Genomic DNA, 115,343 nt, shown 5'->3' with positions numbered 1-115,343 from the left:
GCGCCGACGACATCGCCGCCGATTTCGTGGCCGAAATGGACGCCGATCCTGCCTTCGCGCCGGTCGTCGCCAAGCCCAGCGCCGCAGACATCGCTGCCGACTTCCTGGCCGAAATGGATGCCGACCCCGCCTTCGGTCCGCCGGTGGTTGCCGCACCGAGCGCTGCCGACATCGCCGCCGATTTCCTGGCCGAGATGGATGCAGACCCGGCATTCGCTCCAGCCACGCCCAGCGCGTTCATGAGCACGGCCGATCTGATGGCCGAAATGGACGCGGACCCCGCCTTTGGGGCCGCGCCGTCTTCGGTGGACCTGCTGACTGCCGATCTGCTGGCAGAAATGGATGCCGACCCGGCCTTCGGGCTGGAGCCCGCAACGGTCGCGGTGGCGACGCCCGCGTCAGCTCCCGCCGCGCTGCCACCACGCGCGGCCCCGGCACCTGCCCGTGCCGCGCCGGCGCCGATCGCACCGACCGGGCTGCAGGCGCTGCTGGCTCCCGGCCAGGCCGACAAGATCCACGCCGAGCGCCGTGCCAGCGAGCGCAGCACCCGCTGGCTGCGCCTGCGCTGTGGCGAACAGACCTATGCGCTGGAACTGCTCAAGGTGCAGGAGGTGGTGCTGCCAGTGCCATTGCTGCCATTGCGCGGCACGCCCAGCGCCATGCTGGGCATCATGAACCTGCGTGGTCAGGTGGTGCCGGTGATCGATCTGGGCATCCACCTGGGCTCATCGCCGGTGGACATGGACCTGCAGACGCGGGTGGTGGTGCTGGAAGAAAACGGCGAAACCATGGGCTTGCGCGTGTCGGCCGTGGAAGACGTCACCAGCCTCACCGACCAGCAGATCGAACCGCCGGACAACGCCCGGCTGTGTCGCATCTCCAACAACCTGTTCCGCGGCGTCGCGCGCCTGGGCCATCAGCCGATGATCCTGCTCGATGCCACGCACCTGCTGCACTGAAACGCGCGTGAACCTGACCCCAGGCTTGCACAATCTGGCGTCTGGCCGATTCACCGTTAAAGCTTTCCCGCCCCCCGCCGTTAGTACGCATAGAACCATCCGTTCGGAGCAACAATGAGCACAGTGACATTGGGTGAGGATCTCGGCATCGAGACCAGCGCCGACCTCAAGCAGAAGCTTGCCGGATTCCTCACCCAGGACGGCGACCTGGTGCTTGATGCCGGTGAAGTCCGGCGTATCCACACCGCCAGCGTGCAGTTGCTCTGCGCCTTCGTGCAGAGCCGCCGCCAGGCCGGTCTGCATACCGAATTCGATGGCTGTAACGACACCTTTAGAGATGCGGCCCGTCTGCTCGGCGTCACTGACGCGCTCGGACTTCCCGCATCCAATGACAACCTGAAATCTGTGGAGAACGCCGCATGAGCGCACGTATCTTGGTGGTGGACGATTCGGCGTCGATGCGCCAGATGGTCTCTTTCGCCCTCACCTCTGCCGGCTTTGCCGTCGAAGAAGCCGAAGACGGCGCCGTTGCGCTGGGCCGCGCGAAGGGCCAGCGCTTCAATGCGGTGGTGACCGACGTGAACATGCCCAACATGGACGGCATCTCGCTGATCCGCGAGCTGCGCCAGCTGCCGGACTACAAGTTTACCCCGATGCTGATGCTCACCACCGAATCGGCGGCCGACAAGAAGTCCGAAGGCAAGGCGGCCGGTGCCACCGGTTGGCTGGTCAAGCCGTTCAATCCAGAACAGCTGATCGCCACCGTGCAGAAAGTTCTCGGTTAACCCTTACTCGCTTCACCATCGGATCTCACGCCCATGAGCATGGACCTGCAACGTTTCCACGCCACCTTTTTCGAGGAAAGCCGTGAAGGGCTCGACGCGATGGAGGCCGGGCTGTTGTCCCTTGAAGAGGGCAACCGCGACCCGGAAATCATCAACTCGGTGTTCCGCGCCGCGCACTCCATCAAGGGCGGCGCTGCCACCTTCGGGTTCGAGGCCGTTGCCGGCCTGACCCACGTGCTGGAAACGCTGCTGGACGAGCTGCGCTCCAACAAGCGCCAGCTCGAAGCCAATGCGGTCGATGCCATGCTGGGCTCGGTCGACGTGCTGCGCGCCCTGCTACGCGAAGCCGAACACGGCACCCCGGCCGACCCGGCCGCGGTCAAGGCCGTGCATACCCGCCTCAACGCGGTGCTGGCCGGCGAAGCGCCGGCCGCCGCGGTGGTGGCCAAGCCCAAGGAAGAAGAACCCGAAGCCTGGCACATCGGTTTCACCCCGGCGCCGTCGCTGTTCATGAGCGGCAACGACCCGCTGCGCATCATCCGCGAGCTGGAGCATCTGGGCCCGCTGCAGATCGCCGCGCGCCTGGAGCGCATGCCGGGCTTTGAAAACATCGACCCGCTGGAAGCCTATCTGGCGTGGGATCTGGGCCTGATCGGCAAGATTCCGCGCAGCAAGATCGAAGACACCTTCGCCTGGGTGGTGGACGATTGCGAGCTGGACATCCGTCCGATGGCGGTCCCCGGCCCGCCACCGAGCCTGGCGGTGGAAGCCGCCGCGCCAGTGGCCGCCGTTGCACCGGTCGCTGCCGCTGCTGAACCCGTTGCCGCTGCCGCAACGCCGGCCAAGGCGGCCGCCGCAGAGGCCGAAAGCTCCATCCGCGTCAGCGTGGACAAGGTCGATGCACTGATCAATCTGGTCGGCGAGTTGGTCATTACGCAGGCCATGCTCAAGCAGGTCTCCACCGGCCTGGACCCGGCACATGCCGAACAGTTGTTCGCCGGCCTGGACCTGCTCGAGCGCAACACCCGCGATCTGCAGGAAGCGGTCATCGGCGTGCGCATGCTGCCGGTGGACGCGGTGTTCCGCCGCTTCCCGCGCTTGGTGCGCGACCTCTCCAGCCGGCTCGGCAAGCAGGTCCGCCTGCGCACGATTGGCGAAAGCACGGAGCTGGACAAGGGGCTGATCGAAAAGATCGCCGACCCGCTCGTCCATCTGGTGCGCAACTCCATCGACCACGGTCTGGAAATGCCCGATGCGCGCCGCGCCGCGGGCAAGGAAGAAACCGGCACGATCACCCTGGCGGCCTCGCACCAGGGCGGCCACATCGTGATCGAAGTCAGCGACGACGGCCGTGGCCTCAATCGCGCCAAGATCCTGGAAAAGGCCGCCGAACGCGGTATCGCCGTGCCGGATAACCCGACCGATTCGCAGGTGTGGGACCTGATCTTCGCGCCGGGCTTCTCCACCGCCGATGCCGTCACCGACCTGTCCGGTCGTGGTGTGGGCATGGACGTGGTTCGCCGCAATATCCAGGGCCTGGGTGGCGAAGTACAGCTGGAAAGCAACGCCGGCAGCGGGACCCGCGTGTTGATCCGCCTGCCGCTGACCCTGGCCATCCTCGACGGCATGACCGTCTCGGTCGCCGGCGAAACGCTGATCCTGCCGCTGTCCTACGTGCTCGAAGCACTGCAGCCGGCGCCGGAAGATGTCCGCTCGATGGCGGGCGACGGCCGGGTGCTGCGGGTGCGTGGCGAGTATCTACCGATCCTCTCGCTCACCAACTACTACGGCTTCGGCGGGCAGCAGTCCTCCAAGGAATCGCTGGTGGTGGTGGTCGAAGGCGACGGCCAGAAGATCGCGCTGGAAGTGGACGAACTGCTCGGCCAGCAGCAGGTGGTGGTCAAGAACATCGAGAACAACTACCGCCGCATCCCCGGCGTCTCCGGTGCCACCATCCTCGGCGATGGTCGTGTGTCGCTGATCGTGGACATCGGCGGGCTGGTGCGCTCGTTGAAGGTGCCGCAGGCCGCGTAAGGCAATACCACCGCGGCACGGATGCCGCGGCAGTCAACTCCACGACGCGATCGACGAACGATCGGTTTTGGAGTGATCGCCGGCAGTATGGGGACTGCCGGCGTCAGCAACACCCGTCCGACCCGACACGACCGGCGGGAGATTCTGCCCCTTTGTCCGGATCTTTCGACTCTGCCATCGTCATTCGCCCAACCACTGACCGGCGCCCACGAGGCCAGTCGTTCTCTGCAACGCGAGAAGACCGCTATGAACTGGTTCCGTAATCTTGCCGTTGCCCGCAAGTTGGCCGTGGCGTTTTCCTTCACCGCATTGATCACCTTGAGCCTGGGCGTGTTTGCGCTGGCGCGCATGCAGTCGAGCGCCCACCTGTTGCGCGAGATCGGCAACGTGTGGGCGCCGGCGGTGCAGCAGCTGAGCGAAATGCGCGCGTTGCTGGGCGAATTCCGCACCTACGAACTCGCCCAGCTGGCACATGCCGACGATCCGAAGGCGGTGCAGAATTATTTCGAACGCATGGACAAGGCGCGTGCCGACGTCGATGCGGCGCAGAGCGCCTATGCCAAGACCACCACGCCCGGCAAGGAGGCCGAGCTGTATGGCGAGGTCAAACAGAAGCTGGCCGATTACTACAAGGCCAATGCTGCGCTCAGTGCCGCCGTGCGTGCCGGGGATGTGGTCACCGCAACCAGCGTGTCCGACGAGCAATCGCGGCCGGCGCGGCGCGACCTGTTCGCCAAGCTGGTGGAACTGACCAAGTTCAATACCGCGCACATGAACGATGAGATCGCCTCCGCCGAGGCCACCTACCAGCGCTCGGTGAAGGTGATGATTGCGGCAATGGCGCTGGCGGTCCTGCTGGCGGCCTTTGCCGGCTGGTTCATCGCCCGCAGCATCGCCGGCCCGCTCGGCCGCGCCACCCGCGTGGCCGGGGCCATTGCCCGCGGCAAGCTGGACAACACCATCCAGGTCGATAGTCGCGACGAAGCCGGGCAGCTGCTGGCGAGCATGCAGGACATGCAGCATCAGCTGCAGGCCGTGCTGGCTGCGCAGTCGGAGATGGCACAACGCCATGATGCCGGCCAGATCAGCTACCGCATGGACCCGCAGGCATTTCCCGGCGATTTCGGCACGATGGTGCACGACACCAACAGCCTGGTCGGCGCGCATGTCACCGTGCAGACCAGCCTGGCGCAGATCATGTCGCGCTATGCCATCGGCGACCTGAGCCAGGACATGCAGCGTTTGCCCGGCGAAAAGGCCGTGCTCAGCGACACCATGGATACCGTCAAGGCGAACCTCTCGGCGATGAACCGCGAGATCAAGACGCTGGCGCAGGCCGCGGCCAATGGCGATTTCGGCGTGCGCGGCGATGCGCAGCGCTTCCAGTACGATTTCCACGCCATGGTGGACAGCCTCAATCAGCTGATGGCCACCGCCGATGCCAACCTGGCCTCGCTATCCAAGGTGCTGCAGGCCATTGCCGCCGGCGATCTGAGCGAGCGCATGCACGGCCAGTTCCACGGTGTGTTCGCGCAGATGCGTGACGATGCCAATGCCACCACCGAACAGCTCTCTAGCATCGTCGGACGCATCCAGCACGCCACCACTTCGATCAATACCGCCGCCAGCGAAATCGCCGCCGGCAACCAGGATCTGTCGCAGCGCACCGAACAACAGGCGGCCAATCTGGAGGAAACCGCCGCCTCGATGGAAGAGCTCACCTCCACCGTCAAGCAGAATGCCGAACACGCGCGCCAGGCCAACCAGCTGGCGATCGGCGCCGCCTCGGTCGCCTCGCAGGGCGGCGCGGTGGTGGCGCAGGTGGTCACCACCATGTCCGGCATCGAGGTCGCGTCGAAGAAGATCGCCGAGATCATCTCCGTCATCGACGGCATCGCGTTCCAGACCAACATCCTGGCCTTGAATGCCGCGGTGGAAGCAGCACGTGCCGGCGAGCAAGGCCGCGGCTTTGCGGTGGTGGCCAGCGAAGTGCGTACCCTCGCCCAACGCTCGGCCGGCGCGGCCAAGGAGATCAAGCACCTGATCGACGACTCGGTCGGCAAGGTCGCCGAAGGCTCGTTGCTGGTGGACCAGGCCGGCAAGACCATGGCCGACATCGTGGCCAGCGTGCAGCGCGTGACCGACATCATGGGCGAGATCTCCGCCGCCTCGCAGGAACAATCGACCGGTATCGAGCAGGTCAACCTGACCGTGACGCAGATGGACGAAGCCACCCAGCAGAACGCTGCGCTGGTGGAAGAAGCCACTGCCGCTGCCCGTGCAATGGAAGACCAGGCCGGCCAGTTGTCCGACGCCGTCTCGATCTTCAAGCTGCAGGCCGCGCATGCGGTGACGATGGCACCGGCACGCATTGCGCCGACGCCGGTGAAGCCGGTAAGGCCGGTGAAAAAAGCTGCCGCCACATCCGCTGCGGCTTCGGCTGCCACCGCAGCCAAGGCACGCGTGGCCGCACGCCCGTCGCTGGCAGCCGCGTCCAATGGTGACACCAGCTGGCACGAGTTCTGACGCAAGCGGTTTGATCGGCTGCGTTTGCGCAGCCTCCATGCGCAGGCCCCGGGAGCGATGTCGGGCGCTGTGCGATTGTGCGCGCACGTATCTGCCACGCGACCACTGTCAGCGGCCGGAATCCACTTGCGCATGTAGTGGGCCGCAGCCCGCTGTCAGCCTGCCCGCGAGATCCCGGCATTGGCACATGCTTCATCCGCGCGTGCGGCCTGGCTGCTTGCGGCAAGAACTCAGTCTTGGCGGACTCATGCGCGTCGAAACTTATGAAGTGCTGAACAAATTCCGAATTTAGACATGTGCACGTCAAGTGAACAAGGCCAGCGCCGTTAATGGAATTGGCGCCTGGCGCACGCTGCTGCCGGCATCAGAGGCCATACACGTTCCTGGCAAGCCCAACCGGCCTGCTCTTCCTGGCAAGTGCGTGATGGCTCTTGCCGACCAATCACTCCACGCCAATCGTCCACCGCAGGTCAAATTGTGCAGTTGCTTGGACCTGCTCCGCCCTTCCACTTGAAAGGCCCGCACGCAATGAAAACCAAGAATCTTTCGATCTCTGCGCAATTGATCATCGGCTTCGGTGCCGTTGTCCTGGTGATGCTGGCCGTCGGCGGCACGAGCCTGAAAAATCAGGCCACCCTGCAGGACGCCGTCGCGATCAACGAACATACGTTCAAGGTGATTGCCACCGGCGATGCGATGCTGACCCAGGCGCTGAATATCGAAACCGGTGCGCGCGGCTACCTGCTGTCCGGAAAGCAGGAACACCTGCAGCCTTTCGAAAACGGCCAGAAGGGCTTCCAGAAGAACTTTGCCGATGCCAAGCAGCTGACCGCAGATAACCCGGTGCAGCAGGCGCGTCTGGACAAGCTGGAGGCCGCCTACACAAAACTGCTCGACACCGAGAAAGGCATCATCGCCATCCGCGAAAGTACCGACAACCGCGAGCGGATCGCCAGCGTCTTCAGCGAAGGCCGCGACCGCGCAGCGATGGGCGTGCTCCGCAGCGTCGTCGGCGATTTCAAGAACGAAGAAGAGCAACTGCTGACCAAGCATTCGCAGGCGCTGGAGGCGGCGCGTACGAAAAGCAAACTGTCGATCATGTTCGGCAGCCTGCTTGCCATCCTGGTCGCTGTCGGCATGGGCGTGATGATTCGCCGCCAATTGCTCAAGCGCATGGGCCAGGCGATGAGCGTGGCCGATGCCATCGCATCCGGCAAGCTGGACAACGCCATCGACACGCAGTCGCAAGACGAAACCGGCCGCCTGCTGATCAGCATGGACAAGATGCAGACCCAGCTGCAGGCGGTGCTGGCCGCGCAGGCGGAGATGGCCAAGCGTCACGACGCGGGCCAGATCAGCTACCGCATGGATGGCAGCGCCTTCCCGGGCGATTACGGCCGCATGGTCCGCGACAGTAACGCGCTGGTGGCGGCGCACCTGACCGTGCAGGACAGCCTGATGCGGATCATGGGCCGCTATGCGATCGGCGATTTCAGCGAAGACATGACCGCACTGCCGGGCGAAAAGGCTGCGCTCACCCAGACGATGGAAACCGTCAAGCAGAACCTGAGTGCGATCAACTGCGAGATCAACCAGCTGGCGAGCGCGGCCGCTGCCGGCGACTTCAGCCAGCGTGGCGATGCCGAACGCTTCCAGTACGACTTCCGCGGCATGGTCGAGAGCCTCAATCGCTTGATGGCGACGGCGCACGGCAACCTGGAATCGCTATCCACGCTGTTGCAGTCGATTGCCGCTGGCGACCTCACTGCGCGTATGCATGGCGACTTCCACGGCGTGTTCGCACGCATGCGCGACGATGCCAACGGAACGGCTACGCAGCTGGCCGACATCGTTGGCCGCATCCAGACCGCGGCAATCAGCATCAACGCCGCCTCCAGTGAAATCGCCGCCGGCAATCAGGATCTGTCGCAGCGCACCGAGCAGCAGGCCGCCAGCCTGGAAGAAACCGCCGCCTCGATGGAGGAGCTCACCTCCACCGTCAGGCAGAACGCCGAAAGCGCACGCCAGGCCAACCAGCTTGCCGCCAGCGCCGCCACCGTGGCCTCGCAGGGCGGCCACGTGGTCGGCCAGGTCGTGGACACCATGACCGGCATCGAAGCCTCGTCCAGAAAGATCGCCGACATCATCACCGTCATCGACGGCATCGCCTTCCAGACCAATATCCTGGCCTTGAACGCGGCGGTGGAAGCGGCACGCGCCGGCGAGCAGGGCCGCGGCTTTGCGGTCGTGGCCAGCGAGGTGCGCACACTGGCGCAGCGCTCGGCCAATGCCGCCAAGGAGATCAAGGGCCTGATCGACGATTCGGTCAGTCGTGTCGCCGAAGGCTCCGCGCTGGTCGACCAGGCAGGCCTGACGATGAAGGACATCGTCAGCTCGGTGCAGCGCGTGACCGACATCATGGGCGAGATCTCCGCGGCCTCGCAGGAACAGTCTGCCGGCATCGAACAGGTCAACCAGAGCGTGACGCAGATGGACGAGACCACCCAGCAGAACGCTGCGCTGGTGGAGGAGGCCACCGCTGCGGCGCGTGCCATGGAAGAACAAGCCGGGCAGCTTGCCGATGCGGTGTCGATCTTCAGGATCGAGACCAACGCAACGGCGCCGCGGTCCGCAGTCCGTGCCGCGCCGCAACGTCTGGCCAGCGTCAAGACCTCAGACCCAGCCCGCAGCCCGGCCTCGGCCGCGCACAGGCCCGCCCCGCGCGCCGTCGTGGTGGCCGCGCCGACGCTGGTGGCAGCAGCCGACAACGAGGCGAGCTGGCGCGAATTCTGAGCAGAGACCCCTCGCTGATCAAAGCGCAGCGACCGACCTGCGCAGTACGCCGCAGCAGCGCCCCGGGGCAGCCGGGGCGCTTTCCATCTTGCCCAGTGCATCCCCATCCGCGCGATGCCCTGCCTCACCACCGGGCGCTAGCCCCCGGCTATTGCCGCTGGTCGAAAAATGATCAAGCGCAAGCACATGCGGCCGATACAACCAGCACTGAGGGCCCCACTGCCCGCGCCAGGTTGAAGGAAGTCCGCATGCACATCGCCAATTCCATCCGCTCCGCTCGCCCGCTGCTGGCTGCCGTATTTGCCGTTGCCTTGCTGGCAGCCGGTGCCTCGATGCCGCCCTCGCTCGCGGCGCCGGCCGCGCCGGTATCGGTTCTGCTGGACAGCGTGCCGGTTACGGCACTGCAGTCGCTGGCCGTCGATCTGGTGCAGCTGCGCGAAGAGCAGCGTGCCCAGCTCGCCGCCTCGCATGACCCGGCACAGGTGCAGGCCTACGACGAACGCCTGGGCAACCTGCGTCAACGCATCGCCCGGCACGCCGGGTACTTCCAGGCCACCGCGCCGCGCGGCGAGCAGGCCCGCCAGTTCGCCGTAGTGCAACAGCAGCTTGGCCACTACCTGGCGCAGCACCGCCAGGCCAACCGCGCCCTGCATGCCGGCGATCTGCACGACGCCCAGGCCCTGTCGTTGGGCCATGCCGGCGATACCCGCCAGGTGCTGTGGACCGAACTGCAGAATCTGCAGGCCTCGGTGGCCAGCAACGGCAAGCCACCGCGTCACTAAGAGCGGCTATCAGAACTACTGCGCAGCCGTCAGGCGGGCGCGGTCGGTGCTCGGAATCCTCATGTACCACTCGTACACTCCGGTTCCTGCGCGCCGCCCACACCCACCTGACGACTGCTCGCTACGTTCTGTTAGCCCCTCTAAGCGCATTCCGGCCCGACCCACCCGGCCGCACTGCCACCACCGCAATCATCGCCAGCCCCACGCCGGCGCTCTGACGCATCGCTGCGCTGCCGCCAGTCGTGCGTGTGCCGCCGTGCGCGCTGGCCTTGCGTCAGCCAAGCCTGCGGCTCAGGTCGTGGTGGCACCAAGGCGCGGCGCCGTCTTCCGCAACCGGTGCGCGGCGCTAGCACACCTTGCGTCGCCCAATGCTCAACCTTTCTCTCTTCAGGTCGCTATTCGACTTATCCCGGTCACATTCCCTTTGCTGGATACCTGTCATGACGTTCAAGAGCTCGCTCGCAAAGACGTTGGCCAACGTGCCGCTCAAGCGCAAGTTTCTCGCCCAGACCGCGCTGATGGCGCTGGGCATCATCGCGCTGGCCATCGTTGCCGCACGCATGCAGTACGTTGATCTCACCGACACGCGGCGCGACGGCCTCAAGAGTCAGATCGAAATGGCGATCGCGGTGGTCAACGGCTACGCCGAGCGCGCCGAAAAAGGCGAGATGGACGTGGACGCCGCCAAGAAGGCCGCGTTGAACACCTTGTCCACCATGCGCGCGCGCGGTGGCGTGGACTACATCTACGTCACCGACCAGGCGCCGGTGATGCTGATGCATCCCACCCGCCCGGACCTCAACGGCAAGCCATTGACCGATGTGCTCAGCCCGGACGGCAAGCGCATCTTTCCGGCATTCGTGACCGCCGCGCAGGCCGGCGGCGGCTATGTCGATTACACCTGGGCCAAGCCGGGCCAGAAAGACCCGGTGCAGAAGACCTCGTACGCGGCGCTGTACAAGCCGTGGGGCTGGGTGATCGGTACCGGCGTGTACCTGGACGACACCCAGTCGCAGGCGCTGGCGTTCACCGGCATCGTGACCCTGGCCGGCGGCGTGCTGGTGCTGCTCAACCTGTTGGTCGGCTGGATGATCGGCAACTCGATCCTGGAGCCGGTGGCACGTGCGCTGGCAGCGATCAAGGGCGTGGCGCGCGGCGATCTGAGCGTGCGCACTGCCGCCCACGGCAACGATGAAATCGGCCAGATGCTCAAGGCCACCGACGACATGGTGCACACCCTGGAGCGCTTCTCGGCGCAGACCAAGGTAATGGTGCACATGCATGCCGGCGACGACGTCACCCACCGCATGCCGACCGATTTCCCGGGCGTGTACGGCGAGCTGGCCGGCGGCATCAACACCATGATCTTCGAGCACCTGGATGCCATCGTCGATGCCATCGGCATCCTCAACGACTATGCGCAGGGCGATCTGTCGCGCAATGCGGCGCGCCTGCCCGGCACCCGCGCAGTGCTGCACGAAGCGATGGACGCAGCCAAGGCCAGCCTGCTGGCGATCAACACCGAGATCAAGCGCCTGGCGCAGGCGGCCGCCGAAGGCGACTTCAGCCAGCGTGGCGATGCCACGCGCTTCAAGCACGATTCGGCGCGCATGATCAACGACCTCAACGCGATGATGGAGGTCAGCGACCGCAACCTGGGCAAGCTGTCCGGGCTGCTGGCCGCGCTGGCCGAAGGCGACCTCACCGCGCGCATGGAAGGCCAGTTCCACGGCGTGTTTGCGCGCATGCGCGACGATGCCAACGCCACCGCCACGCAGCTGGCCGGCATCGTCGGGCGCATCCAGCAGGCCGCCGGTTCCATCACCGGCTCGGCCAGCGAAATCGCCGCCGGCAACAACGATCTGTCGCAGCGCACCGAGCAACAGGCCGCCAACCTGGAAGAAACCGCCGCCTCGATGGAGGAACTTACCTCCACCGTCAAGCAGAACGCCGAAAGCGCGCGCCAGGCCAATCAGTTGGCGATCGGTGCAGCCAGCGTCGCATCGCAGGGCGGCCAGGTGGTCAGCCAGGTGGTGGACACCATGTCCGGCATCGAAACCTCGTCCAGGAAGATCGCCGAGATCATCTCCGTGATCGACGGCATCGCGTTCCAGACCAATATCCTGGCGCTCAATGCGGCAGTGGAGGCGGCACGCGCCGGCGAACAGGGTCGTGGCTTTGCGGTGGTCGCCAGCGAAGTGCGTACCCTCGCCCAGCGCTCGGCCGGCGCCGCCAAGGAGATCAAGCACCTGATCGACGATTCGGTCGGCAAGGTGGCGCAAGGCTCGGCACTGGTGGATCAGGCCGGCAAGACCATGGCCGAAATCGTGTCCTCGGTGAAGCGCGTCACCGACATCATGAGCGAGATTTCTGCCGCCTCGCAGGAGCAGTCGGCCGGCATCGAGCAGGTCAACCTCACCGTCACCCAGATGGATGAGAGCACCCAGCAGAACGCCGCATTGGTGGAAGAAGCCACCGCCGCAGCCAATGCGATGCAGCAGCAGGCACGCCAACTGGACGATGCGGTGTCGATCTTCCGGATCGAGGCCACGGCACAACCACACGCCACTGCGGGTACGCGCGCACCCAAGCGCGTGGCCCTGGCGGCTCACTGAGCACGGCACCCCAACCCCGCGAGCAGTCGTCAGCCGGGTGTGGGCGGTAGACGGGAACCGGAATGTACGAGCGGTACATGAAGGCTCCAAGCCCCGCCCGCGCCCGCCAGGAGGCTGCGCAGTAGCGTGATCCGCTGTTCCAAGCGCACCACCTTCGCTTCGGCGGAATCTTTCCTCCCATCTGCGGCCACGCCCCTGACCTCCGCTTCCACGCCCTCACGTTTCAGCGGACGCCTGGCGCACCGCCTGATGTTCGGTACTGCGGTCATCGCGTCGCTGTGCTTCGGCCTGACCGCAGCCATCACCTACTGACAGAGCAGCCGTGCCTTGAGCACCTCGGCGCAGGCCACGATGCACAATGCCGCGCGCTACCAGGCCGAGCAGATCGGCAGCGACCTCGGGCAGGCACTGACCACCGGTCAATCGCTGGCCACCACCTTGCTGGTGCAGCGTGCCAACTGTAGCCTCAGCCGCGATACTGCTGCGGCGATCGTGCATGACCAGCTGCTGGACCATCCGGAATGGGTGGGCATGGGCACCTTGTGAGAAACCCAGGCCTTCGATGGCAAGGACAGCGATTTCGCCAATGCCACCGGCCACGACGCCAGCGGCCGTTTCATGACCTATTGGGGACGCGACGGCCAGAAGCTGGTACGCAAATCGCTCACCGATTACGAAACCCCGGGCCTTGGCGACTGGAACCTCAAGCCGCGTGCGCTGCTGCGCCAGACCGTGGCCGAACCGTACGACTACAAGATCGGCGGCAAGACCGTGCTGATGACCACCCTGTCCACGCCGATCCTGCAGGACGGCAAATACCTGGGCGCGGTCACCGTGGACGTGGCGCTGGCCGCCTTGCAGCAGCGCCTGGGTGCCCTGCGCCCGATGCGCAGCGGTTATGTCGAACTGATCTCGCCCGCCAGCGTGGTGCTGTCCTCGCGCGATGGCGCACGCATCGGCAAGCCGGTGACCGACGCACGGCATCGCAGCATGCTGGAGGCGATCAAGGCCGGCAAGGACTCGGTGGATTTCAGTCCCGATGCCGACGGCAGCGTCAGTGCGTATGTGCCGTTGCAGATCGGCAAGGCACAGGAGCGCTTCGCGCTGGGCGTGGTGGTGCCGTGCGCCGCCATCATGCAGCAGGCGCACCGGCAGTCGGCCGGCATCGAACAGGTCAATCTCGCCGTCACGCAGATGGATGAGGCCACCCAGCAGAACGCGGCCCTGGTGGATGAAGCGACCGCGGCCGCATGCACGATGGAAGATCAGGCAAGCCAGCTGGCCCAGGCAGTGGCGCGCTTCACGCTGGCCGATGCGCCCCACGTCATTGCAAGGCGCAGCACCATGAACGTAGCGCCTGCAGCCGGCGGGCGTGCACTGGCCCCCACGCAATAATGCGCTCGACGCCCCACTGGTCGCGCTCGGTTATCGCGACCAGTGACGGGCGCATTGAGTCAAAACGCGTGGCCTTGCAGGAGCAGTGACAGAGGCTGCCGCAGCAAGCCGGCCGCCGGTAAATCAACAGTTTTTTTGCGGAAAATCCGAATATCGAGAGTGTGCGGCGGTCCGCTGTTCATCCTTGAAACATAAAGGATGGTCTGATCAACGCAGCCGGAAAACGAAACACGCCACATCCGCCGCGCTGAGGGCGCTCAACCCCCCGGTTTTTTGCCGTTTTCGGCATGTTTTCGGGGTATTGCCCNGTACTCCGCGTCGCCGAAGGTCAGTTGCATCGTCATCGTCCTGGTGCCTCTGTGCGATTGTCGCAGGATCAGGGGGAGTTGTTCAGAGTTTCCTAAAGTATCCAGGCCCAAGGCCGTTAGCGTGCAGGACAACATCGCGACGCGACACCCCTGGAGTATTTGATGAACAAGTTCAACGATTGGCCCATCCGCCGCAAACTGATGTTTGCGTTCTGCCTCAGTGCCGTGCTCACTGCCCTGCTTGGCGGGCTGGGCTTCTCGCGCATGAAGCAGATGCAGCAGCAGGCCGTGCTGATCAACGAAGAGGTGGTTCCGGTGCTGAGCCGGCTCTCGGAGTTGCGCGCGTTCGGCGGCGAATTCCGTATCTACGAATCGGGCCAGTTCGTCAATCTGCAGGACCAGGAACGCTACGACTACTTCCTGACCCGCATGGACGAGATCCAGGGCAAGTACGCGCAAACGCAGAAGGCGCTGGAAGCCAAGATCGCTGCCGGCTCGTCACTGAAGGCCGGCTACGACAAGCTCGCCAAGGAAAGCGCCAGTTACTTCGAAGCCAACAAGACCTTGCGCGCGCTCTACAAGGATCCCGACTACGCGGCCGCGGTGCGTGCGAACAAGCAATCCGGCACATCCGCAAGGTGCTGTTCCAGACCATCGACAAGATGTATGCCGAGCAATCCACCGCACTGGCCAACATGGTTGCGGCCAGCAGCGCCTCGTTCAAGATGACCAGTGCGGTGCTGTTGATCGGCACGCTGCTGATGGCGGCCCTGTCGGTCACCTTCGGCTGGTTGATCGCTCGCAGCATCACCACGCCGCTGTCCAAGGCGCTGGGCGCCATCCAGGCCGTCTCGCGTGGCGATCTCGGCGCGCAGATCGGCAAGACCAGCAAGGACGAAATCGGCCAGATGCTGCAGGCCACCGGCGACATGACCCAGCTGCTGCGTCGCTTCTCCGACGAGACCGCGCGCATGTCGCACCTGCACGCGGCCGAAGACATCACCCATCGCATGCCGGAGGATTTCCCCGGCGTGTACGGCAATCTGGCCGCCGGCATCAACACGATGATCTTCGAGCACCTGGATGCCATCGTCGATTCGGTCGCCATCCTCAACCAGTACGCCCAGGGCGACCTGACCCAGGATGCGCGCCGCCTGCCCGGCAGCCGCGCCGTGCTGCACGAAGCCATGGACGCGGCCAAGGCCAGCCTGCTGGCGATCAATACCGAGATCAAGCAGCTGGCGCAGGCCGCCGCTGCGGGCGACTTCAGCGCACGTGGCGATGCCGCACGCTTCAAGTACGACTTCGCAGTGATGGTGGCCGACCTGAATTCGATGATGGAAGTCAGCGACCGCAACCTGGGCAAGCTCTCGCAATTGCTGGGCGCCGTGGCCGATGGCGACCTGACCGCCCGCATGGACGGACACTTCCACGGCGTGTTCGCGCGTTTGCGTGACGATGCCAATGCCACCGTGCAGCGCCTGACCGACATCGTTGGCCGCATCAAGCATTCCACCCTGGCCATCAACACGGCCGCCGGCGAAATCGCCGCCGGCAACCAGGATCTGTCGCAGCGTACCGAGCAGCAGGCGGCCAACCTGGAAGAAACTGCCGCCTCGATGGAAGAGCTCACCTCCACCGTCAAGCAGAACGCCGAGCACGCACGCCAGGCCAACCAGCTCGCCATCGGCGCGGCCGGCGTGGCCTCGCATGGCGGCGCGGTGGTCGGCCAGGTGGTCACCACCATGTCCGGCATCGAAACCTCCTCCAAGAAGATCGCCGAGATCATCAGCGTCATCGACGGCATCGCCTTCCAGACCAACATCCTGGCCTTGAATGCGGCCGTGGAAGCGGCACGTGCCGGCGAGCAGGGCCGCGGCTTTGCCGTGGTGGCCTCGGAAGTGCGCACGCTGGCCCAGCGTTCGGCCGGTGCCGCCAAGGAGATCAAGGGCCTGATCGACGATTCGGTCAGCAAGGTGGCCGAAGGCTCGGCGCTGGTGAACCAGGCCGGCAGCACCATGAGCGAGATCGTCTCCTCGGTGCAACGCGTCACCGACATCATGAGCGAAATCTCTGCTGCCTCGCAGGAACAGTCGGCCGGCATCGAGCAGGTCAACCAGACCGTGACCCACATGGATGAAGCCACCCAGCAGAATGCGGCGTTGGTGGAAGAAGCTACTGCCGCGGCCCGCTCGATGGAAGACCAGGCACAGCAGCTCACCGAAGCGGTGGCGCTGTTCCGTCTGTCGGCCGAGCTGGAGTCGGTGACCGGCGCCACTCCGGTGGTGCGTCAGATCACGGCCAGCAAGCCTGTTGCGGCCAGCAAGGCGGCCAGGCCGGTCAGCCGGCCGGCGCCGCGTTCGGCCGTGGCCGCGGCGGTGTCCAACGAATCGGATTGGGCAGAGTTCTGAGCGCTCGCTGCAAACCGATGACTGGCTAACGACGAAGCCGCGCGATGCACCTCGCGCGGCTTCGTCGTTGCTGAAGGTGGCGCACGCCGCTGCAGTGCGGCGGGATTGCGTAAAAGCGAACCCGTCAATTTTCCGAACTGTGTCACGCTATGCGATTTTTGCAAAGAGGTATTCAAGAAGGCAGGCCAAGCGCCGCTAATTACGATAGTCGCATGGATCATGTCAAGCGCCGCGCGACCCATCGGAAGTCACCTACCTCACCCTGAGCGAAGGCCCGTCATGAATGCCCTACTGCAACGCTACAACGTCGGCCCGCGGCTTGCCGCTGCGTTTGCCGTCCTGATCGTCCTGTCTGCCGCAATCGCGGTCATCGGATACCGCGGCCTGTCCTCGGCGCGCGAGCTGGTGGACGCCATCGTGCACGAGAACATGGTCAAGATTCGCTTGTCCAACGACATGATCAATGCCAACTTCATTATCGCCATGCAGATACGCAATGTCGTGCTGCCTACTACCGACGAAGAAAACCGCACGTTCATTGCGCAGATTCAGTCTGCGCGCGCCGACTACAACAAAGCCCGCGAAGCGCTGTATGCAATGCCGCCCTCGGAGCAGGGCAAGGTGCTGCGCGGAGAAATCGACGCACGCCGTGCCGAGGTCAAGGTGTTGAACGACAAGGTGTTGGATCTGGTGATGACCGGCCACAGCGATGAAGCCCTGCCCTTGCTGCTCACCAAGGCCGCACCGGCCATGCAGGGCTGGCAGGACAAGATCGCCGAAAACATCGCGTTGCAGGACAAATTGGCAGCCGATGCATCGGCGGTCGCGCTGAAATCGATGAACGATTCGCGCAAGCTGCTGGTCGCCGGCACCGTGCTGGTGATCCTGCTGAGCACTGCGCTGGGCCTGCTGATCACGCGCAGCCTCACCCAGCCGCTCGGCCGCGCCACCCGCGCTGCAGAATCGATCGCCGGCGGCAAGCTGGATAACGATGTCGATACCCCGTTCAACGACGAAGCCGGCCGCCTGCTCAAGGCCATGCACAAGATGCAGTCGCAGTTGCGCAACCTGCTGGCCGCGCAGACCGACATGGCGCGTCGCCATGACGAAGGCCAGATCAGCTTCCGCATCGATGCCGATGCGTTCCCCGGCGACTATGGCCGCATGGCCAACGACACCAACAACCTGGTGGCCTCACATATCGCGGTGAAGATGAAGTTGGCGCAGATCATGGGACGCTATGCCATTGGCGATCTCAGCCAAGACATGGACAAGCTGCCCGGCGAAAAGGCCGTACTCACCGACACCATGGCGCAGGTCAAGCTCAACCTCGGCGCGATGAACACCGAGATCAAGCACCTGGCGCAGGCCGCTGCCAACGGCGACTTCAGTGCGCGCGGCGATGCCGAGCGCTTCCAGTACGACTTCCGGGTGATGGTGGAAAGCCTCAACACCTTGATGGCCACCGCCGATGGCAATCTGCAGTCGCTGTCGGGCCTGTTGCAGTCGATCGCGGCCGGCGACCTCACCGCACGCATGAGCGGCGAGTTCCGCGGCGTGTTCGCACAGATGCGCGACGATGCCAATGCCACCGCGACCCAGCTGGCCGACATCGTCACCGGCATCAAACAGTCGGCCGTGTCGATCAAGGGCGCCGCCAGCGAAATCGCCGCCGGCAATCAGGATCTGTCGCAGCGCACCGAGCAGCAGGCGGCCAATCTCGAAGAAACCGCCGCCTCGATGGAAGAGCTCACCTCCACCGTCAGGCAGAATGCCGAAAGCGCGCGTCAGGCAAATCAGCTGGCGATCGGCGCTGCCGGTGTGGCTTCGCAGGGCGGCGAGATCGTCAGCAAGGTGGTCGAGACCATGAGCGGTATCGAAGCCTCATCGAAGAAGATCGCCGACATCATCTCGGTCATCGACGGCATCGCCTTCCAGACCAACATCCTGGCCTTGAACGCGGCGGTGGAAGCGGCACGCGCCGGCGAGCAGGGCCGTGGCTTTGCGGTGGTGGCTTCCGAAGTGCGCACCCTGGCGCAGCGCTCCTCGGGCGCGGCCAAGGAGATCAAGGAACTCATCGACGACTCGGTGCAGCGCGTGGCCGATGGCTCGGTACTGGTGCACAGCGCCGGCAAGACCATGGGCGAGATCGTCTCCAGCGTGCAGCGCGTCACCGACATCATGGGCGAGATCTCCGCCGCCTCGCAGGAGCAGTCGGCCGGCATCGAACAGGTCAACCAGACCGTGACCCAGATGGACGAAACCACCCAGCAGAATGCAGCGCTGGTGGAAGAAGCCACTGCCGCAGCGCGGGCGCTGGAAGACCAGGCGGTTGGGCTGACCGAGGCGGTGGCGGTGTTCAAGACCGACGCCGGCCGTGTGCAGCCAGCGGTGCGCGTCGCCGCGCCGCAGCCGGCGGTGACGTCCGCGCTCAAGGCACAGGTGGCGGCAGCCGGCCGTACCGCCGCCTCCAGGCCACGCGCGGTGATTACTGCCTCCAGCAACGACACCAGCTGGCAGGAGTTCTGAGCCAAGCAGGCACAACAAGCTGAATGGAGCCGGTCGGCAGCGATGCCGACCGGCTCAAGGCATAACAGATACCGGCCGATAGTCCGCGTACGCCCATGAGACGCTACGATGACCCTTTCGCCCGTGCTGCCGCCGCATTCTGCTCCGTCCGCCCCGCGCCGCTGGACCCGCCGCTGGGACAACCTGGGCATTGCCAGGAAACTCGGTGCGATCGGCGTGCTTGCACTGGTCGGGCTGGTCGTTCCGGTGCTGCTGTACCGCGGCAAGCTCAATGAGAGCGTGGCCATCAGCAGCAACGAGTTGCGCAGCTATGCGCCGCTCGGGCAAATGCTGGGCCTGATCGCCGACCTGCACGCGGCCCATGTCGACAGCGGCAGCGCCGCCAGCGCAGCGGCCCAGCGTGCAGAACGCGATCTGCAGCAGCTGCTTGCCGCCACCGCCACCCTGCCCGGCTTCGAACGCAGCCAGAAACAACTGCTCGCGTTGCAGCAGCGCCACGTAGCCGGTGCCAGTGCCAAGGACCACGCCGGTGTGAGCGAACAGGCATTCGCCGCGCTCGATGCACTGCGCGACGACAGCCAGTTGGTCTATACGCCCTATATCGAAAGCTACCACCTGGTGGTGGCCACGCTGATCTACAGCCCCGACGCCACCGAGTCGCTGACCCGCCTGGATGCCGCCAACGACCCATCGCAGGCCGGCGACAGCCGCGCCACGCTGCGCGAGCAGCTCAGTCAACTGCAGCGCAACCACGTGCGCTTCCGGCATGAGCTGGACAAGGCCATGGGCCTGCTCGAACAGCCCGACCCCGCGCTGGCCGAGGCGGCCGCCACCGAATCCACGCGCGCAAATGCGGCACTGGCCGCGCTTGGCACCGCCCTGGAAGGCAGCGATGCGCAGGCCGATACGCAGTGGAACGCCGCGCTCGACACGCTGGGCCAGGCCATGCAGGACCTCAGCCGCATATCGCTGCAGGCCTTGCAGCGCCAGTCCGAACGGCACCTGGTGGCTGCACGCAACGCCGTCTGGCAGGCCATCGCCGGGCTGTCGCTGCTGGCAGTGCTGATTGCCGCATTGTGCTGGTACACCCTGTCCAGGCTCACCCGCAATGTGCGGCGTGCCGCCGCGGTGGCCGCCAACATCGCGCAAGGCGCGCTGGACGACCACATTCTTCCGCCTTGCCGCGATGAAACCGGCCAGCTGCTGGACAACATGCACCAGATGCAGGAGCAGTTGCAGCGCGTGCTGGCGGCACAGAGCGAGATGGCGCAGCGCCACGACGCCGGCCAGATCAGTTTCCGCATGCAGGCCGAGAGTTTCCCTGGCGCCTACGCGAGGATGGTGCGCGACACCAATGCCCTGGTTGGCTCGCATATCGCGGTGAAGATGCAGCTGGCGCAGATCATGTCGCGCTATGCCATCGGCGACCTGAGCCAGGAAATGGAACGCCTGCCCGGCGAAAAGGCCGTGCTCAGCGACACCATGGACACCGTCAAGGCCAATCTGTCGGCGATGAACAGCGAGATCAAACTGCTCGCACAGGCCGCGGCCAACGGCGACTTCAGCGTGCGTGGCGATGCGCAGCGCTTCCAGTACGATTTCCGCGCGATGGTGGACAGCCTCAACCACCTGATGTCCACCGCCGATGCCAACCTGCACGCACTGTCCACGGTGTTGCAGGCGATTGCCGCGGGCGATCTCACCACCCGCATGCAGGGCAAGTTCCATGGCGTGTTTGCACGCATGCGCGACGACGCCAACGCCACGGTGGCGCAGCTGGCCGATATTGTCGGGCGCATCCAGCAGGCCACCGATGCCATCAACGATGCGGCCAGCGAAATTGCTGCCGGCAACCAGGATCTGTCGCAACGCACCGAACAGCAGGCAGCCAACCTGGAAGAAACCGCCGCCTCGATGGAAGAGCTCACCTCCACCGTGCGCAACAATGCCAACCATGCCCGCCGCGCCAACCAGCTGGTGGTGGGCGCCGCCAGCGTAGCCTCGCAGGGCGGCGAAGTGGTGGGCCAGGTGGTCGGCACCATGGCCGGCATCCAGGCCGCGTCGCGCAAGATCGCCGACATCATCGGCGTGATCGACGGTATCGCCTTCCAGACCAATATCCTGGCCTTGAATGCGGCGGTGGAAGCGGCGCGTGCCGGTGAGCAGGGGCGCGGCTTTGCGGTGGTGGCATCGGAAGTGCGCACCCTCGCCCAGCGCTCGGCCGGTGCGGCCAAGGAAATCAAGCACCTGATCGACGACTCGGTCAGCCGGGTCGAACACGGCAACCAGCTGGTCGGCCAGGCCGGCCGCACCATGCAGGACATCGTCGATTCAGTAAAAAACGTCACCACCATCATGCAGGAGATCAGCGAGGCCTCGCAGCAGCAATCGCAAGGCATCGAGCAGGTGGGTCAGACCGTGGCGCAGATGGACCAGGCCACCCAGCAGAATGCCGCCTTGGTGGAAGAAGCCACCGCTGCAGCGCGTGCGATGGAAGAACAGGCGCAGCAACTGCGCGATGCGGTCTCGGTCTTCCAGCTGCAGCCCGCGGCACCGGCCCGTTTCGGCCAGGCCGCCTGATCGCCAGAGCGTCTTGAATGCATCCGTCTGCGGCGCAGCCCGCAGGCGGACAACGGCGCAGCCGCTGCGACACTGCAATGGCGCGCATCGCCCATTGCCAAGCTGACCGCGCTGCTTGCGCTGCCGCCACGCCACGCATTGCGGCATGCCTGCATGTGACATGCGGCACGAGAGCCTGCAACACCGATCCCGCGCCATGTCCGATCCTGGCGCCGCGATTGCCATGCCAATCACACCAATCGCCCATCGCGGGTGCTCCGGCGGATTCGCAACACTCTCGTGTTCGGTCGCCATGCACACGCAGCCGTCACGCCTTGGTACGTGATCGACCAGTGAAGCCCACGCGTCGTGGCGAATCGCTGATGGTGCTCCTACAAGACACTTCCAGGCGCCTGTGCACATCCGCGTCACCTCGGTGACGGCCGCCCATACGCGGCCCGGCAGTGGCGTTCAGTGGTCAACGGCAGCGCCGTTACCGACCACAAGCATGCAGACCTGCCCTGCAATCACGCCCCGCACGACCAACGGTCGGTGGACGCGATGGATCGGCCGGATGCCTGCCTGCACGGCCCGCTCGACGTAGGGACTACGCGACGCACCGCTGCCCCCCCCCCTTTACGCCCATCGCTTTCGAGACCAACATGATCGCTCTTCTACAACGGTACAACGTCGGCAAGCGGCTGACCTTCGCCTTCGGCACGCTGATCCTGCTGTCCTGCGGGCTGGTTGCCGCCGGCCTGTACACCGTGGCCCAGGCGCGCGAGCGCATCGACACCGTGGTCAATCGCAACATCGCGATCATGCAGCACCTGGAGGACATGACCAATGCCAGCTCCGTGGTTGCCGTGCAGTTGCGCAACATCGTGCTGCCCACCTCACAGCAAGACAATCTGCGCTTTGCCGGCATCATCAAGGACAAGCTCGCGGCCTACGAAGACACCCGGCGCACCCTGTACGTGTTTTCGGCATCGCCGGAAGCCGCCGCGCTGCGGCAGAAGATCGACCAGGCCAGCGAAACCGCCGGCAAGCTCAACGCGCAGGTCGCCGATCTTGGCGTGAACGCCAGGCCCGACGAAGCGCTGGCGCTGCTGTTGCAAAAAGCCGCGCCGGCCACCGAACAATGGCAGAACGCCCTGGCCGACTATTCGGCATTGCAGCGCCGGCGTGCCACCGAAGCCTATGAAGCCGCCACCGCGGCCATAGCGCGCGGCCGTGCCATGCTGATCGGCGGCGGTCTGGCGGTGGTGCTGATCAGCGCCCTGCTGGGCTGGGCCATCACCCGCAGCCTGGTGCGTCCACTGACCCAGGCGACCCGCGCCGCCGAAGCCATCGCCAACGGCCATCTCGACAACGACGTGCGCACCCGGGCCAACGACGAAACCGGCCGCCTGTTGCAGGCCATGGACAAGATGCAGGACCAGGTCCGCACGCTCATCAGCGCGCAGCTGGACATGGCCAGGCGCCATGACGAAGGCCAGATCAGTTTCCGCATGGACGCCAGCGTGTTTCCCGGCGATTTCGGCCGCATGGCGCGCGACACCAACGAACTGGTGGCCGCCCACATCAAGGTCAAGATGCAGACCATCCATCTGGTGGAACGCTACGCCATCGGCGACCTGAGCGAAGACATGGCGCAACTGCCTGGCGAGAAGGCCGCGATCACCACCGCGATGCATCAGGTCAAGCACAACCTGTCCACGATGAATCGCGAAATCAAGCATCTGGCGCAGGCGGCGGCCAATGGCGATTTCACCGCACGCGGCAACGCCGAGCAGTTCCAGTACGACTTCCGCCTCATGGTCGAAAGCCTCAACCACCTGATGGCCACCGCCGACGGCAATCTCGCCTCGCTTTCCAGCCTGTTGCAGTCGATAGCCGCCGGCGACCTCACCGCGCGCATGAGCGGCCAGTATCAGGGCGTGTTTGCGCAGATGCGCGACGACGCCAACGCCACCGCAGAGCAGCTGGCCAGCATCGTCGGCCGCATCCAGCAGGCTGCCGATGCGATCGGCCTGGCGTCGGGCGAGATCGCCTCCGGCAACCAGGACCTGTCGCAGCGTACCGAGCAGCAGGCCGCCAACCTGGAAGAAACCGCCGCTTCCATGGAGGAGCTCACCTCCACGGTCAGGCAGAACGCAGACCACGCCAGCCAGGCCAACCAGCTCGCCATCGGCGCCGCGGCAGTGGCCTCGCAAGGTGGCAACGTGGTGGCCGATGTGGTCACCACCATGTCCGACATCCAGGCCTCGTCGAAAAAGATCGCCGAGATCATCTCCGTCATCGACGGCATCGCCTTCCAGACCAATATCCTGGCACTGAATGCGGCCGTGGAAGCGGCACGTGCCGGTGAACAGGGCCGCGGGTTTGCCGTGGTGGCGTCGGAAGTGCGTACGCTGGCACAGCGCTCGGCCGGCGCCGCCAAGGAAATCAAGCACCTCATCGACGATTCGGTGGACAAGGTCGCGCAAGGCGCAACCCTGGTCGATCAGGCCGGCACCACCATGGCCGAGATCGTCGCCAGTGTGCAGCGCGTGACCGACATCATGGGCGAGATCTCCTCCGCATCGCAGGAGCAGTACGCCGGTATCGAACAGGTCAACCAGACCGTCACCCAGATGGACGAGACCACCCAGCAGAACGCCGCACTGGTGGAAGAAGCCACCGCCGCTGCCCGCGCGATGGAAGACCAGGCGCAGCAACTCACTGCCGCGGTGGCGGTGTTCAAGGTCGACACGCAGGTACCGGTGGCGCGCCAGCTTGCTGCCATCGCCAATGCACCCGGCCATGCGCGCAAGACACCGCGCGCCTTCGCCATGCCGGCAAGCGCAACTCGCTCACTGGCGGGTGCGTCCGTACCGGCCACCGATGCAGCCGATTGGCAGGAGTTCTAAGAGCGGCTCACGGGACGTAGCAAGCAATCGTCAGGTGGGTGTGAGCGGCGCACTCGGAACCGGAACGTACGAGGGGTACATGCCGGATCGGGCGCCGGCCGCGTCCACCTGACGACTGCGCAGTAGTCCTGTCTCCCGCTCCAAGTCGCGTCCGTGCCTACCAGCTCTGCCCACGGTGAACGGACCGTGGGCATCGATCACGGTGCCCTGTTTGCCTGCCTGCGTTGCACAGGGCATGAACTAGCCGCTGCGCGCAATGTCGCAGCGCACGGACCACACGCTTATCAGCGCCGCCATGCGCAGGTCTTCGATCCGCACTCGGTTGATTTCTCAGCTGCTTCCCTTGAGCGAGGGACGCGGCTTTTTTATTGCTTCCTTGCCGATCTGACGACTGGTGCGAGGTCACGGCTACACCAGCTGCCCGCGCCACTTTCACATCGAATTTACAAATTATGGCCGAGACATCCGCTCCTAAAAAGCTTTCACCACCCCGAAGCTGAACACATCGCACGTTTTCATGCAGATTTCAGCATAACGGATCAATTTGGAGCATAGGCGGCCGCTAACGCATTCACGCATCCGTAACGCCCTCCCCCGGGCAAGGTCGATCCCTCATGCATCTCTTCAACCGACTGTCTGTCGGCACTCGGCTGTCCGCACTTCTGACCCTGATCATCGCGATCTCGCTGGGCCTGCTGGCCCTGACCATCTACCGGCAATCGGCCGGAGACATCGCATCGCAGGTCAAGGCCGAACTGCGCTCGAGCACACGACTGATGCAGCAATCGGTGGCGATGTACGACGTCACCCTGACCGAAGGCACCGAGCGTCTGGGCAGCGTCTTCGACGACATGCTGCCGCGCGGCGCACGCGAACTGGACACCACCGACACCGTCACCATCGGCGAGCAGGCCACGCCGTCGTTGCGCGTCGGCGATCAGGCACTGAATCTGAACTTCGACGCGGTGGATCGCTTTGCGCAGGCCACCGGCGGCGTGGCGACCATCTTCGTGCGCACCGGCGACGACTTCGTGCGCATCACCACCTCGCTGCGCAACAAGCAGAACGAGCGCGTGATCGGCACCCTGCTCGAACGCAAGGGCAAGGCCTATGCCGCGCTGTCCGAAGGCAAGCCCTTCACCGGCCAGGCGCAGTTGTTCGGCGAGCAGTACATGACCTACTACGCGCCGCTGCGCAACGCTGCCGGCGAAGTGATCGGCGCGCTGTTCGTCGGTCGCAATTACACCCAGGGCCTGGCTGCGCTCAAGGCACAGGTCAGCACCACCAAGCTGGGCCAGGACGGCTACTTCGTCATCGTCGACATGGCACCAGGCGAGCGCCAGGGCCAGGTCGTCGCCGCGCCGCCGGGCACCCCGGCAACCCTGTCGGCGCTGGTAGCGGCCGACCAGCAGGCCACGCTGCAGGCCGTGCTGGACGGCAAGCAGCCCAGCGCCAACCTGCAGCTGCGTGATGCCAAGGGCAATAGCCTGGCGTTCGAAGTCACCGCCCAGCGCTATGCGCCGTGGCAGTGGGCGGTGGTCGGCACCCAGCCGCGCAGCGCCATCGACGGCCCGCTGGACGAGCTGATGGGCAGCATGCTGCTGTTCTCGCTGGTGGTGCTGGCGCTGTGCATCGCGGTGGTGTTCGTCGCTGCGCGCATGATGGTCACCCGTCCGTTGCTGGCCGTGGAACGCGTGCTTGGCGATGTGGCTGCCGGCCGCCTGGACAACCCGATCGAGATCGACCGCCACGACGAACTGGGCCGCCTGCTGCGCAACGCCCGCACCATGCGCGACGACCTGCGCGCGCGCCTGGAGCGCGATCACCTGATCGCCAGCGAAGCGCTGCGCGTGCGCACCGCGCTCGACGATGTCAGCACCAACGTGATGATCGCCGATGCCGATCGCCGCATCATCTACGTCAACCGCCCGCTGCAGCGCATGCTCAAGAGCGTGCAGGACGAGCTGCGCCGCGACCTTCCGCATTTCGATGCCGATGCGCTGATCGACGCCAGCATCGACCAGTTCCACCGCAAGCCCGAACACCAGGCGCGCATGCTCGACCAACTCACCGGTACCCACACCGCACAGATCCACGTCGGTGGCCGCACCATGCGGCTGGTGGTCAGCCCGGTGATCGGCGCGGCCGGCGAACGCATGGGCTTCGTGGTCGAGTGGACCGACCGTACCCAGGAAGTACAGGTGGAACAGGAAGTCGCGCGCATCGTGCAGGCTGCCGCCGCCGGCGACCTGAGCGAACGGGTCGGCCTCGACGGCAAGCAGGGCTTCCCGCTGCTGCTCGCCCAGCAACTGAACGCCTTGCTGGACAACAATGCCGACGGCCTGTCGCGCGTGTCGGCACTGCTGTCCTCGCTGTCGCAAGGCGATCTCACCGCGCGCATGGACGGCGACCTGCAGGGCGTGTTTGCCAGCATCCGCGACGACGCCAACGCCACTGCCGACCAGCTGGCCGGCATCGTGCGCCGGATCAAGGATTCCTCGCTGGCGATCAATTCGGCCGCCACCGAAATCGCCACCGGCAACGGCGACCTGTCGCGCCGCACCGAGCAACAGGCCGCCGCGCTGGAAGAAACCGCCGCCTCGATGGAAGAGCTCACCGCCACCGTCAAGCAGAATGCCGACAACGCCGACCAGGCCAACCGCCTGGTGCTCGACGCCGCCGGTGTCGCCGCCCAGGGCGGCGATGTGGTCGGCCGCGTGGTCACTACCATGGCCGACATCGACACCTCGTCCAAGAAGATCGCCGAGATCATCTCCGTCATCGACGGCATCGCCTTCCAGACCAACATCCTGGCGTTGAACGCCGCGGTGGAAGCGGCGCGTGCCGGCGAGCAAGGCCGCGGCTTTGCCGTGGTGGCCAGCGAAGTGCGCACCCTCGCCCAGCGCTCGGCCGGTGCCGCCAAGGAGATCAAGCACCTCATCGAAGACTCGGTCGCACGTATCGGCAATGGCGCCGCGCTGGCCTCCGAAGCCGGCAGCACCATGCAGCAGGTGGTCAGCTCGGTGCAGCGTGTCACCGACATCATGGGCGAGATCACCAGCGCCTCGCGCGAGCAGGCCGCCGGCATCACCCAGGTCAACCAGACCGTGACCCAGATGGACGAAAGCACCCAGCAGAACGCGGCGCTGGTGGAAGAAGCCACTGCCGCCGCACGCGCGATGGAAGACCAGGCCGCACAGCTGGTCGATGCGGTGGCGGTGTTCCGCCTCGAACAGCAAGACCGCCTGAGCACCTTGCTGGCCAACGCACGTCACGCCTATCCCTGAGACGGCACAACCGCGATTGCTTGCAGCAAAATCACAGCATCGAGGGCGCGGTGCCCTCACCGCTCGCAGGACACGCCGTAGACCCATCCATGCGGGCTCGATGGTGGCATCCATGCCGCCAACGGTCCCGCGAGCGGCGAGGACACCACGCCAGGCCGTTGGCTGATGGTTCTGTTGAAAAACCAGCAAGCCACGGTCCACGCAACGTAGCAACCTCTACGAGGTCACCGCATCCAGTGCGTCGTGAGGAAGGGGCGCCGCCAGGCCGTCGCGCGCTGGCGGAAGCCACAAGGCCAGCTGCGCACAACGACCGCCAGGCAGACGATATTGGGCGACGGTTCTTAAAGATTTGGGTTTGCCGCCGATATCAAGGCGACGCCGGGACAACCCGCCGGGCGTCATCCCGCTTCCACTGTGCTTGTGCCCATGTCCCAAGGCGATACCTCAGCGTCAGAGCTGGACCACCACGATCACCTCGCCGAAGGTGACGAGCGCTATCTGCTGCGCAACAAGCGGCAGATCCGCAGCTTGCTGCGCCAGCTGCTGGACCAGCGCGCCGTGGTCACCATGCACGTGGCCGGCCGCGACATGGCCGTGCCCACCGCCGTGCTGGAAGTGGACGAAGACGACGATTGCGTGGTCCTGGACGGCAGCCACAACGACACCTCCAACCGCGCCATCGAAGATGCCAAGTACCTGCTGTGCTATGCGCAGCTGGAGCGGGTCAATGTCCGCTTCCGGCTGGAACGGGCCGAGCGTATCGAGCGCGACATCCACGTCGCCTTCCGCGCCGACCTGCCCGAGGCCATGTACCACATGCAGCGGCGCGAGTCGTACCGGCTGGAAACGCCGATCACCGACTCGCCCATCTGCACCATCCGCCAGGACCAGGCCCAGGGCGGCAATCTCAACCTGCAGCTGCGCGTGATCGATATCAGCAGTGGCGGCCTGGCCGTCTCGCTCACCGCCGGCATGCCCCTGCTGGAACCGCAACGCACCTACCGCGACTGCACCCTGCAGCTGCCCGACACCGCACCGATCTCGCTGCCGCTCACCGTGTGCAGCCAGCACAAGCAGACCCTGCCCAACGGCAGCGAAGGCTTTCGCGTGGGCATGCAGTTCAGCGACCTGCCGCGCGGCGCCGACGAAACCATCCAGCGCTACATCTTCCGGGTGGACCGCCAGCGCAACGCACGCAAGAGCGGCGTGTTCTGAACCCTCCCGCACCATGCCCAGCGCATCCCTAAAGTTGCCGAGCGCTGCGCCGATGTTGCTATGGCAACCCTCTTTCAACCTTGTGCCGCACCCGACACTCAGCCGCAACGCCCGGAGTTTCCATGAACGACAAAAGCACGACCACCGGCACCGGTGGTGAATTCCTCAGCTTCGCCCTGGGCGAAGAGCACTACGGCGTGGACATCCTGAAAGTGCAGGAAATCCGCGGCTACGACTCGGTCACCCGGCTGCCGGACGCGCCCGACTACATCAAGGGTGTGATCAACCTGCGCGGCACCATCGTGCCGGTGATCGACCTGCGCCTGAAGCTGCGCCTGAAGGAAGCGCGCTACGACGCCTTCACCGTGATGATCGTGCTCAATGTCGAAGACCGCGTGGTCGGCATCGTGGTGGACAGCGTCTCGGACGTGATCCCGCTCAACGACGACCAGATCCGCCCGACCCCCGAGTTCGGCGCCTCGGTCGACACCCGCTTCATTTCCGGCATCGGCACCCAGGACGATCGCATGCTGATCCTGCTGGACATCGAGACCCTGCTGGACAGCACTGAACTGGGCCAGCAGCAGCTGACCGAAGAAGCCGCCTGATTCAACGCGGGCAGCGCGGTACGCGCGGCCGTCAGAGGGAGGGCGGGTACGTCAGGGGTGCGAGGTGCGGGTGCGCATCGCAAGCCGGCGATCCGCCCTCCGTCTGACGGCCGCAGCCATGTCCGGGCAACGATGTTGCGACCATCCGGTGTCAGGAGCGTCCCGACACGCGACGCACAGCCGGATCGAAGTGCGATGAGATTCACGTTTTTTGCATTCAAGTTGAACCAGAGCTCGCCGATAGCTGAATGGAAGCCCGCGTACACAAACGGGTCACCGTTCGACTTTCGATTCTGGAGAATCCATATGAAGTTCCTGCTCTCGCTCCTCCCCGTCGCTGCTCTCGTGATTGTTGCTCCCACGCTGTCGGCCCAGTCGCAGGAAATGATTCCGCCGGAGATGGCCACCCGTTTCGTCGGCAAGGACGGCATGGTGTGCGGCAAGGTCGAAAAGGCCAAGTATGCACAGAGCTCGGAGGGTGAGCCCACCTTCCTGTACATGGGCGGCATGTTCCCGCGCCACACCTTCTCGGCCCGTATCGACGGCGCCAACCGCGGCAAGTTCAGTTTTGCCCCGGAATCGCTGGAAGGCAAGGACGTCTGCGTCCTCGGCAAGATCCAGCGCGACAGTTCGCGTGCCGAAATCGAAGTCAGCTCGCCGGCCAGCCTGAAGCTCGCCACCATCAAGTAATCGTAAAGCACATCGCCACGCCCATGCGTGGCGATGTGCTGTCTGGATTATGCGGACTGACTTCTACGGGGGAATTGTGTCAATGCAATGGATCAATAATCTGAAATTGATGCCGCGGCTGATGCTGGCGTTCGGCATCGTGCTGCTGGTCATGCTGGTGCAGGGAATCATCGCGTATTCGGGCCTGGCATCGCTCAACAACGTCACCCGCGACCTGGCCGGCAACACCATGTCCAGCGTCCGCGAAGCCGGCGACCTGCGCGGCATGCTTGGCGAATACCGCAATGCGTCCTATCAAAACCTGGTGCGCGCCAGCGATGCGGTCAAGCAGGAAGCCAAGGTCCGCGCCAAGAGGCTCAACGGCGAAATCGAGGCAACGATCAAGGGCTACCCCCGCCTGATCGAAAGCGCGCAACAAAAGAAGCTGTTCGACGTGTTCGTGGCGGACTGGAAGAAGGCTTCGGCCTCCTACGCCAGCGTCGACGAAATGATCGAGCTCAATCTCCCGGACGACGCCATCAACACCTTCGTCGGTGAAACGCGCACCCTGCACAACAAGGCCAAGGATTCGCTGGCCGCGTTGATCGCCGAAGACAACCTGCTCGCGCAGGCTGCCAAGACCAAGGCCGAGAAGGTCCACGCCACCTCCGTCTCGCTGACCGTGATGGTGCTGCTGATCGGCATCGCCGGCGGCCTCGGCCTGGCATTCCTGTTCGCCCGTTCCATCGTCAAGAGCATGCGCGGCGCAGTCACCACCGCCACCGAAATCGCCGGCGGCAAGCTGGATGGCCAGATCAACGTGCAGGGCCAGGACGAAGTGGGCGAACTGATGCGCTCCATGCAGCGCATGCAGCGCGACCTCAAGGAGCGCATCGAACGCGATCGCACCATCGCTGACGAGAACCTGCGCATCCGCACCGCGCTGGACAAGTCCTCCACCGGCACGTTCATCACCGACCCCGAGCGGGTCATGATCTACGCCAACGACGCCTTCAAGAAGATCGTGGCGCAGTACGAAAGCAGCATCCGCCTGGCATCGCCGGAGTTCGATGCCAGCAAGGTCATCGGCCGGCACATCAGCTACCTGGGCCTGTCCGATGCCACCGTGCGCAAGGCCATTGCCATACTGGAACGCGATGGCGTCACCAGCTTCGAAGAGCGCTTCGGTGAAGTGGTGCTCGCGCAGACCGTCACAGGGATCAAGAACGAGCAGGGCGAAACCACCGGCGAAGTCTGCGAGTGGCGCGACCGCACCATCGAAGTGCAGGTCGAAGAAGAGGTGGCCCGCATCGTGCGCGCCGCCGCCAGCGGCGACATGAGCGGCCGGGTGGAAACCGACGGCAAGCAGGGCTTCTTCCTGCAGCTGGCCCAGCAGCTCAACGGCTTGCTGGACGCCAACGCCGCCAGCATCGAGCAGATCTCCACGCTGTTGTCGGCGCTGTCGCGCGGCGACCTGACCGTGCGCATGCACGGCCAGTTCAGTGGCGTATTTGCGCAGATGCGCGACGATGCCAATGCCACCGCCGAACAGCTGGCCGATATCGTCGGTCGCATCAAGTCCTCGTCCACCGCGATCAATGCGGCGGCCGGCGAAATCGCTTCCGGCAATACCGACCTGTCGCAGCGCACCGAGCAGCAGGCCGCCAACCTGGAAGAGACTGCCGCGTCGATGGAAGAACTCACCTCCACCGTCCGGCAGAACGCCGAAAGCGCGCGCCAGGCCAATCAGCTGGCCATCGGCGCCACCGGCGTGGCCTCGCAGGGCGGCGAAGTGGTGTCGCAGGTGGTCACCACCATGTCCGGCATCGAAGCCTCGTCCAAAAAGATCGCAGACATTATCTCGGTCATCGATGGCATTGCGTTCCAGACCAACATCCTGGCCTTGAATGCGGCCGTGGAAGCGGCACGTGCCGGTGAGCAGGGTCGTGGCTTCGCCGTGGTTGCCTCGGAAGTGCGCACGCTCGCACAGCGTTCGGCCGGTGCCGCCAAGGAGATCAAGGGCCTGATCGACGATTCCGTGCACAAGGTGGCCGAAGGCTCGGCGCTGGTGCGCAAGGCCGGCGCTACCATGGCCGACATCGTCGCCAGCGTGCAGCGCGTGACCGACATCATGGGCGAGATCTCCGCGGCCTCGCAGGAACAGTCTGCCGGTATCGAGCAGGTCAACCAGACCATCACCCAGATGGATGAAACCACCCAGCAGAACGCGGCGCTGGTGGAAGAAGCCACCGCCGCCGCCCGTTCGATGGAAGAACAGGCCGGCCATCTGGCCGAAGCGGTATCGGTGTTCAAGCTGGACGAGTCGGCCGCCCTCGCCACGCAGGCACGCCTGCGCCCGGTGGCCTCGCGTCCGGTGGCAGTCAAGACCTCCGCCAAGCAGGCGGTCCGCGCAGCGGCAACCCCGGCGCGCCCTGGCAAGTCGCAGGCCGCACTGGCCGACGGAAACTGGCAAGAGTTCTGAGTCACCGCTGTCACCCACAACGCCCCGGCCCTGCCGGGGCGTTGTGTTTATGCCTGTTGCGATTGCTGCCTTCCTGCGGTGACGCAGCGCGACAGGTAGGTCCCAGCACGGCATCTTCCACGCAACGGCACGGAGCGACCGCCACCAATCGACGGATTGGCGCTTCAGTTGCACGGCCCCACGGCCGATATCCAGTCATAGCTCACCACGCGTATGGATATGACGACTACCACTCCCGCTTCTGACACACGCGAATTCGATTTCGGCGACCGCGACTTCAAACGCGTTTGCGACCTGATCTACCAGCGTGTTGGCATCGCCCTGGCCCCGGCCAAGCGCGACATGGTGTACGGCCGGCTGTCGCGTCGTCTGCGCGTCCTCGGCCTGCGCTCGTTCCGCGACTACCTTGACCAGCTGGAAGCCGGCAACGACGAGGAAGAATGGCAGGCGTTCACCAACGCGCTGACCACCAACCTCACCTCGTTCTTCCGCGAGCCGCATCACTTCGACAAGCTGCGCGAAGAACTGCAAAAACGTGCGGCGCAGGCGCCGTTGAAGATCTGGTCGTGCGCCGCGTCCACCGGCGAGGAGCCCTACTCCATCGCCATCACCGCCTGCGAAGCCTTCGGCACGCTGACCCCGCCGGTAAGCATCGTCGCCACCGACGTGGACACCCAGGTGCTGGAAGCCGCCTCGCGCGGCGTCTATGCCATCGACCGGGTCGCCTCGCTGGACGCGGCGATCAAGCGCAAGTACTTCCAGCGCGGCAGCGGCCCCAACGAGGGCAAGTGCCGGGTGATCCCGGCATTGCGCCAGCTCATCGAATACCGCCAGTTGAATCTGCTGACACCGCGATACGACGTCGGCGGCCCGTATGCGGCGCTGTTCTGCCGCAACGTGATGATCTACTTCGACAAGCCCACCCAACGCGGCATCCTGTCGCGTCTGGTCAGCCACATGGGCGACGACGGCCTGCTCTACACCGGGCATTCGGAGAACTACCTGCACGCGGCCGATCTGATCCAGCCGTGCGGGCGCACGCTGTATCGGCGCGCTCCGCGTGCGGGAGCCTCTGCATGAGTACCGCCGTGCAGATCGACGATGTCATGCGCTACCGCGATTCGCGGTTCCAGACCATCACCGCCAAGCTGTTGCCCACCCAGTACCTGGTGGTGGACGACGACACCGCGTTGACGACCACCTTGGGATCGTGCGTTGCAGCCTGCTTGCGCGATCCGGTGCTCAAGATCGGCGGCATGAACCATTTTCTGTTGCCGGAAGGCCAGGTCGGCGACGGCGCACCCGCGCGCTACGGCAGTTATGCGATGGAGTTGCTGATCAACGACATGCTCAAGCGCGGCGCGCATCGCAAACGCATCGAAGCCAAGGTGTTCGGCGGCGCCAACGTGCTCAAGGGCTTCACCAGCAACCCGGTCGGCACCCGCAACGCCGAGTTCGTGCGCCAGTACCTGCAGGCCGAACACATTCCCATCATTGCCGAAGATCTGTGCGGCATCCATCCGCGCAAGGTGTGGTTCTTCCCGACGACCGGCCGGGTGGTCGTGCAGCGTTTGCCGCACGCACACGAAGCCGAAGTCGCCGCTGCCGAATCGGCCGTGCGCGCCCGTCTATCCAAAGCACCGGTCACCGGTGGAGTGGAGTTGTTCGAATGACGCTGGAAACTCCTGTGCGTGTGTTGATCGTCGACGATTCGGCGGTCGTGCGTCAGATGCTCACCGAGATCCTCTCGCGCGATGCCGGCATCGAAGTGGTCGGCTCCGCCGCCGATCCGTTGCTGGCACGCGAGAAGATCAAGCGCCTCAATCCGGACGTGATCACGCTGGATGTGGAAATGCCGCGCATGGACGGCCTGGTGTTCCTGGAAAACCTGATGCGCCTGCGCCCCACGCCGGTGGTGATGATTTCGTCGCTGACCGAACGCGGTGCCGATACCACCTTGCAGGCCTTGTCGCTGGGCGCGGTGGACTTCGTGTCCAAGCCCAAGATCGACGTCGCTCGCGGGCTGGAAGGCTATGCGGAAGAGATCGTCAGCAAGGTCAAGATGGCCGCCAAGGCCAGGGTCAGCGCCCTGCACCGCCCCAGCACGCCCAAGGTCACCCTGGACATGCAGTCCGCGCCCGTGCCGGGCAGCGCGCTGCGCTTCCGTACCACCGACCGCCTGATCGCCATCGGCGCTTCCGCCGGCGGCACCGAAGCGCTGCGCGTGGTGCTCGAGCACATGCCAGCCGACGCACCGGCAGTGGTGATGACCCAGCATCTGCCGGCGAGCTTCAGCACCGCATTTGCCGAACGCCTCAACCGCCACTCGGCGATGTCGGTACGCGAGGCCAGCGATGGCGAGGCGATCCTGCCCGGCCATGCCTATCTGCCGCCGGGCGGCCAACATCTGCGCATCATCCGCGACGGTGCGCGCTGGCGCTGCCGCATCGACGACGGCCCGCCGGTCAACCGCCACAAGCCCGCGGTGGACGTGCTGTTTCGTTCGGTCGCCGCCAATGCCGGGCCCAATGCGGTCGGTGCCATCCTCACCGGCATGGGCGACGACGGCGCACGCGGCCTGCTGGAAATGCTGCAGGCCGGTGCGCCCACACTGGTGCAGGACGAAGCCAGCAGCGTGGTCTGGGGCATGCCCGGCGCTGCCTACAAACTCGGCGCCGCGCAGGAAGTGGTGCCGCTGGATCGCGTGGCCGAGCGCCTGATCGCCTTGTCGGCCCAGGCGCGCTGATCGCCCATGCCAGCGCTCCCCCCGCATCCGAACGACCCGGCGGAGGCATCCGGCGCCGTCGATGCCGCGCCGCTCCTCGCTGCGGCGGGCGCGGCCGGACGCACTTCGGAGAACGTGGCCATCGTGCCCGGCCCGCTCACGGCAGGCATGCGCATGCAGGGCGAAAGCCCACAGGACAGGCGTTCGCGGCTGCTGGCCGAAGCCTTGGACGGCAGTAGCAGCGCCATCCTGATCTGCGACCTGCAATCGCGCCTGTTGTATGCCAACGATGGCTTCCAGCGCATGTTCGGCTACACCGAGGCCGAACTGGTGGGCCAGCGTCCCTCGGACGTCCTGACCCGCGCGCAAAGCGACCCGACCGAGGTTGCCCGCATCCGCGACCGCGCCGATGCCCTGCAGCAGACCCGCGCCGATCTGCTGGTGTATCGCAAGGACGGCTCGCCGCTGTGGATCTCGCTCAATTTCAATCCGATCTACGATGCCCGGCATCACCCCTCGCATTACGTGGCGGTGCTGACCGACATCACCGATACCAAGATGCACGAGGTACTGCAGCACCGCGTGCTCGAAGCCCTAGTGCAGGAACGCCCGCTGATCGAGGTGATGACGCTGATCTGCAGCGAAGTGGAGCGCATCGCACCGGATGTACTTGCCACGGTGATGAGCGCCGACAACCAGGGCCGCCTGCAGTCGCTGGCCGCACCCAGCCTGCCGCCCGAATACGCCGATGCGGTCAACGGCCTGAAGATCGCGCCGGGTGCCGGCGCCTGCGGTACCGCGGCCTGGCGCGGTCGCCCGGTGATGGTGGAAGACATCGCCACCGACTCCTTGTTTGCGCAGTATCGCGATCAATTGCTGCCGATGGGCCTGCACGCCTGCTGGAGCGTGCCGATCCGCTCCAACAGCGCGCGCGTGCTGGGGACCTTCGCGCTGTATTACCGCAGGCCGCAACGCGCCGATGCCTGGCATGTCCGGCTGACCGAACTGTGCCAGCAGCTGTGCACGCTGGCGCTGGAGCGCGAACAGATCCGCCAGCGCGTGCATCAGCTTGCCTTCTACGATGCATTGACCGGCCTGCCCAACCGCATCATGTTCAGCGCGCGCGCCGAGCAGGCGCTCACCCAGGCCGAATATGCCGGAGAGCCCGCAGCGTTGATGTTCATCAACATCGATCGCTTCAAGCTGATCAACGACAGCCAGGGACATGCGGCCGGCGATGGCCTGCTGCGCGACATCGCGCTGCGTATCACCGACCAGTTGGCCGCCACCGCCATGCTGGCGCGTGTGGCCGGCGACGAATTCGCCCTGGCGCTGCCGCAATGCAGCGCCGAACAGGCCAGCGCTGCGGCCGAGCGCGTACTGGGCACCATCGCCGGCCCACTGAGCGTGGGCCACATGACCGTGCATTCCTCGGCCAGCATCGGCGTGGCGATGTTTCCCGAGGACGGTCGCGACATCAATATCCTGCTGCGGCATGCGGACCTGGCGATGAACCGCGCCAAGAAGGAAGGCGGCGGACGCTTCCGCTTTTTCAGTTCCGACATGAACCGCATGGCGCAGGAACGCGTGGCTCTGGAGGCCGAACTGCGCCAGGCCATTGGCCGCGACCAATTACAGCTGCACTACCAGCCGCAGATGCACAGCGCCGCGCCGCATGCCCTGTATGGCGTGGAAGCGCTGCTGCGCTGGAATCACCCGCAACTGGGCGCGGTGTCGCCGGCGCGGTTTCTGCCGGTGGCCGAAGAGCAAGGCATGATGCCGCAGCTCAACGCCTGGGTGCTGCGACGTGCCTGCGAACAGGTCGCGGACTGGCGCCAGCGTGGCGTGCCGATAGCGCGCGTGTCGGTGAATCTGTCGGCAAGCGGCTTCGAAAGCCCGCGCATGCTTCCCGACCTGCTCCAGCTGATCGCCGAACTGGGCGTGCAGCCGTCCGATCTCACCCTGGAACTGACTGAAAGCGTGATGCTCTCCGGACAGCCGGGCGTGCTGGAAAACCTGCATGCGATTCGCGAAGCCGGCATTTCGTTGTCGCTGGACGACTTCGGCACCGGCTATTCCAGCCTCAGCCATCTGCATCGCCTGCCGATCGACGAACTGAAGCTGGACATGAGTTTCGTACGCGATATCGAACACAGCGAAGACGCGCGCGCACTCACCACCTCGGTGCTGCGCATCGGCGAACACCTGCGCAAGCACGTGGTGGCCGAAGGCGTCGAGAACGAGGCCCAGCGCCTGTTCCTGGCCGACCTGGGCTGCGAAGTGCTGCAAGGCTATCTGTTCTCGCGGCCCCTACCAGCGCCGGCACTGGAAGCCTGGCTAGGCGCGCAACCGTAATCAGGGGTTGTACGCCAGAACCCCAGAAATTTCCGTCGTCCCAGCTCCAGTTCGGCCACGAGCGCGTCTAGGTCGAGTATCTTGCCGTCGCTCTGGAAGGTGTAATGCTCGTTCAGCAGGATGCGCCGCCAGGCTGCCGGTGACATCTGGGTGATGAGCGCCAGCGCGTTGGCGTTGCCGCTCGCCTCATACTTCGTCAGCAGCCGCGACAGGATGGCCGAGTTGTAGTAAATGACCGCGTTGGCGATCAGGCGCGCACACTGGTTGCTGATTTCGATCTCGATGTCGGTGCGTCCGGTCAGTTCCTTCTTGCCACCGACCTGGGCAACGGTTGAGCGTAGCTGGTGGTAAGACCCGATGCGGTTCTGGGAGCGGTGCACGTTGCGCTCCAGTTGAGGGTCGCGCAGGTAGCGCAGCGTGTAGATGCTGCGGACGAGCTTGTCGAACTCGAATATCGCGCGCCGCGTCGGGTTTTGCGCGGTATAGGTGCACAGCTTGCGGATCAGCGTGCCCTGCGTCATCTCCTTCAGCCCGAGCGTGGCGACGATCCGGTCGATGTTTGGCTTTTCGTCGATGATGAGATCGCGGTCGATTTTCCCGATCGGTCGGATCAGGCAGTTCTCGTATTGTGCAAGGTCGTCGGCGCAGTACAGTTCCTTCAACTGGTCGTCGAGGCTGGCGAAGCGTGGCTCGAAGCGCGGACCGAACCAGTGCAGGATGGCGAAACTGGCCTTGTTGACGCTGTGCATGTCGCCGGTGATCGCGGTTGGTACGACATCCGACGTGTTCTGATACCAGATGTCGAATACGTGATGGGCCTGGTAATCGTGCGTGCCGATCAGGTAGCCGTTGAGCGGCACGTGGTTGCACAGCAGCGTGTAGGCGACCACGCCTTTCCCGCGCCCGAAGTACTATATGCCTGTACAGCTCTCCGTGACCGTGATTTTCTGGCCCCATATCGAGAACGGCAGCAATTTCACCCGCGGGAAGAAGCGGGGGCGCGAAAACATCGACGACTTGGTCGCCCTCTCCTACGAGGGCTCCAAGCTCAACGATGCGGAATACCGATTGGTGATTCCATACACCAATGCTGCCGATCTGAAAGAGCAACGCGACAGGTTATTACACGAGATCTGTTACTCTGCCGATCAGCGCAACTGCGTGGTCGACGACATAAGCATCAAGAACCAGTCCAGCGGCTTGTACTGGGACGAATGCGACGGCGGGTGGAAATGAAGGACGGCATTTTGGGGGCTTTGGCTTCAGCCCTATCGAGGGTGTCCAGGGGATCAGATCAAAACGTTTCGATGAGGCGCATTGCTGTTCAGTATCCAGGCGGCACGACAGGAGGCCGGGGCAGCGAGTCCAGTTGGTTGACTGCCTCCAGAACTGATTCCACTGCGTCTTGGTGCGCGTGCGATTGAGGATTGATTCCGTAGGTCTCTTGAATCATCCGGGATGCGATATCCCTCTGTTGGCTTTCAGGAACATCGGCCAGTGCGTTGCGTACCTCATCGGCAAAAGCGGATGAGATCACTTGTGGTTCTGCATATTTTTCCCACGCTGTGGGGTTTTTTTGGTAATATTCAAGGCGTTTGGCAGTGTTTACATCTTCGTCCGGATGCACTAACGGAATTAACCTTTCAAGACGGTTTTTCAGAAATTCGGCGCTGCTTTTTTCCATCGACCAACGACCTTCCTCGGCTGGCTCTCCGCTCCATGCGCTGTCTTTCAATCGAACAGCCGGACCGTTGGCCCAGGCATCCATGACCACCGTTGACCTCGGGTCGCGGCTTCCGCGCCTCAGTTCGTTCCAGGTGTGCCCCGCTTTGACTGGCATCTCATCCCCGTCGTCGGTTATCTCTTTCATTGGTACGGAAGCACCAGAAGTCACACTCCTCTCGTTGGCCGCCATATGGGGAGCATGGAGGATGGCGCAAAGGGGAGCAGACTGATCGCAGGCCGCTGCCCCCATTGCGACGCCCACGGCAAGCTTGCTGTGGGCGTCCGCTGCCGATTTTGCAACTGACGATCCGATGCCGTTATGGCCTTCGGAGGGAATGTCGTCCGCTTTAACGTTTCCTCTGCCATGCTTGAGCATCAGGCGAACATCGTTAACAGTTTGTCCGGCTGTCGCGAGTCTTGTCGGACTGGTGACTTCGTCACCGACGACATATGCTCCCATGTGGTAAGCGGCCTGCTGGATCTGATGCTGCTCCAGAGATTCATCTCCGCCCCTTCGCAACCGGTCCGGACGCGTCCCCAGGGAGACCCTCAGGGCTAATAGCTCTGGCGATTGCGGCGGCGTGACGCTTTGAAAGCTGGAAACAGTGGAGGCTCGCGGCGACTCTCCCCTGTCATATGCGGCGCCTGGAGCAAGTGCCGCATGTTGAGTCGATTCGGAGGATTTGGAAAAGCAAAGTCCCATATCTGCTCACTTTTTATCAAGGAAACTTAAAGTGGCCAACTTAAAAATAACGGGGGTCGCCCACTCCTGCCCGTTTATTTTCGCCTGCACGCCGCTGGCGATGAACCGATTTGGAAAGATGTGGACGTTAAACCGAAGCAATGCAGCAGTACCGCGATCCGAGGGCCAGCAGGGATTCATGCGAAGTCGAGGATCGGCAGCAACCTGCGAAAATTCCTGGCTGTTTTGACGATGCCTACCGACTCCCGACTTGAATGCGCTCGTGGCCAGACTGGGGATATGGAGGTGACGGAAATTTCTGGGGTTCCGGCGTACAACCCCAATAACGCATGCGCCGAACGATCACAGCATCGAGCTTTTTTCCGGCCAGGAAGGCAGACCATAGCGTGGCACGCGATGAGCCTCCCTCCTGCGGGGAAACAGCGCTGCAAGCGCTCCCCCGCGAGAGAGCGCTTCAAACCCCTCGCCTGCGCGAGAGTGCTTCAAGCCCCTCTCCTGTCAGTAAAGGAAGAGAGGAGCTGGTAGGGAACCACGCACCTCATCCCACGTCAGATGAGGCCATGCCTTCATCCCGCACGCATCAGTTCCACCTCGGTCTCTCCCACCGTCCGCTTCAGCCATCCCAGCAACTGCGCATTGACGAAGGCCGGATTCTCCAGCGAGGCGATATGGCCTGCGTCCGGGATCAGCTCATAATCGCAGCAGATTGCCTCGGCCATCATCCACACCTCTTCGGGCGGGCGCGGGATGTCCTCGGTGCCACCGAGCAGGAAGGTGTTGGCCGGATCCAGCGCAGACAGGGCGTCCAGTCGATCGGCTCGGCCGAAGATCAGCCGGCCCAGTGGCACGATGGATGCGCGCAACTGCTCGGCCGACATCGCCGCCAGACGCTGCGCAAAGGCAGCCGGCAACGCCGAGCTCAGATCGATACCGGGGCGGAAGAAGATCGGCACGATCGCCTCGATCAGCGCAGGCGTCACCTGCCCGGCCGCCTCGATCGCATCGAGCAGGCCGAAGTAGCGCGCACGCGTGGCGGTTGGCTCGGCGCCCAGGAAGGTGTCCATCAACACCAGGCTATACACGCGTTCGGGCGCCATCAGGGCGAGCTCGGCGGCCCACATGCCTCCCACCGACAGACCGACCACCGTGCACTGCGGCAACGCCAGTGCGTCCAGCAGCGCCAGCATCTGCCGGGCAAGATCGCCGATCTGCTGCGTGCCGTGCGGCAACGAACCTGACTGCCCGTGTCCCCAGAGCTCGGGAACGATGACCTGGTAGTGCCGCGACAGGGCCTGGATCTGCGGCTCCCACATGGCCGCGTCCCAGAGGTAACTGTGGCCAAGCAGCACCGGAAAGCCTTGGCCGTGTCGGGTGTAGTGCAGTGTTTGACCAGCGATCGTGCAAGTGGGCATCGGCATCGAGCGAAAGTGGGGAAGCGGCGCAATCTAGTCCTCTTCACCTCAGATTTTTGTTGCAACGCCACACGTCAGTTAACTGATAGTTGCTTTAACGCCAACGATCCTGCATTCAAAACGAAGTTATCTCTCGAAAAGCGAAATGCCCGGCAGTGCCGGGCATTCGTTCCACGCTTGACTGCAGCAGCGGATCAGGCCGCCGCGGTCTCGGCCACGTCCTGATATTCCTGGATCTGATCGAAGTTCATGTAGCGGTAGATCTGATCGCCACTGGTCTTGATCACGCCCACATCGGCCATGTACTCGTCCTTGGTCGGGATGCGGCCCAGACGCGAGCAGATCGCCGCCAGTTCCGCCGACCCCAGGTACACGTTGGTGTTGCGGCCCAGGCGGTTCGGGAAGTTGCGCGTGGAGGTGGAGAACACCGTGGCGCCCTCGCGTGCCTGCGCCTGGTTGCCCATGCACAGCGAGCAGCCCGGCATTTCCATGCGCGCGCCGGCCGCGCCGAAGGTGCCGTAATGGCCTTCCTTGGTCAGCTCGGAGGCGTCCATCTTGGTCGGCGGCGCAACCCACAGCCGGGTCGGGATATCGCGCTTGCCTTCCAGCAACTTGGCAGCGGCACGGAAGTGACCGATGTTGGTCATGCACGAACCGATGAACACCTCGTCGATCGCCGCACCGGCCACGTCGGACAGCGTCTTGACGTCGTCCGGGTCGTTCGGGCACGCCACGATCGGTTCAACGATGTCGGCCAGGTCGATCTCGATGACGGCGGCGTACTCGGCGTCGGCATCGGGCTGCAGCAGCTGCGGATCGGCCAGCCACTCTTCCATCTTCTTGATGCGGCGGCCCAGCGTGCGCGCATCGGCATAGCCTTCGGCAATCATCCAGCGCAGCAGGGTGATGTTGCTGGTCAGGTATTCGATGATCGGCGCCTTGTCCAGGTGCACGGTGCAACCGGCCGCCGAGCGCTCGGCCGAGGCATCGGACAGCTCGAACGCCTGTTCCACCTTCAGGTTCGGCAGGCCTTCGATTTCCAGGATGCGGCCGGAGAAGATGTTCTTCTTGCCCTGCTTGGCCACGGTCAGCAGACCGTCCTTGATCGCGTACAGCGGGATCGCGTTGACCAGGTCACGCAGGGTCACGCCCGGCTGCATCTCACCCTTGAAGCGCACCAGCACGCTCTCGGGCATGTCCAGAGGCATCACGCCGGTGGCGGCGGCGAAGGCCACCAGGCCGGAGCCGGCCGGGAACGAAATGCCGATCGGAAAACGCGTGTGCGAGTCGCCACCGGTACCGACGGTGTCGGGCAGCAGCATGCGATTGAGCCAGCTGTGGATCACGCCATCGCCCGGGCGCAGCGACACGCCGCCTCGGGTGGAGATGAACTCCGGCAAGGTGTGGTGGGTCTTGACGTCGACCGGCTTCGGGTAGGCCGCGGTGTGGCAGAACGACTGCATCACCAGGTCGGCCGAGAAGCCCAGGCAGGCCAGGTCCTTGAGCTCGTCGCGGGTCATCGGGCCGGTGGTGTCCTGCGATCCCACCGAGGTCATCTTCGGCTCGCAATAGGTACCCGGGCGCATGCCCTGGCCTTCCGGCAAGCCGCAGGCGCGGCCGACCATCTTCTGCGCCAGCGAGAAGCCCTTGCCGGTGTCCGGCGGGTCCATCGGCAGGCGGAACAGGTCCGAGGCCGGCAGGCCCAGGAGCTCGCGCGCCTTGGCGGTCAAGCCGCGGCCGACGATCAGCGGAATGCGGCCACCGGCGCGCACTTCGTCGAACAGCACGTCCGACTTCATCGCGAACTCGGCGATCACCTGCCCGTTCTTCAGCGCCTTGCCGTCGTACGGACGCAGTTCGACCACATCGCCGTGCTCCATCTGCGACACGTCCAGCTCGATCGGCAACGCGCCGGCGTCTTCCATCGTGTTGTAGAAGATCGGGGCGATCTTGCTGCCCAGGCACACGCCGCCGAAGCGCTTGTTCGGGATGTATGGAATGTCTTCGCCGGTCCACCACAGCACCGAGTTGGTGGCCGACTTGCGCGAGGACCCGGTACCGACCACGTCGCCCACGTAGGCGACCAGATGGCCCTTGTCCTTGAGATCGGCGATGGCCTGGATCGGGCCGCGCTTGCCGTCTTCTTCCGGCACGAACGCGGCGCCGTCGCGCTTGTTCTTCAGCATCGCCAGCGCGTGCAGCGGGATATCCGGGCGAGTGGTGGCATCCGGGGCCGGCGACAGGTCGTCGGTGTTGGTCTCGCCCGGCACCTTGAACACGGTGACGGTCATGCTCTGCGGCACTTCCGGCTTGCTGGTGAACCACTCGGCGTCGGCCCAGCTCTGCAGCACGGCCTTGGCGTGCGCGTTGCCGGCTTGCGCCTTTTCCTGCACGTCGTGGAAGGCATCGAACACCAGTAAGGTGTGCTTGAGCGCTTCGGCGGCAGTGGCGCCCAGCTCGGCATTGTCGAGCAGGTCGATCAGCGGCTGGATGTTGTAGCCACCCAGCATGGTGCCGAGCAGCTCGGTTGCACGGGTGGGGCTGATCAGCGCGGTGGTCTCGGTGCCGAAGGCCACCGCAGCCAGGTACGAAGCCTTGACCTTGGCGGCATCGTCGACGCCGGCCGGCACGCGCTGGCTGAGCAGCTCGACCAGGAATTCTTCTTCGCCGGCCGGCGGAGCCTTCAGCAGCTCGATGACCTCGGCGGTCTGCTGCGCGGTCAGCGGCAGCGGCGGGATACCGAGCACGGCGCGCTCTGCAACGTGGTGGCGATAGGCTTCCAACATGCGGGTTCTCCAAAAAAGACAGCGGTGAAGGTAAAAACGCGAAACGTGGATCAGGGTGCGGGCTTGGGCACGGTGATCTTCAAACCCTTGAAGTAATCGCGGAAGAAGCCCTCGTCGCGGGTGATCAACCCATCGCACTGGAGCATCGCGTGGGCGCCGATCAAAAAATCCGCCACCACCCGTTCGCGCTTGCCGCCACGTGCACGGAAGCGCTTGTTCATATGACCAGCACGCACCGCCGCCGCTTCCTGGGTGGCTTCGTAACGCACCCCGATCGAGGCCAGGGTTTCCATCAGGTCGACCTGGGTGTCCAGCATGGCCAGCACCTCGGCCACCACGGCGTCGCAGACCACGACTTCGTCGCGCGCCAGGGCGTCGCCGATGCAGATCTCCGACACTTCGCCGTAGACCGCATCGCCGATCAGGATGTCCAGCAGCACCGAAGAATCCAGGGCAATCATAGGTTGGCAATCATGGGTCGAACGGATCCCCGGGCGCGCGGCCGCGGATGACGCGCATGGCGGCGTCGGTGCTGGTCAGGCCATCGACCAGCTTGAATTTGCCGCGCACCTTGCGCAGCGCCTCGCTGACATCTTTCCGCAAGATGATGCGCCCACCATCGAGTTCGATCTTGAGCGTGGTGCCCTTGGTCAGACCCAGGGCATCGCGCACGGCCTTGGGCAGGGTGATCTGTCCGCGTTCGGCAACGGTGGCTTCCATGAGCATGCTCCAGAAAGTATGCGCGCATGATACGTACTTCGACCGTCGTACTCAAGCCGGCAGATCGAGACAGACACACCGTGCGTACACACTGAATCGCTCAGAATGAAGGCCTACCTAAAGCCTTCGACGCCATAGGAGTGATGCATGAGCGATTCCTTTTCCACCCGCACCTCGTTTGAGGTCCACGGCAAGCGCTACGACTATTACAGCCTGCCCAAACTGGGCGAGCGCTTCGATATTGGCCACCTGCCCTACTCGATGAAGATCCTGCTGGAGAACCTGCTCCGGCACGAGGACGGCGGTGTCACCGTCGGCAAGGACCATATCGAAGCGGTCGCCAAGTGGGACCCCAAGGCCGAGCCCGATATCGAAATCGCCTTCATGCCCGCCCGCGTGGTGCTGCAGGACTTCACCGGCGTGCCATGCGTGGTCGACCTGGCCGCGATGCGCGATGCGGTGGTCAAGCTCGGCGGCAACGCCGACCAAATCAACCCGCAGATCCCCTCCGAGCTGGTCATCGACCACTCGGTGCAGGTGGACGTATTCGGCTCGGCCGATGCGCTTGACCTCAACGGCAAGATCGAATTCCAGCGCAACCAGGAACGCTACGGCTTCCTGCGCTGGGGCCAGAAGGCGTTCGAAAACTTCAAGGTGGTGCCGCCCAACACCGGCATCGTCCACCAGGTGAATCTGGAGAATCTGGCGCGCGTGGTGATGAGCGCGGACAAGGACGGAACACAGATCGCCTACCCGGACACCGTATTCGGCACCGACAGCCATACCACCATGATCAACGGCATCGGCGTGCTGGGCTGGGGCGTGGGCGGGATCGAGGCCGAGGCCGCGATGCTGGGGCAGCCCTCGTCCATGCTGATTCCGCAGGTGGTCGGCTTCAAGCTCAGCGGCAAGCTGCCCGAAGGCGCCACCGCCACCGATCTGGTGCTGACCGTGACCCAGATGCTGCGCAAGGCCGGCGTGGTGGGCAAGTTCGTCGAGTTCTTCGGCGAAGGCCTGCAGCACCTGCCGCTGGCCGACCGCGCCACCATCGGTAACATGGCACCGGAATACGGCGCCACCTGCGGCATCTTCCCGGTGGACGAAGAATCGCTGACCTACCTGCGCCTGTCCGGCCGCAGCGAGGAGCAGATTGCATTGGTGGAAGCCTATGCCAAGGCGCAGGGGCTATGGCACGACGCCAACACGCCGCCGGCGCGGTACAGCGCGACGCTGGAACTGGACATGGGTGAGGTCAAGCCCTCGCTGGCCGGCCCCAAGCGTCCGCAGGACCGCGTGCTGCTGGCAGACATGCAGCGCAACTATCGCGAAAGCCTCAAGCCGTTTGCCGAGGTGCGCAGCAAGAAGCTGACCGATCTGAAGCAGGAAGACCGGCTGAAGAACGAAGGCGGCGGCGGCACGGCCGTAGGCGCCAAGGCCGCACACGCCGAGCATGCCTCCGACAGTGGCGCCGGCTGGCAGCTGCGCGATGGTTCCGTGGTCATTGCCGCCATTACTTCGTGCACCAACACCTCCAATCCGGCGGTGATGCTCGGCGCCGGCCTGCTTGCACGTAACGCCTCGGCCAAGGGGCTGAAGGCGCAGCCGTGGGTGAAGACCTCACTTGGACCGGGCTCGCGCGTGGTTACCGACTATCTCGAAAAGGCCGGCGTGCTTACCGACCTGGAAAAACTCGGGTTCTATGTGGTCGGCTACGGTTGCACCACCTGCATTGGCAATTCCGGCCCGCTGCCGGAAGACGTGTCCGCCGCCATCGCCAAGGACGATCTGGTGGTGACCTCGGTGTTGTCGGGCAACCGCAACTTCGAAGGCCGCGTGCACCCCGAAGTCAAAATGAATTACCTGGCCTCACCGCCGCTGGTCGTGGCGTATGCCATCGCCGGCACCACCGACATCGACCTGACCACCGAGCCGCTGGGCACCAGCAGCGATGGCCAGCCGGTGCATCTGCGCGACATCTGGCCGAGCAACAAGGAAATCGGCGATACCATCGCCGCCACCGTCGGCCCGGAGATGTTCAAGCAGAACTACGCCGACGTGTTCAAGGGCGATACGCGCTGGAACACGATTGCCTCGCCGGATGGCGCGCTGTACGAGTGGGACGCGGCCTCGACCTACATCAAGAACCCGCCCTACTTCGACGGCATGACCATGCAGGTGGGCAACGTGGACGATGTGCATGGGGCGCGCATCATGGGCCTGTTCGGTGACTCGATTACCACCGACCACATCTCCCCGGCCGGCAACATCAAGAAGGACTCGCCAGCAGGCCGTTTCCTGCAGGAACGCGGCGTGCAGCCGGCCGACTTCAACAGCTACGGCAGCCGTCGCGGCAACGACGACGTGATGGTACGCGGCACCTTCGCCAACATCCGCATCAAGAACCTGATGTTCGGCGGCGAAGAAGGCGGCAACACGCTGTATTACGGAAAGGACGGCGCGGCGCCGGAAAAACTGGCGATCTACGATGCGGCAGTGAAGTACAAGGCCGACGGCGTGCCGCTGGTGGTGCTGGCCGGCAAGGAATATGGCACCGGCTCCTCGCGCGACTGGGCCGCCAAGGGCACCAACCTGCTCGGGGTCAAGGCGGTGATCGCCGAAAGCTTCGAGCGTATCCACCGCTCCAACCTGGTCGGCATGGGCGTGCTGCCGCTGCAGTTTCTGGAGAACGAGAACGCGCAGACGCTGGGCCTGGATGGTTCGGAAGTGCTGGACATCACCGGCCTGCAGGACGGCGCCAGCCGCCGCGCCACCGTGGATGCCAGAAAGTCCGACGGCAGCGTCAAGCAGTTCCAGGTCAAGGTGCTGCTGCTGACGCCAAAGGAAGTGGAGTACTTCAAGCACGGTGGTCTGTTGCAGTACGTGCTGCGTCAACTGGCCGCACGCAAGGCTGCCTGACCGCGCCAGCGGGGTTGGCTGCCGACATTCCCGCCAGCTGGCGGGAATGCCGTGTCCAGGGCCGGCGACGCCGGCACGTCGCCCTACCCAGCAGGCGGGACCCTTCGCAGCATGGAGACGCCAGCGCCGTCCTGGGCACGGCACCGCTGCTCGCCACGCCGGTACGGGCAGAGAACTCGGCCGCGCAGCCGAAAGCAGCCTTTTCTCTCAGACAGTCGCAAGGCACACCCGGTGTGGCGTCGCAAGCGTCCCGCTCGACCCGCGTTGGCTCACTGCCCTACCGGCGTCCACTGCGCGTGGTACAGCTGCCAATCGCCATCCTGCAGCCGCCATGCGGTGACCAGTTGGTAGGTCTGCGCCTGCTCCGGCAGCCAGCGCCCGTCGCCGCCGGTGGCCAGCGCGGTGAACCTGGCCGTGGCCGTCGCGCCGCGCAGCTGCACCTCCATCGGCCCCAGGGTGACCCCGAGCCTGCGATTGCCCAATAGCTGCAGCTGCAGCAAACGGCGCAGGCCGTTGGCGTCCAGGCCTTGTTCGCCCACGAAATCGGCAGCCACCGGTTGCATCGCCGCGCCCACATCGCGCGCCTCGATCGCCTCCTGCATCTGCGCGACCGTCTGCCGCAGGCGCTGCTCGGGCGCAGGGCGTCCGCAGGCGACGAGCAGCGCCATCAACAGCCATGCGAATCCCCGCCACTGCCAACGAATATTGCCTTGCATCACGCTTCGCCTTTTCCATTCATGACGGTATGCTGCCAGCTGTTGTAGCGCCGTGGAACACACTGCGGCGCGTCGAGAACACCCTGGAGGGGGGCAGATGAATCAGGCACGTCCTTGGTTGCAAAGTTATCCGGCCGGCGTAGCTGCCGAGATCGATCTGGAGCAGTTCCGCACCGTGGCCGAGGTATTCGCCACCTCCGTCGCGCGCTTTGCCGATCGTCCTGCATATCACAGCTTCGGCAAGACCATCACCTATCGGCAAGCCGACCAACTGGTCGAACAATTCGCCGCCTACCTGCTGGGCGAGCTGCGATTGAAGAAGGGCGACCGCGTTGCGCTGATGATGCCCAACTGCCTGCAGTATCCGATCGCCACCTTCGGCGTGCTGCGTGCCGGGCTGGCGGTGGTCAACGTCAACCCGCTGTACACCCCGCGCGAACTGAAACACCAATTGATCGATTCCGGCGCCAGCGTGCTGGTGGTCATCGATAACTTCGGCACCACCGTGCAGCAGGTCATCGCCGATACGCCGGTCAAGCAGGTGATCACCACCGGCCTGGGCGACATGCTCGGTTTCCCCAAGGGAACGCTGATCAACTTCGTGGTCAAGTACATCAAGAAGTTGGTGCCCGACTATCGCATCAGCGGCGCGATCCGCTTCGGCGAGGCGTTGGCGCTGGGAAGCAAGCACACGCTGCCCACGGTACAGGTGGAATCCGACGACATCGCCTTCCTGCAATACACCGGCGGCACCACCGGCGTGGCCAAGGGCGCGATGCTGACCCACCGCAACCTGGTCGCCAACATGCAGCAGGCGCACCAATGGCTGGCCGGCACCGGCGAGCTGGAAGAAGGCAAGGAGGTGGTGATCACGGCGCTGCCGCTATACCACATCTTCGCATTGACGGCCAACGGTCTGGTCTTCATGAAGATCGGCGGCTGCAATCATCTGATCAGCAATCCGCGCGACATGCCCGGCTTCATCAAGGAACTGAAGAAGACACGCTTCACCGCGTTCACCGGCGTCAATACGCTGTTCAACGGCCTGCTCAACGCGCCCGGCTTCGACCAGATCGACTTCTCCTCGCTCAAGATGACCCTGGGCGGCGGCATGGCCGTGCAGCGTTCGGTGGCCGAGCGCTGGAAGAAGGTCACCGGGCGCACCCTGGTCGAAGCCTACGGCCTGACCGAAACCTCGCCGGCCGCCTGCATCAACCCGATGGACCTGAAGGACTACAACGGCTCGATCGGCCTGCCGATTCCCTCCACCGATGCCTGCATCAAGGACGACGCCGGCGCCGTCCTGCCGATCGGCGAGATCGGCGAGTTGTGCATCAAGGGCCCGCAGGTGATGAAGGGCTACTGGAAGAAGGCCGACGAGACCGCCAAGGTGATGGATGCCGAAGGCTGGCTGCACACCGGCGACATCGCACGCATGGACGAACAGGGCTTCGTCTACATCGTCGACCGCAAGAAGGACATGATCCTGGTGTCCGGCTTCAACGTGTATCCGAACGAGATCGAGGACGTGATTGCCGAGATGCCCGGCGTGCTGGAAGTGGCCGCCGTCGGTGTACCGGACGAGAAGTCCGGCGAGATCGTCAAAGCCGTCATCGTGAAGAAGGACCCTGCCCTGACCGCCGACGCCGTCAAGGCGCACTGCCGCGCCAACCTGACCGGCTACAAGCAGCCGCGAGTGATCGAATTCCGCAAGGAACTGCCGAAAACCAACGTCGGCAAGATCCTGCGCCGCGAATTGCGGGATACGCCCAAGGGCTAATCCACCTACGCCAGCGCAGATCGACAGCCACCCGGCTGTCATCCGATGCCCGTACTGCCGCCAGGCTTGCGGGCGTTTGTTTTTGCACGCTTCGGACGGAACGTTCGTTTCGGACGGCCAGCGTGCGACGACGCGCGCGCCGGAATAAGGGCCGATTTGCACTTGGTTATCTGCGCCGTTCCGATGCATGGAAATACCATGCGTTTTTAAAGCTCATGACAGTCCCCCAGGGAGTACTTCGGTGGAACCGGAACGCAGAATCACGGAACACATAATTTCAAGAATGTGCAATTCACAATAAACTACTTTTGCTTGCGGAAATTCACTGAAAGATTCAGGTCATAGGGCTCACCGGATAGAAAGGAAGGCCTCTGCGTTCATGGAGATAGTGCCGGTGTAGCATCGATTCGGAGTGGATCGCGCGCGCCCGCCGGCGTTCACTCTCCCACTGCGGGCTTTTCCAGGATCACGCCCATGAACACGATTGAAAAGATTTCCCTCGGTCGTCCCCACTCCACCATTCGGGTCGATTCTTCGGCTGCTGACGGCACCCACTGGTTGTTCATGCATGCCGATGCGCCTTTTGGCATACGTCCCTGCTGCAGTCCTGAGTTACTGGAAGACATCTGGGATGTCATGGGCTCCATCACCCGCGCCCCGCATGAGCGACGCAGCGGGGAACTGCGCCATTTCGTACTCGCCTCCGACGCGGACGCCTTCAATCTCGGTGGCGATCTGGACCTGTTCGCACGCTTGATCCGCGAACAGAATCGCGAGCAACTCATGCGGTATGCGATTCGCTGCGTGGAAGGCGTCCATCACCTGCATACCGGCTTCGGTGGGGACGTGCGCAGCATTGCGCTGCTGCAGGGCGATGCATTGGGAGGCGGGCTGGAGATGGCCCTGGCCTGCCATACCATCGTGGCCGAGGAAGGCATCGGCATGGGACTGCCCGAGGTCCTGTTCGGCCTGTTTCCGGGCATGGGCGCGTATTCCTTCCTGTGCCGCCGCGTTTCGCCCCATCTGGCGGAAAAAATCATTCTCGATGGACGCATTTACAGCAGCGAAGAAATGCATGCGATGGGGATCGTGGACGTACTCGTACCGAAGGGCCAAGGCGTGGTTGCCACAGAAACGCTGATTCGCCAGCAAAAGCGCATCTCCCACTCCTATCTGGCGATGAACGCCGCACGCAACCTCGCGCAGGCGGTGCCTTACGAGGAATTGCTGCGCATCACCGAAGTCTGGGTAGACACGGCCCTGGCACTCAGTGAGAAATCACTGCGCACGATGGACCGTTTGGTCAAAGCACAGAACCGCCGCGCAGGCGCGGGTGTCGCCTGATTTTGGTGGATCCAATACTGGGGAATCAGGCCCGGCCTATTGCCGGGCTTCGCTTACCCACGGTCGCCATTCCCGCTGACGCCTCCGTCGGACTTATTTTGAGCACGCTGGGCGAGCGCCTCGCGCCCAAGCTTCAAACCATTCTTCAGCTGCTCCAGTCTTTGACTCCATTCTGCTCGCAGCTGCGCTTCCGGCAGGCGCATTAACTCACCACCCTGTTCGGCCAACATCACCAGCCCGAGATTGCTGGAAACACCTTTGACCGCGTGAGCATGCTCGCGTAGACGTGCCCAGTCTCCGTCCGCCGCCGCCTTACCGAGCTGGACAACACATGCTGCAGCATCGCTGAGACATTGTTGAATGAACTCGCGTTCGAACTCATTTCCCATCCCCAGTTCCGCCAGCTCGTCGAGCACGGCAGGATCGAGGACTGCGCCGCTTGGCGCCGCGCTACGGGTACCAATGCTCAGATCGGTCTGACGCAGCTTCTGGTTGACCGCGATTTCGGCCAGCGTATCCAGCAACTTGATCGCCGCCACCGGCTTGGCCAGGAATGCATAGGCGCCCGCTTGTTCGCAGCTGCGAATCGACTCGGGGGTGACATCAGCGCTCAATACCACGATCGGGGTTCCCGGCTTACCACCGGCCTGCATGACCCTCAGCTGCTTCAGCATGTCCAGACCGCTGACACCAGGCATATGCAGGTCGACGATGGCCGCGTCGTAGTCGGCTTCGGCCAACGCATCCAGGACGGCTTCGCCGCCATCAACACAGGTGACGCGATGCCCTGCTTTTTGCAGCAGCCGCTGCAGCACGAGGCGATTTGCCAGATGGTCGTCTGCCACCAGGATCTGCATGCTACGCACGCGGGCACGGTGACGTAGGAACGGATCGGCAAACGCAATCACGTTGCCCGGTATCGTGGTGGACTCCGTCTCATGCAGCACAGGCGGCGGAGTTGCTGCAGGCTTGGCGGTCGCCAGGCCGAACGGCAGTTCAAACCAGAACAAGCTGCCGCCTTCGGGATTTTCCTCAAACCCGATCGCGCCACCCATCGACTGCACCAGCCCCCTGGCGATCGTCGTTCCGAGGCCGCTGCCTTCGAAGCGGCGCGCCAGTCCGGTGTCCGCCTGTTCGAACGCCTCGAACAAACGCGGACGCATATCGACCGGCACACCGATCCCGGTATCGAGCACTTCAAAACGGAGCAGCACACCAGCGCGGCCACTGGCCTCGGTGGCCGCCACCTTCAACTGGACACTGCCGTGGTCGGTGAACTTGACCGCATTGCCGACCAGATTGAGTAGGATCTGCTGCAGATGTCCCGCATCCCCGTGCACACGGGGAGGGACATCTGCGGCGATAGTTGCCTGATAACGCAAGCCCTTGGCCTTGGCCTGCGGCTCCAGGATCAGACCGATTGCCTGCAAGGTGTCATGCACAGCAAAGTCGGACGCATTGATGCAGAGCTTGCCAGCTTCGATGGCCGAGATGTCCAGCACCTCCTCCACCAGCGCCAGCAGACTGCGTGTGGAGGCTTGAATGGTTTTCAGGCATTCGCGCTGCTCATCGTCCAGCTGCGTCGTTGCCAATACCTCGGTCATGCCGGACAGACCGTTCAACGGTGTCCGAAACTCGTGACTCATGTTGGCCAGAAAGCGGCTCTTGGCCTCGCTGGCGCGGCGCGCCTCGGCGGTTGCACGGGTCAACTGCCGCAGCAGACTGGAGAAATACAGCGGAACGGCGGCCAGACCAACCGCAAGCCCGACCCCAAGGCGCTGGTTGCGTTGCCAGTATTCGGTCATCGACAGCGTCGTGGAAAAGCTCACCACCGCCATTGCCACCGCAAGATACAGATAGCGGTTGCCGTAGCGCAGGCCGTTACCGACGGTGACCCACATCACCACGACATAGACCCAGGCCAGCGGCTCGCCCATCTGGATCATGCCGGCCGCCATCAACCCGTAATCGGCCAGCATGCCCAGGATGCGACGCGCATCCGAGCGGTCGGGTCGCCACAGCAGCCATCCAAACAACGCCAGGCCAAGCCCGAGACCTGTCAGCACGATCACCAAGACACCGGTGTGCTGGTGCAGCGGCAAACTATGCCGGACACTCGGCACGAGGACATACGACAGGATCAGGCTGATCAGAACGATGCGGACGATCGCCTGGCCATGTTCGCTGTCAGGTCGATTCATCAACCGCTGCCGGATCCTTCCGAACGGATTCATAGCCTTACACCCCGGGTCGTGCCGATGCGGTCGAGAATTCGCCGCAGATCTGGTCCAGCTGCGCGCGGCCGCGCAGCAGCGCATCCACACAGCGTGGGTCGAACAGGCGACCGCGTTGTGCGTAGAGATAAGCCAGCGCGGCGTCCATGGTCCAGGCCTCCTTGTACGGGCGCGGCGACAACAGTGCGTCGAAGACGTCGGCCACCGCCACGATGCGCGCTTCCAGCGGAATCGCCTCGCCCACCAGTCCATCCGGATAGCCGGTGCCGTCGTAGCGCTCGTGGTGACGCAGCGCGATCAGGGCGCCGACCTGGATGAAGCGGTTCTGGCTGCCGCTGAGCAGCTCGTAGCCGATCCGCGGATGCCGCTTCATGATGCTCATCTCGTCGTCGGTGAGCTTGCCCGGCTTGAGCAGCACCGCATCGGGAATGGCGATCTTGCCCATGTCGTGCAGCGGTGCGGCCATCTCGATGATGCGCACTTCTTCTTCCGACAAGCCGAGCTGCTCGGCGATCAGGCCGGCCACGTGCGACATGCGCTCCAGGAAGGCGCTGGTGCCCGAGTCGCGGTACTCGATGGCGCGCGCCAGCCGTGACAGCGTCTCGCGTTCGCGCTCCTCGACCTCGTTCATGCTGGCCAGCAGACGCTGCTCCAGCGACAGTGCGCGTTGCTTGACGCTTTCGCTCTGCTGACGAAGCTGCAGCAAATTGGCGCAGCGCGCACGCAGTTCGCGCGGGCGGATCGGCTTGACCAGGAAATCGATCACGCCCGCTTCCAGCGCCGCCTGGCGGATCGGCTCGTCGCCGACGATGGTGATCAGGATGATCGGAATATCGCGATGGCTGGGCAGCCGGCGCAGACGCCGGGCGAACTCCAGCCCATCCATGCCGGGCATGCGGTAGTCGAGCAGCAACAGATCCACCCGTCCGGCCTCGCACCACGCCAGCGCGTCGAGCGGGTCACCGAAATCGTAGACTTTCAACTCCGGTGCGATGTCTTCGATGACGTGGCGCAGCATCGTCCGCGCAGACATCTGGTCATCGACAATGACGATGTTCAATCCCAGATCCGCCTTTTCCGACCAGCTTCCCGATGGATCCGCCGACGATACGCCGGCAAGATTACCCAAAACATCCTGCATAGCCGTTGCTCCTCTATCCCGAGAACGGAAAAGCGATGACGCCAGCCGCTGTGCCGACTCCCCCGACGATACGCCATTCGGGGCTCCGCTCTAGCATATGCAGTATCTGTGCCGTCGGCACGCCGACGGCACAAAAAAGATCAGGCTTCCGGACGCATATACGGGAACAGCAGCACATCGCGGATCGAGGTGCTGCCGGTCAACAGCATCACCAGGCGGTCGATGCCGATGCCCAGGCCGCCGGTCGGCGCCATGCCGTACTCCAACGCACGGATGTAATCGGCGTCGTAATGCATGGCTTCGTCGTCGCCACCGTCCTTGGCCTGCACCTGCGCCTGGAAGCGCGCGGCCTGGTCTTCGGGGTCGTTGAGCTCGGAGAAGCCGTTGGCCAGCTCCTTGCCGTTGATGAACAGTTCGAAGCGATCGGTATAGCCAGGCTCGGTATCGCTGGAACGCGCCAGCGGCGACACCTCGACCGGATGGTCGGTGATGAAGGTCGGTTGCACCAGCGTGGGCTCGACGGTGGCTTCGAAGATTTCCAGCAGCAGCTTGCCCCAGCCGTAGGACGGCTTGACCCGGATCTTGAGCCGCTCGCAATGACGCAGCAGCGCCTCGGGATCGGTGCAGTCGGCCACGCTGATCTCAGGGTTGTGGTGACGAACGGCCTCATCCATGCGCCAGCGCCGGAAAGCCGGCGCCAGATCGATGGCGGCGCCGTCCCAGCTCACCTGCGTAGTGCCCAGCACCGACTGGGCGGTGTCGCGGATCACCTGCTCGGTCAGGTCCATGATCTCGTTGTACGTGGCGTAGGCCTCGTAGAGCTCGAGCATGGTGAACTCGGGGTTGTGCCGGGTCGACACGCCTTCGTTGCGGAAGTTGCGGTTGATCTCGTAGACCCGTTCCAGCCCACCGACCACCAGCCGCTTGAGATACAGCTCCGGGGCCACGCGCAGGTACAGGTCCAGATCCAGCGCATTGTGGTGGGTGGTGAACGGCTTGGCGGTGGCGCCGCCGGGGATGTAATGCATCATCGGCGTTTCCACTTCCAGGAAGCGGCGCGTATCCAGCCAGGCGCGGATCGCGCGGATGATCCTGGAGCGCTTGATGAAGACCTCGCGCGCCTCCGGGGTGACGATCAGATCGACGTAGCGCTGGCGATAGCGCTGCTCCACGTCCGACAGGCCGTGCCACTTGTCCGGCAACGGACGCAGCGACTTGGTCAGCAGGCGCAACGCACTGGCCTTGACCGACAGCTCGCCGGTCTTGGTGCGGGTCAGCCCGCCCTCCACCGCCACGATGTCGCCGACATCCCAGCCCTTGAACGCAGCATAGGCATCGCCCAGCACATTGCCCTGCAGGAACAGCTGCACGCGCCCGGACTCGTCCTGGATCTGCGCAAAGCTGGCCTTGCCCATCACCCGCTTGGCCATCAGCCGGCCGGCCATGCGCACCTGGCGCCCACCGGCTTCCAGCGCGTCGGCAGTCCAGGTCTGGGCATCGGCGAATTCGGCCTGCAGGTCGCCGGCGAAGTGCTCGCGCACGAAGTCGTTCGGATACGCGATGCCCTGGCCGCGCAAGGCGCCCAGTTTCGCGCGGCGCTCGGCGATGAGGCTGTTCTCGTCGGCGGGGATCTGCGGCGCGGGGGTCTGCTCGGTCATGGCGGGAATCGGTCTGCAATAGGTCGGGCGGTGCCCGGTGGGAAGTGAACAACCGGCAGCGCCGGCACTCTCTTTTACGTCGGCGGTGTGACGAACGCACGCTGTGCCCGGATCGCCCGGGGCTGCGTGCATTGCCGCCGCTGCGATACAGGCACCGCAGCGGTGCGCCAGGATGCCGTCTCAGCGACGGCCGCCTGGCGCGGCGGTCAGGCGTCCAGGCGTTTGGAGCCTGCCGCCAGGCCGGCCTTCAGGCTGGCCTCGACGAAGTCGTCCAGGTCGCCGTCGAGCACTTTCTGGGTGTCGCTGCGCTCGATGCCGGTGCGCAGATCCTTGATGCGGCTCTGGTCGAGCACGTAGTTGCGGATCTGGCTGCCCCAGCCGATGTCGGACTTGGTCGCTTCCAGCGCGTCGCGTTCGACATTGCGCTTCTGCACTTCCAGCTCGTACAACTTGGCGGCCAGCATCTTCATCGCGTTGTCGCGGTTCTGGTGCTGGCTGCGGCCGGTCTGGCAGGCCACCACCGTGTTGGTCGGGATGTGCGTGATGCGCACCGCCGATTCGGTCTTGTTGACGTGCTGACCACCGGCGCCGGAGGAGCGATACACGTCGGTGCGCAGGTCCGCCGGGTTGATGTCGATCTCGATGTTGTCGTCCACTTCCGGCGACACGAATACCGAGGTGAAGCTGGTATGCCGGCGGTTGTCCGAGTCGAACGGCGACTTGCGCACCAGCCGGTGCACGCCGATCTCGGTCTTCAACCAGCCATAGGCGTACTCGCCCTCGATGCGCACCGTGGCCGACTTGATGCCCGCGACTTCGCCGCCGGAGACTTCCATCAGCTCGGTTTTCCACCCACGCGACTCGGCCCAGCGCAGGTACATGCGCAACAGGATTTCGGCCCAGTCCTGCGCCTCGGTACCACCGGCGCCGGCCTGGATGTCGACGAACGCATTGGCGCCGTCCATCTGCCCGGAGAACATGCGCTGGAATTCCAGCTTTTCTACGTGCGCCTGGTACTTGTCCAGATCGGCGATCACCGCCACTGCGGTGTCTTCGTCCTGCTCGCTGTCGGCCAGCTCCAGCAGATCGCCGGCATCGGCCAGGCCGGCCAGCACATCGGCGATGCCGATGACGGTTTTCTCGAGCATGGACCGTTCACGCCCCAGGGCCTGGGCACGCTCGGCGTCGTTCCACACGTCCGGGCTCTCGAGCTCCCGGCTGACTTCCTCTAGACGCTCTTTCTTGGCGTCGTAGTCAAAGATACCCCCTGAGCGAGAGCACGCGATCGTTGAGATCGGTGATGCGCTGGCGGATCGGATTGGTTTCGATCATGACGGATTTCCGGCAAACAAGCTGGCTAGTTTAGCAAGCGGGCCGCATGCGCGGAACGCAGCAGTGGCCGGCACGCGCGCCGTGGCCCGGCACCATCCCATTGGCCAAGCAGCGACATCCACCCCTCATCCAGCGCGCAACACCGCGCCACTCGCGGGCGCCTGCTTCAGACCGTCACCGGGTCCGGCCTGGGCGTGCCGGCCACCTGCCCGGCACGCGCCCGCAGGCCGGCCAGATGGCTGCGACTGCAGGGCAGCACCGTGGCGTCGCGCAGGTGCACGCGCGCGTCGCCGGAATCGACCAGTTCGATCGCCTGCACCTGGCCCAGATTGACCAGATAGCTGCGGTGGATCCGTACGAAGACAGCCGCATCCAGCCTGGCCTCGATCGCCGCCATGGTGCTGCGCAGGGGATAGTCGTGACCGCGGACGCGTAGGTTGACGTAGTTGCCGGAGGCCTGGATCCATTCGATGTCGGCGGTGGCCACCAGAAAATCGCGGCCGAGCTTGCGCACCAGAAAGCGTTCCGGGCGATCCAGCGGCTCCACGGGCGGCCCCTCGTCCGGCGCAGCGAGCAGATGCGCCTCGCCCTGACGCCGCCGCGCATACCAGCCCAGCGCGTGCTGCACCGCCACCAGTAGCGCAAAGGTGCGCAGGTCCTTGGATAGCTCGTACACCCACTGCAGCCAGCCGCCAAAATCGTAGTGCGCGCCGGCCAGTGCGTAGACCAGCTTGCGCACCAGCACCATGGCGGCGACGTGCGCCAGCCACCACCCCAGGGCCGCGGCCAGGTACAGCGGCACACGTCGCGGCCAGGCATCGGCATGCAGCGGCCAGCGTGCGCACAGCCACAACACGCCTGGCAGCAGCAACAGCGCGGCGGTGGCGCTGCTCAGCTCCCAGCTCAGCAACTGCCACAGCACGACCGGCTGGCCGTCGCGGCGCGCGGCAAGCCAGGCGGTCCAGACGTTGCCCAGCGCACTCAGGTAGAACACCAGCGACCAGATCACGACGGCCCAGCGCATAGCGGCACGTCCGGCCCCGTCCCGGGCGATTGGCGGGCGCGACCCGGTCGATTCCATTGCACACGTCCGCAGTTGGCAGGTGCCGATCATAGAGGCCCGCGCAGCAAGGCGAAACCGCCACCCCAGCCGTCCCCATTCGTCCCTGGGTGGGCGCGACTGGTCACTGCGAGCGGTGGTTTCCACCCCTGGCCCCATCTGCGGCAAGGGCTGGCGGGCAGGATGCGTCCACTCCTCCAGCAACCGCCGACCATGACCGAGCGCCGCCACGATATCGATGCCCTGCGCGTCTTCGCCTTTGCTCTGCTGATCCTCTATCACGTGGGCATGGCCTACGTGGCCGGCTGGGAGTTCCATTTAAAGAGTGCCTACACCACCGACTGGCTGCAGCCGCCGATGATCGCGCTCAACCGCTGGCGGATGCCGCTGCTGTTCATGATCTCCGGCATCGCGATCGGCCTGGCGCGTGCCGAGCGTGCGCCCTGGCAGTTCGCCTGGCGGCGCTGCGGGCGCTTGCTGCCGCCCCTGGTGTTCGGCATGTTCGTGGTGGTGTCGGTGCAGGCCTACTGCCAGGGCGTGAGCAACGGCAAGGTGGTCGCCGGCTTTGGCAGCTTCCTGCTGCGCTACTGGCAGGTACAGCCGTGGCCGGCCGGCAGCTTCGATGGCTAGGAACAGGGCATCACCTGGAACCACCTGTGGTACCTGGCCTATCTGCTGCCGTATACCCTGGTGTTGATGGCGATGATTGCACTGCGCCGCGCCCTGCCGGTCGCCCTGCCGCAGCTGCGCGCCTCCATGGCGACCCCTGCCCTGCTGCTGGTGCCGATCGGGTGGGAAGCCTTCTGTGTGCTGTGGGTGTTGCCACGTCATCCACCGAGCCATGCCCTGGTCGGCGACTGGTTCGTGCATGCCGAATCGTTCCCGCTGTTCGTGCTTGGGTATGCGCTGGCCCACGCCACCCGGTTCTGGACGTGGGTGGTGCAGTTGCGCTGGCCGACACTGCTTGCCGCGCTGCTGGCGATCGCCACCGAGCTGAGCATTCGTCACCTGGGCCGTACCCTCGATACGGCCCAGCTCGGTGCGATGCTGGCCAGCGTGCGCTGGGATGTGATCGAACGGCTGGCGCGCGCAGCCTATACCTGGCTGGCCTTGCTGGCGCTGCTGGGGTGGGCACGGCATCGTCTGAACCGCCCGTTCGCCTGGCTGCCGTATTGCACCCAGGCGGTGTTCCCCTGGTACATCCTGCACCAGAGCCTGATCATTCTGGCGCTGTACTGGCTGGCACCGCTGCAGTTGGGCCCCTGGCTGGAGCCGGCGCTGGTGTTGCTTGCCACCGTGGCAGGTTGCCTGCTGTTGCACGAAACCCTGATCCGCCGCGTGCGCTGGTTGCGGCCGTTGTTCGGCATGCCGATGCGCGCGCCCCAGGCCCGCACGCGCCAGACCACACCAGCGATGACGTTGTAATGGCGCGCGGTACTGTCCTGCGTCGTCGTGCAAACGCGTTGGCATGCGCGACACCGCATACAGCGGCCATCAGGCGCGGTGGAGCACTTATCGACGAACATGCGCATGCGTGGTGCACCATGAATCGAGTGCCACCACCGCCCGCATCCAGTGCTGCTGGAAGCGACGTGCTCCCACACGATGAATGGTGTTCGCCGTCCGTCGCCGGCCTGGCTGGACGCATTGCAGATGGCGTCGCAAGATGCCAGCCCGACCTGCAATGAAGGAACCACGATGCGTCCCGCCCTGCTCGCTGCGGCATTGCTGCTCAGCCCCGTGATCGCCCAGGCCGCACCGGCCACCGGCGTCGACTTCACCCACGACGACTGGACCATCGCCTGCGACAACACCCGCACCTGCCGCGCGGCCGGCTATCAGCCGGACGAAGGCGAGCACCTGCCTGTATCGGTGTTGCTGACCCGCAAGGCCGGTGCCGGTGAGGCGGTTACCGCGGAGCTGATGCTGGGGCAGTACGACAAGGTCAAGCTGCCGGCGTCGCTCAGCCTGCAGATCGATCAGCGCAACCTGGGCAAGCTGGCGCTGGACGGCAACAGCGGCACCGCGTCGCTGGGCAGCGCCCAGGTCGCCGCACTGCTGGCGGCGCTGCCACGCAGCAGCACGATCGTCGCACTCGGCAACGATGGCCGCCGCTGGCAGCTGTCCGACAAGGGCGCGTCGGCCGTGCTGTTGAAGATGGATGAGTTCCAGGGTCGGCTCGGCACGCGCGGCGCGCTGGTGCGCAAGGGCGACCGCGACGAATCCGCCGTGCTGCCGCCATTGCCGATACCGCAGGTCCGCGAAGCCAGGCTTGTCGCAGCGCAGCCAGGCGATGCGCGCCTGGGCACGTTGCCGGCGCTGTATCAGGCGCTGCGTGCCACGCTTCCCGCCGACGAGCGGTGCAAGGGACTCGACACCAGCGTAGCCTCCGAACCGCTGACCATCACCCGCCTGAGCAGCGACAAGCTGCTGGTCTCCACCGACTGCTGGGCGGGGGCCTACAACGCTGGCAGCGGGTTCTGGGTGGTCAATGCCCGCGCACCGTTCGTCCCGACTCTGGTCACCCTGCAGGCCAGCGACCTGGATGGCTCCACCATCGTGGCCTCGCACAAGGGGCGCGGCCTGGGCGATTGCTACCGCCAGGCCGCGTGGACCTGGGATGGCCGACGTTTCGTACAGACCTCCGACTCCACTTCCGGCCTGTGCCGGTTGGTCGCCGCTGGCGGCGCGTGGGAGCTGCCGACCCTGGTCACCGAGGTCAAGCAGTCGCCTTGATTGAAGCAAACACAGCGCATGCCTGCGCTGTCTTGCGCGAGGACCAATGGCGCTGGTGGGTGCGCGTGGCGGCATGAATGCCGCCACCAAGCCCCCAGGGATGGGTTCATGGCGTGCTCCTCGAGCGGTGAGGGCGTCGCACCCTCGGGCTTTTCGCAGTTGCTGCAGGGACCTTGCCCGCCCACCATCGCGGGACACGCTGCAAGTACGTCCTTGTAAGCTCCGTGGCGGCATCCATGCCGCCAAGGGTCCCGCGACGGTGGGCGGGTAAGGACCAGGCGAGATGGTCGGTTTGTCAGGGCAGGCGATACTGATTGCGGTGCCTGGATGACGACGCGCGCAAGCTCTCAGATCAACCCATGCCTATCGCCGGCTCGCAATGCTCGACGATCAACTGCACTGCCGTGCCGCCGCGATAGTCATCACTGACCAGCCGATAGGCCAGCCGCACCATGCGCGCCGGCTCGCTGCCGTGCCAGCCGTTGAAGTGGATGGCATTGAGCGGCTCGGCGCGGCCGGCGCAGCGCAGGGTCAGCTTGAGGTGGCGCTCCTTGAGCACGCGGTATTGCAGCACCTCGAACTGCCCATCGAACAGCGGCTCGGGAAAACCCTGCCCCCATGGGCCGGCCACGCGCAGCGCTTCGGCATGCACGTGGTCGAGTTCGTGCGCGGCCAGTTCGCCATCGCTATGCAGTTCGGCATGCAGCAGCGAAGCATCCACCATCGTCTGTACCTGCGATCCAAACGCCTGCTCGAAGGTCGGCAACGCGTCACGATCAATGCTCAGCCCGGCCGCCATCGCATGGCCGCCGAACTTCTGGATGACGCCGGGATGCCGGGCATCCACCGCTGCCAGCACATCGCGAATATGCAGGCCCGGAATCGAGCGCGCCGAACCGCGCAACTGGCTGCTGCCCGGCTCGGCCGGGGCCAGCGCGATCACCGGGCGATGCAGGCGGTCCTTGAGTTTGGAGGCCACCAAGCCGATCACGCCCGGGTGCCAGTCCGGGTCGAACAGGCAGGCGGCGATCGGCAAGGCGCCGTCGGCATCCAGCACCACCTTCGCCACCGCCTGCTCGGCGTCGTCGGTCATCAGCTGCTGGACCGCACGGCGTTCGGCGTTGATCTCTTCAAGGGCGGCGGCGATCTCGCGTGCGCGGTTCCAGTCCTCGCAGAGCAACAATTCGATGCCCAGCGCCATGTCTTCGAGACGGCCGGCCGCATTCAGGCGTGGGCCGAGCGCGAACCCGATATCGCTGGCGCTCAACCGCGCCGCATCGCGGCCACTGGCGTCGATCAAGGCGCGCAGGCCGATGCAGCCGCGCCCCTCGCGCAGGCGCCGCAGGCCGGCCGACACCAGCGCACGGTTGTTGGTGTCCAGCGGCACCAGATCGGCCACCGTGCCCACCGCCACCAGATCCAGCAGCGTCGACAGGTCCGGTTCGGTGCGGTCGGCGAACGCGCCCCGCGCGCGCAGCACGCCACGCAAGGCCAGCAGCACGTAGAAGATCACGCCCACCCCGGCCAGGCATTTGCTCGGGAAATCGTCAACGGCCAGGTTCGGGTCCACGATCGCATCGGCCGGCGGCAGCACCTCGCCCGGCAGGTGATGGTCGGTGACCAACACCGTCCAGCCGCGCGCCTTGGCCGCAGCCACGCCGGCATGGCAGGCGATGCCGTGATCGACGGTGACCAATACATCCGGCTGCAACACGGCCAGCTCGTCCACCAACGCCGGCGACAGGCCATAGCCATGCACCATGCGATTGGGCACGGCGTGATGCACATCCAGCGCGCCAAGCATGCGCAGGCCACGCACACCCACGGCGCAGGCGGTAGCGCCATCGCAATCGAAATCGCCCACCACCAGGATGCGACCTTGCTGCGCGATCGCATCGGCCAGCAGGCTCGCAGCCACGGTGCTGTTGTGCAGCCGCTCCGGCGACAACAGCTGCCCCAGCCGCGGCTGCGCGCCTTGCGCGTCGGTCACCCCACGCGCAGCGTAGAGGCGGCGCAGCAGCGGCAACATGGCATCGGGCCAGCTTCCGACCTGGCCTGCCGGGCGCCGGACAATCCGTGGACTGCCCGTCATTGCGCCAGCTGCAACCGCGGCGACCGCCAGAACCGCCAGCGTTGCGTGCGTGCCAGCGACAGCGTTTCGCCGTCCTGGAAATCCAGCACCAGCCGATCCAGCTCGCCGCGGGTCATCGCCGCCAGCAGCGGTGCCACTGCGTCGTCGCCGAATTGCTGCAACGAGCGCAGATGGCGCAGGTCCACCAGCGCATCCACGCGCTGCTCGCCCTGTGCATCGGCGCCCGCCGCCAGGGCCAGCGCACGCAGCAGCGATTCGCGGCTGCGCACCTGGCGGTGCGGCGATGTCACTGCCTGCGGCAACACGCCGCCGCCCCAGAACCACAGCGAGTTGATCGCCGGTTTGCCGCTGGCCACCCGCCCCTCATTCCAGGGATGTTGGTGCAGCATCACCTGCGCCTCGGTCAGCAGCGCGCGCCAGCGCCGGCCAAGATCGCCGGCCGGCAAATGGTCGAACAAGTCGTCGCCGATCGCCACATCCGGCGGCACGAACTCGGGCAGCTTGGCATCGGGCGAGAGCCGCAGATACCAGCGCGACGGCGTGGGGGCATCGAGCAGGAATCCGGCGTCGCCGAACATCGGCTTGAGGATCGGCAGCAGCATCGCCAGGTCTTCGGCGGTGGCGCCGAGCGCCTCGCCATAGCCCATCAGCCGCGCGCCCTGCATGTCCGGCACCACGTAGGCCGGGTCGGCGCGCACCCAGGTGGCGCCGGCGGCATCGCCGGTATCCAGCTGCCGCGTCAACGCGGCCACCGGCCAGTGCGACGGGGTCAGGGTGAAGTGGCGCTGCAGCTGCGCCACCTCGCCCGCCTCGCCGGTGTGCTGGTCGGCGCGCGCCAGCGCACGCGTCACCACCGCATTGTCCAGGGTCCCGGGCAGGCGGCGTTTTTCCGGCAGCAGCAGCGTTGCGGTGGTCATCGCTCAGGCGTGCCTGCGATCAATCCAGATACGCGACGCTGACCACTTCGTATTCGCGCTGGCCAGCCGGCGCGTCGATGGTCACTGCATCGCCTTCCAGCTTGCCGATCAACGCGCGTGCCAGCGGCGAGGAAATCGCGATCAGGCCCATCTTGATGTCGGCTTCCAGGTCGCCGACGATCTGGTAGCGCTTTTCCTCGTCGGTCTCGACGTCTGCCAGCGTTACCGTGGCACCGAACACGATCTTGCTGCCGGCGCCCAGCTTGGTGATGTCGATGATCTCGGCATGCGAGAGCTCGCCTTCCAGCTGCTTGATACGGCCTTCGATGAAGCTCTGCTGCTCGCGCGCGGCGTGATACTCGGCGTTTTCCTTCAGATCGCCGTGTGCGCGCGCCTCGGCGATCGCGGCGATCACCGCCGGACGCTTGACCGATTTCAGTTGATCCAGTTCCTCGCGCAAGCGCTGCGCGCCCTTGGATGTCATGGGTGCTCTCATGCTTGAAGCTCCTTGTGCAGTTCCTGCAGCGACCACACAGGGCCGGTGCCGCGGAATTCCAGCGAATGCACCAGCGCCTTGGCGCCGGCGACAGTGGTCGAATAGGTCACGCGGTGCTGCAGCGCTTCGCGGCGGATCGAGAACGAGTCGGAGATGGCGGCGCGGCCTTCGGTGGTGTTGACGATATAGACGATCTCGCCGTTCTTGATCGAATCGACGATGTGCGGGCGGCCTTCGGCCACCTTGTTGACGATCTCGCAGCTCAGGCCATTCTGCTGCAACCAGGCACCGGTGCCGTGCGTGGCCACCAGGGTGAAGCCGCGCTCCACCAGCGCCTGCGCCACCGGCAACACGCGCTGCTTGTCCGGGTCGCGCACCGACACGAACGCCTTGCCCACCGGCGGCGCCTTGATGCCGCCGGCTTCCTGCGCACGCGCGAACGCCGCGCTGAAGCTGCGGCCCACGCCCATCACCTCGCCGGTGGAGCGCATTTCCGGCCCGAGGATCGGGTCCACGCCCTGGAACTTGGCAAACGGGAAGATCGCCTCCTTCACCGAGTAGTAGTCCGGCACGATTTCCTTGGTGGCGCCCTGCGCGGCCAGCGTCTTGCCGGCCATGCAGCGGGCAGCGATCTTGGCCAGCGGCAGGCCGATCGCCTTGGACACGAACGGCACGGTGCGCGAGGCACGTGGGTTCACTTCCAGCAGATACACGATGTCGTCGCCGGCCTCGTTGACCTGCACTGCGAACTGGGTGTTCATCAGGCCGACCACGTTCAAGCCTTCGGCCAGCATCACCACCTGGCGGCGCAGCTCGGCCTGGGTCTCGGGCGACAGCGAATACGGCGGCAGCGAGCACGACGAATCGCCCGAATGCACGCCGGCCTCTTCGATATGTTCCATCACCCCGCCGATCAGCACATTGCCGTCCTTGTCGGCAATGATGTCCACGTCCACTTCCACCGCGTTGTCCAGGAAGCGGTCCAGCAGCACCGGCGAGTCGTTGGAGACCTTCACCGCATCGCGCACGTAGCGCGCCAGATCCGATTCGCCGTAGACGATTTCCATCGCGCGGCCGCCGAGCACGTAGCTCGGGCGCACCACCAGCGGGTAGCCGATCTCGCGCGCCAGCACCAGGGCTTCTTCCGGGTTGCGCGCAATGCGGTTCGGCGGCTGCTTCAGGCCCAACTTGTCGACCAGCTGCTGGAAACGCTCGCGGTCTTCGGCCAGATCGATCGAGTCCGGGCTGGTGCCGATCACCGGCACGCCGTTGGCTTCCAGCGCACGCGCCAGCTTCAGCGGGGTCTGGCCGCCGTACTGCACGATCACGCCCTTGGGCTGTTCCAGCTCGACGATTTCCAGCACGTCTTCCAGCGTCAGCGGCTCGAAGTACAGACGGTCGGAGGTGTCGTAATCGGTGGACACGGTCTCCGGGTTGCAATTGACCATGATGGTCTCGTAGCCGTCATCGCGCAGCGCCAGCGCCGCATGCACGCAGCAATAATCGAACTCGATGCCCTGCCCGATGCGGTTCGGGCCACCGCCCAGGATCATGATCTTGTCGCGGCTGGTGGGCAGCGCTTCGCATTCGTCCTCGTAGGTCGAATACAGGTAGGCGGTGCTGGTGGCAAACTCGGCCGCGCACGAGTCCACGCGCTTGTACACCGGGCGCACCTTCAGCGCACGGCGCAGCGTGCGCACCGATTCTTCGTTGCTGCCGATCAGCTGCGCCAGACGCGCATCGGAGAAACCGGCGCGCTTGAGCAGGCGCAGGCGCGGCGCATCCAGCGCGGCCATGCCGTCGTCGGCCAGCTGCTGCTCGTGGCTGATCAGTTCTTCGATCTGGTCCAGGAACCAGGGGTCGATGAACGACAGCGCATACACCTCGTCCACCGTCATGCCGGCGCGGAACGCATCGGCGACATAGAACAAACGCTCCGGGCCAGGTGCCTTGAGCTCACGCTTGAGCGCGGCGATATCGTCTTCGCTGCCCAGGTCCAGGCCGGTCGGGTCCAGGCCGATCTTGCCGGTTTCCAGCCCGCGCAGCGCTTTCTGCAGCGACTCCTGGAAGGTGCGGCCCATCGCCATCACCTCGCCCACCGACTTCATCTGGGTGGTCAGGCGCGCATCGGCCTGCGGAAATTTTTCGAACGCAAAGCGCGGAATCTTGGTGACCACATAATCGATCGACGGCTCGAACGACGCCGGGGTCAGGCCACCGGTGATCTCGTTGCGCAATTCGTCCAGCGTGTAGCCCACCGCCAGCTTGGCGGCGACCTTGGCGATCGGGAAACCGGTGGCCTTGGACGCCAGCGCCGACGAGCGCGACACGCGCGGGTTCATCTCGATCACCACCACGCGGCCGGTGGTCGGGCTGATGCCGAACTGCACATTCGAGCCACCGGTATCCACACCGATCTTGCGCAGCACTGCGATCGAGGCATCGCGCAGGCGCTGGTATTCCTTGTCGGTCAGCGTCTGCGCCGGCGCCACGGTGATCGAGTCGCCGGTATGCACGCCCATCGGGTCGAGATTTTCGATCGCGCACACGATGATGCAGTTGTCCGTGGTGTCGCGCACCACCTCCATCTCGAATTCCTTCCAGCCCAGCACCGATTCTTCCACCAGCACCTCGGTGGTCGGCGACAGTTCCAGGCCACGGCCGACGATCTCGATCAGCTCTTCGCGGTTGTAGGCGATGCCACCGCCGCTGCCGCCCAGGGTGAAGCTGGGGCGGATGATGGTCGGGTAGCCGACGCGGGTCTGGATATCCAGCGCTTCTTCCAGCGTGTGCGCCACTTCGGCCTTGGGGCATTCCAGGCCGATCTCGCCCATCGCCACGCGGAACAGCTCGCGGTCTTCGGCCATGCGGATGGCTTCGCGCTTGGCGCCGATCAGCTCGACGTTGTACTTCTCCAGCACGCCGTGGTCGGCCAGATCCAGCGCGCAGTTCAGCGCGGTCTGCCCGCCCATGGTCGGCAGCAGCGCGTCGGGCTTTTCCTTGGCGATGATCTTTTCGACCGTCTGCCAGTTGATCGGCTCGATGTACACGGCGTCGGCCATGTTCGGGTCGGTCATGATGGTGGCCGGGTTGCTGTTGACCAGCACCACGCGGTAGCCCTCGTCGCGCAGCGCCTTGCACGCCTGCGCGCCGGAGTAATCGAACTCGCAGGCCTGGCCGATGACGATCGGGCCGGCGCCGATGATGAGGATGGTTTTAAGGTCGGTGCGCTTTGGCATTGTCTTATTCAGGCCTTCATGAGTTCTTGAATCTTCGCGATATCCCCATCTTTACTTAGGATTTCGAGATCATTGATTTCTGCGCAGACGCAATGGAACACGTCGAACCTGCGCTTATCCAGCTTTACATTGGTCTGGCGAGCCTTCCGGAAGACTTACGCGGCACGTATGGCCTCTTGACCCCGCACCTCGAACTCCTTCATGTCGTTGAGGATGGCGTTCACCGCCTCGAAATCCGCCTCGTCCATACCGCGCAACACTTCGTATCGAATCAGCGGGGAGATCGCGATCTTGACATCCGGATCGGCGACCAGCGCCTCGAATGTCGACAGCGACGCTTGGTGAGCAGCATTGCTCTCCTCCCCATCCAGCGCGCCGATCAAGAGGTTGGCATCGAGCAGTACCAGACGGGTCATGCTTGCTCCCCACCCTGCCGATCGCGGCGCTGCTTGACCAGGTCCAGCAATGCACGTTTGGTAGCGGACTGGTCTTCGCTGACCAGCGCCTCGCGCTTGAGTGCATTGAGATCGACACCAAAGGTCTCTTCAAGCACATCCGCGAATGCCTTCATGTTGGGCGAGTCGATCACAGACGACCTGACGACTCCGTCTGCCGCGTCGCGCTCCAGGAGATAGGCCTCTCCCTGCTCGAGCTGGGTCAGTACCAGCGGCGAGTGGGTGCTAATGAAGAACTGCGTGTTTGGGAACAGCGCCTTCAAATGTCTGACGATGCTGACCTGCCAACCGACATGGAGGTGACTTTCGATCTCGTCGATCAGCACCACGCCTGGCAGGTTCTGCAGATCCTTGGAGTTACTGAAGCCTGCGTACCCGGAGACGATGGCTTGAAACAGCTTCACTACCGAGGCAAATCCCGAACTGAGTTCACCCAGCTCAATCATGCGGCCCTCCACACTCAGGTAAACACGCTGCGAGCCGTCGATCTGCAGGCGCTCGGCATCCACACGCTGATCGATGCGATGCAACAGCTTCAATACCGACTCGATCTCGTTGCGCAGGTTGTCCTTTTCAACCTGAAAAGGGTTGACCGACTGCGCACGCTGTATGAACCACACGCGGATGTCCGCATCCATGCCGGCAGAGCGCAACGAGCCTTCTCTGCACTTATCTAACAGCAACTCAAAATGCTGAGACCTACGTTCCTCAAAATTTCCCAATGCTGCAATGGATGTGGGCTGACTTCCCATCGACGATCGCCCACCCGCACCGATGTAAACCAAGGGACGCGAATGACGAACAGCATGTGAGGCAACATCTCTTGCCTGCACGAGCTTTTGCAAAGGCTCATCAATAAGATATCGCGAGTCATCGATAAGGACGTTGGACGCGGGCACGCACTTGTCTGGATTGATTCCCCGATCACCCTTGACTCGCAAGAACTCCTCATTGGTAAAAAGCAATACGCAATAGATGGCTTCTAAAGACTTCGTTTTGCCAACGCCATTGACGCCAAAAAGCACACGCGCCCGGCAGGCTGCGTCGAACCGCAGCTCCACCTTGCCGACTCCCTTCAAACCTTCGATGTCGATGCGATCAAGCATTAGGACCTCCACTGGGGCCGACGGTATGCCATGCAGTCATCAGAGCGAGCATGTGGCCCTGGACGGGGTTCAAGCTTTCACTTCAGCCATCAACGCCACAAACCGATCGAACAACGGCCCCACATCGCGCGGCCCCGGCGAAGCTTCCGGGTGGCCCTGGAACGAAAAGGCCGGCGCGTCGGTCAGCGCGATGCCCTGGTTGGTGCCATCGAACAGCGAACGGTGGGTGACGCGCACATTGGCTGGCAGCGTGCGTTCGTCTACCGCAAAGCCGTGGTTCTGCGAGGTGATCATCACCCGGCCGCCGTCCAGGTCCTGCACCGGGTGATTCGCGCCGTGGTGGCCGGTGGTCATCTTCAGCGTCTTCGCACCGGCAGCCAGCGCCAGCAGCTGATGGCCCAGGCAGATGCCGAAAGTCGGCACCTTCTTCGCCACCAGCTCCTTGATCGCGGCGATGGCGTAGTCGCAGGGTTCCGGGTCGCCCGGGCCGTTGGACAGGAACACGCCATCCGGATTCATCGCCAGCACTTCGGCCACCGGGGTCTGTGCCGGCACCACGGTGACGTCGCAACCGCGCTCGGCGAGCATGCGCAGGATGTTGAGCTTCACGCCGTAGTCGTACGCCACCACGCGGTACTTGAGCTCGGCGCGCACGAACGCATTGGCGTCCAAGTCCAGCTGGCCTTCCTGCCAGGTGTAGCTGGTCTCGGTCGAGACCACCTTGGCCAGGTCCATGCCCTTCAGGCCGGGGAACTTGCGCGCGGCGTCCAGTGCGGTGTCGACGTCGATCTCGCCGGCCATCAGCGCGCCGTTCTGGGCGCCCTTTTCGCGCAGCAGACGGGTCAGCTTGCGGGTATCGATGCCGGAAATGGCCACCACGCCGCGCGCCTGCAGCCATTCCGGCAAGGCCACCTGGCTGCGCCAGCTGCTGGGACGGCGCGGCACATCGCGCACGATCAGGCCGGCGGCCCAGATCTTGCGGGCCTCATCGTCCTGATCGGTAAAACCGGTGTTACCGATGTGCGGATAGGTCAGCGTGACCATCTGGCGGGCGTAGGAGGGGTCGGTCAGGACTTCCTGGTAACCGGTCATGGCGGTGTTGAACACCACTTCGCCGACGGAAAGCCCGTTGGCGCCTACGGATTCGCCCTCGAACACGGTACCGTCTTCGAGGACAAGGATTGCGGGTTGGGTCACGTGGGGTCTCGCTCTGGCTGCCTGGGACTCCGATGCGCTTCCGGCCAAATTCCGGTTGCAGCAAAGCGCGGACGCGGTGCTGAGGACCGGTCCGACGCTGGTTCGGGCAAGCGAGAATTGTAATGGCAAGTGCTCCGGCTTGCCAGCCTGACAAGCGAGACGAGCATGCCCGGCGGCGCACCCGCATGCATACGCAGCGCAACCGCGCGTGCGTTCACACGCGGTTGCGCGGCGCTACAACACCAGGTCGCGCACCCGGTAACTGCCGGCAGGCCGGCCGATCAGGCGCTTGGCAGCATGCAACGCACCACGCGCGAAAATGTCGCGGTTGGTGGCCCGATGCACCAGCTCCAGCCGCTCGCCCAGCCCGGTGAACTGCACCGTATGCTCGCCGACGATATCGCCGGCACGCAGGCTGGCAAAACGCGGCTGCGCACCGCTGCCGGTGGCGGCTTCACCCAGGGTCAGGGCAGTCCCCGACGGCGCGTCCTGCTTGTGGACGTGATGCGCTTCGACGATGTCGCAATCCCAGCCCGGCAAGGTACCGGCGGCGCGCTCGACAAGCTCGGTGAGCACCGCCACGCCCAGGCTGAAGTTGGACGCCCACACCAGCGGAATCTGTTGTGCCGCCTGCAGCAATGCCGACCGCTGCGCCTCGTCCAGCCCGGTGGTGCCGGACACCAGCGGTCTGCCGCGCTGCGCGCACAACGCCAGGATCGGCGCAAAGCCCTGCGGCAAACTGAAATCGACCGCCACATCGAAGGCCGGCGCGCCGCCCAGCTCGCTGGCGGCGAAGAACGGCACGCCGTCCACCACCCGCTGCGCAGGCGAGCGCCCCACCACCGCACCGACGACCTGCAAGGCCTCGTCTTCGGCCGACAGGCGCAGCAAGGCCTTGCCCATCCGCCCGGAGGCGCCGTGGATCAACACTTTTACAGGGGAGCTTGTCATGCGCGCAGGCTAGCGAGGCTGCGGGGGTTGTACAAGGTGCCGGGAATCGGGAATCGGAAAGCATGAGGCCGGCCGCCGTGCCCGCATGGCTGCCAAGTCACCGTGCTGTCAGCTGCACTCAGTCTTCCACGCCATCCAGACGTTTGCTCCAGCTTTCGACCTGGCTGCGTTGCAGGCGGCGTTCGAATAGGATGCGCCACGACGGCACCAACGGCAGCGTCAGAACCTCCGTGATGGCGGTTTCGTCCACCGCGCGTGCGTAGAGCAGTTGTTGCAGGCGCGACAGCGACCAGTGCGGATGCGGACGTGCCTGCAAGGCCAGGATATCGCCTGCAGTCACGGCGCCGGGTTGCAGCACGCGGTAATACCAGCCGGTGCGGCCGGTGTCCTGCACCCGGCGCGCCATGTCGCGCACGCCGAAGCGGTCCGAGAGTTTCCAGCATGGCTGGCGCACTTGCGACACCTCCACCACCGCCGTGCCCAACGCGAAGCGATCGCCCAGGCAAATATCGGCTTCGGTCAGCCCGACGGTGCTCAGGTTCTCGCCGAAGGCACCAGCGCTCTCCAGCAAGGCATGCGCACCGAGTTCGCTGCGCCAGGCGGCGTAGTGCTCGCGCGGATAATGGTGGATGGCCTTGTCCGGCCCGCCATGCACACGGCGGTCGCCCTGCTCGTCGCCATCCAGCCCGTCGATACCCACCCGTACCGGTCCGGGTACGGCACGCTTGTCGATGGCGCTGCGCGTGCCGGGGCGGCTGAAATCGCGCGCCACGCCAATGGCCACGCTATCGATCGGCGTGGACGATGGCATCTGCGCGGTCATCGCCGATGCCGTCATGCACCCTGCCCCGGCAGCTCGGCCAATGCCTCGCGCAACACCTCGCCCAGCACCTGGATGCCGGCATCGATCTTTTCGGCCGGCACGGTCACGAACGACAGGCGCAAGGTGTTGGCCTGCGGCAAGGTGGCGAAGAACGGCGCACCCGGCACAAAGGCCACGTTGCGTGCGATGGCCCGCGCTAGCAGCACCGTGCCGTCCAACCCCGGCGGCAGGCTGACCCACAGGAACATCCCGCCTTCGGGGCGGTTCCATTGCACCTGTTCCGGGAAGTGCAGGTCCAGCGCTTCCAGCATCAGGCTGCACTGGCGCGCGTAGAGCGCGCGAATCTGCGGGATATGGGTGTCGAGAAAATCGTCCTGCAAGGTCTGGTACACCACGCGCTGGGTGAACGATGGCGTATGCAGATCGGCTGCCTGCTTGGCCTGGATCAGCTTGCCCAGCACCGCCTCCGGCGCCACCACGTACCCCAGCCGCAGGCCCGGCGCGAGCACCTTGGAGAACGAGCCCATGTAGATGACGCCTTCGGGGTTCATCGACAACAGGCTCGGCAGCGGCTCACCGCTGTAATACAACTCGCCATACGGATCGTCTTCGACAATCGGCACACCCGCCTGCGCAGCACGCTCCACCAGCGCCTGGCGCCGGGCCAGCGGCAGACGGCGGCCGGTGGGATTCTGGAAGTTGGGCAGGCAATACAGAAAGCGCGCATCGGCCAGCAGGGCCGGATCCAGCGCGTCCACCACCACGCCCTCCTCGTCCGAGGGCATGCCGACGAAGCTGGGCTGGAACAGCGAAAACGCCTGCAATGCGCCCAGGTAACTCGGCGTCTCCACCAGCACCTTGCTGCCTTCGTCGATGAACACCTTGCCCAGCAGGTCCAGGCCCTGCTGCGACCCGGTGGTGATCAGCACCTGGCTGGGCCGGATGCTGGCGCCATCGCAGCTCAGGCGCGCAGCCACCCACTCGCGCAGCGGCGCATAGCCTTCGGTCGGGCCGTATTGCAGCGCGGCCTGCGGCGCGTCGCGCAATACCTGGTCGCTGGCCGCGCGCATGCGCTCCACCGGAAAGGTGGCCGGCGATGGCAGGCCACCGGCGAAGGAAATGACCTCCGGGCGCTCGGTCACCTTGAGAATTTCGCGAATCGCCGAACTGGTCAGCGCCTGCGCACGTCGGGAAATCTGGAAGGAAGTGGTCATGGCATAAGCATACCCAACGGCCGCTGCGCAGATGCTGTGCACTGCAGCGTGCGCTGGCATCGCCGGACCCGTCAGGCGGCAGCGGGGAAACGTTCGGCACCGTCTGCAGCGGCCATGTGCGTCAGCGGGTTGCAATGGCTGAACTGACGACGATTTGAACAAGAATAGCTGCAAGCATGCTGCGCAGCGGCCAGACGGGCGCTGCCTGCGCTCGGAATCGGCTTTCTGCACAAGCATTCAATCCGGTGAAAGCAACCGCCGCCTGCCGCATCTGCAGGTGGCATGAAGTCCCTGCGCCCAAGCCGCAGCGGCAGGCATGGATCCACACCGTAGATCCGCAGCTCCGCCGCTATTGCGGGCACGGCTATTGGTAAGCCGGCCCGACCCAGACGGTGTCCTCGCTGCGCGCAATCAGCGTTTTCCAGCGTTTGCGGATCAGCTTGTCACGCGAGCGGAAGGTCATGCGCATGCCCGGCAGGCCGAGCGTGGCGCGCGTTTCAACCATCGCCGACTGTTCGTTGGGCGCAATCTCGGCCACCGCGGCCAGAATCGCCAGCAACACCAGCAAACGCATTCCCATCCCCCTGCCATGCCGCGTCCTGCGGCCGCGCAGGTGTAGCGTAGGTTGCGTGCCTCAGTGCTTGCGTGGCGGCGTCGGGCCGCAACTGTCGCAACCGCCACAGGACGCGCCACCCTGCGTGGCCGGCGGTGCGATGCCGCGGCCGAGTACGTGCATCCAGGCCGGCCGGCCGGCGCGCAGCAGAGCGAGCGCAAGCGCCCCGCGCAGGCGGCGCAAGGGACCGGGAAACTGCTTCTTCATCACCACCCACAGGCTGAGCAGCACCGCGACGGCGATGACCAGGTATTGCAGGGTGAGCGACAGGTCCATCTCAGCCAGCCCCGAGCGCGACTGCCAGCTGGTAGGTCACCAGCGAGGCCAGGTAGGCCAGCGCGAACAGGTACACCGCGCTGATGGTCATCTGCTTCCACGAATTGGTTTCGCGCTTGATCGTGGCCAGCGTGGAGATGCACATCGGCGCGTAGATGTACCAGACCAGCAGCGACAGCGCGGTGGCCAGCGACCAACCATCGCTGATCAGCGGGGACAGGGCCTGCGCTGCGGCATCGTCGTCGGCGGACGACAGCGCGTACACCGTGGCCAGCGAGGCCACCGCCACTTCGCGCGCAGCCAGGCCGGGAATCAGTGCAATGCAGATCTGCCAGTTGAAGCCCAGCGGTGCGAAGAACGCCGCCATCGCATGGCCGATGCGGCCGGCAAAGCTGTAGTCGATTGCCGGCAAGGTGGCATTTGCCGGCGCCGCCGGGAACGACAACAGGAACCACAACAGGATGGTCAGCGCCAGGATGATGCCGCCCACGCGCTTGAGGAAGATCCAGGCGCGCTCCCACAGCCCCAGCGCCAGGTCGCGCACCTGCGGCACGCGGTAGGACGGCAACTCCAGCATCAGCGGGTGCTCGCTCTTGTCGCGGCGCCACTTCTTCATCGTCCACGACACCAGCAGTGCACTGACGATGGCCGCGGCATACAACCCGAACAACACCAGCCCCTGCTGGTTGAAGATGCCCCATACCGTCCTCTGCGGAATGAAGGCCCCGATCAGCAGCGCATACACCGGCAACCGCGCCGAACAGGTCATCAGCGGCGCGACCATGATGGTGGCCAGCCGGTCGCGCGGGTCCTGGATGCTGCGGGTGGACATGATGCCCGGCACCGCACACGCAAAACTCGACAGCAACGGAATGAACGAACGCCCGGACAACCCGGCCGCCGCCATCATGCGATCGAGCAGGAACGCAGCACGCGGCAGGTAGCCGGATTCTTCCAATGCCAGGATGAAGGCGAACAGGATCAGGATCTGCGGCAAGAACACGATCACCCCGCCCAGTCCGGCGATGACACCATCCTTGAGCAGGCTGTTGAGCGGCCCTTCCGGCATGGTGCTCCCCACCCACTCGCCCAGCGCAGCGGTGCCGACATCGATCAGGTCCATCACCGGCGTGGCCCAGGCATACACCGCCTGGAAGATCAGGAACATCACCACCGCCAGCGTCACCAGCCCCCAGACCGGATGCAGCAGCCAGCGGTCCAGCGCATCGTCCACGCGCGAGGTGCGCGTGGGCATGGTGACCGCCGCGCTCAGGATCTGCCGCACCTGCGCGTGGTAGTTGCCATCGGCCGGGGGCGTGGCCGTCGGCGCGGCCAGGCTGGCCGCCTGCGCATCGAGCCGTTCCACCAGCACCCTGGCGCCGCCGCGCCGCACCGCCACCGTTTCCACCACCGGCACGCCCAGCGCCTGTTCCAGTGCCGGCAGGTCGATCACGATGCCGCGTCGCTGTGCGGCGTCCATCATGTTCAGCGCCACGATCATCGGCCGGCCCAGTTCGCGCAGCTCCAGCGCAAAGCGCAGATGCAGGCGCAGATTGGTCGCGTCCATCACATACACCAATACATCCGGTGCCGGCTCGCCCGGATAGAACCCGCGGCACAGGTCGCGGGTGATCGCCTCGTCCAGGCTGGCCGGTTGCAGGCTGTAGGCGCCTGGCAGGTCCAGCACCGCGAAATCGCGTCCGGACGGCGCGCGGAAGTGGCCTTCCTTGCGCTCGACGGTGACCCCGGTGTAGTTGGCCACCTTCTGGCGGCTGCCGGTCAGCTGATTGAACAGCGCGGTCTTGCCACTGTTGGGATTGCCCACCAACGCCAGACGCAACGGGACGATGGCCGCGCTCATGCCGACACCTCTTCTTCGCGCACGTGCACGCGTGCGGCCTCGCTACGGCGCAAGGCAAAACGCGTATAACCGACCTGGACCAGCAAGGGTTCGCGACCGACCGGCCCCATTGCCAGCACGGTGACTTCCTCGCCCGCGACAAACCCCAGTTCACGCAGGCGCCGGGCGATCGTGTCGTTAGGGAGACGATCCTCCACGGAATCCACGATGGCGGCGCAATGCAGGGGCATGTCGGACAACGTCACAAAGACGGCCTGATTGATAGGAATGGTTCTCAATTCTAGCATCGACGCACCGCGTCATGGCTCTGGCGACCCGTGCCGCTATGATGGTTCGCATCCCATTCATGGACGTACGCAATGCAGGACACCGGCTTGATCGTCGAGGACCAGGGACCGGTCCGCACCTTGCGGTTGCATCGCCCTACCGTGCACAACGCCTTCGATGCGACGTTGATCGCCGCGCTCACCGAGGCCTTGCAGCACGTCGGCAGCGCACCGCAGATCCGCGTGGTGGTGCTGACCGGTGCCGGCGATGCATTCTCCGCGGGCGCGGACCTGAACTGGATGCGCGGCATGGCCGGTGCCAGCGAAACAGAGAACGCCGCCGATGCACTGACGCTGGCGCGGCTGATGCGCACGCTGGACGAACTGCCCAAGCCCACCATCGCCCGCGTCAATGGCGCGGCCTTCGGTGGTGGCGTGGGCCTGGTGGCCTGTTGCGATATCGCCATCGGCTGCACCGAGGCGCGCTTTGGCCTGACCGAAAGCAAGCTGGGGCTATTGCCGGCGGTGATCTCGCCCTATGTCATTGCCGCCATCGGTGCGCGCCAGGCACGGCGCTGGTTCGCCACCGCCGAAATCTTCGACGCCGGCACCGCGCAGTTGCTGGGCCTGTTGCACCAGCTGGTGGCGGCCGATCAACTGGATACGGCGGTGGAACGCCAGGTTCGCCTGCTGCTGGCCGCCGCGCCGCTGGCCACCAGCCATGCCAAGGCGTTGGTGCGCTCGGTCATGCCGCCCGCCGACCGCGATGCCATCGATGCCGCCAACGCGGCCTGGATCGCCCGTCTGCGCGTGTCGCCCGAAGGCCAGGAAGGCCTTGGCGCGTTCCTGGACAAGCGCGCTCCTGCCTGGGTGCCGGAGAGCGTGGCGTGAGCGCGATCGACCACGTGGGCATGGCCTGCAGCGACCTGCAGACCAGTGTGGCGTTCTACCGCGTGGCGCTGGCGCCGCTGGGCATCACGCTGCTGGCCGAATTGACCGCAGCCGACACCGGCGGCCGCGCGCACGCCGGTTTCGGCATCGAACGGCCATTCCTGTGGCTGGGTTCCCAGGCGCAAGCCTTGGGCGCTACGCATCTAGCGTTGACGGCGACCGACCGCGCCAGCCTGGAGGCCTTTCATCAGGCGGCGCTCGCCGCCGGCGGCCGCGATCACGGCGCCCCCGGCCTGCGCCCGCATTACCACCCGCACTACTACAGCGCCTTCGTGCTCGACCCCGATGGCAACAACCTCGAAGCGGTCTGTCACCGCGCCGCATGAGCACCGTTCCGATGTCCTTGATCCCGTTATCTCCTTGCGCGGAAGTGGGCGCACATAACAAGGCTGCTGCGTCGGCCGTATCCGGTCGTGCATGTGCGGACGCGGGTGCATGAGCGACGTCGTCCGCATCGTCGAAGTGGGCCCACGCGATGGACTGCAGAACGAGGCGCAACCGATCGCCACCGCCGACAAGATCGCGCTGATCGATCAATTGTCGGCCACCGGCCTGCGCACCATCGAAGCCACCAGCTTCGTCAGCCCACGCTGGGTGCCGCAACTGGCCGACGCTGCCGACGTGTTCGCCGGCATCACCCAGCTGCCAGGCATCGCCTACCCGGTGTTGGTGCCGAACCTGCAGGGCTACAGCCGTGCGCAGGCCGCAGGCGTGCGCGAAGTGGCGGTGTTCACGGCCGCGTCGGAGACGTTCAACCGCACCAACACCAATGCCGGCATCGACGAATCGATCGAGCGGTTCCGCCCGATCCTGGAGCAGGCCACCATCGATGGCGTGCGCGTGCGCGGCTATGTCTCCACGGTGCTCGGCTGCCCCTACCAGGGCGAGGTGCCGGTGGCCGACGTGGTGGATGTCGCGCAACGGCTGTACGCACTGGGCTGCTATGAGATCTCGCTGGGCGACACCATCGGGGTCGGCACGCCGCGCAAGGCGCAGCAGATGCTGGCCGCGGTGGCGCAGCAGGTGCCGATGGAGGCACTGGCCGTGCATTTCCACGATACCTATGGCCAGGCGCTGGCCAATATCGCCGCCTGCCTCGAGGAAGGCGTGCGCGTGGTCGATGCCGCCGTCTCCGGTGCCGGCGGTTGCCCGTACGCCAAGGGCGCCAGCGGCAACGTCGCCAGCGAAGACGTGGTGTACCTGCTGCATGGCCTGGGCATGTCCACCGGCATCGACCTGCCCGCCCTGGCCCGCATCGGCCGCTGGCTGGCGCAACTGCTCGGCCGCGATACCGGCAGCAAGACCGGCAGGGCACTGGCGGCGGCTGGCTGAGGGCCGCAAGGCCGTTACCACCACCACGATCGCGCCAGGGCTTCGGCTAGAATTGCCGGCCGCGCGCCAACCCGCTCGCGAGCCGATCTGCGTCGGCCCGCAGCGCTTCTTCAGGGAACCCTCCATGCAGCCAACGTCTGTCCTTGCCGTGATCACCGGTGGCGTCTCCGGGTTGGGCCTGGCCGTGGCGCAGCGCATCGTTGCCGACGGCGGCAAGGTCGCGCTGTTCGACGTCAATGCCGACAAGGCCGACGCGGCGCTGGCATCGCTCGGCGCCGGCAACGCGCATTACCTCGCCACCGATGTCACCGACGAAGCGCAGGTTGCCGCCAACATGGCGCAGGCCGCGCAGGCGCTGGGCGGGCTCAACCTGGTGGTGAATTGTGCCGGCATCCTCGGCGCCGGCCGGGTGCTGGGCAAGGAGGCGCCGATGCCACTGGCGACCTTCCGCACCACCGTGCTGGTCAATCTGGTCGGCAGCTTCAATGTCGCCAAGGCCGCGGCCGATCTGATGCAGCACAATACCGCCGGCGACGACGGCGAGCGCGGGGTCATCATCCACACCGCGTCGGTGGCCGCCTATGAGGGCCAGATCGGCCAGGCTGCGTATGCCGCCAGCAAGGGTGGCGTGGTCGGCATGACCCTGCCGATGGCACGCGAGCTGGCGCGCTTCGGCATCCGCGTGATGACGATCGCACCGGGTGTGTTCTGGACCCCGATGGTCGACGGCATGCCCGAAGCGGTACAGCAATCGCTGTCCGCGGCGATCCCGTTCCCGTCGCGCCTGGGCCAACCCGACGAATACGCCGACACCGTCGCCTTCATCCTGCGCAATCGCTATCTCAACGGCGAAGTGATCCGCCTGGACGGCGGCGTGCGGTTGGCACCCAAGTAGCCGGGATTCGGGATTGGGGATTCGTGACAGCAAAAACGCCGTACCCTTCCCGCCTTCTGAATCCTGTTTTGCCAATCCCGAATCCCCAATCTCTGACTTGACCCATGAAAGCCAACGACATCAAGAAAGGCAACGTCGTCGAACACAACGGCGGCATTTACCAGATCCGCGACATCGAGCGCAGCTCGCCGCAGGGGCGCGGTGGCAATGTGCGCTTCCGCTTCATCATGTACAGCGTGCCCGGCGGCGCCAAGCTGGACGCCAGCTTCGATGCCGACGACAACCTGCCGGAAGTCGAGCTGCTGCGCCGTCAGTCCACGTTCTCGTACAAGGATGGCGAGGCGTTCGTGTTCATGGACGACGAAGACTTCACTCCCTACACGCTGGATGCGGACGTGATCGGCAACGATGCCGGCTACATCACCGATGGCCTGACCGGCATCTACGTGCAGGTGATCGACGACCAGCCGGTGGCGGTACAGCTGCCACAGACAGTGACGCTGGAAGTGATGGAAACCCCGCCCGAACTCAAGGGTGGCACCGCCACCAAGCGCCCGAAGCCGGCCAAGCTCAATACCGGCATGGAAATCATGGTGCCCGAGTACATCAGCAACGGCGAACGCGTGCTGGTCAACACCACCACCGGCGAATTCGCCGGCCGCGCCGACTGATGCGGCGCCTGCTCGCAGCCCTGTCGCTGGGGCTGCTGGCGGCCTGCACCGCCAAACCCGTACCGACGCCCGCGTCGGCACCGGCTGCGGCCACCTGCACCGACCCCAAGGTGGAGGAAGAATGGCTGCAGCACCCGGCCGGCCTGTGCGGCATGCCCGACGACGTGCGTGCGCTGGTGGACGACTACGACACCTGCGTGCATTTCGCCGGCGAAGAACCCTACGACGCCGATCGCCGCCACGAGATCGAAGTGGCAGTTGCGCAGTTCTGCACACCGGCACCGGCACGTCTGGCCAAGCTGATGCAGCAGTACCGCAACGATGCACGCATCAGCCAATGGCTGCGCCAGTATGCGGTGCAAGCGGATCTGCAACCCGCCCGCTGAGGTATCCCTTCACCGCTCGGGACATTGATCCCCTTGGTGGGAGAAGGTGGCGCGTAGCGCCGGATGGGGGTACGGGCGAAGCCTCGTGCAGTTGGAATAACACGAGAGCTTCGCCCCGTCCCCTCACCCCAACCCCCGCGCCCCGGCTCGCGCTCGCAGCGCGGGCGCTCCAAGGCACGCGCGCCAGTGGCGCGCAAGCCCTGCCTTCTCGCCCCCGCGGGAGAGGGGCTGGTGCTGCGCCCCTTCGCGTCGCCCGATCACTATTGCACCTGCAGAGGCAGGCGCATGTCCGCCTGCACGTTCTCGGCGGCCGCATCACCGCGCGCAAGTAGGCGCAGGCGCGTGCGCAACTGCGCCACATTCGCCTCGCCCTGCTCCAATCCACTGCGCAGGTTGGCCGGCAAGTGCTGGCGGCCCAGGAGCTGCAGCTGCTTCCAGCCGCCGACCAGCACATCGCTGTCCTGCGCCACGCGCGCGCTCAGTTGTCGCTGCTCGTCTGCCTGCGGCAAGCCGTACCCGGTGCTCCCCAACAGGATCGCGGGATGACTGAGTTGCGCTTCACGCGCAAACAGCGACTGCAGCTGCCCCTGCATTGTTTCGCGCCCCACCACGCCCGCTTGCAGCAGGCGTTTGAGTGCATCGCGCGCCAGTAACTCCTGGCGCCGCAACGCCGCCTGTTCCAGCAACAAGGCCGCCGCGGTTTCGCGCAGGCCGCCGCGATCGAACCACTGGGCGCGCGCTTGCGGCGCCGCATCCAGCCACTGCGTCACGCTGGTTTGCGGCACCGGCAGGCCACGCCGGAGCACATCGAACATGGCCTGGTAATGCGTGGCCGCCGATTCGAAGTAATAGCCCTGACGCGTGGCCTGCGCGCGATCGTCCAGCACGGCCATGTCGGCAATGCCCGCGCGTTGCAGGCGCTGGCGCACGCCGCGCGGAATGATCGACGACAGGCGGGCGGCGGCCAGACGCGGCACGCCGTCGTGCAGCAGCTTGTAGGTCTCCACCGCACAGTTGTTGCCGATGAAGTAATAGCGCCCGTCGTAACTCCAGTGCACCTGCGCCGCACGCGCGAGCAGCGCGGCGATCTCCGCCGGTGTCAACGCCAACGGCACCGACGACAGGGCGCGCAGTTCCACCTTGGTGTATTCGTCCACCACCTGGTTCAACGGCAGCACGAACAGGCGCGAGGGGTACGAGCCGGTGAGCCCGCGCCAGCTGGAAATCTGCACATCGCCAACGAAGGCACGGAACGACAGCACGCGGTGGTACTGCAGATCCAGCCGGCACGCCGGCCCGAGCGCACGGCCGGGCGCGCAGATCACCAGCCGCAGCATGCTGTGGCCCCAGCGGCTCATCGGCTGTTCGTTGCCCTCGGCAAGCAGGTAGTCCACCGCATAGACGCGCGCCGGGTCCAGCGTCAGCAAGGACATCGCACCGGCATCGTTGTCGGCCTGCAGATAGGGCAGCGCTGGCGTACACGACGCGGCACCCTGCGGCGGGCCCAGCTGCTGCGACAACCACGCCGCCAGTGCCGGCCGCCGGCAGGCGTAGTCCGGGTCCAGCACGAAATGTTCCAGATTGACCGCGACAAACTCGGCCGGGCTGCGACGCTCATAGTCGTCGGGGCTGCGGTCGCTGAAATGGTTGGCACCACGTCCGATGCGCCAGGGCCGCACCTGCCAGCCGGCCAGGTCGCGCAACCGCGGATCGCGTGACAAGGCGCTGCCACTGCCGCGGTCGAGGACATGCGCCAACTCGTGCACCAACGCCGCCATGGCGGCGCGTGTGGGCGGTGCTGTGACATCACTGCGCGCACTGTCCGGCTGCGCGCGCCATGCCTGCAACAAGGCGCGGTCGAGCAGAATGCGCTGACCGATGGCACGGCCATGCACCCGGGCCGGCAAATCGTCTCGCCACTGCAAGGCGATCGGCGCCTTCAAACGCTCGGCCCAACGCGGCGACAGGCGCCGCACCACCTGCTGCACCAGCGCATCGCTGGCCGCGCGGTCGGCCGGTTCCGATACCGACGCCACGATGTTGATCTGCGAGACCGGCGCGGCGGCGGCGTCACGCTGTGCGGCCGCGGCGATCGCCACGGCCAACCACCACCCGCAGCGCTGGCGTGGACTCACTGCGCCAGGATGGACTGCGCCAGTTCCAGATCGCTGGCCAGGCGCGCTGCATCGCTGCGCGTGCGCAGCTGCAGCAGCGCCGCTTCCAGACGTGCGCCACGGATCGCGCCATTGCTGGCGACGAAGCCGGCGGCATCCTCGCGGGCATCGGCCAAAACCTTGTCATCGCCGGAGCTGCTGCTGTTGGACGACCCGGCCGACGAAGCGCCGGCCGACGTGCCGGCCAGACTGGAAGCGAACGCCGCCAGCGGCAGCAGGGGCAGTGCACAAAACACGAGTGAGCGAATCATCGGCGCGTCGTTTCCATGTGAAGGTTCCGAAAGACTAACCGGCGTGCGCACTGCCTGGCGCGTCGTCCATCTCGAACAGCTTGCCGGGATTCAGCAAAAGATGGGGGTCGAGTACCTGTTTGACGCCACGCATCAATGCGATCTCCGTGCCGGAGCGCGTGCTCCACAGATACGGCTTCTTGACCAACCCGATGCCGTGCTCGGCCGAAATGCTGCCGCCGAATCGCTGCAGCGCCTGCGCCAGCAGCTTGGTAACCTGATCGCAGGCCGCCACGAACTCGGCCTGGCTGGTGGCATCGGGCCTGAGCACATTGATGTGCAGGTTGCCATCGCCGATATGGCCGAACCACACCACATCGAAATGCGGGTAAGCCGCTTTGAGCAAGGACTGGGCTTCGGCCAGGAACGCCGGCATTGCCGAGATCCGCACCGACACGTCGTTCTTGTACGGCGTGTAGCGCGCCAGCGCCTCGGTGATGCCTTCGCGCAGGCGCCACAGCTGCGCCGCCTGCGCATCGCTCTGGCTGATCACGCCGTCGCTGACCCAGCCCTGCTCCATGCAGGTCTCGAACGCCGCCATCGCGGCCGCTTCCTGCGCCTCATCGCCGGCGGCGAATTCGGTGACCACGTAGTACGGATGCACCTGCGCGAAGGGTGCCTGCGCGCCATGCGCCAGCACGTGTTCCAGCGCGCGGTCGGTGAAGAATTCGAAGGCCTCCAGGCGCAGCTGCGCGCGGAAGGCGGCGAACACCTGCATCAGCACATCGAACGAGGGCAGCGCCAGCAGCATCACATTGCTGGGCGGCGGCGGATCGGTCAGCCGCAACGTCGCCTCGACCACGATGCCCAGCGTGCCTTCGGAGCCGATCATCAGGTGCCGGAAGTCGTAGCCGCTGGAATTTTTAACCAGCGCGTTGTTGAGTTCCAGTAGCTCGCCGGCGCCGGTCACCACCTTCAGGCCGGCCACCCACTCGCGCGTGTTGCCATAACGGATCACGCGAATTCCGCCCGCATTGGTGGCGATGTTGCCGCCGATCGAGCACGAACCACGTGCGGCGAAATCCACCGGATAGATCAGGCCCTGCTCGCGTGCGGCGTTGTGCACCGCCTCCAGCGGCATGCCCGCCTGCACGGTGAGCGTGCGATCCACCGCGTTGAAGTCCAGCGGCTTGTTCAGTCGCTCCAGGCTCAACACCAGCTCGCCGTTGGCCGCCACCGCACCACCGGACAGCCCAGTGCGGCCGCCCGAGGGCACCACCGCCACACCTTGCGCGTTGGCCCAGCGCACCACGGCCTGCACGTCCTCCACCGACCCGGGCAGCGCAATGGCCAGCGGATTGGGCGTCCAGCGGCGCGTCCAATCGCGGCCGTAATGTTCCAGGTCGGCCGGCTCGGTCTTCACACGCAACGCCGGCACGGCCTGTTGCAACGAAAGGATGCGGGGATCGGTCATGGCACGCGGCGCTGCGGATAGGAACCGCACAGCGTGCCAGCGTGCGCCGGCCTCGTCCAGCGATACCGCCAGCCGCCACCGGCGCCTTGGATTCAGCTGAAACCGTTGCGGCACACGGGCTGCAGGCCTGCGAACAGTGCGTTGCGAGCGCCCCCCATCGGGCACCCCATCTGGCATAGTTGCCAACCCCGATTGCTGCATTGCGCTCCCCCATGTCGCCGAAGAAGACCTCGTTTCCCAAGCAGGACATCCGCGTGCTGTTGCTGGAAGGCATCAGCCCGACCGCGGTGGATGCGTTCCGCGCCGCCGGGTATTCGCAGATCGAACTGCACGCCAAGTCGTTGCCGGAAGACGAGTTGATCGCCCGCATCGCCGATGCGCATATCGTTGGCATCCGCTCACGCACGCAGCTGAGCGCGCAGGTGCTGGCGCATGCCAAGCGCCTGATCGCGGTGGGCTGCTTCTGCATCGGCACCAATCAGGTGGACCTGGAGGCGGCGGAGCTGGCCGGCATTCCGGTGTTCAACGCGCCCTACTCCAATACCCGCAGCGTGGCCGAACTGGTCATCGCCGAAGCGATCCTGCTGCTGCGCGGCATCCCGCAGAAGAACGCGCAATGCCACCGCGGCGGTTGGTCCAAGTCGGCCGCCGGCAGCCGCGAAACGCGCGGCAAGGTACTGGGCATCGTCGGCTACGGGCACATCGGCACCCAGGTCGGCGTGCTGGCCGAATCGTTAGGCATGCAGGTGATCTTCCACGACATCGAAACCAAGTTGTCGCTGGGCAACACACGTGCCGCCATCGACCTGGACGACCTGCTGGCGCGTTCGGACGTGGTGACCTTGCACGTGCCGGAAACCCCGTCGACCAAGAACATGATCGGCGCAGCCGAAATCGCCCGCATGAAGCCTGGCGCGCACCTGATCAACGCCTCGCGCGGCACCGTCATCGACATCGACGCGCTGGATGCGGCGCTCACTTCCGGCCAGATCGGCGGCGCGGCGGTGGACGTGTTCCCGATCGAGCCCAAGGGCAATGGCGATGCGTTCGAATCGAAGTTGACCGCACACGACAACGTGATCCTGACCCCGCATGTGGGCGGCAGTACGCTGGAAGCGCAGGACAATATCGGCATCGAGGTCGCCGCCAAGCTGGTGCGCTACAGCGATAACGGCAGCACCTTGTCGGCGGTGAATTTCCCCGAAGTGACGCTGCCCGAGCACCCCGACAGCCTGCGCTTGCTGCATATCCACCGCAACGTGCCGGGCGTGCTGTCGCAGCTCAACGAACTGTTCTCGCGCCACAACGTCAACATCGACGGCCAGTTCCTGCGCACCGACCCCAAGGTCGGTTACGTGGTGATCGACGTCAGCGCCAGCGAGGCGCAGGCCACCGCGTTGAAGGAAGGCCTGGCGGTGATCGAAGGCACCTTGCGGACTCGGGTACTTTATTGATCTGTTGTTGCACGAGCGCCCTCATCCGGCGCTTTGCGCCACCTTCTCCCGCTTGCTCCCTTCTCCCGCTTGCTCTCTTCTCCCGCTTGCGGGAGAAGGTGCCCGCAGGGCGGATGAGGGCGCACACCTCAGCACCCATCACACGCCTCGGGCCATCCACTTCTCCGCCATGCGCCGCAGCGACGGATCCAGCTCCGGTTCTGCAAGCAGCTCGACGATCGGGCGCCAGGCCAGGGCCAGCGATTCCTCGCTGACCTGGAAGTCTTGGTCCGCGCCGGCCACCACCACGTAGCGCGCGTCGTAGTGCCAGTGGCCTGCCACCTCGCCGCGTGCCGGGATCCAGTGGCGGTCCAGATCGAATAGGTCCGCATCCGCCAGCCTCAGGCCGGGCAAACCGGATTCTTCTTCCGCTTCGCGGAGCGCGACCTGGGCCAGGTCGCGGTCGCCATCGGCGTGCCCGCCCAGTTGCAGCCAGCGCTGCAGCTTGCGGTGATGCGTGAGCAGGGTGCGGTTACCGTCGGCGCTGACCACCCAGGCCGAGCCGGTGAAATGACCTTCGACACGCGCGCGCACGAACGGATTGGTGGCATCGTCCAGCAGCTGTGCGAACTGCTCGGCCACCATGGCCTCGTCCGGCCAGCGCGTGCGGTAGGCAGCCAGTTGCTGCCGCAGGGTTGCATCCACCATCTGTTGGTCTCGGTCGCCCGTGGGCCAGGCGACCATTATCGCCATTCATGCTGCGTACGCGCTTGTCGTGAGCGTGTAGCTTTGGCAAGGTAGGCCGCTTGCCTGTCCCTTCGGGACGCGGCGCACACCTTTGCCCAGGCGCCAGCGCCTTGGCTTTGCCACTTGGGGATGTACCGAATGCTGAAGTCTCTGTTGAGGGTCAAACCGATCGAGCCCGCCGCACATGTCGACGCGGGCGAACCGGTCGAAGGCAGCCTGAAGGGCGAAGCCACGCTGCAACGGACCCTCACCGCCAAGCATCTGATCATGCTGGGCATCGGCGCGGTGATCGGCGCCGGTATCTTCGTGCTGACCGGCCAGGCTGCGGCCAACCATGCCGGCCCGGCGGTGATGTTGTCCTTCGTCTTTGCCGGCATCGCCTGTGCCTTCGCCGGCCTGTGCTACGCCGAATTCGCCGCGATGATGCCGGTCTCCGGTAGTGCTTATTCGTATTCATACGCCACGCTCGGCGAAGGCATCGCCTGGTTCATCGGCTGGTGCCTGGTACTGGAATATCTGTTTGCCGGCTCCAGCGTCGCGGTCGGCTGGTCGGCCTACCTGATCAGCTTCCTGACCGGCACGCTTGGATTGCCGTTCCCGGCCGAGCTGGCCGGCGCGCCACTGGCCTGGGACGGCCACAACTTTGTCAGCTCCGGCAACCTCATCAACCTGCCGGCGGTGCTGATCGTCGCTGCAGTGAGCATGCTGTGCTACGTCGGCGTCACCCAGTCGGCATTCGCCAACGCCATCGTGGTGGCGATCAAGGTGGTGGTGATCTGCCTGTTCGTCGGCTTCGGCATCGCCTATATCGACCCGGCCAACTGGCACCCCTTCATCCCAGAAAACACCGGCCCGGGCCAGTTCGGCTGGGACGGGGTGTTCCGCGCGGCGTCCATCGTGTTCTTCTCCTACATCGGTTTCGACGCGGTTTCGACCTCGGCCGGCGAAACCAAGGACCCGCAGAAGAACATGCCGATCGGCATCCTGGTGTCGCTGGCGATCTGCACGGTCATCTACATCATCGTCTGTGCGGTGCTGACCGGGCTGCTGCCCTACACCCAGCTGGGCACCGCCAAGCCGGTGGCGACCGCGCTGGAAGCGCACCCGCAGTTGACCTGGCTCAAGACTGCAGTGGAGATCGGCGCGATCGCCGGCTTGTCCTCGGTGGTGCTGGTGATGCTGATGGCGCAGCCGCGCATTTTCTACACCATGGCCAAGGACGGGTTGATGCCCAAGCTGTTCGGCAAGGTGCACCCGAAGTTCCACACGCCCTACGTCGGCACGCTCTTAGTCGGCGTGGTTGCCGCGCTGCTGGCCGGCATGATCCCGTTGAACGTACTGGGCGAGCTGGTCTCGATGGGCACCCTGCTCGCCTTTGCCACCGTCTGCGCCGGCGTCATGGTGCTGCGCTTCACCAAGCCCGACCTGCCGCGCCCGTTCCGGGTGCCGTTGGCAATGGTGATCTGCCCGTTGGGCGCACTGGCCTGCCTGTTCCTGTTCTTCCAGGCCTTCCAGGAACACTGGAAGGTGTTCGTGGGCTGGACCGTGATCGGCCTGTTCATTTATTTCGGCTACGGCATCCACCATAGCCGTCTGGCCCGCAAGGCCTGAATGCGAGTCCCTCGCAACAGCCCGCACATCCGTGTGCGAGGATTTGACAACGCGAGTCCCTCGCAATAGCCCGCATATTTCGCACAAGCCCGCACCGCCATGTGCAGGATTCAACAGGAACCGCTGCATGTTCAAGCAACTCTGGGCCACCAAACACCCGCACGCCAGCCATGAGGCGGCCGACGGGCTGGGCCTGCAACGCGCGCTCGGCCCCTGGGGGCTGACCGCACTCGGCATCGGCGCGGTGATCGGCGGCGGCATTTTCGTCATCACCGGCCAGGCCGCGGCCGAGCATGCCGGCCCGGCGATCGTGCTGTCGTTCGTGCTGGCCGCAGTCTGCTGCGCGTTCTGCGCGATGGCCTACGCCGAGTTCGCCGCGATGGTGCCGGTATCCGGCAGCGCCTACACCTATACCTACGCCACCTTCGGCGAACTGGCGGCCTGGTTCATCGGCTGGATGCTGGTGCTGGAATACGGCGTCTCGGCCTCGGCGGTGGCGGTCAGCTGGACCGGCTATTTCCTCAGCCTGCTGGAACACTTCAACATCCATCTCCCTGCCGCCCTGGTCAGTGCACCGCTGGACGGCAAGCTGCAGCGGACCGGTGCAATCGCCAACCTGCCCGCCGCCGGCATCGTGCTGCTGCTGACCTGGCTGTGCTATGTCGGCATCCGCAAATCGTCGGCGATGAACATGGCGATGGTGATCCTCAAGACCGGTCTGATCATCCTGGTCATTGCGGCCGGCTGGAAGTACGTGGACCCGGCCAATTGGCATCCTTTCATCCCCGCCAACGAAGCACCGGGCAAGTACGGCATGGAAGGCGTGCTGCGTGGCGCGGCGATGGTGTTCTTCGCCTACATCGGCTTCGAGGCGGTCTCGGTGGCGGCGCAGGAATCGCACCGGCCGCAGCGCGACCTGCCGATCGGCATGATGCTGTCGCTGGTGATCTGCACCGTGCTGTACATCGCCATGGCTGCGGTGATGACGGGCCTGGTGCCCTACACCCTGCTGGGCACCGACGAGCCAGTGGTGACGGCAGTGGCCGCGCATCCGCAGCTGGCCTGGCTGCGCGTGGTGGTGGAAGTGGGCGCGTTGATCGGGTTGTCGTCTGTGGTGCTGGTGATGATCATCGGCCAGCCGCGCATCTTCATGATCATCGCCCGCGACGGTCTGCTGCCATCGATCTTCACCCGCATCCACCCCAAGTACCGCACACCGCATATCAATACCGTCATCACCGGTGTGGGCATCGCACTGTTGGCCGCCGTCTTCCCGCTGGATGTGCTGGGCGAGCTGACCTCGATGGGCACGCTGATCGCCTTCGCCGCCGTCTGCGCCGGCGTGATGATCCTGCGTTACACCCATCCGGAATTGCCGCGTCCGTTCCGCATTCCGTTCGCCTGGCCGATCTGCATCGCCGGTGTGCTGAGCTGCCTGGCCTTGCTGTCGGCAATGACCCTGCACAACTGGATGCTGATGGGGGTGTGGACGCTGGTCGGGCTGGTGGTCTATTTCGGCTACGGCTATCGTCATAGCCACCTGCGCGACGGTCGTTGAGCAAACGCACGAGCCAGCAGTGGCTAACGCAAAGACTGCGCGTCGGCGTATGGCAGTGCGGATGACCCGGGTCTTCGTTGCAGAGCGGCCGATCTGGCGCTTGGCTTGACGGCGCTGATCTGTCGCTTGAATGCAGGGCCCTTGCCCGCCCATGGTCGCAGGACACGCCGCAAGCATGTCCGTGTAGGCTCTTACGCGGCATCCTTGCAGCGTAAGGTCTCCCGACGGTGGGCGGGCAAGGAGGAGTCGAGATGGTCGGTGTGCCTCGTTGAGCGCAGTGCGTGATGCGCGTAGTTTGGTGCTGGTACGCCGGTTCGACGTCCACACACGTGCGACAAGCAGCTTTCCATGCAGCCACCGACCAACAGTCTGGCTCGGTGTCCTCGCCGATTGCGGGACCGTTGGCGGCATGGATGCCGCCACCGCGCCCTCAGGGATGGGTTCACGGCGTGTCCCGCGAGCGGTGAGGGCGCCGAGCCCCCCGACCGACTCAGCGTTTGACCTAGGCTTCCAACTGCATCCAACCAAAGGCGGCTGACCAAACCACTGCGCTCACTGCCAGACGCGCGCGCTTTCCATCCCCGTCGGCCGCTCTAGGTCCGGCCGTGGCTGCAGGACACCCTGCTGCGCTGCACCTGACCGTAATCCAGCGGGGCAGTAGAATAGGTCCATGAATGCGACCACTGCCCCCCTGCCCTATAGCGCCGCCCGTCTGCACGAGTTGGCGCAGTTGCTGATCGGCAATATCCACGAGCTGGCCCAGGCCGGTTGGACGCCCGCCACCAGCAGCAATTTTTCCCATCGCCTGGACGAACAGCACGCTGCGATCACCGTGTCCGGACGCGACAAGGGCCGTCTGGTCGAAGAAGACATCATGGTGGTGGACTTCGATGGCCTGGCCGTCGGCCGCCCGCTGCGCCCGTCTGCCGAAACCTTGCTGCACACCCAGCTGTATCGCCGGTTTCCGGAGATCGGTTGCGTGCTGCATACCCACTCTCCGGTGCAGACGATTGCTTCCCGCCTGTATGCAGGCAGCGGCGTGATCCGCCTGGAAGGCTACGAACTGCTCAAGGCCCTCGAAGGCAATACCACCCACGAAACCGCAGTGGACGTACCGGTGTTCGCCAACACCCAGGACATGCAGGTGCTCGCCGCGCAAGTGGAGGCCTTGCTGGACAAACGGAGCATGTGGGGGTATCTCATCGAAGGACACGGCCTGTACGCCTGGGGCCGCAACATGGCCGAGGCACGCCGCCATCTGGAGGCATTCGAATTCCTGCTGCACTGCGAACTCGAACTGCTGAAATTGCGCGGCCCGCGCTGAGTTCTGCCCGTCCCCCTTCGTGAGCCAGACCGCCATGAGCCGACTGCGTATCTTTGCCGACACCAACCCCGCCACGCCGGACTTCGACAGCCGCGACGGCGATGCCATCGCCAGCGAACTGAAGAAGATCGGCGTGACCTTCGAGCGCTGGCACGCCAGCCAGCCGGTCGAACCCGGCGCCACGCCCGAGCAGGTGATGGACGCCTACCGCGCCGACATCGACCGCATCAGCGCCGAGCGCGGCTTCAAGACCGTGGACGTGGTCAGCATCGCGCCGGACAACCCCAAGCGCGAGGAAATGCGCGCCAAATTTCTGGACGAGCACTTCCACAAGGAAGACGAAGTACGGTTCTTCGTCGCTGGCTCGGGCCTGTTCACGCTGCACGTGGACGCCAAGGTCTATGAGATCGAATGCGTCAAGGACGATCTGATTGCCGTGCCCGACAGCACCCTGCACTGGTTCGATATGGGGCCGGAGCCGCACTTCGTGGCGATCCGTTTCTTCACCGAGCCCGATGGCTGGGTCGGCCACTTCACCGGCACCGAAATCGCCAAACAATTCCCCCGCTACGCCCCCGAGAAACCTCACAAGGCCAGCTGACGATGACACGACCGCAAGCGATCCTCACCGATATCGAAGGTACGACCAGCAGCATCTCGTTCGTCAAGGACGTGCTGTTTCCGTATGCACGTCGTGCCATGCCCGCCTATGTGCGCGAGCACGGCAATCACCCGCAGGTGCGTCACTGGCTCAACCAGGTGGCCGACGAGATCGGCGAGGACGTGCCGGACGAGGTGTTGATCACCACGCTGCAGACCTGGATCGACGAGGACCGCAAGCACACCGCGCTCAAGGCCTTGCAAGGGCTGATCTGGGGCGATGGTTACAAGACCGCCGATTTCACCGCGCACATCTATGCCGATGCGGCAATCCAGCTGCAGGCCTGGCATGCGCAGGGCATTCCGCTGTACGTGTATTCGTCCGGCTCGGTGCCGGCGCAGAAGCTGTTCTTCGCCCATAGCGATGCCGGCGACCTGAGCGGGCTGGTCAGCGACTGGTTCGATACCGAAGTCGGCTCCAAGCGCGAGAGCGCCAGCTACCGCCGCATCGCCGAGCGCATCGGCGTACCTGCCACCGAGATCCTGTTCCTGTCGGACGTGATCGAGGAACTGGATGCGGCCAAGCGTACCGGCATGCGGACCGCCCTGCTGGATCGCCGCGAGGACTACCCCACGCCGCGTTCTGCAGAAGACATTGGCAGCCACCAGCGCGTGGAAAGTTTTTCGCAGCTGGTGTTCTGAACCGGCGCAGTGAAGACACCCGGTAGCCGCACGGCGGCCGGGTGTGCTTCCAAGCGCAGCATCTCGGTCTTGTTGCTACGCGTTTTCGAGAGGCTTCGGCGTTGTTCTCATTGCGTTCCCCCTGGTTGCCCGCAGCGAGCACGATCCGGCGGGTGCCGGCACTGCTGGCTCTGGTCGTTCTGCTGGGTGGTTGTCATCCCAATGCCGGCGCAGCCTTGCCGGCACCGGCCGCACAACAAACCGCCGAGGCCGACCCGGTGGATCAGGCCGCACTGACCAAGGCGCTGTCTGCGTTGCAACCGCAGCGCCCTGGTGTGACCGATCTCTACGTGGTCGGCTTTGCCGGCGATGCCAGCGACGATGTATTCCGCAACGAAACGCTCTACCTCAAACAGTTGTTCGAGCAACGCTTGGATGCGCGCGGCCACGTGGTCACCCTGGTCAACAATCCCGACAATCTGGGCGAGCAACCGTACGCGCCGCTGGCGACCTACGACAATCTCTACGACACGCTCGCTGCGGTCGGCAGGCGCATGGATCGCAAGGACGACGCGCTGTTGTTGTTCGTCACCACCCACGGCACCGAAGACCACACCCTGTATGTGCAGGTGAACCAGGACGAGGAAGACGTCATCAGCCCGCAGGATCTGCGCCAGGCCTTGGACGATGCCGGCATCGGCAACCGCATCATCGTGCTGTCAGCGTGCTATTCGGGCGGCTTCATTCCGGCGCTGCGTTCGCCGGACACGTTGATCCTCACCGCCGCGCGCGCGGATCGGCCCTCGTTCGGCTGCGGCAACACCTCCAATGCAACCTACTTCGGCCAGGCCTGGCTGATCGATGCGATGAATCGAACCGACGACCCGTTGGCGGCATTCGTCATGGCCAAAGCGGCCATCACCGCACGCGAGAAACAGGAGGGCGAGCTCCCTTCATTGCCGCAGCAATCGCTCGGCGCACGCATCGCGCCAGTGCTGGCCCGTTGGCGCGCAGGGCTGAAGCCGGGGCCGGCAGTGGCCTATCCGTACCCGCCGGTGAATCGTGCACCGGATGCCGGCAGTGACACGGACGCCGGCGTCGAGGCTGCACCGCAGAGCGGCGGCGGCAACTCGTCCCGTGCCATCGAACGCGCCACCGACAGGACTGCTGCGCCTGCAACGACATCGTCCGCCACCCGTTCACCGAACGCGCCGGAACCCTCGGCACGCTGAGACTAATTCTCATTTCGTCAGCGCTTGCGCAGCCTCGCTACACTCGCCCGGCCAGCCAGCCCACGCCAGCCAGCATCGATCCCCGCCAGCGCGCCATCGCCTGCCAGCCCGGATTCCGAAAGCGCCTCCCTCGTGGAGGCGTTTGTGTTTCTGGCAGCAGCTGCGCCTGGCTCAGGGCTCGGCGTGCTGCAGGCGATACACCGTGCGTGCACTGTACTCACCGGTCGGCAGGCGCGCGCGCACCTCGACCGTATGCTCCCCCACGTCCAGCGTGGTCGGCAGTGCGCCGCGCCACAGGTGGGTGGAAGGGGTAGCCTCGGGCGAGCGGTCGTAACCGCGCAGCGCCCCGGCGGCATCGTCGCGCGCATTCTCGGCCAACACGCGTGGGTCGGCGCGCTCTTGCCGCTTCATCGGCTGCCAGGGACCATCGTCGATGCGCATGTCCACCGCGGTATCGTCCTGGCCCATCAATACATTGGCGTAGATGCCCCAGGCCGGATACGCGCCCTGCCGCAAGACCTTGGGCGCATGCAGCAACAACTGCGCATCGTCGGCCGCGCGCGCGGCGTGATAGGCCAGCGTGTAGTTGCCGCTGGGCGCCACCTTCAGCACCGCGTAGCCGTTGGGCGTGCCGTCGCTCATGGTCGTATCGGGAATGCCGTCGGCATCCTTCACGCCCGACCAGAACGCACCGCAGGCAGCGCCCACGTTGTACTCGTGCAGCGGCTGCGCACCGGCCCAGCCCTCGTCGGCGCCGTGTTCAACCTGCCGTTGCGTGTGGCTGTGCGCGCTCAGCACCAGCACATGCGGAAACTCCTTGAGCAAGGCGAACAGCCGGCGACGATCCGCATGCCTGAAGGTCTCCTGCCCGGGTGCGGCATCGAACAGCGGGATGTGCATGCCCAGCACCACCAGCCGCTCGCGCGGTAGCTGCGCCAGATACGCCTGCAAGAATGCAAACTGCTGTTCGCGCAGGCCGCCCACATAGGCTGGTTTGCCACCGGGGGTGTAGATCACATCGTCCAGGAACACGAAGCTGGCATTGGCCTCTTCCACCGCATAGGTATCCGGGCCGTAGATCGCGCGCCAGCTGTCGAGCGACTGCACATCGTCGTGCGCATCGAAGTTGAGATCGTGGTTGCCCGGCACATGGAACCACGGCACGCCCAGCTGGGTGGTGACCTTGTTCAGGGCCGGATACAGACTCAGATCGTCGCTGACGATGTCGCCCAGGGTGGTGCCCAGCCTGGCGGTGGTCTTGCCAACGATCGGCGCCACGATGTCGCGCTGGTAGTAGCCAACGTCGGCAAGGCTGGCGGTCTGGCTGTCGGCAAACACCAGCATCTGGAAGCCATCGACTGCGGCACCGGCGCGCGGGGTCAGTGCGAAATCCCAGTTGCGCGTGTTGCGGCCGGTTGCGGCGATACCACCATATTTGTGCTTGGCGGACCCGTTCGGTGCGTAGTGGCGCCAGAACCCGGGCAAGCCGTCGGCAGCGGGTACAAAGCGGCGGTCGCCCGGCTTGATCACGAACACTGTTTGCCCATCGCGTACCGGTAGACGGTAGCGGCCCTGCGCATCGGTACGCACGATCTGCTCGCCATTGGAGACCGCTACATCGGCAACGCCCGGCTCATCGGCACTGCGACCGGGGCGCCCGTCGCGCTCTTCGTAGACGATGCCATCGACGGTGGCCGCGCGCGCGTAGGCGCTTGCTGCGAGCAAGCCCAGAGCCAACAAAGCGAAGCGAGGTTGCATGCGTTTTCCCGCGGAAAGATCAGCGGAAATTGTACCCGTCGTGGCACGGCGCACGATGCGGGTACGAAGGTGGGAAGACGCAACGGCACATCTGTAGGAGCGCACCCGGGCGCGATGGGCGTTACCCATGACGCCTGTCGCGCCCGGGTGCGCTCCTACGCGACCACCTCAGTTGTGCCGCGATTCCAGCAGCGCTACCGCATCGCCCAGCCCCAGGCCGCGCGCGCGCAGCAGCACGATCAGGTGGTACAACAGGTCGGCCGACTCGCCAAGCAACTCGGCATCGCCCTGCACCACGCCAGCCAGCGCGGTTTCCACGCCCTCCTCGCCCACCTTCTGCGCGATGCGGCGAATACCCTGCTCGAACAGTGTGGTGGTGTAGCTGCCGTGCGGGCGCTCCTGCTCGCGCGTGGCGATCAGGGCATCCAGGCTGCCCAGGAACTGGCCAGGCGCGCTCGGGAAACAACTTGTGCGGCCCAGGTGGCAGGTGGGCCCGTGCGGGCGCGCCAGCACCAGCAGCGTATCGGCGTCGCAGTCGGCTTCGATGGAAACCACGCGCAGCACGTTGCCCGAGCTCTCGCCCTTGGTCCACAGGCGCTGCTTGCTGCGGCTGAAGAAGGTCACCTCGCCGCGCTGCTGCGTGACAGCCAGGGCATCGGCATTCATGTAGCCCAGCATCAACACGCGCAGGTTGTCGGCGTCCTGCACGACCACCGGCAGCAGGCCGGCGCCCTTGCTCCAGTCCAGCGCTTGCAGTACGTCGTCGGTTGTCACGGTGTCACTGCCCATCACGTACCTCGATCTGTTGCGCGCGCAGGAACTGCTTGAGCTCGGGAATCGGAATCGCGCCACTATGGAACACGCTGGCGGCCAGCGCGCCATCCACGTCGGCCTGGTCGAAGACATCGGCAAAGTGCTGCATCTCGCCGGCGCCGCCGGACGCGATCAACGGCACCTGGCACAGCGCACGCACCTGACGCAGTTGCGCGATGTCGTAACCGCGCCGCACGCCATCGTTGTCCATGCAATTGAGCACGATCTCGCCGGCACCCAGGCGTTGCGCTTCGGCCACCCAGTCCAGCGTGCGCATCGGCAACGCCTGGGTCTTGCTGGGGTCGCCAGTGTAGCGGCGTACCCGCCACTGGCCGTCCTCCTCGCGAATGGAATCGATGCCGACCACCACGCACTGCACGCCGAAGGCATCGGCCAGTTCGCAGATCAGTTGCGGGCGGCCCAGCGCCGGGGAATTGATGGAAATCTTGTCGGCACCGGCATGCAGCACCGCACGCGCGGTGTCGACATCCCGAATGCCGCCGGCCACGCAGAACGGGATATCGATCAGCCGCGCCACCCGCTCCACCCAGGTGTAATCGACCGAACGCCCTTCCGGACTGGCGCCGATGTCGTAGAACACCAGCTCATCGGCGCCTTGCGCGCGGTAACGCAGCGCCAGCTCCACTATGTCGCCCATGTCGATGTGGTCGCGGAACTTGACGCCCTTGACCACGCGTCCATCGCGCACGTCCAGGCACGGAATGATGCGCCGGCTCAGCATGCCACTGCCTCGTTGAGATTCAGGTGGCCTTCCAGCAACGCCTTGCCCAGCACGATGCCGGCGCAGCCGGAGGCCTTGGCCGCACCCACATCGGCAAGATTGCGCGCACCGCCGGAGACCTGTACCTGCAACTGCGGCGCAAGCGCACGCAGACGCGCGTACAACGCCATGTTCGGCCCGGACAGCATGCCGTCGCGCGCGATGTCGGTACACAGCAGGTGCTGCAGGCCGGCCTGCGCGTAACGCACCGCCAGTTGATCCAGGGTGGCCTCGGCCGCCTCGGTCCAGCCATGCACCGGCAATTGCCACACACCGGCGGCATCCTGGCGCGTGTCCAGCGCAATGGTCAGCCGCTGGGCGCCAAATTCCTGCAACCAGGCGATCACGGTGTCGGCCTCGCGCACCGCCAATGAGCCGATCACCACGCGCGCCGCACCTGCGTCGAGGATGCGCGCCACGTCGTCGCGCAAACGCACGCCGCCGCCGGTCTGCACCTGCAAGCCGGTCTGCCGGGTGATCTGGCCGAGCAGCGTGGCCAGCGTGTAGCCGCCGGCCTTGGCCGCATCCAGATCGACCAGATGCATCCACTGCGCGCCGGCGTCGGCGAAGGCCTGCGCACGCGGCAGCACATCGTCGCCGTAGCGGGTTTCGCGGGCGTAATCGCCCTGCAGCAGGCGCACCACGCGGCCATCACGGATATCCAGCGCGGGGTAGACAGTAAAACTCATGGAAAGCTCATCTCGAGAAAATTGCGCAGGATGCGTGCACCGGTGTCTGCCGAACGCTCGGGATGGAACTGCGCGCCGCAGCGCAGCCCCTGTTGCACCACGGCAGTGAACAGACCGCCGTGATCGCAGGCGGCCAGGGTGTCGGCGGTCACCGGCGCCGCGTAGCCATGCACGAAATACGCACTGGCGCGCTCCGGCAGGCCGGCCAGCAGCGCGGACTCGCGCAGCGGCAACAGCTGATTCCAGCCCATGTGCGGCACGCGGATGCCCAGCGCCGGCGTCATGTGGCGCACGATGCCCGACAGCAGCCCAAGGCAGTCGACATCACCTTCTTCGGAGTGTTCGAACAGCAACTGCATGCCTAGGCAGATGCCGATCACCGGCACCTGCAGCTGCTGCAATGGTTCGACCAGGCCTTGCGCACGCAGGCGCGACATTGCCTCCGGCGCCGCACCGACGCCCGGCAGGATCACCCGCTGCGCGCCTTGCAACCCCGCTGCATCGCGCACCACCTGTGCCTCCACGCCCAGCCGCTCCAGCGCATAACGCACCGAGCCCAGATTGGCGCCGCCGGCATCGATCAGCGCAACGGCGGTCATAACGCGCCCTTGGTGGACGGCAAGGCGGTGCCTTCGCGGCGGATCGCCTGGCGCAGCGCACGCGCCAGCGTCTTGAAGCAGGCTTCCACCTTGTGGTGGTCGTTGTCGCCACGCACGCTCAGATGCAGGTTCAATCCGGACGCATCGCAGATCGAGCGAAAGAAATGCGGCACCAGTTCGGTGGGCATGTCGCCGACCCGCTCGCGCTTGAAGTCGCCTTCGAACACGAAGTACGGCCGGCCACTGAAATCGAGTGCGGCGCTGGCGATGGTTTCGTCCATCGGCAGGGTGAAGCCATGGTGTGCGCCCTCGCCTGCAGCCAGCCATGGACTTTCCGGCGGATCGAAGCCATATCGGCCAATGCCGCGCTTGTTGCCCAGCGCCTCGCGCAGCGCCTGACCCAGCGCCAGGCCGGTGTCTTCGATGGTGTGGTGCTCATCGATGTGCAGATCACCGTCGGCACGGATGTCCAGCGCAAACCCACCGTGCTTGCCGATCTGTTCCAGCATGTGATCGAAGAATGGCAGGCCGGTGGCGGTATGCGGCTCGGCCACGCGATCCAGGTCCAGCTCGACGCGAATCCTGGTTTCTTTGGTCGTGCGCTGGACCAGCGCACGACGCGGCGCATCGGCCAGCTCGTGCGCAATGCCGGGCCAGTCCCACTCGCCACCGAATTCGGCAGTGCGCAGCTGGAAACCGCGGATGTTGAGGTTCTGCGCGAACTGGATGTCGGTGACACGGTCGCCCACCATTGCCGAGCGCGCCCAGTCGATGTTGCGGTCCTGCAGGTACGGTACCATCAGGCCGACGCCCGGCTTGCGCGTGGGTGCATTGTCGGCCGGCCAGCTGCAGTCGATCAACACTTCGCGAAAGTCGATGCCCTGGCTGGCGAAGATCTGCAGCATCAGGTTATTGGGGCCGTCGAAGGCGGCGCGCGGATAGCTCTCGTTGCCCAGCCCATCCTGATTGCTGACGATGACGAATTGGTAGCCGGCATCGCGCAGCTTGAGCATCGCCGGGATGACGTTGTCGACCAAGCGCAGCTTTTCATACGCGTCGATCTGGTAATCGGCCGGCTCGGTGATCAGCGTGCCATCGCGGTCGACGAAAAGAATCGGGGTCATGCCGCAGCCTCCTGCTCGCGCCGCAGCGCACCGAGCACACGCTCGTTCTGTTCGACCGTGCCCAGGGTGATGCGCAATGCATCCGAGAGGCGCGGCACCGCGCGTTGGTCGCGCACCACCACCCCGGCCTCCAGCAGCGCCTGGAACGCGGCTTCTGCGTCGTCGAAGCGCACCAGCAGGAAATTGCCCTGCGATGCATAGACCCGGCGCACGCCGGGCAGTTGCGCCAGGGCGAGACGAACGCGCTCGCGCTCGCTGCGCACTTCGGCAATGCGCCGGCGGGTGACCTCCAGTGCCGGCGCGGATAGCGCCTGCACGGCCATCGCCGCGCACGGCGTGGGAACCGGGTACGGTGCCTGGCAGCGGCGCAGCAGCGCGATCAATTCTGAATTGGCAATCAGGCTGCCGATGCGCGCGGCCGCCAGCGCGTGCGCCTTGGACAAGGTGCGCAGCACGGCCAGGTTGTCGTAGCGCTCCAGCAGGCCGACCGCCGATGGCATATCGGAAAATTCGCCATAGGCTTCATCGACCACCACCAGCGCCTTGCCTTGCAGTGCCTGCAGTGCGATTTCCACATCCTGCAGCGCGATCGCCGAACCGGCCGGGTTGGACGGCGAACACAGGAACACCAGCTTGGCCTTCGTCGCCAGCGCGGCTTCCACGATGGCCGGAAGATCGGCATGAAAGCCGTCGCTGCCATCGACCAGTGGCACCTCGACCAGTGGTGCGTTCTGCAGCCGCGCGCACACTGCATACATGCCGAACACCGGCGGGGTGACCACCACCGCATCGCGCGCGGGCACGCACAAGCCACGCACCAGCAGATCGATCGCTTCGTCGCTGCCGCGGCCGATCAGCAACTGCTCCGGCGCGCAGCCATACAGTGCCGCCAAGGCGTTGCGCAGCGCATCGGGTTGCGGATCGGGATAGCGGCGCGTGCTGCCTTGCGAGTCGGCAGGATTGCCCCAGGCCGACTCATTGGCGTTGAGCCAGACATCGCCCTGCAAGGCGCTGGTACGTGCCGACGAATAGCCGGCAAACGCACGCAAGTCCTCGCGTACCAGTTCAAGAATCGAGGATGTGCTCATGCTGCCACTCCCATTCGTAACGCCACCGCATTGGCATGCGCGTCCAGGCCTTCGGCACGCGCCATGATCAACGCACATTCGCCGATGCCGTCGATACCGGCCTTGCTGGCCGCCTGCACGCTCAGCATGTTCTGGAAACTGGCCACGCTCACTCCGCTATACGCGCGCGCCGCGCCGCTGGTCGGCAACACGTGGTTGGTGCCGCTGCAATAATCGCCCAGTGCTTCGGGTGTGTAGTCGCCCAAAAACACCGAGCCGGCCGCCTCGACCTGGCCCAGCCATGCACGTGGCTCGCGCAGCGCAAGAATCAGATGTTCCGGTGCATAACGGTTACTGATGGCAAACGCCTCGTCCAACGACTGCACCTTGATCAGCCGCGACTGCGCCAACGCCTGGCGGGCGATATCGGCACGCGAGAGCTGCGCCAGTTGCGCATCCAACTCAACTTGCACGGCGGCAATCAACGTATCGCTACCGGACAGCAGCAACACCTGCGAATCGGGGCCGTGCTCTGCCTGCGATAAAAGGTCGGCGGCCACGAACGCCGGTTGCGCACCGGCGTCGGCAATCACCAGCACCTCCGACGGACCGGCCGGCATGTCGATCGCCGCCGCACCCGACTGCGCCACTTGCTGCTTGGCTTCGGTCACATAGCTATTGCCCGGCCCGAACAACTTGTCGCAGCTCGGCACAGATTCGGTGCCATAGGCCATCGCCGCGATCGCCTGCGCACCGCCAAGCTTGAACACGCGGCGCACGCCGGTCAGTTGCGCGGCCACCAGCACCGCCGGGTCCACGCTGCCATCCTTGCGCGGCGGCGTACACAGCGCCACTTCGCGGCAACCGGCCAGACGCGCCGGCACGCCGAGCATCAACGCAGTCGAGGGCAACGGTGCGCTACCGGCCGGCACATACAGGCCCACTCGACCGATCGGCCGCACGATCTTTTCGCAGACCACACCAGGCGCGGTTTCCACCGCATAGCCGTCGCTCATGCCGGCGCGGTGGAAGGTGTCGATGCGCGCAACGGCGTCCTGCATCGCCTGGCGCAGCTCCGGCGCCACCGCGGCGTCGGCGGCGGCAAATTCGGCCGCGCTCACTGCAAAGTGGTCCAGCGACACGCCATCGAACCGTGCGGTGATCTCGCGCAGCGCCGCATCGCCACGGGCGCGCACATCCGCGATCAATGCCGCCACCGCATCGTGGGTCTGAGTGGCCACGGTCTGCGCGGGACGCGTCAGCGCAGCGGCGCGTGCAGCGCGATCGAGTTGGGACCAATCGAGAATGTTCATGCCAGCGAGCGCTCCACCGTCAACACCATCAAGCCTTGCGCACCTGCGCGTTCGAGTTCTTCCAAGCGTTGCCAGGTCACCGCGCCATGGCACATGGTCTGCAGGCGCAGCGCGCCGTTGCCGTCGTCGGGCAGCTGCACCAACGGCTCGGCATCGGGCAGCAGGCGGCGCAGCGCGTCCACGTTGCCATGTTCGGCGCGGAACATCAGCAGCTTGCTGTCGCGCAGCTTGAGCACGCCATCCATGCGCCGCAGCAGCATCGCCAGCAACGCCGCGCGTGCATCGGCCGGCTCGCGCACCGCGCCGGCCAGCACGGCTTCGCTTTCCATCACCAGCTCCGCCGGCTTGAGCTGGTTGGCGGCCAGGGTGGCACCGCTGGAGACCAGGTCGCAGATCAGATCGGCGGTGCCCAGCCGCGGTGCGATTTCCACCGAACCGGACAGCTCCACCACCGCCGCTTCAATCCCCTGCCGCTCCAGCCAGTCGGCCAGGATCGCCGGGTAGCTGGTGGCGATGCGCTTGCCCGCCAGTTGCGCCACGCCCTGCCAGTCCCATTCTTCCGGCACGGCCAGCATCAGCCGGCACTGGCCGAAACCGACCCCGCGCACGGCGTGATATGCGGCCGGCAAGCCAGCGCGACGACGCGCCGATGCCTGCTCGTCCAGCTCGTTCTGACCCACGATCCCCAAGTCGCAGACGCCATCGGCGATCAGGCCCGGGATGTCATCGTCGCGCACCAGCAGCAGGTCCACCGGCAGCGATTCGCCGTAGCAGAACAATTTGTCGCGGCTCTGCCGCCAGCTCAGCCCGCAGGCGGCCAGCAGGCTGCGCGCCGGCTCGGCCAGGCGGCCGTTTTTCTGGATGGCGATACGCAACCGGTCACGTGCCGGCGCTGCCGTGGAAGCACTCATCGTGTTCTCTCAGTGGGATTCGACAGGGCGCGCGGCTTGCTCGCGCAGGGCCGCGGCATAACCGCCGGCGCCATGTTCCAGGGTGCGCGCAACGCGCCCGATGGTGGTGACACTGACCTGGGTCAGCTCGTGGATCTCGCGGTACGGCACGCCCTTGATCAACAGCGGCACCACCCGCCAGCGGTCGGCCATGGCCTCCAGCTCGGCAGGCGTGCACAGATCGCGCAGGAAGGCCTCGACCGAGCCAGGCGCATGCAGGCAGGCCAAGGCCTCGGACAGCATCTGCAGCGAAGCGGCAACATCGGTGGATTCGCGGGGGGCAGGTCGGTGTTTCATTGCGTTAATGTAATAGCGTGTTAGTACATTAACGCAAGCGGTGGCGCTTGTCACCTGCTGGGGCGGTGACGTCAGGACAGCTCGGTTGGCCTGTAGCCATGCGGCTTTGCGCTCGCCTGCTCTCGCCTTGCTGCACGGAGAACCGGACAAGCGACCCTTTCCCCGCCTGCGGGGGAAGGTACCCGAAGGGAGGATGGGGGGCGAGGTTTCGTGCAGCACCGTCTACCGCTTCAAATGCGGGTTGCTCGCCCTACCACCCGCAACTAAGCAATACCGGCCGGGTGACGTGTTGCGTGCCGCTTCTCAGCTGAGCTACAGGAAAGCCCCGAAGCCGCCCTCATCCGGCGCTGCGCGCCACCTTCTCCCGTTGACGGGAGAAGGAAGCAAAACAAGGCGTCTCGGGCGCGCAGGACACCCGCCGCCCTTCCCCCGCGTGCGGGGGAAGGTGCCCGGAGGGCGGATGGGGGCGAGACCTCGCGCAACACCACCCACCGCTTCACAGGCTGAAGTTCGTGCGCCGGTAATCGAAAACCAGCAACGACCACCTCGCCTTACGGCATCACCTTGGCCTGCTCCAGTTCTACCTGCAGCGTACTGGCCAGCTCGTCGCGCGCCACCTCGAACTGCTGTTCGCGCACCAGGTCCTTCACCGCCACCACGCCGCGTGCCAGCTCGTCGTCGCCGGCCAGCACCACAAAGCGGATGCCGGCGCGAGCGGCGTACTGGAACTGCTTGCCGACCTTCTTCGGCTCCATCTGCACCTCGGTGTTGATGCCACCGATGCGCAGCCGACGCGCGATATCCAGCGCGTCGTCCAGGCGCGTTTCGTCCATCAGCGCCACCATCGCCTGCACGCTGCTCTCGGCGATGCCCTGGATCAGGCCGGCCTCGCGCAGCTGCCAGAACAGCCGGGTCAGGCCGATCGAAATGCCCACGCCGGGCAGCCTGGACTTGGTGTAGTGGCTGGCCAGGTTTTCGTAACGGCCGCCCGAGCAGATCGAGCCGATCTGCGGGTGATCGGTGAGCGTGGTCTCGTAGACGGTGCCGGTGTAGTAGTCCAGTCCGCGCGCGATCGAGAAATTCAGGCAGTACGCCGTCTCCGGCACGCCCAGCGCCCTGACCAGCTCCAGCACGTGGCGCAAGTCGTCCGCGCCAGCATGCAGATCTGCGTTGCCACCGCTGCGCGACTGCACCTCGTTGACCACCCATTCGATCTTGTCCAGCGCATCGGCATGGGAAACCGAACGGATTTTGGCGAAATCCAGGATGCGCTGCACGGCGTCCTCGGCCAGGCCAAAGTCCGGCCCCACCAAGGTAGCGCGTACATCCTCGGCGCTGCGCTTGTCGAGCTTGTCGACCTCGCGCAGCACCAGGGCCTGTTGCTCGGCATCGACCACACCCTGCGCGTGGAAGAAGCCACGCAGCAACTTTCGGTTGTTCAACTGCACCTTGAAGTCGCCGATGCCCAGCTCGGCGAACACCGCGTGGATCACCGCCAGCACTTCGGCGTCGTAGCGGATGCTCAGCGCATCCTTGCCGATCACGTCGATGTCGCACTGATAGAACTCGCGGAAGCGCCCGCGCTGCGCGCGCTCGCCGCGGTAGACGCGCTGCATCTGGTAACGACGGAACGGGAAGCTGAGGTCGTGTTCGTGCTCGGCCACGTAACGCGCCAGCGGCACGGTCAGGTCGAAGCGCAGCGCGAGCTCTGGAAGGGAATGCCCCGGCAGGCCGCCGCTCTCGGCACCGTCGACCGCCGCCGCTGCATTGGCCAACGCACCGGTGGACTGCACGAAATACACCTGGCGCTCGGTCTCGCCGCCGGACTTGGTCAGCAGCACATCGGACAGCTCGAACACCGGGGTTTCGACCGGCAGGAACCCGAACCGCTCGTAATTGCGGCGGATGACGTCCAGCATGCGCTGGAACGCGATCTGCTCGCGTGGCAGCAATTCCATGATGCCGGGCGGCGTACGGGGCTTGATCACGAGCGAAACTCCTGCAGGACGACGGGGGGCGAGCCGGTAATTCTACCGGCTGGGCGGCCGTGCTGACCGCATGGCGTATCATGCGGGCGCGTTCCAGGCAGTGCGTGACCCATGTACCGGCAGCTTTCAGACCCCAGCGTGACCTGCCCGGCGCCCAGCGCGGCAGCCGGCGTGGATGCGCGCAATTCCGATTGCGCACTGTGCGCGGTCCGCGGCCGGGCGATCTGCGCGGCGCTGTCGCCAGTGGAAATGGACGCGCTCGACCAAGCCACCAGCGGCTCGGTCCATGCGCCCGGCAGCACCCTGGTCCGGGCCGGCGAGCCACGCCACCACGTCTATACCGTCACCTCCGGCGCCTTGCGCCTGGTGCGCACGCTGGCCGACGGCCGCCGCCAGATCACCGGTTTCGTGCTGCCCGGCGACTACGTGGGGCTGACCGAGACCCCGCAGCACCGGCACGATATCGAAGCCATCGTCGAAACCCGCGTGTGCCGCACGCCGATGGCGCAGATGCGCCAGCTGCGCGAGCGCTACCCGTATCTGGAACGCAAGCTGCTGCAGCGCGCCAGCATGGAGCTGGCCGCCGCCCAGGACACCGGCCTGCTGCTGGCGCGCCTGCAACCCAGCGAGCGCCTGGCGCATTTCCTGCTGCGGTTGGCCGCACGCTCCACCCAGCTCGGCAGCAGTGGCGACACCGTGGCGCTGCCGATGAGCCGCAGCGACATCGCCGACCATCTGGGCCTGACCATGGAAACGGTGAGCCGCACCTTCACCAAGCTCAGGCAGCAGCAGCTGATCGCGCTGCCGCAGCTGCACCTGGTACAGATCCTCGACTACGCCGCATTGCGCAGCCTGGCCGGCGAAACGGTCTGAAATCCGGCCGGGCCGCACCTCGCTGCCGCGCGAAAGGTGCGGTGGATGACGGCGGGCAACGGTGGTCCACACCTGCGCCGAACAGCGCCCTGCCTCTCGGCCTGACCCCACACACCTGCCGATGCGACAACGCGGGCAACCGCGTGCCGCCGCAACCACGCGCGTCAGCGTCCCCCGACCGCCGCCACCGCCGCGCCGCAGCCGCCGTGCAACAACTGCGACTGCCGCAGCCATGCGCGATCCGGGTAGTAGGCGAACACGAACGCACCGTCGCGCAAGGTATCGATCAGTTGTTTGGCCACCGCCGGACGCACCGCCGGGCAGCCCAGGCTGCGGCCCAGCCGGCCCTGGCTGCGGATGATGGCCTCGCTCACGTAGGGCGCGCCGTGGATGACGATGGCGCGGTCGCGCGCATGGTCGTTGAAGCCCGGCTCCAGGCCCTTGAGGCGCAACGAATAGCCGTTCTGCCCGGTGTAGGACTCCTGCGCGGTGAAGGCGCCCAGGCTGGACTGGAAGCTGCCATCGGTGTTGGAAAAGGTCGCGGCCAGGTTTTGACCGGTATTGCGCCCGTGCGCCACCCACTCCTTGAACAGCAAGCGCTGACGCGCCAGATCGAACACCCAGAGCCGGCGCTCGGTGGACGGCCGGCTGTAGTCGATCACGCTGAGCACGCGCTCATCGCCCACCTGCTGCCGCTGCCGCGCGCAGTGCAAGGCCTCGGTCGCCAGCGCCAGCACCTGGCGATCCAGCGCCGGGGCCTGGCGCGCCAGCGCGTCGATCAGTCCCGCACGCGGCGCGCCCAGCGGCGATACCGGGGACACGGTCATGGCATCGGCCGCCAGGACCGCTCCGGCCGTTGCCCACCCGCAGAGGGCGGCGGCAACGGCAATCACTCGATAAGACATGCAGCAACCCACATCAACGCGGCGCCACGTCGGGGCCGCACCGGTCTAGGATTGCCCCAAGCGCGTCACTTTCCAACCCCGGGCGGCTGAACGCGTTCGGTCAGGCGGCGTCGGCAAGCAGCCGCTGCCGCAGCGCGGCGTACTCCGGCGCCAGTGCCTCGGCATGTGCCGGGCGCTGCAGCAGCGCCGCCAATGCAGGCGGAACGTCCACCGGCGCGCCGATCAGCGGCTCCACCACCGCTTCGAACTTGGCCGGGTGCGCGGTGGCGGCCACCGCCCAATCGCCGGTCACGCCTTCCGGCCCTTCTGCGCGCAGCTGTTCCAGCACATGCACCGCGGTGGCGGTGTGCGGGCAGTGCACCTCGCCATAGCGCGCATGGCGCTGCGCGATGGTGTGACTGATCGCCGCATCGTCTACCGACAAGGCGCGGAAGGCCTCGCGCAGCGCCGCGTCGTCGCCCTGGTACAACCAGCGCAGACGTTCGAAGTTGCTCGGCGCGCCGACGTCCATGGCGTTGGCCAACGTCGCCACGCTGGGCTGCGGTGCGTAGTCGTCGCCGGCAAAGTAGTCCGGCAGCACGTGATTGGCGTTGGAGGCCAGCGCGATGCTGCCCAGCGGCACGCCCAGCGCACGCGCCAGGATCGCCGCCAGCCCGTTGCCCAGGTTGCCGGTGGGCACCACCAGGTTCAGCGCGCTGCCAAATGCGGCGTGATGCTGCAGGGCCGCGTGCGCGTAGTAGCTCATCTGCGGGAGCAGCCGCCCCAGGCTGATGCTGTTGGCCGAACTCAGCGGCAGCTGCGCCTGCAGCGGCGCATCGTTGAGGGCCTGCTTGACCATCGCCTGGCAGTCGTCGAACGAACCGGCCACGCGCAGGGCCTGGATGTTGTCGCCGAAACAGCCCAGCTGATGCGCCTGCCGCGGCGACACGCGGCCGTCCGGATACAGCACCACCACGCGCAGGCCGGGTTGGCGATGGAAGGCGGCGGCCACCGCGGCACCGGTATCGCCGGAGGTGGCGACCAGGATGGTGAGCGGGCGGTCTTCGGCCCGGCGCAGGCGGGTCAGGCAGGCGGCCAGAAAGCGCGCACCGAAATCCTTGAACGCAGCGGTCGGCCCGTGAAACAGCTCCAGCGCGTAGTCGCCGGGCGTGGCCAGCGGCACCAGCGGCGCCGGGAAATCGAAGGCTTCGGCGCAGATGGCCGGCAACTCGGCGGCCAGCGCATCGCCGTCGAAGAACGGCTGCAGCAACGTGGTGGCGGTGGCGGCCAAGGTGGTGCCGGGCATCAGCGTGCGTGCCGGTGGCAGGTTCTGCGGTACGTAGAGCCCGCCATCGGGCGCCAGGCCGGCGGCAATCGCCTGGCTCAGGCTTGCGGCAGGCGCGCTGCCACGGGTGGAGAGAAAGTTCATGGTGACGACTCCAGACAAGACGAAGACAGGGCGTTGCCCGTGGATGAGAGGGCCGAACACTGCGGCATGGCCGCGCCGCGTTGCGGCGGCGCCCGGCAAGGGCGGCGCGGCGCTATGCTGCGCGCACCTTCCAGTGGAGCCGGCAGATGATCAAGGTCAGCGTGATGTATCCGTACCGCGAAGGCGCCCGCTTCGACCATGCCGACTACCGCGACGCGCACATGCCGCTGGTGAGCGCGCGGATGGGTGCGACCTGCCTGCGCTATACGGTGGACAAGGGCATCAGCGGCGGCGAGCCGGGCAGCCCCCCGGCCTTCATCGGCATGTGCCATATCTTCTGCGAGTCGGTGGAGGCATTCGGTGCCAGCTTCGGGCCGCACGCCGAGGAGATTCTCGCCGATATCGCCAACTACACCGATCTTGCGCCGGTGATGCAGATCAGCGAGGTGGTAGTCGGTTAAACGTTGCGTTGCAAGCCGCACGGCCTGGATGCCGTGAGCGGGCGATCGGTCGACACCGACATGCGCGCGATGGCTCATGCGAGCAACCGCGCGGCCGGGCTGGCGATCGGGGACACCCAGTGCTGGCTATCCAGGCCAACGTCTGCGAAGGCGGCCTTCACCGATGCGGCGGCAGCGTCGGCGGCCGCGCGCGATGCGAACCAGGCGAACACACTGGGGCCGGCGCCGGAGATGCTGGCGCCCAAGGCACCGTGATCCAGCGCGGCCTGCTTGGCAGCGGCAAAGCCGGCGATCAAGGGCGCGCGGCGTGGTTCGATCAGCACATCGCGCAGGCCCGCGCGCACCAGACCGGCATCGCCGGCATGGCAACCGGCCAGCACCAAGGCCAGATTGGTGCTCTGCGCCACGAACTCGCGCAGCTGATAGTCGCCAGCCAAGGCTTCGCGCGCGCGGCGCGTTTCCAGCACCGCATCCGGATGCACCAGCAGACTGTGCCACGCCGCCGGCACGCTGATCGGCACCAGACGCTCCAGCGTGCACAACACCAGGCCACCTAAAAACAACGGGCCAAGATTGTCGCCGTGGCGGCTGCCGCTAGCCACCGCCTCGCCATCGAGTGCGTGCTGATACAGCTGCTCGTTACTCAGCGGCGCATGCAGCAGCGCGTTGGCGGCAACCAACGCCGCCACGCATGACGCTGCAGAGCCGCCCATGCCCGAACTCAAGGCGATGCCTTTGTCGATGTCGATTTCAAAGCCGAACGGCAGCGACAACGCCGCGCGCAACGACATCAAAGCCGCACCCGCAGTGTTGCGTTCGGCATCCAGCGGCAAGGCCACCGTGGTGCCGCGGATGGCGGCGATGCGCACCACGGGCGCATCGATGCGCCGCACCGTGACGGTGTCGCCGACGCCGTCGATGGAATAGCCGAGCAGATCGAATCCCACCGCCACATTCGCCACCGAGGCCGGTGCGAAGGCGCGCGCCTGGCCAAGCTCGCGCGCAGCAATCGCCACCTGTTGCATCTCCGCGGACTGGTCTGCAACCACCTGATTCACAACCGCGCCCCCTCGCCCGCCGCCACGCGCAACAGATCGGCAAACACGCCGGCCGCGGTGACTTCCGGCCCGGCACCCGGGCCCTGCACCACCAGCGGGTTTTCGCAATAGCGGCGCGTGGTGAACTGCACCACGTTGTCGGTGAGGCGCAGATTGGCGAAGGCGTGATCTGCCGGCAGTTCCACCAGGCCCACGCTGGGCGCGCGGTCCGGCGGCAGCTGCGCCACGTAGCGCAGCACATTGCCGCGCGCACGCGCATCGCTCAGGCGCTGCGCGAACACCGCATCCACTTCGGGCAGCCGCGCCATGAAGTCGTCCACGCTGGCCTGGCGCAGCGCTTCCGGCACCAGGCTTTCCACCTGCACGTCTTCCAGGCTGATGGCGCGGCCGGCTTCGCGCGCCAGGATCACCAGCTTGCGCGCCACGTCCACACCGGACAGATCGTCGCGCGGGTCCGGCTCGGTGTAGCCCATGCCACGCGCCTGCGTCACCAACTCGGCGAACGGCACGCTGCCGTCGTATTTGTTGAACAGCCACGCCAACGTGCCGGAGAAGATGCCTTCGATCGAGGTCACTGCATCGCCGGTATCGACCAGATCGCGCAGCGTGGTGATCACCGGCAGGCCGGCGCCCACGGTGGCTTCGTAGCGGAAGCGCGCGCCACTGGCATCGGCGGCGGCACGAATCGCTTCGAAGCGCTCGAGCGGGCCCGAACCGGCCTGTTTGTTCGGCGTCACCACATGGATGCCTGCGGCCAGCCAGCCGGCATAGCGGTCGGCCACCTCGGCACTGCCGCTGCAATCGATGATCACCGTATGCGGCAGATGCGCGGATAACAGGTGCGTGGTGAACCGTTCCAGATCGGTTGCGGTGGCGGCGGCGGCGAACGCATCGCGCCAGTCGCCGACCAGGCCGCGCTCATCCAGCAGCATGCGACCGCGCGAGACCACTGCGCGCAAGCGCAGATCCAGATTGGCCTTGCCCAGCAATTGCGGTTGTGCAATGCGTAACTGGTCCAGCAGCGCAGCGCCCACATTGCCCGGGCCGATCACGCCCACCGAGAATGTCTGCGGCGACAGCCAGAAGCCGGCGTGCGCCGCGCGCAGGGCCTTGGTCGCGTGTGCGGCATCGATGGCTACCGAGATATTGCGCTCGGACGAGCCCTGCGCAATGGCCAGGATATTGACCTGCGCGCGCCCCAGCGATTCAAACAAACGCGCCGCCACGCCGGGCTGGCCGGCCATACCATCGCCCACCGCCGCCAGCACGCTGATGCCGGTGGTCAGCTGCACCCGCTGCACCTGGCCAACCGTGAGCTCATGTGCAAACGCCTGCAGCAAGGCGTTGCGAGCACGCTCGGACTCATGCTGCTTGACCACGCAACAGATCGAATGCTCCGACGACCCCTGCGAGATCATCACCACCGACACCTGCGCCGTACGCAGCGCCGCGAACACGCGCTCGGCCGTGCCCGGCACGCCGATCAGGCCGGTGCCTTCCAGATTGAGCACCGCCAGATCCGGGCTCAGGGTCAGGCCCTTGATCGGCCCGCTCACCGCACTGCTGGCAGTGATGCGCGTGCCCGGATGCTCGGGCTGAAAGGTGTTGCGGATGATGATCGGAAGCCCACGCTCGATCGCCGGCGACATCGTCTGCGGGTGCACCACCTTGGCGCCGAAGTACGCCAGCTCGCAAGCCTCGTCGTAGCTCAATGTTTCCAGCTGCACCGCTTCGGGCACCACCCGCGGGTCGGCCGACAGCACGCCATCCACATCGGTCCAGATATGCAGCTCATCGGCATTGAACAGCGCCGCGAAGATCGCACCGGAATAGTCGCTGCCGTTGCGCCCGAGCGTGGTGATGCGATCGGCGCGGTCGCGCGCCACAAAGCCGGTCACCACCACGCGCGTCTGGGGATGCGCCTGGCGCCAGGTGGCCAGCCGCTGCGCGCTCACCTCCCAGTCCACATCCACGCCCAGCTCCCCGCGGTTGACCACCAGCACATCGCGCGCGTCCAGCACCGCGCAGTCTTCGCCGATGGCGCGAAAGTGATCGCCCAGCAACTGCGCCGAATACACCTCGCCCAGGCCTTGCACGCGGTCGAGCACCTCGCGCGGCAATTCGCCGATCACCGCCAATGCACCAAGGATCTGCGACAGGTGTTCGAAACGTTCGTCCAGCCATTCCACCGTCGGCCCGGAATGCTCACCGAGCAAGGCTACAGCCGCACCGCGATGGCGCGCGCGGGTTTCGTGCCAGCGCTCGCGCCATTCGGGGCGATCCTGCGCCGCAAGTTCGGCCAGCGCGATCAGCGCGTCGGTCACTCCCTTCATTGCCGAGACCACGGTGACCTGCACCGTCTCGTCGCGCGCAAGCAGCAGCTGCGCGACATGCCGATAGCGTTCGGCATCGGCCACCGACGTGCCGCCGAATTTGTGCACCACGGTGCGCAGGGAGGACGCCGCGACGGCGGCAGGGTCGAGCGAAACAGCAGGCGATGACATCGACAGACCTCGTTAGGGAGGCCCCGTCCGCATCAGGTGAGAGGGAAGCCCCCGCATCCTGATCCGGGTGCGGGGCCGTTGTTTTCGGAAGTTACGCGAAGACGACGGACCGCACCGGGCGAATGGTGACGGTGGTAATGGTGGTGGTAATACCGGCCACGCCCGTCCCTGCCCACAACAGCGGCTGGCAGAGAAGCGAAACGGTGGCGGAGGCGTTATCCATGCCTGCAAAAGACATCAGCGGGACGAGGCCTGTCAAGCGTTGCGTGAATAGGCAGGCGCACCCGCGCGACGCCGGCAACAGAAAACCTTGCCGCTCAGGGATTTAGGCTCCGCGTCCGCAAGTAATTGATTACTATGGAAACTTTTATGGCGGCCTCGGCGGACCGCCGTGCGCAGCTTTGCAACACCTGTCAGCACCATGCGGCGGAACGGCTCAACTCGCATCGCTAGCGCCCACACGCGGTTGGCGCCTATCTACGCGTGTGCACCTGTCCGCGCAGCGCGGAAGCGGAAGGCGGCTAAGAGGCCGTGATTCCCTCCGAACACCCTGCCCACCTTTGGCGCTGCCGACATGCCGCTTCCCAAACGAATTCTCATCGCGCCGCTCAGATGGTCGTCGTCCTGCGTTCCGAACCAGCAGACAGGGCAGATCCTGCAAACCATCTGCGTAACAACCCAGGATCAGCCGAGCACCTGAGGATTGAGTTGCCAGACCGAGAAATTAAGCGCCGCCGCAAAGCTCACCCATGCCAGATACGGCACCAGCACCCACGCCGCCAGCGCTTGCCTCTTCGCGAACGCCGCGATCATGGCCGCCAGTACCAGCCACAACGCCACGATGTCGGCAAACGCCCAGGCTCCCAGGTGCCATGCGAAGAACAGCCAGCTCCACAGACCATTGAGTGCCAGCTGCACCACGAACAGAGCCAGTGCCACCCGCGCCCCAGTCCAGCCGCCGCGGCGCCGACGTCCCCCCAAGTTTGAGTAGCGCCTTAGTTTGGAGTCCAATTCCCTACCCCGAGGAGATTGGACGTGAAGAAGCGTTTTTCCGAAGAACAGATCATTGGCTTCCTNGCCGACGGCCTATGCCCAGCACCTGGCCAACAGCGATATCATCAACCCCGGACTCTAAACCCGACTGCTACTCAGGATGGGGGGACGTCGGCGCCACACCAACCAGACTGACATCGCCATCATTCCGTACAGCACGGTCCACACCGGCCCGAATAGCCAGCCCGGCGGCGCCCAGACGGGACGCTGTAGCTCAGCGTAAAAGCTGGCCGCCTGGATCGATGCCGCCGCGCCCAGCCCGGCGATTGCATAGCAAAGCGCCAGCCAGCCGAGAAGGCCGAACCATTGCGATTTTTTTGACAGACGGTGCGTCATGAGAGTTGTGGCGAGTTATCAACGCTCGCCAGGTTGCCAGAGCATCTGTGCAAGCCGTGACTACGCACACAAGCGAGCTTGCGCTCAGCTAGTGCCGTATCGACTCCTGCCGTCGTGTCCAATTTCCTGGGGTAGGGGCTTGGACTACAATCTGAGGTGATACTCAAAATTGGGGGAACGTCGCGCCCGCTCCAATGCATCCGCGATAGCGCACATAGACATTCCGGTCTCACATAAGGGCACCTCGAATAACCATGCCGGAGCCGATGTAGCGCGTGCATGGAGGTGACGATGCTTTCGAAACATCAGCACTCTGACATGGTTGGCCAAGCTCTCAGCTCGCCGACGC

At 65.5% G+C, this 115,343-nt stretch carries 88 protein-coding genes, 3 other RNA genes and 6 pseudogenes (1 of these 97 only partly in view); 48 read left to right on the top strand and 49 right to left on the bottom strand.

Annotated features, from left to right (window positions below; genetic code table 11):
• The 9 genes from XCSCFBP4642_RS0110500 to XCSCFBP4642_RS0110465 form a co-directional block, all read left to right on the top strand.
• On the top strand, window positions 1–959 hold the 3' portion of the coding sequence (locus XCSCFBP4642_RS0110500; protein ID WP_029219746.1) for a chemotaxis protein CheW. Its footprint begins 352 nt before the window's first position; the window shows 959 of its 1,311 coding nt (coding positions 353–1,311); the start codon falls outside the window, past its left edge; its stop codon occupies window positions 957–959.
• A 114-nt stretch (window positions 960–1,073) separates the two neighbouring features.
• Window positions 1,074–1,382, top strand: coding sequence for an STAS domain-containing protein (locus XCSCFBP4642_RS0110495; protein WP_003489692.1), 309 nt, complete (start codon window positions 1,074–1,076; stop codon window positions 1,380–1,382).
• On the top strand, window positions 1,379–1,744 hold the full coding sequence (locus XCSCFBP4642_RS0110490) for a response regulator (RefSeq protein WP_002806565.1): 366 nt from the start codon (window positions 1,379–1,381) through the stop codon (window positions 1,742–1,744). Before XCSCFBP4642_RS0110495 ends, XCSCFBP4642_RS0110490 begins: the two co-directional genes overlap by 4 nt.
• Before the next feature lie 33 nt (window positions 1,745–1,777).
• Complete coding sequence (locus tag XCSCFBP4642_RS0110485; RefSeq protein WP_029219745.1) at window positions 1,778–3,778, top strand: chemotaxis protein CheA; 2,001 nt, start codon at window positions 1,778–1,780, stop codon at window positions 3,776–3,778.
• 246 nt (window positions 3,779–4,024) lie between these two features.
• A complete protein-coding gene (locus tag XCSCFBP4642_RS0110480) occupies window positions 4,025–6,304 on the top strand; it encodes a methyl-accepting chemotaxis protein (RefSeq protein WP_029219744.1) in 2,280 nt (759 codons plus the stop codon).
• Window positions 6,305–6,832: 528 nt separating this feature from the next.
• Window positions 6,833–9,097, top strand: coding sequence for a methyl-accepting chemotaxis protein (locus XCSCFBP4642_RS0110475; protein WP_029219743.1), 2,265 nt, complete (start codon window positions 6,833–6,835; stop codon window positions 9,095–9,097).
• Window positions 9,098–9,345: 248 nt separating this feature from the next.
• Window positions 9,346–9,879, top strand: coding sequence for a hypothetical protein (locus XCSCFBP4642_RS0110470; protein ID WP_029219742.1), 534 nt, complete (start codon window positions 9,346–9,348; stop codon window positions 9,877–9,879).
• Between the two features lie 61 nt (window positions 9,880–9,940).
• A non-coding RNA gene (locus tag XCSCFBP4642_RS26900) (sX9 sRNA) lies at window positions 9,941–10,016 on the top strand.
• Window positions 10,017–10,319: 303 nt separating this feature from the next.
• Entirely contained in the window at window positions 10,320–12,494 is a 2,175-nt protein-coding gene (locus tag XCSCFBP4642_RS0110465; protein WP_029219741.1) for a methyl-accepting chemotaxis protein, read from the top strand.
• On the opposite strand, the gene XCSCFBP4642_RS26895 is transcribed toward XCSCFBP4642_RS0110465, so the two are convergent.
• Window positions 12,485–12,573: non-coding RNA, sX9 sRNA (locus XCSCFBP4642_RS26895), on the bottom strand. The genes XCSCFBP4642_RS0110465 and XCSCFBP4642_RS26895 overlap by 10 nt on opposite strands.
• A 47-nt stretch (window positions 12,574–12,620) precedes the next feature.
• Here XCSCFBP4642_RS26895 and XCSCFBP4642_RS30760 point away from each other — a divergent pair.
• The 8 genes and pseudogenes from XCSCFBP4642_RS30760 (at window position 12,621) to XCSCFBP4642_RS0110430 (ending at window position 24,608) form a co-directional block, all read left to right on the top strand.
• Complete coding sequence (locus XCSCFBP4642_RS30760; protein ID WP_029219740.1) at window positions 12,621–12,806, top strand: hypothetical protein; 186 nt, start codon at window positions 12,621–12,623, stop codon at window positions 12,804–12,806.
• Between the two features lie 15 nt (window positions 12,807–12,821).
• Window positions 12,822–13,040 (top strand): hypothetical protein, encoded by a 219-nt coding sequence (locus XCSCFBP4642_RS30755; RefSeq protein WP_029219739.1) that lies wholly within the window; start codon window positions 12,822–12,824, stop codon window positions 13,038–13,040.
• Window positions 13,041–13,112: 72 nt separating this feature from the next.
• Window positions 13,113–13,889, top strand: coding sequence for a PDC sensor domain-containing protein (locus tag XCSCFBP4642_RS30750; protein WP_029219738.1), 777 nt, complete (start codon window positions 13,113–13,115; stop codon window positions 13,887–13,889).
• Between the two features lie 470 nt (window positions 13,890–14,359).
• Window positions 14,360–14,926 carry a CHASE3 domain-containing protein gene (locus tag XCSCFBP4642_RS30745; protein ID WP_228325667.1) on the top strand — a complete coding sequence of 189 codons (567 nt, stop codon included), beginning with the start codon at window positions 14,360–14,362 and terminating at the stop codon, window positions 14,924–14,926.
• Window positions 14,927–14,985: 59 nt separating this feature from the next.
• A pseudogene (locus XCSCFBP4642_RS24565) lies at window positions 14,986–16,608 on the top strand (methyl-accepting chemotaxis protein); the annotation flags it as partial.
• Between the two features lie 279 nt (window positions 16,609–16,887).
• Complete coding sequence (locus XCSCFBP4642_RS0110440; RefSeq protein WP_029219737.1) at window positions 16,888–19,137, top strand: methyl-accepting chemotaxis protein; 2,250 nt, start codon at window positions 16,888–16,890, stop codon at window positions 19,135–19,137.
• A gap of 108 nt (window positions 19,138–19,245) precedes the next feature.
• Complete coding sequence (locus XCSCFBP4642_RS0110435) at window positions 19,246–21,717, top strand: methyl-accepting chemotaxis protein (protein ID WP_029219736.1); 2,472 nt, start codon at window positions 19,246–19,248, stop codon at window positions 21,715–21,717.
• 641 nt (window positions 21,718–22,358) lie between these two features.
• Entirely contained in the window at window positions 22,359–24,608 is a 2,250-nt protein-coding gene (locus XCSCFBP4642_RS0110430; RefSeq protein ID WP_029219735.1) for a methyl-accepting chemotaxis protein, read from the top strand.
• Between the two features lie 4 nt (window positions 24,609–24,612).
• On the opposite strand, the gene XCSCFBP4642_RS26890 is transcribed toward XCSCFBP4642_RS0110430, so the two are convergent.
• Window positions 24,613–24,689: non-coding RNA, sX9 sRNA (locus XCSCFBP4642_RS26890), on the bottom strand.
• 533 nt (window positions 24,690–25,222) lie between these two features.
• Between XCSCFBP4642_RS26890 and XCSCFBP4642_RS0110420 the strand changes: the two genes are divergently transcribed.
• The 9 genes from XCSCFBP4642_RS0110420 to XCSCFBP4642_RS0110380 all read left to right on the top strand — a co-directional run bounded on the left by XCSCFBP4642_RS0110420 (window position 25,223) and on the right by XCSCFBP4642_RS0110380 (window position 37,949).
• Window positions 25,223–27,895: a methyl-accepting chemotaxis protein gene (locus XCSCFBP4642_RS0110420; RefSeq protein ID WP_029219734.1), complete on the top strand. Its 2,673-nt coding sequence runs from the start codon at window positions 25,223–25,225 to the stop codon at window positions 27,893–27,895.
• A gap of 426 nt (window positions 27,896–28,321) precedes the next feature.
• Window positions 28,322–29,110 (top strand): flagellar brake protein, encoded by a 789-nt coding sequence (locus tag XCSCFBP4642_RS0110415; RefSeq protein WP_029219733.1) that lies wholly within the window; start codon window positions 28,322–28,324, stop codon window positions 29,108–29,110.
• A 122-nt stretch (window positions 29,111–29,232) separates the two neighbouring features.
• Entirely contained in the window at window positions 29,233–29,718 is a 486-nt protein-coding gene (locus XCSCFBP4642_RS0110410; RefSeq protein ID WP_029219732.1) for a chemotaxis protein CheW, read from the top strand.
• Window positions 29,719–30,102: 384 nt separating this feature from the next.
• Window positions 30,103–30,408: a hypothetical protein gene (locus XCSCFBP4642_RS0110405; RefSeq protein WP_372358778.1), complete on the top strand. Its 306-nt coding sequence runs from the start codon at window positions 30,103–30,105 to the stop codon at window positions 30,406–30,408.
• An 82-nt stretch (window positions 30,409–30,490) separates the two neighbouring features.
• Entirely contained in the window at window positions 30,491–32,869 is a 2,379-nt protein-coding gene (locus XCSCFBP4642_RS0110400; protein ID WP_029219731.1) for a methyl-accepting chemotaxis protein, read from the top strand.
• Window positions 32,870–33,082: 213 nt separating this feature from the next.
• A complete protein-coding gene (locus tag XCSCFBP4642_RS0110395; protein ID WP_029219730.1) occupies window positions 33,083–33,949 on the top strand; it encodes a CheR family methyltransferase in 867 nt (288 codons plus the stop codon).
• On the top strand, window positions 33,946–34,542 hold the full coding sequence (cheD, locus tag XCSCFBP4642_RS0110390; RefSeq protein WP_029219729.1) for a chemoreceptor glutamine deamidase CheD: 597 nt from the start codon (window positions 33,946–33,948) through the stop codon (window positions 34,540–34,542). The genes XCSCFBP4642_RS0110395 and cheD overlap by 4 nt, the downstream gene beginning before the upstream one ends.
• Window positions 34,539–35,615 carry a protein-glutamate methylesterase/protein-glutamine glutaminase gene (locus tag XCSCFBP4642_RS0110385; protein ID WP_029219728.1) on the top strand — a complete coding sequence of 359 codons (1,077 nt, stop codon included), beginning with the start codon at window positions 34,539–34,541 and terminating at the stop codon, window positions 35,613–35,615. Before cheD ends, XCSCFBP4642_RS0110385 begins: the two co-directional genes overlap by 4 nt.
• A 6-nt stretch (window positions 35,616–35,621) precedes the next feature.
• The gene (locus XCSCFBP4642_RS0110380; RefSeq protein ID WP_029219727.1) at window positions 35,622–37,949 is read left to right on the top strand and encodes a sensor domain-containing protein; all 2,328 of its coding nucleotides are present in this window, start codon (window positions 35,622–35,624) and stop codon (window positions 37,947–37,949) included.
• 38 nt (window positions 37,950–37,987) lie between these two features.
• On the opposite strand, the pseudogene XCSCFBP4642_RS0110375 reads toward XCSCFBP4642_RS0110380, so the two are convergent.
• Window positions 37,988–38,860 (bottom strand): annotated as a pseudogene (locus XCSCFBP4642_RS0110375) (Tn3 family transposase); the annotation flags it as partial.
• A gap of 22 nt (window positions 38,861–38,882) precedes the next feature.
• Here XCSCFBP4642_RS0110375 and XCSCFBP4642_RS0110370 point away from each other — a divergent pair.
• Complete coding sequence (locus XCSCFBP4642_RS0110370; RefSeq protein ID WP_200859744.1) at window positions 38,883–39,185, top strand: hypothetical protein; 303 nt, start codon at window positions 38,883–38,885, stop codon at window positions 39,183–39,185.
• 88 nt (window positions 39,186–39,273) lie between these two features.
• Here XCSCFBP4642_RS0110370 and XCSCFBP4642_RS28500 read toward each other — a convergent pair whose 3' ends face one another.
• A complete protein-coding gene (locus tag XCSCFBP4642_RS28500) occupies window positions 39,274–39,717 on the bottom strand; it encodes a hypothetical protein (protein ID WP_160170367.1) in 444 nt (147 codons plus the stop codon).
• Between the two features lie 51 nt (window positions 39,718–39,768).
• On the opposite strand from XCSCFBP4642_RS28500, the pseudogene XCSCFBP4642_RS24560 reads away from it, so the two are divergent.
• Window positions 39,769–40,164, top strand: a pseudogene (locus XCSCFBP4642_RS24560) (hypothetical protein); the annotation flags it as partial.
• Between the two features lie 779 nt (window positions 40,165–40,943).
• Here XCSCFBP4642_RS24560 and XCSCFBP4642_RS0110360 read toward each other — a convergent pair.
• From XCSCFBP4642_RS0110360 to XCSCFBP4642_RS0110345, 4 genes are all read right to left on the bottom strand, one after another.
• On the bottom strand, window positions 40,944–41,789 hold the full coding sequence (locus XCSCFBP4642_RS0110360) for an alpha/beta fold hydrolase (RefSeq protein ID WP_029219724.1): 846 nt from the start codon (window positions 41,787–41,789) through the stop codon (window positions 40,944–40,946).
• A gap of 194 nt (window positions 41,790–41,983) precedes the next feature.
• The gene (gene acnB, locus XCSCFBP4642_RS0110355) at window positions 41,984–44,575 is read right to left on the bottom strand and encodes a bifunctional aconitate hydratase 2/2-methylisocitrate dehydratase (protein WP_029219723.1); all 2,592 of its coding nucleotides are present in this window, start codon (window positions 44,573–44,575) and stop codon (window positions 41,984–41,986) included.
• Window positions 44,576–44,625: 50 nt separating this feature from the next.
• Window positions 44,626–45,036, bottom strand: coding sequence for a type II toxin-antitoxin system VapC family toxin (locus tag XCSCFBP4642_RS0110350; protein ID WP_029219722.1), 411 nt, complete (start codon window positions 45,034–45,036; stop codon window positions 44,626–44,628).
• Between the two features lie 10 nt (window positions 45,037–45,046).
• Window positions 45,047–45,295, bottom strand: coding sequence for an AbrB/MazE/SpoVT family DNA-binding domain-containing protein (locus XCSCFBP4642_RS0110345; RefSeq protein ID WP_003486316.1), 249 nt, complete (start codon window positions 45,293–45,295; stop codon window positions 45,047–45,049).
• Between the two features lie 147 nt (window positions 45,296–45,442).
• On the opposite strand from XCSCFBP4642_RS0110345, the gene acnA reads away from it, so the two are divergent.
• Complete coding sequence (acnA, locus tag XCSCFBP4642_RS0110340) at window positions 45,443–48,211, top strand: aconitate hydratase AcnA (protein ID WP_029219721.1); 2,769 nt, start codon at window positions 45,443–45,445, stop codon at window positions 48,209–48,211.
• 269 nt (window positions 48,212–48,480) lie between these two features.
• Here the strand turns inward: acnA and XCSCFBP4642_RS0110335 are convergent, their stop codons facing one another.
• A complete protein-coding gene (locus XCSCFBP4642_RS0110335) occupies window positions 48,481–48,927 on the bottom strand; it encodes a hypothetical protein (RefSeq protein ID WP_029219720.1) in 447 nt (148 codons plus the stop codon).
• Between the two features lie 97 nt (window positions 48,928–49,024).
• Between XCSCFBP4642_RS0110335 and rpfB the strand changes: the two genes are divergently transcribed.
• Window positions 49,025–50,707 carry a fatty acyl-CoA ligase RpfB gene (gene rpfB / locus XCSCFBP4642_RS0110330; protein WP_029219719.1) on the top strand — a complete coding sequence of 561 codons (1,683 nt, stop codon included), beginning with the start codon at window positions 49,025–49,027 and terminating at the stop codon, window positions 50,705–50,707.
• Window positions 50,708–51,181: 474 nt separating this feature from the next.
• Entirely contained in the window at window positions 51,182–52,051 is an 870-nt protein-coding gene (locus XCSCFBP4642_RS0110325; RefSeq protein ID WP_024937710.1) for a crotonase/enoyl-CoA hydratase family protein, read from the top strand.
• A gap of 53 nt (window positions 52,052–52,104) precedes the next feature.
• On the opposite strand, the gene XCSCFBP4642_RS0110320 is transcribed toward XCSCFBP4642_RS0110325, so the two are convergent.
• The 5 genes from XCSCFBP4642_RS0110320 to XCSCFBP4642_RS0110300 all read right to left on the bottom strand — a co-directional run bounded on the left by XCSCFBP4642_RS0110320 (window position 52,105) and on the right by XCSCFBP4642_RS0110300 (window position 59,530).
• Entirely contained in the window at window positions 52,105–54,252 is a 2,148-nt protein-coding gene (locus XCSCFBP4642_RS0110320; protein ID WP_228325668.1) for an ATP-binding protein, read from the bottom strand.
• A 37-nt stretch (window positions 54,253–54,289) separates the two neighbouring features.
• Window positions 54,290–55,426: a cyclic di-GMP phosphodiesterase response regulator RpfG gene (gene rpfG, locus XCSCFBP4642_RS0110315; RefSeq protein WP_029219717.1), complete on the bottom strand. Its 1,137-nt coding sequence runs from the start codon at window positions 55,424–55,426 to the stop codon at window positions 54,290–54,292.
• Window positions 55,427–55,566: 140 nt separating this feature from the next.
• The gene (gene lysS, locus XCSCFBP4642_RS0110310) at window positions 55,567–57,084 is read right to left on the bottom strand and encodes a lysine--tRNA ligase (protein ID WP_029219716.1); all 1,518 of its coding nucleotides are present in this window, start codon (window positions 57,082–57,084) and stop codon (window positions 55,567–55,569) included.
• Window positions 57,085–57,290: 206 nt separating this feature from the next.
• A protein-coding gene (gene prfB / locus XCSCFBP4642_RS0110305; RefSeq protein ID WP_152527248.1) for a peptide chain release factor 2 occupies window positions 57,291–58,416 on the bottom strand; the annotation gives its coding sequence in 2 pieces (ribosomal slippage) (window positions 57,291–58,340 and window positions 58,342–58,416; 1,125 coding nt in all).
• 166 nt (window positions 58,417–58,582) lie between these two features.
• Entirely contained in the window at window positions 58,583–59,530 is a 948-nt protein-coding gene (locus XCSCFBP4642_RS0110300; RefSeq protein ID WP_029219714.1) for a LytTR family DNA-binding domain-containing protein, read from the bottom strand.
• A gap of 159 nt (window positions 59,531–59,689) precedes the next feature.
• On the opposite strand from XCSCFBP4642_RS0110300, the pseudogene XCSCFBP4642_RS24555 reads away from it, so the two are divergent.
• Together XCSCFBP4642_RS24555 and XCSCFBP4642_RS0110290 are read left to right on the top strand one after the other, a co-directional pair.
• Window positions 59,690–60,901 (top strand): annotated as a pseudogene (locus tag XCSCFBP4642_RS24555) (acyltransferase family protein).
• Window positions 60,902–61,174: 273 nt separating this feature from the next.
• Window positions 61,175–62,212, top strand: coding sequence for a DUF1176 domain-containing protein (locus XCSCFBP4642_RS0110290; RefSeq protein WP_029219713.1), 1,038 nt, complete (start codon window positions 61,175–61,177; stop codon window positions 62,210–62,212).
• 352 nt (window positions 62,213–62,564) lie between these two features.
• Here XCSCFBP4642_RS0110290 and recJ read toward each other — a convergent pair whose 3' ends face one another.
• From recJ to XCSCFBP4642_RS0110220, 14 genes and pseudogenes are all read right to left on the bottom strand, one after another.
• A complete protein-coding gene (gene recJ / locus XCSCFBP4642_RS0110285; protein ID WP_029219712.1) occupies window positions 62,565–64,304 on the bottom strand; it encodes a single-stranded-DNA-specific exonuclease RecJ in 1,740 nt (579 codons plus the stop codon).
• Window positions 64,301–65,221, bottom strand: a complete 921-nt coding sequence (locus tag XCSCFBP4642_RS0110280) for a phosphoglycerate mutase (RefSeq protein ID WP_029219711.1) — start codon at window positions 65,219–65,221, stop codon at window positions 64,301–64,303. The genes recJ and XCSCFBP4642_RS0110280 overlap by 4 nt, the downstream gene beginning before the upstream one ends.
• Before the next feature lie 19 nt (window positions 65,222–65,240).
• Window positions 65,241–65,705, bottom strand: a complete 465-nt coding sequence (gene greA / locus XCSCFBP4642_RS0110275) for a transcription elongation factor GreA (protein WP_029219710.1) — start codon at window positions 65,703–65,705, stop codon at window positions 65,241–65,243.
• Between the two features lie 8 nt (window positions 65,706–65,713).
• The gene (gene carB / locus XCSCFBP4642_RS0110270) at window positions 65,714–68,956 is read right to left on the bottom strand and encodes a carbamoyl-phosphate synthase large subunit (RefSeq protein ID WP_029219709.1); all 3,243 of its coding nucleotides are present in this window, start codon (window positions 68,954–68,956) and stop codon (window positions 65,714–65,716) included.
• Between the two features lie 155 nt (window positions 68,957–69,111).
• Window positions 69,112–69,372: a hypothetical protein gene (locus tag XCSCFBP4642_RS30005; RefSeq protein WP_228325669.1), complete on the bottom strand. Its 261-nt coding sequence runs from the start codon at window positions 69,370–69,372 to the stop codon at window positions 69,112–69,114.
• The gene (locus XCSCFBP4642_RS0110260; protein WP_228325670.1) at window positions 69,369–70,517 is read right to left on the bottom strand and encodes an AAA family ATPase; all 1,149 of its coding nucleotides are present in this window, start codon (window positions 70,515–70,517) and stop codon (window positions 69,369–69,371) included. Before XCSCFBP4642_RS0110260 ends, XCSCFBP4642_RS30005 begins: the two co-directional genes overlap by 4 nt.
• Window positions 70,518–70,586: 69 nt before the next feature.
• Entirely contained in the window at window positions 70,587–71,714 is a 1,128-nt protein-coding gene (carA, locus tag XCSCFBP4642_RS0110255) for a glutamine-hydrolyzing carbamoyl-phosphate synthase small subunit (RefSeq protein ID WP_029219707.1), read from the bottom strand.
• 234 nt (window positions 71,715–71,948) lie between these two features.
• Window positions 71,949–72,665, bottom strand: coding sequence for a 4-hydroxy-tetrahydrodipicolinate reductase (dapB, locus tag XCSCFBP4642_RS0110250; protein ID WP_029219706.1), 717 nt, complete (start codon window positions 72,663–72,665; stop codon window positions 71,949–71,951).
• A gap of 118 nt (window positions 72,666–72,783) precedes the next feature.
• Window positions 72,784–73,488, bottom strand: a complete 705-nt coding sequence (locus XCSCFBP4642_RS0110245; RefSeq protein ID WP_425480177.1) for an MOSC domain-containing protein — start codon at window positions 73,486–73,488, stop codon at window positions 72,784–72,786.
• An 11-nt stretch (window positions 73,489–73,499) separates the two neighbouring features.
• A complete protein-coding gene (locus XCSCFBP4642_RS0110240) occupies window positions 73,500–74,702 on the bottom strand; it encodes an aminotransferase-like domain-containing protein (protein ID WP_029219704.1) in 1,203 nt (400 codons plus the stop codon).
• Window positions 74,703–75,066: 364 nt separating this feature from the next.
• Window positions 75,067–75,234 (bottom strand): annotated as a pseudogene (locus XCSCFBP4642_RS0110235) (nuclear transport factor 2 family protein); the annotation flags it as partial.
• Window positions 75,235–75,336: 102 nt separating this feature from the next.
• The gene (locus XCSCFBP4642_RS0110230) at window positions 75,337–75,591 is read right to left on the bottom strand and encodes a DUF6587 family protein (protein ID WP_029219702.1); all 255 of its coding nucleotides are present in this window, start codon (window positions 75,589–75,591) and stop codon (window positions 75,337–75,339) included.
• Between the two features lies 1 nt (window position 75,592).
• On the bottom strand, window positions 75,593–77,452 hold the full coding sequence (gene feoB, locus XCSCFBP4642_RS0110225) for a ferrous iron transporter B (RefSeq protein ID WP_029219701.1): 1,860 nt from the start codon (window positions 77,450–77,452) through the stop codon (window positions 75,593–75,595).
• Window positions 77,449–77,697: a FeoA family protein gene (locus XCSCFBP4642_RS0110220; protein WP_029219700.1), complete on the bottom strand. Its 249-nt coding sequence runs from the start codon at window positions 77,695–77,697 to the stop codon at window positions 77,449–77,451. The genes feoB and XCSCFBP4642_RS0110220 overlap by 4 nt, the downstream gene beginning before the upstream one ends.
• 114 nt (window positions 77,698–77,811) lie before the next feature.
• On the opposite strand from XCSCFBP4642_RS0110220, the gene XCSCFBP4642_RS0110215 reads away from it, so the two are divergent.
• The 6 genes from XCSCFBP4642_RS0110215 (at window position 77,812) to XCSCFBP4642_RS0110190 (ending at window position 81,953) form a co-directional block, all read left to right on the top strand.
• Window positions 77,812–78,609 carry an enoyl-CoA hydratase-related protein gene (locus tag XCSCFBP4642_RS0110215; RefSeq protein ID WP_029219699.1) on the top strand — a complete coding sequence of 266 codons (798 nt, stop codon included), beginning with the start codon at window positions 77,812–77,814 and terminating at the stop codon, window positions 78,607–78,609.
• Complete coding sequence (locus XCSCFBP4642_RS0110210) at window positions 78,606–78,995, top strand: VOC family protein (RefSeq protein WP_029219698.1); 390 nt, start codon at window positions 78,606–78,608, stop codon at window positions 78,993–78,995. The genes XCSCFBP4642_RS0110215 and XCSCFBP4642_RS0110210 overlap by 4 nt, the downstream gene beginning before the upstream one ends.
• Window positions 78,996–79,104: 109 nt before the next feature.
• Window positions 79,105–80,001: a hydroxymethylglutaryl-CoA lyase gene (locus tag XCSCFBP4642_RS0110205; RefSeq protein ID WP_029219697.1), complete on the top strand. Its 897-nt coding sequence runs from the start codon at window positions 79,105–79,107 to the stop codon at window positions 79,999–80,001.
• A 124-nt stretch (window positions 80,002–80,125) separates the two neighbouring features.
• Entirely contained in the window at window positions 80,126–80,896 is a 771-nt protein-coding gene (locus XCSCFBP4642_RS0110200) for an SDR family NAD(P)-dependent oxidoreductase (protein ID WP_029219696.1), read from the top strand.
• A 104-nt stretch (window positions 80,897–81,000) separates the two neighbouring features.
• A complete protein-coding gene (gene yeiP / locus XCSCFBP4642_RS0110195) occupies window positions 81,001–81,567 on the top strand; it encodes an elongation factor P-like protein YeiP (protein WP_029219695.1) in 567 nt (188 codons plus the stop codon).
• Complete coding sequence (locus tag XCSCFBP4642_RS0110190) at window positions 81,567–81,953, top strand: hypothetical protein (RefSeq protein ID WP_029219694.1); 387 nt, start codon at window positions 81,567–81,569, stop codon at window positions 81,951–81,953. Before yeiP ends, XCSCFBP4642_RS0110190 begins: the two co-directional genes overlap by 1 nt.
• 260 nt (window positions 81,954–82,213) lie before the next feature.
• On the opposite strand, the gene XCSCFBP4642_RS0110185 is transcribed toward XCSCFBP4642_RS0110190, so the two are convergent.
• The 3 genes from XCSCFBP4642_RS0110185 to XCSCFBP4642_RS0110175 are packed head-to-tail and all read right to left on the bottom strand — an operon-like array spanning window position 82,214 to window position 85,831.
• Window positions 82,214–84,088 carry a DUF7844 domain-containing protein gene (locus tag XCSCFBP4642_RS0110185; RefSeq protein ID WP_029219693.1) on the bottom strand — a complete coding sequence of 625 codons (1,875 nt, stop codon included), beginning with the start codon at window positions 84,086–84,088 and terminating at the stop codon, window positions 82,214–82,216.
• Window positions 84,085–84,378: a DUF2388 domain-containing protein gene (locus tag XCSCFBP4642_RS0110180; protein WP_029219692.1), complete on the bottom strand. Its 294-nt coding sequence runs from the start codon at window positions 84,376–84,378 to the stop codon at window positions 84,085–84,087. The genes XCSCFBP4642_RS0110185 and XCSCFBP4642_RS0110180 overlap by 4 nt, the downstream gene beginning before the upstream one ends.
• A 34-nt stretch (window positions 84,379–84,412) precedes the next feature.
• A complete protein-coding gene (locus XCSCFBP4642_RS0110175; protein WP_029219691.1) occupies window positions 84,413–85,831 on the bottom strand; it encodes an FAD-binding oxidoreductase in 1,419 nt (472 codons plus the stop codon).
• 212 nt (window positions 85,832–86,043) lie between these two features.
• On the opposite strand from XCSCFBP4642_RS0110175, the gene serA reads away from it, so the two are divergent.
• The gene (gene serA, locus XCSCFBP4642_RS0110170) at window positions 86,044–87,285 is read left to right on the top strand and encodes a phosphoglycerate dehydrogenase (protein ID WP_029219690.1); all 1,242 of its coding nucleotides are present in this window, start codon (window positions 86,044–86,046) and stop codon (window positions 87,283–87,285) included.
• A gap of 138 nt (window positions 87,286–87,423) precedes the next feature.
• On the opposite strand, the gene XCSCFBP4642_RS0110165 is transcribed toward serA, so the two are convergent.
• Window positions 87,424–88,008: an NUDIX hydrolase gene (locus tag XCSCFBP4642_RS0110165; RefSeq protein ID WP_029219689.1), complete on the bottom strand. Its 585-nt coding sequence runs from the start codon at window positions 88,006–88,008 to the stop codon at window positions 87,424–87,426.
• 141 nt (window positions 88,009–88,149) lie between these two features.
• Here XCSCFBP4642_RS0110165 and XCSCFBP4642_RS0110160 point away from each other — a divergent pair, with 141 nt between their 5' ends.
• From XCSCFBP4642_RS0110160 to XCSCFBP4642_RS0110135, 6 genes are all read left to right on the top strand, one after another.
• Window positions 88,150–89,622, top strand: a complete 1,473-nt coding sequence (locus tag XCSCFBP4642_RS0110160; RefSeq protein WP_029219688.1) for an amino acid permease — start codon at window positions 88,150–88,152, stop codon at window positions 89,620–89,622.
• 127 nt (window positions 89,623–89,749) lie between these two features.
• Complete coding sequence (locus XCSCFBP4642_RS0110155; protein ID WP_029219687.1) at window positions 89,750–91,180, top strand: amino acid permease; 1,431 nt, start codon at window positions 89,750–89,752, stop codon at window positions 91,178–91,180.
• A gap of 670 nt (window positions 91,181–91,850) precedes the next feature.
• A complete protein-coding gene (locus tag XCSCFBP4642_RS0110150; RefSeq protein ID WP_029219686.1) occupies window positions 91,851–92,504 on the top strand; it encodes a methylthioribulose 1-phosphate dehydratase in 654 nt (217 codons plus the stop codon).
• Window positions 92,505–92,538: 34 nt separating this feature from the next.
• Window positions 92,539–93,105, top strand: a complete 567-nt coding sequence (locus XCSCFBP4642_RS0110145; RefSeq protein ID WP_029219685.1) for a 1,2-dihydroxy-3-keto-5-methylthiopentene dioxygenase — start codon at window positions 92,539–92,541, stop codon at window positions 93,103–93,105.
• A 2-nt stretch (window positions 93,106–93,107) separates the two neighbouring features.
• A complete protein-coding gene (gene mtnC, locus XCSCFBP4642_RS0110140) occupies window positions 93,108–93,806 on the top strand; it encodes an acireductone synthase (protein WP_029219684.1) in 699 nt (232 codons plus the stop codon).
• Between the two features lie 143 nt (window positions 93,807–93,949).
• Window positions 93,950–95,017: a C13 family peptidase gene (locus XCSCFBP4642_RS0110135; protein WP_425480189.1), complete on the top strand. Its 1,068-nt coding sequence runs from the start codon at window positions 93,950–93,952 to the stop codon at window positions 95,015–95,017.
• 171 nt (window positions 95,018–95,188) lie between these two features.
• Here the strand turns inward: XCSCFBP4642_RS0110135 and XCSCFBP4642_RS0110130 are convergent, their stop codons facing one another.
• From XCSCFBP4642_RS0110130 to hisS, 11 genes are all read right to left on the bottom strand, one after another.
• Window positions 95,189–96,775, bottom strand: coding sequence for a calcineurin-like phosphoesterase C-terminal domain-containing protein (locus XCSCFBP4642_RS0110130; RefSeq protein WP_029219682.1), 1,587 nt, complete (start codon window positions 96,773–96,775; stop codon window positions 95,189–95,191).
• 168 nt (window positions 96,776–96,943) lie between these two features.
• On the bottom strand, window positions 96,944–97,564 hold the full coding sequence (hisIE, locus tag XCSCFBP4642_RS0110125; protein ID WP_029219681.1) for a bifunctional phosphoribosyl-AMP cyclohydrolase/phosphoribosyl-ATP diphosphatase HisIE: 621 nt from the start codon (window positions 97,562–97,564) through the stop codon (window positions 96,944–96,946).
• Window positions 97,554–98,330 carry an imidazole glycerol phosphate synthase subunit HisF gene (hisF, locus tag XCSCFBP4642_RS0110120; RefSeq protein ID WP_029219680.1) on the bottom strand — a complete coding sequence of 259 codons (777 nt, stop codon included), beginning with the start codon at window positions 98,328–98,330 and terminating at the stop codon, window positions 97,554–97,556. The genes hisIE and hisF overlap by 11 nt, the downstream gene beginning before the upstream one ends.
• Window positions 98,324–99,058: a 1-(5-phosphoribosyl)-5-[(5-phosphoribosylamino)methylideneamino]imidazole-4-carboxamide isomerase gene (gene hisA, locus XCSCFBP4642_RS0110115; RefSeq protein WP_029219679.1), complete on the bottom strand. Its 735-nt coding sequence runs from the start codon at window positions 99,056–99,058 to the stop codon at window positions 98,324–98,326. Before hisA ends, hisF begins: the two co-directional genes overlap by 7 nt.
• Complete coding sequence (gene hisH / locus XCSCFBP4642_RS0110110) at window positions 99,055–99,657, bottom strand: imidazole glycerol phosphate synthase subunit HisH (protein WP_029219678.1); 603 nt, start codon at window positions 99,655–99,657, stop codon at window positions 99,055–99,057. Before hisH ends, hisA begins: the two co-directional genes overlap by 4 nt.
• Entirely contained in the window at window positions 99,654–100,781 is a 1,128-nt protein-coding gene (gene hisB / locus XCSCFBP4642_RS0110105) for a bifunctional histidinol-phosphatase/imidazoleglycerol-phosphate dehydratase HisB (protein WP_029219677.1), read from the bottom strand. Before hisB ends, hisH begins: the two co-directional genes overlap by 4 nt.
• Window positions 100,778–101,869: a histidinol-phosphate transaminase gene (gene hisC, locus XCSCFBP4642_RS0110100; protein WP_029219676.1), complete on the bottom strand. Its 1,092-nt coding sequence runs from the start codon at window positions 101,867–101,869 to the stop codon at window positions 100,778–100,780. The genes hisB and hisC overlap by 4 nt, the downstream gene beginning before the upstream one ends.
• Window positions 101,866–103,161, bottom strand: a complete 1,296-nt coding sequence (hisD, locus tag XCSCFBP4642_RS0110095; protein ID WP_029219675.1) for a histidinol dehydrogenase — start codon at window positions 103,159–103,161, stop codon at window positions 101,866–101,868. Before hisD ends, hisC begins: the two co-directional genes overlap by 4 nt.
• The gene (gene hisG, locus XCSCFBP4642_RS0110090) at window positions 103,158–104,072 is read right to left on the bottom strand and encodes an ATP phosphoribosyltransferase (RefSeq protein WP_029219674.1); all 915 of its coding nucleotides are present in this window, start codon (window positions 104,070–104,072) and stop codon (window positions 103,158–103,160) included. Before hisG ends, hisD begins: the two co-directional genes overlap by 4 nt.
• A 9-nt stretch (window positions 104,073–104,081) precedes the next feature.
• On the bottom strand, window positions 104,082–104,408 hold the full coding sequence (locus XCSCFBP4642_RS0110085) for a YerC/YecD family TrpR-related protein (RefSeq protein ID WP_029219673.1): 327 nt from the start codon (window positions 104,406–104,408) through the stop codon (window positions 104,082–104,084).
• 551 nt (window positions 104,409–104,959) lie between these two features.
• On the bottom strand, window positions 104,960–106,396 hold the full coding sequence (gene hisS, locus XCSCFBP4642_RS0110080) for a histidine--tRNA ligase (RefSeq protein WP_029219672.1): 1,437 nt from the start codon (window positions 106,394–106,396) through the stop codon (window positions 104,960–104,962).
• Window positions 106,397–106,645: 249 nt separating this feature from the next.
• Here hisS and XCSCFBP4642_RS0110075 point away from each other — a divergent pair, with 249 nt between their 5' ends.
• Entirely contained in the window at window positions 106,646–107,269 is a 624-nt protein-coding gene (locus tag XCSCFBP4642_RS0110075; RefSeq protein ID WP_200859743.1) for a helix-turn-helix domain-containing protein, read from the top strand.
• 164 nt (window positions 107,270–107,433) lie between these two features.
• Here XCSCFBP4642_RS0110075 and XCSCFBP4642_RS0110070 read toward each other — a convergent pair whose 3' ends face one another.
• Together XCSCFBP4642_RS0110070 and thrC are read right to left on the bottom strand one after the other, a co-directional pair.
• Window positions 107,434–108,174 carry a murein L,D-transpeptidase catalytic domain family protein gene (locus XCSCFBP4642_RS0110070; protein WP_029219670.1) on the bottom strand — a complete coding sequence of 247 codons (741 nt, stop codon included), beginning with the start codon at window positions 108,172–108,174 and terminating at the stop codon, window positions 107,434–107,436.
• A 100-nt stretch (window positions 108,175–108,274) separates the two neighbouring features.
• Window positions 108,275–109,582, bottom strand: coding sequence for a threonine synthase (gene thrC, locus XCSCFBP4642_RS0110065; RefSeq protein WP_029219669.1), 1,308 nt, complete (start codon window positions 109,580–109,582; stop codon window positions 108,275–108,277).
• Window positions 109,583–109,728: 146 nt separating this feature from the next.
• Here thrC and XCSCFBP4642_RS0110060 point away from each other — a divergent pair, with 146 nt between their 5' ends.
• Entirely contained in the window at window positions 109,729–110,043 is a 315-nt protein-coding gene (locus XCSCFBP4642_RS0110060) for an EthD family reductase (protein ID WP_029219668.1), read from the top strand.
• A gap of 74 nt (window positions 110,044–110,117) precedes the next feature.
• On the opposite strand, the gene XCSCFBP4642_RS0110055 is transcribed toward XCSCFBP4642_RS0110060, so the two are convergent.
• The 4 genes and pseudogenes from XCSCFBP4642_RS0110055 to XCSCFBP4642_RS26880 form a co-directional block, all read right to left on the bottom strand.
• Window positions 110,118–111,068 carry a homoserine kinase gene (locus XCSCFBP4642_RS0110055; RefSeq protein ID WP_033899075.1) on the bottom strand — a complete coding sequence of 317 codons (951 nt, stop codon included), beginning with the start codon at window positions 111,066–111,068 and terminating at the stop codon, window positions 110,118–110,120.
• Window positions 111,069–111,097: 29 nt separating this feature from the next.
• Window positions 111,098–113,605, bottom strand: coding sequence for a bifunctional aspartate kinase/homoserine dehydrogenase I (thrA, locus tag XCSCFBP4642_RS0110050; RefSeq protein ID WP_029219666.1), 2,508 nt, complete (start codon window positions 113,603–113,605; stop codon window positions 111,098–111,100).
• A gap of 684 nt (window positions 113,606–114,289) precedes the next feature.
• A pseudogene (locus XCSCFBP4642_RS24540) lies at window positions 114,290–114,571 on the bottom strand (TspO/MBR family protein); the annotation flags it as partial.
• Window positions 114,572–114,736: 165 nt separating this feature from the next.
• Window positions 114,737–114,994, bottom strand: a complete 258-nt coding sequence (locus tag XCSCFBP4642_RS26880; protein ID WP_425480176.1) for a TspO/MBR family protein — start codon at window positions 114,992–114,994, stop codon at window positions 114,737–114,739.
• Between the last annotated feature and the right edge of the window lie 349 nt (window positions 114,995–115,343).

The sequence above is a fragment of the Xanthomonas cassavae CFBP 4642 genome (assembly GCF_000454545.1).
Lineage (GTDB): Bacteria > Pseudomonadota > Gammaproteobacteria > Xanthomonadales > Xanthomonadaceae > Xanthomonas > Xanthomonas cassavae.
This window is presented reverse-complemented; position numbering and strand designations above follow the sequence as displayed.

Coding starts and splice junctions, on each gene's coding strand:
- XCSCFBP4642_RS0110495 (WP_003489692.1), top strand. CDS start 1,074: ATGAGCACAGTGACATTGGGTGAGGATCTCGGCATCGAGACCAGCGCC.
- XCSCFBP4642_RS0110490 (WP_002806565.1), top strand. CDS start 1,379: ATGAGCGCACGTATCTTGGTGGTGGACGATTCGGCGTCGATGCGCCAG.
- XCSCFBP4642_RS0110485 (WP_029219745.1), top strand. CDS start 1,778: ATGAGCATGGACCTGCAACGTTTCCACGCCACCTTTTTCGAGGAAAGC.
- XCSCFBP4642_RS0110480 (WP_029219744.1), top strand. CDS start 4,025: ATGAACTGGTTCCGTAATCTTGCCGTTGCCCGCAAGTTGGCCGTGGCG.
- XCSCFBP4642_RS0110475 (WP_029219743.1), top strand. CDS start 6,833: ATGAAAACCAAGAATCTTTCGATCTCTGCGCAATTGATCATCGGCTTC.
- XCSCFBP4642_RS0110470 (WP_029219742.1), top strand. CDS start 9,346: ATGCACATCGCCAATTCCATCCGCTCCGCTCGCCCGCTGCTGGCTGCC.
- XCSCFBP4642_RS0110465 (WP_029219741.1), top strand. CDS start 10,320: ATGACGTTCAAGAGCTCGCTCGCAAAGACGTTGGCCAACGTGCCGCTC.
- XCSCFBP4642_RS30750 (WP_029219738.1), top strand. CDS start 13,113: ATGACCTATTGGGGACGCGACGGCCAGAAGCTGGTACGCAAATCGCTC.
- XCSCFBP4642_RS30745 (WP_228325667.1), top strand. CDS start 14,360: ATGAACAAGTTCAACGATTGGCCCATCCGCCGCAAACTGATGTTTGCG.
- XCSCFBP4642_RS0110440 (WP_029219737.1), top strand. CDS start 16,888: ATGAATGCCCTACTGCAACGCTACAACGTCGGCCCGCGGCTTGCCGCT.
- XCSCFBP4642_RS0110435 (WP_029219736.1), top strand. CDS start 19,246: ATGACCCTTTCGCCCGTGCTGCCGCCGCATTCTGCTCCGTCCGCCCCG.
- XCSCFBP4642_RS0110430 (WP_029219735.1), top strand. CDS start 22,359: ATGATCGCTCTTCTACAACGGTACAACGTCGGCAAGCGGCTGACCTTC.
- XCSCFBP4642_RS0110420 (WP_029219734.1), top strand. CDS start 25,223: ATGCATCTCTTCAACCGACTGTCTGTCGGCACTCGGCTGTCCGCACTT.
- XCSCFBP4642_RS0110415 (WP_029219733.1), top strand. CDS start 28,322: ATGTCCCAAGGCGATACCTCAGCGTCAGAGCTGGACCACCACGATCAC.
- XCSCFBP4642_RS0110410 (WP_029219732.1), top strand. CDS start 29,233: ATGAACGACAAAAGCACGACCACCGGCACCGGTGGTGAATTCCTCAGC.
- XCSCFBP4642_RS0110405 (WP_372358778.1), top strand. CDS start 30,103: ATGATTCCGCCGGAGATGGCCACCCGTTTCGTCGGCAAGGACGGCATG.
- XCSCFBP4642_RS0110400 (WP_029219731.1), top strand. CDS start 30,491: ATGCAATGGATCAATAATCTGAAATTGATGCCGCGGCTGATGCTGGCG.
- XCSCFBP4642_RS0110395 (WP_029219730.1), top strand. CDS start 33,083: ATGGATATGACGACTACCACTCCCGCTTCTGACACACGCGAATTCGAT.
- cheD (WP_029219729.1), top strand. CDS start 33,946: ATGAGTACCGCCGTGCAGATCGACGATGTCATGCGCTACCGCGATTCG.
- XCSCFBP4642_RS0110385 (WP_029219728.1), top strand. CDS start 34,539: ATGACGCTGGAAACTCCTGTGCGTGTGTTGATCGTCGACGATTCGGCG.
- XCSCFBP4642_RS0110380 (WP_029219727.1), top strand. CDS start 35,622: ATGCCAGCGCTCCCCCCGCATCCGAACGACCCGGCGGAGGCATCCGGC.
- XCSCFBP4642_RS28500 (WP_160170367.1), bottom strand. CDS start 39,717: ATGGATGCCTGGGCCAACGGTCCGGCTGTTCGATTGAAAGACAGCGCA.
- XCSCFBP4642_RS0110360 (WP_029219724.1), bottom strand. CDS start 41,789: ATGCCCACTTGCACGATCGCTGGTCAAACACTGCACTACACCCGACAC.
- acnB (WP_029219723.1), bottom strand. CDS start 44,575: ATGTTGGAAGCCTATCGCCACCACGTTGCAGAGCGCGCCGTGCTCGGT.
- XCSCFBP4642_RS0110350 (WP_029219722.1), bottom strand. CDS start 45,036: ATGATTGCCCTGGATTCTTCGGTGCTGCTGGACATCCTGATCGGCGAT.
- XCSCFBP4642_RS0110345 (WP_003486316.1), bottom strand. CDS start 45,295: ATGGAAGCCACCGTTGCCGAACGCGGACAGATCACCCTGCCCAAGGCC.
- acnA (WP_029219721.1), top strand. CDS start 45,443: ATGAGCGATTCCTTTTCCACCCGCACCTCGTTTGAGGTCCACGGCAAG.
- XCSCFBP4642_RS0110335 (WP_029219720.1), bottom strand. CDS start 48,927: ATGCAAGGCAATATTCGTTGGCAGTGGCGGGGATTCGCATGGCTGTTG.
- rpfB (WP_029219719.1), top strand. CDS start 49,025: ATGAATCAGGCACGTCCTTGGTTGCAAAGTTATCCGGCCGGCGTAGCT.
- XCSCFBP4642_RS0110325 (WP_024937710.1), top strand. CDS start 51,182: ATGAACACGATTGAAAAGATTTCCCTCGGTCGTCCCCACTCCACCATT.
- XCSCFBP4642_RS0110320 (WP_228325668.1), bottom strand. CDS start 54,252: ATGAATCGACCTGACAGCGAACATGGCCAGGCGATCGTCCGCATCGTT.
- rpfG (WP_029219717.1), bottom strand. CDS start 55,426: ATGCAGGATGTTTTGGGTAATCTTGCCGGCGTATCGTCGGCGGATCCA.
- lysS (WP_029219716.1), bottom strand. CDS start 57,084: ATGACCGAGCAGACCCCCGCGCCGCAGATCCCCGCCGACGAGAACAGC.
- XCSCFBP4642_RS0110300 (WP_029219714.1), bottom strand. CDS start 59,530: ATGATCGGCACCTGCCAACTGCGGACGTGTGCAATGGAATCGACCGGG.
- XCSCFBP4642_RS0110290 (WP_029219713.1), top strand. CDS start 61,175: ATGCGTCCCGCCCTGCTCGCTGCGGCATTGCTGCTCAGCCCCGTGATC.
- recJ (WP_029219712.1), bottom strand. CDS start 64,304: ATGACGGGCAGTCCACGGATTGTCCGGCGCCCGGCAGGCCAGGTCGGA.
- XCSCFBP4642_RS0110280 (WP_029219711.1), bottom strand. CDS start 65,221: ATGACCACCGCAACGCTGCTGCTGCCGGAAAAACGCCGCCTGCCCGGG.
- greA (WP_029219710.1), bottom strand. CDS start 65,705: ATGACATCCAAGGGCGCGCAGCGCTTGCGCGAGGAACTGGATCAACTG.
- carB (WP_029219709.1), bottom strand. CDS start 68,956: ATGCCAAAGCGCACCGACCTTAAAACCATCCTCATCATCGGCGCCGGC.
- XCSCFBP4642_RS30005 (WP_228325669.1), bottom strand. CDS start 69,372: ATGACCCGTCTGGTACTGCTCGATGCCAACCTCTTGATCGGCGCGCTG.
- XCSCFBP4642_RS0110260 (WP_228325670.1), bottom strand. CDS start 70,517: ATGCTTGATCGCATCGACATCGAAGGTTTGAAGGGAGTCGGCAAGGTG.
- dapB (WP_029219706.1), bottom strand. CDS start 72,665: ATGACAAGCTCCCCTGTAAAAGTGTTGATCCACGGCGCCTCCGGGCGG.
- XCSCFBP4642_RS0110245 (WP_425480177.1), bottom strand. CDS start 73,488: ATGACCGCGCAGATGCCATCGTCCACGCCGATCGATAGCGTGGCCATT.
- XCSCFBP4642_RS0110240 (WP_029219704.1), bottom strand. CDS start 74,702: ATGACCACTTCCTTCCAGATTTCCCGACGTGCGCAGGCGCTGACCAGT.
- XCSCFBP4642_RS0110230 (WP_029219702.1), bottom strand. CDS start 75,591: ATGGACCTGTCGCTCACCCTGCAATACCTGGTCATCGCCGTCGCGGTG.
- feoB (WP_029219701.1), bottom strand. CDS start 77,452: ATGAGCGCGGCCATCGTCCCGTTGCGTCTGGCGTTGGTGGGCAATCCC.
- XCSCFBP4642_RS0110215 (WP_029219699.1), top strand. CDS start 77,812: ATGCAGGACACCGGCTTGATCGTCGAGGACCAGGGACCGGTCCGCACC.
- XCSCFBP4642_RS0110205 (WP_029219697.1), top strand. CDS start 79,105: ATGAGCGACGTCGTCCGCATCGTCGAAGTGGGCCCACGCGATGGACTG.
- XCSCFBP4642_RS0110200 (WP_029219696.1), top strand. CDS start 80,126: ATGCAGCCAACGTCTGTCCTTGCCGTGATCACCGGTGGCGTCTCCGGG.
- yeiP (WP_029219695.1), top strand. CDS start 81,001: ATGAAAGCCAACGACATCAAGAAAGGCAACGTCGTCGAACACAACGGC.
- XCSCFBP4642_RS0110190 (WP_029219694.1), top strand. CDS start 81,567: ATGCGGCGCCTGCTCGCAGCCCTGTCGCTGGGGCTGCTGGCGGCCTGC.
- XCSCFBP4642_RS0110180 (WP_029219692.1), bottom strand. CDS start 84,378: ATGATTCGCTCACTCGTGTTTTGTGCACTGCCCCTGCTGCCGCTGGCG.
- XCSCFBP4642_RS0110175 (WP_029219691.1), bottom strand. CDS start 85,831: ATGACCGATCCCCGCATCCTTTCGTTGCAACAGGCCGTGCCGGCGTTG.
- serA (WP_029219690.1), top strand. CDS start 86,044: ATGTCGCCGAAGAAGACCTCGTTTCCCAAGCAGGACATCCGCGTGCTG.
- XCSCFBP4642_RS0110165 (WP_029219689.1), bottom strand. CDS start 88,008: ATGGTCGCCTGGCCCACGGGCGACCGAGACCAACAGATGGTGGATGCA.
- XCSCFBP4642_RS0110160 (WP_029219688.1), top strand. CDS start 88,150: ATGCTGAAGTCTCTGTTGAGGGTCAAACCGATCGAGCCCGCCGCACAT.
- XCSCFBP4642_RS0110155 (WP_029219687.1), top strand. CDS start 89,750: ATGTTCAAGCAACTCTGGGCCACCAAACACCCGCACGCCAGCCATGAG.
- XCSCFBP4642_RS0110150 (WP_029219686.1), top strand. CDS start 91,851: ATGAATGCGACCACTGCCCCCCTGCCCTATAGCGCCGCCCGTCTGCAC.
- XCSCFBP4642_RS0110145 (WP_029219685.1), top strand. CDS start 92,539: ATGAGCCGACTGCGTATCTTTGCCGACACCAACCCCGCCACGCCGGAC.
- mtnC (WP_029219684.1), top strand. CDS start 93,108: ATGACACGACCGCAAGCGATCCTCACCGATATCGAAGGTACGACCAGC.
- XCSCFBP4642_RS0110130 (WP_029219682.1), bottom strand. CDS start 96,775: ATGCAACCTCGCTTCGCTTTGTTGGCTCTGGGCTTGCTCGCAGCAAGC.
- hisIE (WP_029219681.1), bottom strand. CDS start 97,564: ATGGGCAGTGACACCGTGACAACCGACGACGTACTGCAAGCGCTGGAC.
- hisF (WP_029219680.1), bottom strand. CDS start 98,330: ATGCTGAGCCGGCGCATCATTCCGTGCCTGGACGTGCGCGATGGACGC.
- hisA (WP_029219679.1), bottom strand. CDS start 99,058: ATGAGTTTTACTGTCTACCCCGCGCTGGATATCCGTGATGGCCGCGTG.
- hisH (WP_029219678.1), bottom strand. CDS start 99,657: ATGACCGCCGTTGCGCTGATCGATGCCGGCGGCGCCAATCTGGGCTCG.
- hisB (WP_029219677.1), bottom strand. CDS start 100,781: ATGACCCCGATTCTTTTCGTCGACCGCGATGGCACGCTGATCACCGAG.
- hisC (WP_029219676.1), bottom strand. CDS start 101,869: ATGAGCACATCCTCGATTCTTGAACTGGTACGCGAGGACTTGCGTGCG.
- hisD (WP_029219675.1), bottom strand. CDS start 103,161: ATGAACATTCTCGATTGGTCCCAACTCGATCGCGCTGCACGCGCCGCT.
- hisG (WP_029219674.1), bottom strand. CDS start 104,072: ATGAGTGCTTCCACGGCAGCGCCGGCACGTGACCGGTTGCGTATCGCC.
- XCSCFBP4642_RS0110085 (WP_029219673.1), bottom strand. CDS start 104,408: ATGAAACACCGACCTGCCCCCCGCGAATCCACCGATGTTGCCGCTTCG.
- XCSCFBP4642_RS0110075 (WP_200859743.1), top strand. CDS start 106,646: ATGGACGCGCTCGACCAAGCCACCAGCGGCTCGGTCCATGCGCCCGGC.
- XCSCFBP4642_RS0110070 (WP_029219670.1), bottom strand. CDS start 108,174: ATGTCTTATCGAGTGATTGCCGTTGCCGCCGCCCTCTGCGGGTGGGCA.
- thrC (WP_029219669.1), bottom strand. CDS start 109,582: ATGAACTTTCTCTCCACCCGTGGCAGCGCGCCTGCCGCAAGCCTGAGC.
- XCSCFBP4642_RS0110060 (WP_029219668.1), top strand. CDS start 109,729: ATGATCAAGGTCAGCGTGATGTATCCGTACCGCGAAGGCGCCCGCTTC.
- XCSCFBP4642_RS0110055 (WP_033899075.1), bottom strand. CDS start 111,068: ATGCAACAGGTGGCGATTGCTGCGCGCGAGCTTGGCCAGGCGCGCGCC.
- thrA (WP_029219666.1), bottom strand. CDS start 113,605: ATGTCATCGCCTGCTGTTTCGCTCGACCCTGCCGCCGTCGCGGCGTCC.
- XCSCFBP4642_RS26880 (WP_425480176.1), bottom strand. CDS start 114,994: ATGACGCACCGTCTGTCAAAAAAATCGCAATGGTTCGGCCTTCTCGGC.